Source organism: Klebsiella sp. BIGb0399, assembly GCF_003752615.1.
Taxonomy (GTDB): Bacteria; Pseudomonadota; Gammaproteobacteria; order Enterobacterales; family Enterobacteriaceae; genus Klebsiella; species Klebsiella lignicola.
Window position 1 is genome coordinate 115,343 of the sequence record NZ_RKHT01000009.1, and the last position, 115,343, is coordinate 230,685.

Annotated in this window: 102 protein-coding genes and 1 riboswitch (2 of these 103 running past the window's edge); of the genes, 47 read left to right on the forward strand and 55 right to left on the reverse strand. The window is 56.0% G+C overall.

Annotated features, from left to right (window positions below):
* Positions 1-1,022 carry the 5' end (the start) of a pyruvate dehydrogenase (acetyl-transferring), homodimeric type gene (gene aceE, locus EDF82_RS21235; RefSeq protein WP_123757475.1) on the reverse strand. 1,642 nt of this gene lie to the left of the window's left edge, so 1,022 of the gene's 2,664 nt are visible here — the first part of the coding sequence; its start codon is at positions 1,020-1,022; its stop codon lies beyond the left edge, outside the window.
* A 192-nt stretch (positions 1,023-1,214) separates the two neighbouring features.
* Positions 1,215-1,994 carry a pyruvate dehydrogenase complex transcriptional repressor PdhR gene (gene pdhR, locus EDF82_RS21240; RefSeq protein ID WP_123757476.1) on the reverse strand — a complete coding sequence of 260 codons (780 nt, stop codon included), beginning with the start codon at positions 1,992-1,994 and terminating at the stop codon, positions 1,215-1,217.
* A gap of 643 nt (positions 1,995-2,637) precedes the next feature.
* Between pdhR and aroP the strand changes: the two genes are divergently transcribed.
* The 3 genes from aroP (at position 2,638) to EDF82_RS21255 (ending at position 6,540) form a co-directional block, all read left to right on the forward strand.
* Positions 2,638-4,011 carry an aromatic amino acid transporter AroP gene (gene aroP / locus EDF82_RS21245; RefSeq protein WP_174509151.1) on the forward strand — a complete coding sequence of 458 codons (1,374 nt, stop codon included), beginning with the start codon at positions 2,638-2,640 and terminating at the stop codon, positions 4,009-4,011.
* 172 nt (positions 4,012-4,183) lie between these two features.
* Positions 4,184-5,590 (forward strand): glycoside-pentoside-hexuronide (GPH):cation symporter, encoded by a 1,407-nt coding sequence (locus EDF82_RS21250; RefSeq protein ID WP_123757478.1) that lies wholly within the window; start codon positions 4,184-4,186, stop codon positions 5,588-5,590.
* Entirely contained in the window at positions 5,590-6,540 is a 951-nt protein-coding gene (locus EDF82_RS21255; protein ID WP_123757479.1) for a family 43 glycosylhydrolase, read from the forward strand. The genes EDF82_RS21250 and EDF82_RS21255 overlap by 1 nt, the downstream gene beginning before the upstream one ends.
* Before the next feature lie 31 nt (positions 6,541-6,571).
* Here the strand turns inward: EDF82_RS21255 and ampE are convergent, their stop codons facing one another.
* Both ampE and ampD read right to left on the reverse strand, forming a co-directional pair.
* A complete protein-coding gene (gene ampE, locus EDF82_RS21260; protein WP_123757480.1) occupies positions 6,572-7,426 on the reverse strand; it encodes a beta-lactamase regulator AmpE in 855 nt (284 codons plus the stop codon).
* Positions 7,423-7,986 (reverse strand): 1,6-anhydro-N-acetylmuramyl-L-alanine amidase AmpD, encoded by a 564-nt coding sequence (gene ampD / locus EDF82_RS21265; RefSeq protein ID WP_123757481.1) that lies wholly within the window; start codon positions 7,984-7,986, stop codon positions 7,423-7,425. The genes ampE and ampD overlap by 4 nt, the downstream gene beginning before the upstream one ends.
* 430 nt (positions 7,987-8,416) lie before the next feature.
* Here ampD and nadC point away from each other — a divergent pair, with 430 nt between their 5' ends.
* The 4 genes from nadC (at position 8,417) to hofC (ending at position 12,511) form a co-directional block, all read left to right on the forward strand.
* Positions 8,417-9,310, forward strand: a complete 894-nt coding sequence (gene nadC, locus EDF82_RS21270; RefSeq protein WP_123757482.1) for a carboxylating nicotinate-nucleotide diphosphorylase — start codon at positions 8,417-8,419, stop codon at positions 9,308-9,310.
* A gap of 181 nt (positions 9,311-9,491) precedes the next feature.
* Entirely contained in the window at positions 9,492-9,923 is a 432-nt protein-coding gene (ppdD, locus tag EDF82_RS21275) for a prepilin peptidase-dependent pilin (RefSeq protein ID WP_123757483.1), read from the forward strand.
* Positions 9,924-9,933: 10 nt separating this feature from the next.
* Positions 9,934-11,316: a type II secretion system protein GspE gene (gspE, locus tag EDF82_RS21280; protein WP_123757484.1), complete on the forward strand. Its 1,383-nt coding sequence runs from the start codon at positions 9,934-9,936 to the stop codon at positions 11,314-11,316.
* Positions 11,306-12,511 carry a protein transport protein HofC gene (gene hofC, locus EDF82_RS21285; RefSeq protein WP_123757485.1) on the forward strand — a complete coding sequence of 402 codons (1,206 nt, stop codon included), beginning with the start codon at positions 11,306-11,308 and terminating at the stop codon, positions 12,509-12,511. The genes gspE and hofC overlap by 11 nt, the downstream gene beginning before the upstream one ends.
* A 31-nt stretch (positions 12,512-12,542) precedes the next feature.
* On the opposite strand, the gene EDF82_RS21290 is transcribed toward hofC, so the two are convergent.
* Positions 12,543-13,586, reverse strand: coding sequence for a GMP reductase (locus EDF82_RS21290; RefSeq protein WP_123757486.1), 1,044 nt, complete (start codon positions 13,584-13,586; stop codon positions 12,543-12,545).
* Positions 13,587-13,932: 346 nt separating this feature from the next.
* Between EDF82_RS21290 and coaE the strand changes: the two genes are divergently transcribed.
* The 3 genes from coaE to yacG are packed head-to-tail and all read left to right on the forward strand — an operon-like array spanning position 13,933 to position 15,500.
* Entirely contained in the window at positions 13,933-14,550 is a 618-nt protein-coding gene (gene coaE, locus EDF82_RS21295; RefSeq protein ID WP_123757487.1) for a dephospho-CoA kinase, read from the forward strand.
* The gene (gene zapD / locus EDF82_RS21300) at positions 14,550-15,293 is read left to right on the forward strand and encodes a cell division protein ZapD (RefSeq protein ID WP_123757488.1); all 744 of its coding nucleotides are present in this window, start codon (positions 14,550-14,552) and stop codon (positions 15,291-15,293) included. The genes coaE and zapD overlap by 1 nt, the downstream gene beginning before the upstream one ends.
* Positions 15,294-15,302: 9 nt before the next feature.
* Positions 15,303-15,500: a DNA gyrase inhibitor YacG gene (yacG, locus tag EDF82_RS21305; RefSeq protein WP_123757489.1), complete on the forward strand. Its 198-nt coding sequence runs from the start codon at positions 15,303-15,305 to the stop codon at positions 15,498-15,500.
* A gap of 43 nt (positions 15,501-15,543) precedes the next feature.
* On the opposite strand, the gene mutT is transcribed toward yacG, so the two are convergent.
* The 23 genes from mutT to leuO form a co-directional block, all read right to left on the reverse strand.
* A complete protein-coding gene (gene mutT / locus EDF82_RS21310) occupies positions 15,544-15,939 on the reverse strand; it encodes an 8-oxo-dGTP diphosphatase MutT (protein ID WP_123757490.1) in 396 nt (131 codons plus the stop codon).
* A 60-nt stretch (positions 15,940-15,999) separates the two neighbouring features.
* Positions 16,000-18,705: a preprotein translocase subunit SecA gene (gene secA / locus EDF82_RS21315; protein WP_123757491.1), complete on the reverse strand. Its 2,706-nt coding sequence runs from the start codon at positions 18,703-18,705 to the stop codon at positions 16,000-16,002.
* Positions 18,706-18,764: 59 nt separating this feature from the next.
* The gene (gene secM / locus EDF82_RS21320) at positions 18,765-19,259 is read right to left on the reverse strand and encodes a secA translation cis-regulator SecM (RefSeq protein ID WP_123757492.1); all 495 of its coding nucleotides are present in this window, start codon (positions 19,257-19,259) and stop codon (positions 18,765-18,767) included.
* 251 nt (positions 19,260-19,510) lie between these two features.
* Positions 19,511-20,428, reverse strand: coding sequence for a UDP-3-O-acyl-N-acetylglucosamine deacetylase (lpxC, locus tag EDF82_RS21325; RefSeq protein WP_123757493.1), 918 nt, complete (start codon positions 20,426-20,428; stop codon positions 19,511-19,513).
* A 100-nt stretch (positions 20,429-20,528) separates the two neighbouring features.
* The gene (ftsZ, locus tag EDF82_RS21330; protein WP_004857884.1) at positions 20,529-21,680 is read right to left on the reverse strand and encodes a cell division protein FtsZ; all 1,152 of its coding nucleotides are present in this window, start codon (positions 21,678-21,680) and stop codon (positions 20,529-20,531) included.
* Between the two features lie 62 nt (positions 21,681-21,742).
* Positions 21,743-23,005 carry a cell division protein FtsA gene (gene ftsA / locus EDF82_RS21335; RefSeq protein WP_123757494.1) on the reverse strand — a complete coding sequence of 421 codons (1,263 nt, stop codon included), beginning with the start codon at positions 23,003-23,005 and terminating at the stop codon, positions 21,743-21,745.
* On the reverse strand, positions 23,002-23,835 hold the full coding sequence (ftsQ, locus tag EDF82_RS21340; protein WP_123757495.1) for a cell division protein FtsQ: 834 nt from the start codon (positions 23,833-23,835) through the stop codon (positions 23,002-23,004). The genes ftsA and ftsQ overlap by 4 nt, the downstream gene beginning before the upstream one ends.
* Before the next feature lies 1 nt (position 23,836).
* The gene (locus tag EDF82_RS21345) at positions 23,837-24,757 is read right to left on the reverse strand and encodes a D-alanine--D-alanine ligase (protein WP_123757496.1); all 921 of its coding nucleotides are present in this window, start codon (positions 24,755-24,757) and stop codon (positions 23,837-23,839) included.
* Entirely contained in the window at positions 24,750-26,225 is a 1,476-nt protein-coding gene (murC, locus tag EDF82_RS21350; RefSeq protein WP_123757497.1) for a UDP-N-acetylmuramate--L-alanine ligase, read from the reverse strand. The genes EDF82_RS21345 and murC overlap by 8 nt, the downstream gene beginning before the upstream one ends.
* A 47-nt stretch (positions 26,226-26,272) precedes the next feature.
* Positions 26,273-27,343, reverse strand: a complete 1,071-nt coding sequence (gene murG, locus EDF82_RS21355) for an undecaprenyldiphospho-muramoylpentapeptide beta-N-acetylglucosaminyltransferase (protein ID WP_123757498.1) — start codon at positions 27,341-27,343, stop codon at positions 26,273-26,275.
* Entirely contained in the window at positions 27,340-28,599 is a 1,260-nt protein-coding gene (ftsW, locus tag EDF82_RS21360) for a cell division protein FtsW (protein ID WP_123757499.1), read from the reverse strand. The genes murG and ftsW overlap by 4 nt, the downstream gene beginning before the upstream one ends.
* Complete coding sequence (gene murD / locus EDF82_RS21365; protein WP_123757500.1) at positions 28,599-29,915, reverse strand: UDP-N-acetylmuramoyl-L-alanine--D-glutamate ligase; 1,317 nt, start codon at positions 29,913-29,915, stop codon at positions 28,599-28,601. The genes ftsW and murD overlap by 1 nt, the downstream gene beginning before the upstream one ends.
* 2 nt (positions 29,916-29,917) lie before the next feature.
* Positions 29,918-31,000, reverse strand: a complete 1,083-nt coding sequence (gene mraY / locus EDF82_RS21370) for a phospho-N-acetylmuramoyl-pentapeptide-transferase (RefSeq protein WP_123757501.1) — start codon at positions 30,998-31,000, stop codon at positions 29,918-29,920.
* Positions 30,994-32,352, reverse strand: a complete 1,359-nt coding sequence (gene murF / locus EDF82_RS21375) for a UDP-N-acetylmuramoyl-tripeptide--D-alanyl-D-alanine ligase (RefSeq protein WP_123757502.1) — start codon at positions 32,350-32,352, stop codon at positions 30,994-30,996. Before murF ends, mraY begins: the two co-directional genes overlap by 7 nt.
* Positions 32,349-33,836: a UDP-N-acetylmuramoyl-L-alanyl-D-glutamate--2,6-diaminopimelate ligase gene (gene murE / locus EDF82_RS21380; RefSeq protein ID WP_123757503.1), complete on the reverse strand. Its 1,488-nt coding sequence runs from the start codon at positions 33,834-33,836 to the stop codon at positions 32,349-32,351. The genes murF and murE overlap by 4 nt, the downstream gene beginning before the upstream one ends.
* Positions 33,823-35,589 (reverse strand): peptidoglycan glycosyltransferase FtsI, encoded by a 1,767-nt coding sequence (locus EDF82_RS21385; RefSeq protein WP_123757504.1) that lies wholly within the window; start codon positions 35,587-35,589, stop codon positions 33,823-33,825. The genes murE and EDF82_RS21385 overlap by 14 nt, the downstream gene beginning before the upstream one ends.
* 15 nt (positions 35,590-35,604) lie before the next feature.
* The gene (ftsL, locus tag EDF82_RS21390; protein WP_123757505.1) at positions 35,605-35,970 is read right to left on the reverse strand and encodes a cell division protein FtsL; all 366 of its coding nucleotides are present in this window, start codon (positions 35,968-35,970) and stop codon (positions 35,605-35,607) included.
* A complete protein-coding gene (gene rsmH / locus EDF82_RS21395; RefSeq protein ID WP_004857852.1) occupies positions 35,967-36,908 on the reverse strand; it encodes a 16S rRNA (cytosine(1402)-N(4))-methyltransferase RsmH in 942 nt (313 codons plus the stop codon). The genes ftsL and rsmH overlap by 4 nt, the downstream gene beginning before the upstream one ends.
* Before the next feature lies 1 nt (position 36,909).
* A complete protein-coding gene (mraZ, locus tag EDF82_RS21400) occupies positions 36,910-37,368 on the reverse strand; it encodes a division/cell wall cluster transcriptional repressor MraZ (RefSeq protein ID WP_123757506.1) in 459 nt (152 codons plus the stop codon).
* 655 nt (positions 37,369-38,023) lie between these two features.
* Positions 38,024-39,028 (reverse strand): catabolite repressor/activator, encoded by a 1,005-nt coding sequence (gene cra / locus EDF82_RS21405; protein ID WP_123757507.1) that lies wholly within the window; start codon positions 39,026-39,028, stop codon positions 38,024-38,026.
* Positions 39,029-39,208: 180 nt separating this feature from the next.
* Positions 39,209-39,700, reverse strand: a complete 492-nt coding sequence (gene ilvN / locus EDF82_RS21410) for an acetolactate synthase small subunit (protein ID WP_123757508.1) — start codon at positions 39,698-39,700, stop codon at positions 39,209-39,211.
* A 2-nt stretch (positions 39,701-39,702) separates the two neighbouring features.
* The gene (gene ilvI / locus EDF82_RS21415; protein WP_123757509.1) at positions 39,703-41,427 is read right to left on the reverse strand and encodes an acetolactate synthase 3 large subunit; all 1,725 of its coding nucleotides are present in this window, start codon (positions 41,425-41,427) and stop codon (positions 39,703-39,705) included.
* Between the two features lie 393 nt (positions 41,428-41,820).
* Complete coding sequence (gene leuO / locus EDF82_RS21425; RefSeq protein WP_370453893.1) at positions 41,821-42,786, reverse strand: transcriptional regulator LeuO; 966 nt, start codon at positions 42,784-42,786, stop codon at positions 41,821-41,823.
* A gap of 615 nt (positions 42,787-43,401) precedes the next feature.
* Here leuO and leuL point away from each other — a divergent pair.
* From leuL to aroD, 6 genes are all read left to right on the forward strand, one after another.
* Positions 43,402-43,488: a leu operon leader peptide gene (leuL, locus tag EDF82_RS21430; protein WP_123757511.1), complete on the forward strand. Its 87-nt coding sequence runs from the start codon at positions 43,402-43,404 to the stop codon at positions 43,486-43,488.
* Positions 43,489-43,584: 96 nt separating this feature from the next.
* A complete protein-coding gene (leuA, locus tag EDF82_RS21435; protein ID WP_123757512.1) occupies positions 43,585-45,156 on the forward strand; it encodes a 2-isopropylmalate synthase in 1,572 nt (523 codons plus the stop codon).
* Positions 45,156-46,247: a 3-isopropylmalate dehydrogenase gene (gene leuB / locus EDF82_RS21440; protein ID WP_123757513.1), complete on the forward strand. Its 1,092-nt coding sequence runs from the start codon at positions 45,156-45,158 to the stop codon at positions 46,245-46,247. Before leuA ends, leuB begins: the two co-directional genes overlap by 1 nt.
* Positions 46,248-46,249: 2 nt before the next feature.
* Positions 46,250-47,650 carry a 3-isopropylmalate dehydratase large subunit gene (gene leuC / locus EDF82_RS21445; RefSeq protein WP_123757514.1) on the forward strand — a complete coding sequence of 467 codons (1,401 nt, stop codon included), beginning with the start codon at positions 46,250-46,252 and terminating at the stop codon, positions 47,648-47,650.
* Positions 47,651-47,660: 10 nt separating this feature from the next.
* Positions 47,661-48,266, forward strand: coding sequence for a 3-isopropylmalate dehydratase small subunit (gene leuD / locus EDF82_RS21450; RefSeq protein ID WP_123757515.1), 606 nt, complete (start codon positions 47,661-47,663; stop codon positions 48,264-48,266).
* Between the two features lie 63 nt (positions 48,267-48,329).
* Positions 48,330-49,085, forward strand: a complete 756-nt coding sequence (gene aroD, locus EDF82_RS21455; RefSeq protein WP_123757516.1) for a type I 3-dehydroquinate dehydratase — start codon at positions 48,330-48,332, stop codon at positions 49,083-49,085.
* A 68-nt stretch (positions 49,086-49,153) separates the two neighbouring features.
* Here aroD and EDF82_RS21460 read toward each other — a convergent pair whose 3' ends face one another.
* Entirely contained in the window at positions 49,154-50,338 is a 1,185-nt protein-coding gene (locus EDF82_RS21460; protein ID WP_123757517.1) for a sugar efflux transporter, read from the reverse strand.
* Between the two features lie 164 nt (positions 50,339-50,502).
* Entirely contained in the window at positions 50,503-50,679 is a 177-nt protein-coding gene (sgrT, locus tag EDF82_RS21465; RefSeq protein ID WP_123757518.1) for a glucose uptake inhibitor SgrT, read from the reverse strand.
* Between the two features lie 87 nt (positions 50,680-50,766).
* On the opposite strand from sgrT, the gene sgrR reads away from it, so the two are divergent.
* The 4 genes from sgrR (at position 50,767) to thiQ (ending at position 55,924) form a co-directional block, all read left to right on the forward strand.
* A complete protein-coding gene (gene sgrR / locus EDF82_RS21470; protein WP_123757519.1) occupies positions 50,767-52,422 on the forward strand; it encodes an HTH-type transcriptional regulator SgrR in 1,656 nt (551 codons plus the stop codon).
* A gap of 37 nt (positions 52,423-52,459) precedes the next feature.
* Positions 52,460-52,638: riboswitch (TPP riboswitch) on the forward strand.
* A gap of 31 nt (positions 52,639-52,669) precedes the next feature.
* Entirely contained in the window at positions 52,670-53,653 is a 984-nt protein-coding gene (gene thiB / locus EDF82_RS21475) for a thiamine ABC transporter substrate binding subunit (protein WP_123757520.1), read from the forward strand.
* Positions 53,629-55,239, forward strand: coding sequence for a thiamine/thiamine pyrophosphate ABC transporter permease ThiP (thiP, locus tag EDF82_RS21480; protein WP_123757521.1), 1,611 nt, complete (start codon positions 53,629-53,631; stop codon positions 55,237-55,239). Before thiB ends, thiP begins: the two co-directional genes overlap by 25 nt.
* Positions 55,223-55,924 carry a thiamine ABC transporter ATP-binding protein ThiQ gene (gene thiQ / locus EDF82_RS21485; protein ID WP_123757522.1) on the forward strand — a complete coding sequence of 234 codons (702 nt, stop codon included), beginning with the start codon at positions 55,223-55,225 and terminating at the stop codon, positions 55,922-55,924. Before thiP ends, thiQ begins: the two co-directional genes overlap by 17 nt.
* On the opposite strand, the gene EDF82_RS21490 is transcribed toward thiQ, so the two are convergent.
* Positions 55,911-56,675 carry a DedA family protein gene (locus EDF82_RS21490; protein ID WP_123757704.1) on the reverse strand — a complete coding sequence of 255 codons (765 nt, stop codon included), beginning with the start codon at positions 56,673-56,675 and terminating at the stop codon, positions 55,911-55,913. The two genes, thiQ and EDF82_RS21490, sit on opposite strands and share 14 nt — an antisense overlap.
* Positions 56,676-56,928: 253 nt before the next feature.
* The gene (gene araC, locus EDF82_RS21495) at positions 56,929-57,774 is read right to left on the reverse strand and encodes an arabinose operon transcriptional regulator AraC (protein ID WP_123757523.1); all 846 of its coding nucleotides are present in this window, start codon (positions 57,772-57,774) and stop codon (positions 56,929-56,931) included.
* A gap of 337 nt (positions 57,775-58,111) precedes the next feature.
* On the opposite strand from araC, the gene araB reads away from it, so the two are divergent.
* The 6 genes from araB to rluA all read left to right on the forward strand — a co-directional run bounded on the left by araB (position 58,112) and on the right by rluA (position 68,545).
* The gene (gene araB / locus EDF82_RS21500; RefSeq protein ID WP_123757524.1) at positions 58,112-59,821 is read left to right on the forward strand and encodes a ribulokinase; all 1,710 of its coding nucleotides are present in this window, start codon (positions 58,112-58,114) and stop codon (positions 59,819-59,821) included.
* A gap of 10 nt (positions 59,822-59,831) precedes the next feature.
* Positions 59,832-61,334, forward strand: coding sequence for an L-arabinose isomerase (araA, locus tag EDF82_RS21505; protein WP_123757525.1), 1,503 nt, complete (start codon positions 59,832-59,834; stop codon positions 61,332-61,334).
* Between the two features lie 70 nt (positions 61,335-61,404).
* Positions 61,405-62,100 carry an L-ribulose-5-phosphate 4-epimerase gene (gene araD, locus EDF82_RS21510; RefSeq protein WP_123757526.1) on the forward strand — a complete coding sequence of 232 codons (696 nt, stop codon included), beginning with the start codon at positions 61,405-61,407 and terminating at the stop codon, positions 62,098-62,100.
* A gap of 306 nt (positions 62,101-62,406) precedes the next feature.
* The gene (gene polB / locus EDF82_RS21515) at positions 62,407-64,764 is read left to right on the forward strand and encodes a DNA polymerase II (protein ID WP_123757527.1); all 2,358 of its coding nucleotides are present in this window, start codon (positions 62,407-62,409) and stop codon (positions 64,762-64,764) included.
* A gap of 190 nt (positions 64,765-64,954) precedes the next feature.
* Entirely contained in the window at positions 64,955-67,861 is a 2,907-nt protein-coding gene (rapA, locus tag EDF82_RS21520; RefSeq protein WP_123757528.1) for an RNA polymerase-associated protein RapA, read from the forward strand.
* A 24-nt stretch (positions 67,862-67,885) separates the two neighbouring features.
* Positions 67,886-68,545: a bifunctional tRNA pseudouridine(32) synthase/23S rRNA pseudouridine(746) synthase RluA gene (gene rluA, locus EDF82_RS21525; RefSeq protein ID WP_123757705.1), complete on the forward strand. Its 660-nt coding sequence runs from the start codon at positions 67,886-67,888 to the stop codon at positions 68,543-68,545.
* An 82-nt stretch (positions 68,546-68,627) separates the two neighbouring features.
* Here the strand turns inward: rluA and citX are convergent, their stop codons facing one another.
* The gene (gene citX / locus EDF82_RS21530; RefSeq protein WP_123757529.1) at positions 68,628-69,167 is read right to left on the reverse strand and encodes a citrate lyase holo-[acyl-carrier protein] synthase; all 540 of its coding nucleotides are present in this window, start codon (positions 69,165-69,167) and stop codon (positions 68,628-68,630) included.
* A gap of 169 nt (positions 69,168-69,336) precedes the next feature.
* The gene (locus tag EDF82_RS21535) at positions 69,337-70,695 is read right to left on the reverse strand and encodes a 2-hydroxycarboxylate transporter family protein (protein ID WP_123757530.1); all 1,359 of its coding nucleotides are present in this window, start codon (positions 70,693-70,695) and stop codon (positions 69,337-69,339) included.
* Positions 70,696-71,125: 430 nt separating this feature from the next.
* Here EDF82_RS21535 and EDF82_RS21540 point away from each other — a divergent pair, with 430 nt between their 5' ends.
* Both EDF82_RS21540 and EDF82_RS21545 read left to right on the forward strand, forming a co-directional pair.
* Positions 71,126-72,751 carry a sensor histidine kinase gene (locus EDF82_RS21540; protein ID WP_123757531.1) on the forward strand — a complete coding sequence of 542 codons (1,626 nt, stop codon included), beginning with the start codon at positions 71,126-71,128 and terminating at the stop codon, positions 72,749-72,751.
* Complete coding sequence (locus tag EDF82_RS21545; RefSeq protein WP_123757532.1) at positions 72,741-73,439, forward strand: response regulator; 699 nt, start codon at positions 72,741-72,743, stop codon at positions 73,437-73,439. Before EDF82_RS21540 ends, EDF82_RS21545 begins: the two co-directional genes overlap by 11 nt.
* 55 nt (positions 73,440-73,494) lie before the next feature.
* On the opposite strand, the gene djlA is transcribed toward EDF82_RS21545, so the two are convergent.
* Complete coding sequence (djlA, locus tag EDF82_RS21550; protein ID WP_123757533.1) at positions 73,495-74,325, reverse strand: co-chaperone DjlA; 831 nt, start codon at positions 74,323-74,325, stop codon at positions 73,495-73,497.
* Between the two features lie 244 nt (positions 74,326-74,569).
* Between djlA and lptD the strand changes: the two genes are divergently transcribed.
* The 6 genes from lptD (at position 74,570) to apaH (ending at position 81,392) form a co-directional block, all read left to right on the forward strand.
* The gene (gene lptD / locus EDF82_RS21555) at positions 74,570-76,915 is read left to right on the forward strand and encodes an LPS assembly protein LptD (protein WP_123757534.1); all 2,346 of its coding nucleotides are present in this window, start codon (positions 74,570-74,572) and stop codon (positions 76,913-76,915) included.
* Positions 76,916-76,969: 54 nt separating this feature from the next.
* Positions 76,970-78,256, forward strand: coding sequence for a peptidylprolyl isomerase SurA (gene surA, locus EDF82_RS21560; protein ID WP_123757535.1), 1,287 nt, complete (start codon positions 76,970-76,972; stop codon positions 78,254-78,256).
* A gap of 104 nt (positions 78,257-78,360) precedes the next feature.
* Complete coding sequence (gene pdxA / locus EDF82_RS21565; protein ID WP_123757536.1) at positions 78,361-79,341, forward strand: 4-hydroxythreonine-4-phosphate dehydrogenase PdxA; 981 nt, start codon at positions 78,361-78,363, stop codon at positions 79,339-79,341.
* Complete coding sequence (gene rsmA / locus EDF82_RS21570; RefSeq protein WP_123757537.1) at positions 79,338-80,159, forward strand: 16S rRNA (adenine(1518)-N(6)/adenine(1519)-N(6))-dimethyltransferase RsmA; 822 nt, start codon at positions 79,338-79,340, stop codon at positions 80,157-80,159. Before pdxA ends, rsmA begins: the two co-directional genes overlap by 4 nt.
* A gap of 2 nt (positions 80,160-80,161) precedes the next feature.
* Positions 80,162-80,539 carry a Co2+/Mg2+ efflux protein ApaG gene (gene apaG, locus EDF82_RS21575; protein WP_123757538.1) on the forward strand — a complete coding sequence of 126 codons (378 nt, stop codon included), beginning with the start codon at positions 80,162-80,164 and terminating at the stop codon, positions 80,537-80,539.
* Between the two features lie 4 nt (positions 80,540-80,543).
* Positions 80,544-81,392, forward strand: a complete 849-nt coding sequence (apaH, locus tag EDF82_RS21580; protein WP_123757539.1) for a bis(5'-nucleosyl)-tetraphosphatase (symmetrical) ApaH — start codon at positions 80,544-80,546, stop codon at positions 81,390-81,392.
* A 99-nt stretch (positions 81,393-81,491) separates the two neighbouring features.
* Here the strand turns inward: apaH and folA are convergent, their stop codons facing one another.
* The 6 genes from folA to EDF82_RS21615 all read right to left on the reverse strand — a co-directional run bounded on the left by folA (position 81,492) and on the right by EDF82_RS21615 (position 88,579).
* Positions 81,492-81,971, reverse strand: coding sequence for a type 3 dihydrofolate reductase (gene folA, locus EDF82_RS21585; protein ID WP_123757540.1), 480 nt, complete (start codon positions 81,969-81,971; stop codon positions 81,492-81,494).
* A 197-nt stretch (positions 81,972-82,168) separates the two neighbouring features.
* Positions 82,169-84,034, reverse strand: a complete 1,866-nt coding sequence (gene kefC, locus EDF82_RS21595) for a glutathione-regulated potassium-efflux system protein KefC (protein WP_123757542.1) — start codon at positions 84,032-84,034, stop codon at positions 82,169-82,171.
* Positions 84,027-84,557 carry a glutathione-regulated potassium-efflux system oxidoreductase KefF gene (gene kefF, locus EDF82_RS21600; RefSeq protein WP_123757543.1) on the reverse strand — a complete coding sequence of 177 codons (531 nt, stop codon included), beginning with the start codon at positions 84,555-84,557 and terminating at the stop codon, positions 84,027-84,029. The genes kefC and kefF overlap by 8 nt, the downstream gene beginning before the upstream one ends.
* Positions 84,558-84,637: 80 nt before the next feature.
* Positions 84,638-85,957 carry an MFS transporter gene (locus EDF82_RS21605; RefSeq protein ID WP_123757544.1) on the reverse strand — a complete coding sequence of 440 codons (1,320 nt, stop codon included), beginning with the start codon at positions 85,955-85,957 and terminating at the stop codon, positions 84,638-84,640.
* A 72-nt stretch (positions 85,958-86,029) separates the two neighbouring features.
* Positions 86,030-86,980 carry a 2-hydroxyacid dehydrogenase gene (locus tag EDF82_RS21610; protein ID WP_123757545.1) on the reverse strand — a complete coding sequence of 317 codons (951 nt, stop codon included), beginning with the start codon at positions 86,978-86,980 and terminating at the stop codon, positions 86,030-86,032.
* Between the two features lie 345 nt (positions 86,981-87,325).
* Complete coding sequence (locus EDF82_RS21615; RefSeq protein WP_123757546.1) at positions 87,326-88,579, reverse strand: enolase C-terminal domain-like protein; 1,254 nt, start codon at positions 88,577-88,579, stop codon at positions 87,326-87,328.
* Positions 88,580-88,915: 336 nt separating this feature from the next.
* Here EDF82_RS21615 and EDF82_RS21620 point away from each other — a divergent pair, with 336 nt between their 5' ends.
* The 4 genes from EDF82_RS21620 (at position 88,916) to EDF82_RS21635 (ending at position 92,998) form a co-directional block, all read left to right on the forward strand.
* Positions 88,916-89,683 carry an SDR family oxidoreductase gene (locus EDF82_RS21620; RefSeq protein WP_123757547.1) on the forward strand — a complete coding sequence of 256 codons (768 nt, stop codon included), beginning with the start codon at positions 88,916-88,918 and terminating at the stop codon, positions 89,681-89,683.
* 83 nt (positions 89,684-89,766) lie between these two features.
* Entirely contained in the window at positions 89,767-91,128 is a 1,362-nt protein-coding gene (locus EDF82_RS21625) for an MFS transporter (protein WP_123757548.1), read from the forward strand.
* Positions 91,097-92,188, forward strand: a complete 1,092-nt coding sequence (gene idnD, locus EDF82_RS21630; protein WP_187042167.1) for an L-idonate 5-dehydrogenase — start codon at positions 91,097-91,099, stop codon at positions 92,186-92,188. Before EDF82_RS21625 ends, idnD begins: the two co-directional genes overlap by 32 nt.
* Positions 92,189-92,278: 90 nt before the next feature.
* Positions 92,279-92,998, forward strand: a complete 720-nt coding sequence (locus EDF82_RS21635; RefSeq protein WP_123757550.1) for a FadR/GntR family transcriptional regulator — start codon at positions 92,279-92,281, stop codon at positions 92,996-92,998.
* Positions 92,999-93,183: 185 nt separating this feature from the next.
* Here EDF82_RS21635 and EDF82_RS21640 read toward each other — a convergent pair whose 3' ends face one another.
* Positions 93,184-94,176: a LacI family DNA-binding transcriptional regulator gene (locus tag EDF82_RS21640; RefSeq protein WP_123757551.1), complete on the reverse strand. Its 993-nt coding sequence runs from the start codon at positions 94,174-94,176 to the stop codon at positions 93,184-93,186.
* A gap of 288 nt (positions 94,177-94,464) precedes the next feature.
* On the opposite strand from EDF82_RS21640, the gene idnO reads away from it, so the two are divergent.
* The 3 genes from idnO to EDF82_RS21655 are packed head-to-tail and all read left to right on the forward strand — an operon-like array spanning position 94,465 to position 96,238.
* A complete protein-coding gene (gene idnO, locus EDF82_RS21645; RefSeq protein ID WP_123757552.1) occupies positions 94,465-95,229 on the forward strand; it encodes a gluconate 5-dehydrogenase in 765 nt (254 codons plus the stop codon).
* Positions 95,230-95,243: 14 nt separating this feature from the next.
* Positions 95,244-95,774: a gluconokinase gene (locus EDF82_RS21650; protein ID WP_227540159.1), complete on the forward strand. Its 531-nt coding sequence runs from the start codon at positions 95,244-95,246 to the stop codon at positions 95,772-95,774.
* Positions 95,771-96,238 carry a YhcH/YjgK/YiaL family protein gene (locus EDF82_RS21655; protein ID WP_123757554.1) on the forward strand — a complete coding sequence of 156 codons (468 nt, stop codon included), beginning with the start codon at positions 95,771-95,773 and terminating at the stop codon, positions 96,236-96,238. The genes EDF82_RS21650 and EDF82_RS21655 overlap by 4 nt, the downstream gene beginning before the upstream one ends.
* A 54-nt stretch (positions 96,239-96,292) precedes the next feature.
* Here EDF82_RS21655 and EDF82_RS21660 read toward each other — a convergent pair whose 3' ends face one another.
* The 5 genes from EDF82_RS21660 to EDF82_RS21680 form a co-directional block, all read right to left on the reverse strand.
* Positions 96,293-96,529: a YgdI/YgdR family lipoprotein gene (locus tag EDF82_RS21660; RefSeq protein ID WP_123757555.1), complete on the reverse strand. Its 237-nt coding sequence runs from the start codon at positions 96,527-96,529 to the stop codon at positions 96,293-96,295.
* Between the two features lie 202 nt (positions 96,530-96,731).
* Entirely contained in the window at positions 96,732-99,956 is a 3,225-nt protein-coding gene (gene carB, locus EDF82_RS21665) for a carbamoyl-phosphate synthase large subunit (protein ID WP_123757556.1), read from the reverse strand.
* Positions 99,957-99,972: 16 nt separating this feature from the next.
* The gene (gene carA / locus EDF82_RS21670; protein ID WP_123757557.1) at positions 99,973-101,121 is read right to left on the reverse strand and encodes a glutamine-hydrolyzing carbamoyl-phosphate synthase small subunit; all 1,149 of its coding nucleotides are present in this window, start codon (positions 101,119-101,121) and stop codon (positions 99,973-99,975) included.
* A gap of 458 nt (positions 101,122-101,579) precedes the next feature.
* Positions 101,580-102,401: a 4-hydroxy-tetrahydrodipicolinate reductase gene (gene dapB, locus EDF82_RS21675; RefSeq protein ID WP_123757558.1), complete on the reverse strand. Its 822-nt coding sequence runs from the start codon at positions 102,399-102,401 to the stop codon at positions 101,580-101,582.
* Between the two features lie 175 nt (positions 102,402-102,576).
* On the reverse strand, positions 102,577-103,611 hold the full coding sequence (locus EDF82_RS21680) for a LacI family DNA-binding transcriptional regulator (protein ID WP_123757559.1): 1,035 nt from the start codon (positions 103,609-103,611) through the stop codon (positions 102,577-102,579).
* A gap of 189 nt (positions 103,612-103,800) precedes the next feature.
* Between EDF82_RS21680 and EDF82_RS21685 the strand changes: the two genes are divergently transcribed.
* From EDF82_RS21685 to EDF82_RS21705, 5 genes are read left to right on the forward strand one after another with little or no spacing between them, the layout of a single operon-like run.
* On the forward strand, positions 103,801-105,546 hold the full coding sequence (locus tag EDF82_RS21685) for a class I mannose-6-phosphate isomerase (protein ID WP_123757560.1): 1,746 nt from the start codon (positions 103,801-103,803) through the stop codon (positions 105,544-105,546).
* A 4-nt stretch (positions 105,547-105,550) separates the two neighbouring features.
* Positions 105,551-105,979, forward strand: a complete 429-nt coding sequence (locus EDF82_RS21690; protein ID WP_123757561.1) for a PTS sugar transporter subunit IIA — start codon at positions 105,551-105,553, stop codon at positions 105,977-105,979.
* Between the two features lie 12 nt (positions 105,980-105,991).
* Positions 105,992-106,486, forward strand: coding sequence for a PTS sugar transporter subunit IIB (locus EDF82_RS21695; protein WP_123757562.1), 495 nt, complete (start codon positions 105,992-105,994; stop codon positions 106,484-106,486).
* Between the two features lie 10 nt (positions 106,487-106,496).
* The gene (locus EDF82_RS21700) at positions 106,497-107,294 is read left to right on the forward strand and encodes a PTS sugar transporter subunit IIC (protein WP_123757563.1); all 798 of its coding nucleotides are present in this window, start codon (positions 106,497-106,499) and stop codon (positions 107,292-107,294) included.
* Positions 107,294-108,112, forward strand: coding sequence for a PTS system mannose/fructose/sorbose family transporter subunit IID (locus EDF82_RS21705; protein WP_123757564.1), 819 nt, complete (start codon positions 107,294-107,296; stop codon positions 108,110-108,112). The genes EDF82_RS21700 and EDF82_RS21705 overlap by 1 nt, the downstream gene beginning before the upstream one ends.
* Positions 108,113-108,155: 43 nt before the next feature.
* Here EDF82_RS21705 and EDF82_RS21710 read toward each other — a convergent pair whose 3' ends face one another.
* The 3 genes from EDF82_RS21710 to EDF82_RS21720 form a co-directional block, all read right to left on the reverse strand.
* The gene (locus EDF82_RS21710; RefSeq protein WP_123757565.1) at positions 108,156-108,938 is read right to left on the reverse strand and encodes a glucose-6-phosphate isomerase family protein; all 783 of its coding nucleotides are present in this window, start codon (positions 108,936-108,938) and stop codon (positions 108,156-108,158) included.
* Positions 108,931-109,494, reverse strand: coding sequence for a glucose-6-phosphate isomerase family protein (locus EDF82_RS21715; protein ID WP_123757566.1), 564 nt, complete (start codon positions 109,492-109,494; stop codon positions 108,931-108,933). The genes EDF82_RS21710 and EDF82_RS21715 overlap by 8 nt, the downstream gene beginning before the upstream one ends.
* 115 nt (positions 109,495-109,609) lie before the next feature.
* Complete coding sequence (locus EDF82_RS21720; RefSeq protein WP_123757567.1) at positions 109,610-110,239, reverse strand: alanyl-tRNA editing protein; 630 nt, start codon at positions 110,237-110,239, stop codon at positions 109,610-109,612.
* Positions 110,240-110,331: 92 nt separating this feature from the next.
* Between EDF82_RS21720 and EDF82_RS21725 the strand changes: the two genes are divergently transcribed.
* Positions 110,332-111,234, forward strand: coding sequence for a LysR family transcriptional regulator (locus EDF82_RS21725; protein WP_123757568.1), 903 nt, complete (start codon positions 110,332-110,334; stop codon positions 111,232-111,234).
* Between the two features lie 10 nt (positions 111,235-111,244).
* Here EDF82_RS21725 and rihC read toward each other — a convergent pair whose 3' ends face one another.
* From rihC to ileS, 5 genes are all read right to left on the reverse strand, one after another.
* Positions 111,245-112,159 carry a ribonucleoside hydrolase RihC gene (gene rihC, locus EDF82_RS21730; RefSeq protein WP_123757706.1) on the reverse strand — a complete coding sequence of 305 codons (915 nt, stop codon included), beginning with the start codon at positions 112,157-112,159 and terminating at the stop codon, positions 111,245-111,247.
* A gap of 65 nt (positions 112,160-112,224) precedes the next feature.
* Entirely contained in the window at positions 112,225-113,175 is a 951-nt protein-coding gene (ispH, locus tag EDF82_RS21735) for a 4-hydroxy-3-methylbut-2-enyl diphosphate reductase (protein ID WP_123757569.1), read from the reverse strand.
* 1 nt (position 113,176) lies between these two features.
* Complete coding sequence (gene fkpB / locus EDF82_RS21740; RefSeq protein ID WP_123757570.1) at positions 113,177-113,626, reverse strand: FKBP-type peptidyl-prolyl cis-trans isomerase; 450 nt, start codon at positions 113,624-113,626, stop codon at positions 113,177-113,179.
* Positions 113,627-113,740: 114 nt separating this feature from the next.
* Positions 113,741-114,238 carry a signal peptidase II gene (gene lspA / locus EDF82_RS21745; RefSeq protein ID WP_123757571.1) on the reverse strand — a complete coding sequence of 166 codons (498 nt, stop codon included), beginning with the start codon at positions 114,236-114,238 and terminating at the stop codon, positions 113,741-113,743.
* Positions 114,238-115,343 carry the end of an isoleucine--tRNA ligase gene (ileS, locus tag EDF82_RS21750; RefSeq protein ID WP_123757707.1) on the reverse strand. It continues 1,711 nt past the right edge of the window, so the window shows 1,106 of its 2,817 coding nt (coding positions 1,712-2,817); the start codon falls outside the window, past its right edge — the gene reads right to left on this strand; it ends in the stop codon at positions 114,238-114,240. Before ileS ends, lspA begins: the two co-directional genes overlap by 1 nt.

The window sequence follows — 115,343 nt, forward strand, 5'->3', positions numbered from 1 at the left end:
TTACCGAAGAAGTGCTCACGCACGTAGGCGCCGTCTTTGGATTTGAAGGTCTGGTAGTCGCCATCAACGGTTTCGTTCATCAGCTGAATCAGCTTACCGCTGGTGTCTTTACGCAGCAGTTCGTCCCAACGGCCGCCCCAGATAACCTTGATCACGTTCCAGCCAGCACCGCTGAAGATGCCGTCCAGTTCGTTAATGATTTTGCCGTTACCGGTGACCGGGCCGTCCAGACGCTGCAGGTTGCAGTTGATGACGAAGACCAGGTTGTCCAGTTTTTCACGGGTCGCGATGGTGATGGCGCCTTTAGATTCCGGCTCATCCATCTCACCGTCGCCCAGGAAGGCGTAAACGGTTTGTTTAGAGGTGTCTTTCAGACCACGGTGTTCCAGATACTTCAGGAACTTAGCCTGATAGATCGCACCGATCGGGCCCAGACCCATAGATACGGTCGGGAACTGCCAGAATTCTGGCATCAGTTTCGGGTGCGGATAAGAGGACAGACCGTTGCCGTGAACTTCCTGACGGAAGTTGTTCATCTGCTCTTCAGTCAGACGACCTTCAAGGAAGGCACGTGCGTATACGCCCGGAGAGATGTGGCCCTGGAAGTACACCAGGTCGCCGCCGTCCTGCTCGTTACGCGCACGGAAGAAGTGGTTGAAGCACACTTCGTAGAAAGTCGCGGAGGACTGGAAGGACGCCATGTGGCCGCCCAGTTCGAGATCTTTTTTCGATGCGCGCAGAACGGTCATAATGGCGTTCCAACGAATCGCAGAACGAATTCGACGTTCCAGATCCAGATTCCCCGGGTATTCCGGTTCATCTTCAACGGCAATAGTGTTGACGTAACTGCCTGTAGATGTGCCAGCAGCAACCTTCACCCCGCCTTTGCGGGCTTCAGAAAGGAGTTGGTCAATCAGATACTGAGCGCGCTCAACACCTTCTTCACGGATGACCGATTCGATCGCCTGTAGCCAGTCGCGAGTTTCGATCGGATCCACGTCATTTGGTAAACGTTCTGACATGGGGGTTATTCCTTATCTATCTAATCGTTGATTAATCTGGAACCTGTCCCATTGCGCTCTTTGTTCTTCATACTTTCGGCTGTCTCTTTGTTGGCTGCGCTTGCCGCCGCGATACATCCAAAATTATTTTGAACAACTAAAAGTGCAATAAGACAGGTTCTGCGTTTAGTTGCCGCGCTCTAAAAATGGCGCTTAAGAACCGGAGTTCTCATCTTTCCGTTGCTGTAAACGACGCAGTGAGCGTTCTCGACGACTCTCCTCACGGCTACGATCCAGCAAAATTTCTTCAATGAACGCCAGGTGACGATGCGACGCTTCACGCGCCTGCTCCGGCTCCCCGGCGATTATCGCCTCGAAAATCCGAGTGCGATGATTGCTGACCTGCGGGAGCATTTCCCGGCGGGCGTACAACAATTCAAAGTTCTGACGAACGTTTTGCGCCAGCATCGGCTCCATGCAGCGTAGCAAATGGAGGAGCACGACATTGTGTGCGGCTTCGGTGACAGCAATTTGATACTGGACGACGGCGTCTGATTCGGCGTCAAGATCGCCAGATTGCTGAGCCCGCTCAATCGCCTGGTGCAGTTCGCGAATACGCTCACGGTCAGCCTCATTGCTGCGCAGTGCCGCGTAATAAGCCGCGATGCCTTCCAGTGCGTGACGGGTTTCAAGCAGATCAAATTGGGATTCAGGGTGATCGGACAGTAGCTCTACCAGCGGATCGCTGAAGCTCTGCCACAGGCTGCTTTGAACAAAAGTTCCACCGCCCTGGCGACGAAGCAACAAGCCCTTGGCTTCGAGGCGTTGAATCGCCTCACGCAGCGAGGGACGGGAAACGTCAAACTGTTTTGCCAGTTCGCGTTCAGGCGGGAGTTTTTCACCGGGACGCAGCGTCCCTTCAAGGATTAAAAACTCAAGCTGCTGCTCTATCACATCAGATAGTTTTGGTTGGCGGATTTTGCTGTAGGCCATATTCCCTGTCTCTGCCATTAGCCCGTAGTCAATTGGTCTTACCAATTCGCAGTTCGTAGCGCTAAAGTAACAAAGTATTCACCTTCTGTCCATACAGGTTTTGATTGAAATCAGGAAACCACGCACATTTTAACAACCTTACAGAAATAACATTTCAGAATTGTAACTTCACACAAATGATGTATTTACCCACCTCGAGGTAGAATTAACGTTTATGAAACGAAATATTAGGCTATCTGAACCGATTCAACTCTGAAAAAACCGCCATTTTATTCACATGAAGTGAATATGAAATCACATTCAACTCAACTCCCCTGCCGCCGCGCCATTTACAAATGGTTTCTTTTTGTTCGCTTCGTCATCATCCCTTCATAAAGCAGGTGCATTCACCCGCGCTTACCACTATTCTCCAGGATACGAAAGGCCTTTAGGCGATTTCATGCTGCGCCTTGCGTAAAGAAATCAATACGAAAACGGAATTTCATAATTACACACCACAACAATATGACAGCCAAATCCATCGGGACTGCACTGACTAAAACTCCCTTGAATATAGATAGCTATGCTATTTGGCAGGGACAGACAACGCAGCAGTAACCTGAAGGACGACGCGTATAAACATAATAACCACACACGAGGTTTCATGATGGAAGGTCAACAGCATGGCGATCGGCTTAAGCGCGGCCTGAAGAACCGCCATATACAGCTTATTGCCCTGGGCGGTGCTATCGGCACCGGCCTGTTTCTGGGCAGTGCATCGGTGATTCAATCTGCAGGCCCCGGGATCATTCTGGGCTATGCAATTGCTGGTTTTATCGCCTTCCTGATCATGCGTCAGTTAGGCGAAATGGTCGTCGAAGAGCCGGTAGCCGGTTCATTCAGCCATTTTGCGTACAAATACTGGGGCGGGTTTGCCGGCTTTGCCTCCGGCTGGAACTACTGGGTGCTGTACGTTCTGGTGGCGATGGCGGAACTGACTGCCGTTGGGAAATACATCCAGTTCTGGTGGCCTGAGATCCCAACCTGGGTCTCCGCTGCGGTGTTCTTTGTTGCCATCAACGCGATTAACCTGACCAACGTGAAAGTGTTCGGGGAGATGGAGTTCTGGTTCGCCATTATTAAAGTTGTCGCGGTTGTTGCCATGATCCTCTTCGGTGGCTGGCTGCTGTTCAGCGGCAACGGCGGCCCGCAGGCAACCGTGAGCAACCTGTGGGATCAAGGTGGCTTCCTGCCGCATGGTTTCACCGGGCTGGTGATGATGATGGCGATAATCATGTTCTCGTTTGGTGGTCTGGAGCTGGTCGGCATCACTGCCGCGGAAGCCGATAACCCTGAGCAGAGCATTCCAAAAGCCACAAACCAGGTCATTTACCGCATCCTGATTTTCTATGTGGGTTCCCTGGCCGTCCTGCTGTCACTGCTGCCGTGGACGCGCGTCACCGCAGATACCAGCCCGTTTGTCCTGATCTTCCACGAGCTGGGCGATACCTTTGTTGCCAACGCGCTGAACGTGGTTGTTCTGACCGCTGCGCTTTCGGTATACAACAGCTGCGTCTACTGCAACAGCCGTATGCTGTTTGGCCTGGCTCAACAGGGTAACGCACCAAAAGCACTGATGAACGTTGATAAACGTGGCGTACCGGTCAACACCATCATCGTATCGGCGGTGGTGACTGCACTGTGCGTGCTGATTAACTACTTCGCACCGGAGTCGGCGTTTGGCCTGCTGATGGCGCTGGTGGTCTCCGCCCTGGTCATCAACTGGGCAATGATCAGCCTGGCACACATGAAGTTCCGTCGCGCCAAACAGCAGCAGGGCGTCGTTTCACGCTTCCCGGCCCTGTTCTACCCGGTGGGTAACTGGGTCTGCCTGCTGTTCATGCTGGCGGTGCTGGTGATTATGCTGATGACCCCGGGAATGGCGATTTCCGTTTACCTGATCCCGGTCTGGATTGCGATTCTGGGCGTCGGCTACCTGTTTAAACAGAAAAGCGCCAGCGCAGTAAAAGCACAATAATACATCTCTCAACGCTGTGTCCGCCCTGAACGGACGGGCACAGCGCATTGTTAGCTGGTTCACACTTTCCTCTCCATAGCATATTTATCCATATCGTTGACCTAATACTGCAACGCATTTATTCGTTACTCAGCAAATAATTCTCTCCATATCGTAATGGGGAGATCGCCAGATGGCAGGCAATAAACTTTCAGTCAGAGAAAAGATTGGCTACGGGATGGGTGATGCCGGATGTAACATCATTTTCGGTGCCATCATGTTGTTTGTTAACTACTTTTACACGGATATCTTTGGACTGACGCCGGCCCTGGTCGGTGTGTTGCTACTCTCAGTACGCGTGATCGATGCGGTAACGGACCCGATTATGGGCGCCATGGCCGACCGCACCCGCAGTAAATATGGCCGCTTCCGTCCCTGGCTGCTGTGGATAGCCTTCCCCTATGCGCTGTTCAGCGTGCTGATGTTCACCACGCCGGAATGGACCTATAACAGCAAAGTTATCTATGCCTTCGTCACCTATTTCCTGCTCTCCCTGACCTACACGGCGATCAACATCCCCTACTGCTCATTGGGTAGCGTCATTACCAATGACCCGCAGGAACGCGTCGCCTGTCAGTCGTACCGCTTCGTGATGGTCGGCATTGCCACCCTGCTGCTGTCGCTGACGCTGCTGCCAATGGCAGACTGGTTCGGCGGGGCTGATAAAGCCAAAGGCTACCAGATGGCGATGACCGTGCTGGCGCTGATCGGGATGTGCATGTTCTTGTTCTGCTTCGCCACCGTGCGCGAACGCGTGCAGCCGGCGGTACAGACCAACGATGAACTGAAAAAAGACCTTAAAGACGTGTGGAAAAATGATCAGTGGGTCCGCATCCTGCTGTTGACGCTGTGCAACGTCTGCCCAGGCTTCATCCGCATGGCGGCCACCATGTACTACGTGACCTGGGTTATGCAACAAAGCACCCACTTCGCGACCCTGTTTATCAGCCTCGGCGTGGTCGGGATGATGATCGGCAGCATGCTGGCAAAAGTACTGACCGACCGCTGGTGCAAGCTGCAGGTGTTCTTCTGGACCAATATCGTGCTGGCGGTCTTCTCCTGCGCCTTCTACTTCTTCGACCCACATGCCACCATGATGATTATGGTGCTCTACTTCCTGCTCAATATCCTGCATCAGATCCCATCGCCGCTGCACTGGTCGCTGATGGCCGACGTGGATGATTACGGCGAGTGGAAAACCGGCAAACGCATCACCGGTATCAGCTTCTCTGGTAACCTCTTCTTCCTTAAAGTCGGGCTGGCGGTCGCGGGAGCCATGGTCGGCTTCCTGCTCTCCTGGTACGGCTACGATGCGGGCGCCAAAGAACAGAGCGCCTCAGCGGTTAACGGCATTGTGCTGCTGTTCAGCGTGATCCCTGGTATCGGCTATTTGATCACCGCCGGCGTGGTTCGCATGCTGAAGGTCAATCGCGAATTTATGCGTCAAATCCAGTCGGACCTGGAAAAGCGCCGCACCAACTACAGCGAACTCAATACCTGGCAGGATCACAAAACCAGTGAACACGTAAGGAAAGCTTGATGAACAACTGGCCCAACCCGTTTATTGAACAGCGCGCAGACCCGTATATTCTGCGCCACCAGGACCACTACTATTTTATCGCCTCAGTGCCGGAATATGACCGGCTGGAGATCCGCCGCGCCGCCACTCTGGAAGGTCTGCGCCAGGCGACACCGGTAGTGGTCTGGCGCAAACCGGAAAACGGCCCGATGAGCCAGCTGATCTGGGCGCCGGAGCTGCATGAAATTAACGGCAAATGGTACATCTATTATGCTGCCACCCACACCCACGACCTGGATGAACTGGGGATGTTCCAGCACCGGATGTTCGTTCTTGAATGTGCCGACAGCGATCCGCTGAGCGGCCAGTGGGTAGAAAAAGGTCAGGTACACACGCCGTTCGACACCTTCGCCCTCGACGCCACTACTTTCCAGCATCAGGGTAAGCAGTGGTATTTGTGGGCGCAGAAAGCCCCGCATATTGCCGGCAACTCCAACCTGTATCTCGCGGAACTGGAGAATCCCTGGACGCTGAAAGGCGAGCCGGTCATGCTGAGCAAACCGGAATTTGACTGGGAATGCCGCGGTTTTAAGGTCAATGAGGGCCCGGCGGTGCTGGTGCACGGCGACAGGCTGTTTATCAGCTATTCCGCCAGCGCCACCGATGAGAACTACTGTATGGGGCTGCTGTGGATAGACCTTCAGGCCGACCCGCTGCGCCCGGAAAACTGGCATAAATCACCGGAGCCGGTATTTCGTACCAGCTATGAGAACCGTCAGTACGGTCCCGGTCACAATGGCTTTACGCAAACCCCGGAGGGGGAAGATGTGCTGGTCTATCACGCCCGGAACTACACCGAAATTGAAGGCGACCCGCTGTACGACCCCAATCGCCATACCCGGCTGAAGCTGGTGCGCTGGCAAGAAAACGGGATGCCTGACTTCGGCATCCCGGCTGCGGACACAGAGTAAAACACCGCCCCTGTCCGGATACGGGCAGGGGTTAAATCAAGGTGCCGTAAATGGTCAGCAGCGCCATGATGACGACCACCACCAGCGAGGTTTTCTTGGCCATTGAGACCGCGGCTTTTGGCGTCTCGACCTTATCGACATGCGGCTCGCGGGCCAGAGAAAACTGCGCCAGACGAGTCAACACCTGATACTGCGATGAATGGCGATCGCCCAACGAGGCGAACCAGGCCGGCAACGCTCTTTCCCCATGTCCCACCAACGCATACACCACCCCGACCAGACGCACCGGCAGCCAGTCCACCACGTGTAAAATCGCATCAATCCCCGACTGCTGGCGATGGCGAGGCGTTTGATAGCGCGCCAGCCACGTCTGCCAGGCGCGCAGCACGCAGTATCCAATCAGCGTGACAGGCCCCCAACTGCCGCCCACCACAAACCAGAACAGCGGCGCCAGATAGTAACGGTAATTGATCCACAGCAGCGCATTTTGCAGTTCGCTGAGAAATTCGCGGTTATCGCAGCCGGGCGGCACACCGTGAATCAGCGTCAGTTCGCTGGCCATCGCATCACAGGCGCGGCTATCGTTGCGGGATGCCGCTTTAAGATACGCATGATAATGCAGCCGTACCCGACCGGCGCCAATGCACAGCAGCCCCAGCAGGATCCAGAAAATCAGCAACGGCACGTTAAACAGCACTCCGTGCAGCAGGCGCTGAATGATAAACACCGCCGCCATCGCAACCACCGTCATCAGCAGGGTAGCGGCAAACGAAAAATGCTTCACGCGACGAAACAGCACTTCCAGTCGGTGATCGAGCTGCCAGTGTTCACCCAGCTTAAACAGACGTTCAGCGATGAGAACCAACAGCGTAGTAAACAACGTCATGGCATCTCCTTTTCTGACGAAGCGGTCAGCAGACCGCGGAATTTTGCCCAGTCAAAAGCAGGGCCGGGATCCGTTTTCCGTACCGGCGCAATATCGCTATGGCCGGTGATATTATCGGCGATGGCCGGATACAGCGCGATCAGCTGCCGCGTCACGGCCACCAGTTGCTGGTACTGTGCATCGGTATAGGCCAGCGTGTCTGTCCCTTCCAGCTCAATACCAATAGAAAAGTCATTGCAGCGTTCTCGCCCCTGATACAGGGAGACGCCCGCGTGCCACGCCCGCTTATCGAAAGGAACATACTGCACGATTTCGCCATCACGGCGAATCAGACAATGTGCGGAAACGCGCAGGTGCGCGATCTCGGCAAAGAAAGGATGGGCGTTGGGATCGAGAGTGCCACTGAACAGCGCGTCAATCCACGGGCCACCAAACTCCCCGGGCGGCAGGCTAATATTATGCACCACCAATAAAGAAGGGGCTTCATCATCCGGACGGCAATCATGGTGCGGCGAAGGAACCCGACGCGCCTCCATCAGCCATCCCCCATTCAACTGCATGTGACCTCTCCTTTCACTCGCTGGTGCTCCCGGGCCTCCACTGGCCAAAGGATGCTGATTATCATACACAAAATCGTTCACCCTGCCGCACAACATCCCTGCATATTCAACGTCAACGCTGGGGAAAACTGGCGGGCCAGGCAACAATAACCACCAACTATATACCCTAAATAATTCGAGTTGCAGGAAGGCGGCGACGCAGTGAATCCCCAGGAGCTTACTGAAGTAAGTGACTGGGGTGAACGAGGACAAATTCGTCAGGAACGAATTTGAACGCAGTTTACTGCGCCCGTTAGGGCGAGGCCCAGGGATGGGCCGAGTATTGCCAACGCTCATGCAACTTGAAGTATGACGGGTATATATGGTGTCGACACGCGGTTCAGGTTAGCATGTTTCCCATTGCTGAATCTTATCTATCTGGAGCTTTATCATGTCGCCTCGTCGCTACAATCCCGACCGCCGCCGTGACGCGCTGCTGGAACGCATTAACCTCGATATCCCGGACGCTGTCGCCCAATCTCTGCGGGAAGACCTCGGTGGCGAGGTGAATGCCAACAACGATATTAGCGCCCAATTATTGCCGGAAGACGCACGCTCGCACGCGGTCATTATTACGCGCGAAGATGGCGTATTTTGCGGTAAACGCTGGGTGGAAGAGGTCTTCATCCAACTGGCCGGCGACGATGTCAGCATTACCTGGCACGTCGCGGATGGCGATATAATTAAAGCCGATCAGCCGCTGTTTGAACTGGACGGCCCGTCCCGCGTTCTGCTGACCGGGGAACGTACCGCGCTGAACTTCGTGCAGACGCTGTCCGGCGTCGCCAGCGAAGTGCACCGCTATGTCGATCTGCTGGCGGGCACCAAAACCCAGCTGCTCGATACGCGTAAAACCCTGCCTGGCCTGCGCACCGCGCTGAAATACGCCGTGTTGTGCGGCGGCGGCGCCAACCATCGCCTGGGGTTGTCCGACGCCTTCCTGATCAAAGAAAACCACATCATCGCCTCCGGCTCGGTACGCCAGGCGGTGGAAAAAGCCTTCTGGCTGCATCCGGACGTGCCGGTCGAAGTGGAAGTAGAATCGCTGGATGAACTGGATGAAGCGCTGAAAGCGGGTGCGGATATCATTATGCTCGATAACTTCACCACCGACCTGATGCGTGAAGCCGTGCAGCGGACCCAGGGCCAGGCCGCGCTGGAAGTCTCCGGCAACGTGACCTTCGATACTATCCGCGAATTTGCCGAAACCGGTGTGGATTACATCTCTGTCGGCGCCCTCACCAAGCACGTGCGCGCGCTCGATCTCTCCATGCGTTTTCGTTGATTGATCTCCCCGGTGCCCTCCCGGCATCGGGGCTATCATTTGCGAAGCCGCTAGCATTTCTTGCCCGCCACCTGTGTAATAACACCAGAAAGCCTGGAACCTCGTTTCCCACTCTCTTATTTGCCATTCGCCGCCATCGCCGAAGCCCGTCACTGTACTCCTGACAACACAAGGAGCACTTATGGACAGACAACGCGGATTTACCCTGATCGAACTGATGGTGGTTATCGGGATCATCGCTATTTTGAGCGCCATCGGTATTCCGGCTTACCAGAATTACCTGCGTAAAGCCGCCCTGACCGACATGCTACAAACGTTCGTACCCTACCGCACGGCCATTGAATTATGCGCCCTCGAACACGGCGGCCTCACTACCTGCGATGCGGGCAGTCAGGGCATACCGTCTCCCGCCACTACGCGCTACGTCGCCACCATGAGCGTCGCCAAAGGCATCGTCACCCTCGACGGGCAAGAGAGCCTCACGGGCCTGAGCGTGACCCTGACGCCTGGCTGGGACAGTGCCAACGGCATCACCGGATGGCAACGGGTTTGCAATATTGCCAGCAACAGTTCGCTTAAGCAGGCCTGTGAAGATGTCTTTCGCATAAACTGAGGCCATCACGATGAAAACTGAACAATTGGTCACCCTCTGCCAGCGCTATCATGCCCTGCTGCTCAGCAGCGATGAGCACACCATCATCATCGCGGTGGTCAATAACCCGGCGCCAGAACTCATGGAAGCCCTACGCTTCGCCACCCAGAAGCGCATCGATATCGAATGCTGGAGCCAGGATCAAATGAACAAGCGGCTGAAGACCGGTCAACCTTTGCTACCCGCCAGCAATGATATGACGTCAGGCGTTATCAAACAGGTCAATCAGATCCTTGAGCAGGCCTTACACCAGCGCGCCTCCGATATTCATATTGAACCGGAGGAAAATCACCTGCGTATTCGCCTGCGCATCGATGGAGTCCTGCACCCGCTGCCATTGCTGTCGCCTGAGCTAACCGCCCCAATGACCGCACGGCTTAAGGTGCTCGGTAATCTGGATATCGCCGAGCACCGCCTGCCGCAGGACGGTCAGTTCACGCTGGTATTTGCTGGCCGCCCGGTCTCGTTTCGCATCGCCACCCTGCCCTGTCGTCACGGAGAGAAAATCGTGCTGCGCCTGTTACATCAAGTTGAACAAGCGCTCGACATTGACGCCCTGGGGCTGGCTCCAGAACAGCTCAGGATCTTTCGCTCCGCGCTGGAGCAGCCGCAGGGCCTGATGCTGGTCACCGGTCCTACCGGCAGCGGTAAGACCGTGACGCTCTACAGCGCGCTGCAGGCCCGCAATCAGGATGCCGTCAATATATGCAGCGTCGAGGATCCGCTGGAGATCCCGATCGCCGGCATGAACCAGACGCAGATTAACCCCCGCGCCGGACTTAACTTCCAGAACGTGCTGCGGGCGCTGTTGCGTCAGGATCCGGACATTGTGATGGTCGGGGAAATTCGCGATGCCGAAACGGCAGAAATTGCCATTAAAGCCGCGCAGACCGGGCACCTGGTACTGTCGACGCTGCATACCAACTCCACCAGCGAAACCCTGATCCGCCTGCAGCAAATGGGCGTTGCCAGCTGGATGATCTCTTCCGCGCTCTCCCTGGTCGTGGCGCAACGTCTGGTACGCAAGCTGTGCGTGCATTGCCGATGCGAAACCGGCCAGAGTGCCGAAGTTCCGCGCACGCTGTGGCCGCGTCCGCTCCCTCGCTGGCGGGCCGTGGGCTGCCAGCACTGCTATCACGGCTACTATGGCCGCCAGGCGCTATTTGAACTGCTGCCGGTGAACACCGCACTGCGTCAGGCGATTGCCCGCGGTCTTAACACCATGGAAATTGAGTCTCTGGCGCGCGAAGCGGGAATGATGACGCTGTTTGAAAGCGGCTGCGAGGCGGTGGAACAAGGGTTGACCAGCCTTGAAGAGGTTATCCGCGTACTGGGGATCCCTCATGACAACTAACCGCCTCTGGCGCTGGCAAGGGGTAGATGCGCAAGGCGAACGTTGTCAGGGGACGCAGTGGAGCCAAAGTCGGCTGGACATCTGTCAGACGCTGACCCATGAACATATCATTCCACTGGCGGTTCGCCGCTGCGCGGTCAAAAACGCGCTCTGGCACCCACGTTATAGCGGCCAGGTTGTGCGCCAGCTCGCCGCCCTGCTGCAAGCCGGGCTTCCGCTGGCAGAAGGCCTTATTCTGCTGGCGCAACAGCAATCCAACGCCCAGTGGCAGGCGCTGCTCTACGCCCTGGCTCGGGAGCTGGCGCAGGGTACTTCGCTCTCTGCAGCGCTGGAAAAGTGGCCTCAGGCTTTCTCGCCGCTCTACCTGGCGATGATCCGCACCGGGGAGCTCACCGGTAAACTCGATTTCTGCTGCCTGCAGCTGGCGCGTCAGCAACAGGAGCAGCAGCAACTGACAGAGAAAGTGAAAAAAGCGGTGCGCTATCCCATCATCATTCTGGGCCTGGCCCTGCTGGTGGTGATGGCGATGCTCTGTTTTGTTCTGCCAGAGTTCGCCGCTATCTATCAAACCTTCAATACGCCGCTGCCGTTATTGACGCAGCTCGTGATCCACGCCAGTGAAGGGCTGATCCGCCACTGGCCCTGGCTGATTTTGCCGATCGTCTTGCCCATCGCCCTCAATCGGCTCTCCCAGCGTCGGCCACAGTGGCTGCTGCAGCGGCAGAAAATGCTGCATGCTCTGCCAGTGGTGGGAAAGCTTATCCGCGGGCAATTGCTGAGCCAGATCTTCACCGTGCTTGCCCTCACCCAGCGTGCCGGCATCAGTTTTCTGCAAGGTCTGGAAAGCGTTGAGGATACGCTGGCCTGCCCGTTATGGCGTCAGCGGATCCAGCAGGTGCACCAGCACATTACGCAGGGCGTCCCCATCTGGCAGGCCCTCGAACGCAGCGGTGGTTTTACCTCATTGTGCTTACAGCTGATCCGCACCGGAGAAGCATCGGGATCGCTGGATACCATGCTGGACAATCTCGCCCGGCACCATAGTGAACAGACGCATTATCAGGCTGAAAACCTGGCGACATTACTGGAGCCCATGCTGTTGTTGATAACCGGAGTCATTGTGGGTGTGCTGGTGGTGGCGATGTATCTACCCATTTTTCATCTGGGTGACGCGATTAGCGGTATGGCGGGATAAATGCTGGCGCGTGGCGCGCCAGCATCTGGCATTACAGGCTGTTGAACACGCGGTTCTCTTGTTCCTGTACGCGAATAAAGGTGGTGCGTTTGGTCAGCTCTTTCAGGCGTGAAGCGCCCACGTAGGTGCAGGCAGAGCGCAGGCCGCCGAGGATATCGCGTGCGGTATTCTCAACCGGGCCACGCAGAAGCAGCTTAACGGTTTTGCCTTCTGCTGCGCGGTACTGCGCAACGCCGCCAACGTGGCGGGTCATCGCGGACTCAGAGCTCATGCCGTAAAACAGCATGAACTTCTCGCCGTTTTCTTCAACCACTTTGCCACCGCTCTCTTCATGACCGGCCAGCATGCCACCGAGCATGACAAAATCGGCGCCGCCGCCAAAGGCTTTTGCTACGTCACCCGGCATTGTACAACCGCCATCGCTGACGATCTGGCCGCCGAGACCATGTGCCGCATCGGCACATTCAATCACGGCAGAAAGCTGCGGATAACCCACGCCGGTCTTCACACGAGTGGTACATACGGAACCCGGGCCGATGCCGACTTTCACGATATCTGCGCCTGAGAGAATCAGCTCTTCGCACATTTCGCCGGTGACGACGTTACCCGCACAGATGGTTTTCTGCGGCCAGGCTTCACGCGCTTTAGCAACGAACTGTACAAAATGCTCAGAGTAGCCATTCGCCACATCGATGCAGACGAAGTTCAGCTGTGGATTTTGAGCGAGGATCTGTTTGGTTTTTTCGAAATCAACATCAGAAGTCCCGGTGGACACCATGACGTATTTCAGCACATCCGCAGAAGATGACTGCACAAAACTCTGCCACTCTTCAACGGTATAATGTTTGTGAACCGCGGTCAGAATGCCGAAAGATGCCAGCGCTTTCGCCATGCCAAACGTCCCGACGGTGTCCATGTTAGCGGCAATGATCGGCACGCCGGACCATGACTGGCCAGAATGTTTAAATGTGAATTCACGTTCCAGCTCAACATCAGAACGGCTTTTGAGGGTAGAGCGTTTTGGGCGGATAAGAACGTCTTTAAAACCAAGCTTCAGATCTTCTTCAATACGCATGTGCGAATTCCTGGGGTTAATTGCATTATTGTGAGAGCACAACTCCAGTGACGTTATCATACGCACGAATCATGGCTGCGCAAGACTGCGATTTTCACTTTTTTTACGCTACAATCGTATAAATTTACCTGGTGAATAGTGAATAACGCGATCGCGAGCACCAACGTGAGATGCGTTAAATTTAACCAATTGATTTGTATATACAAAATAAACCAGTATAGGCTGTGACCCAGTCGGTTGGCTTGTGCCATCATGATGGGATTTCGCTCGTAAGAGCATCGGGGCGTGTACGACCGGCGCCACTGGAATGTAATGAGTTCATTGGTCTGATCGGGATACGGAGTGTATGAGGTATACGGTAGCGTTAACGGGCGGTATTGGCAGTGGTAAGAGCACCGTGGCCGATGCATTTTCTCACCTTGGGGTGAACGTTATTGATGCCGACATTATTGCTCGTCAGGTGGTCGAACCCGGAACCCCGGCACTGCAGGCTATCGCCGCTCATTTTGGCCCAGGGATGCTTGATGACGGCACGCTGAACCGCCGTGCGTTACGTGAAAAAATCTTTGCCCACCCCGACGATAAAACCTGGCTTAACGCGCTTCTGCATCCGCTGATTCAGCAGGAAACACGCCGACAGATGCAGGCAGCGACTTCCCCCTACATTCTCTGGGTTGTCCCCTTACTGGTTGAAAACCACCTGGCCGCGAAGGCCGATCGCGTGTTGGTCGTTGATGTCCCGAAAGAGACGCAGATCGAACGGACGATCTCGCGTGATCGGGTCAGCCGTGAACATGCAGAACATATTCTTGCCGCCCAGGCGACGCGCGAACAGCGTCTCGCCGTTGCGGATGATGTCATTGAAAACACAGGCACGCCGGATGCCATCGCATCGGATGTTGCCCGCCTGCACGACCGGTATCTACTCCTGGCATCGCAGGCCGCCTCACAGGAAAAATCGTAATGCACACCCCTGTTCTGTTTGAACATCCACTGAACGAGAAAATGCGTACCTGGCTGCGCATCGAATTTTTAACGCAGCAGCTATCCGTTCACCCGACGTTAGCCACCTATGCTGATGCGCTGCATTTTTTCCGCAACGCGGGCGATCTTTTAGATGTTCTGGAACGCGGTGAAGTCCGAACGGACATGCTGAAAGAGCTCGAACGCCAGCAGCGTAAACTGCAGTCCTGGGCTGAAGTCCCCGGCGTCGATCAAGAGCGCATCGGCGCCTTGCGTCAGCAGCTCAAACAGTGCGGTAGCGTCCTGATGTCCGCGCCGCGTATCGGTCAGTTTCTTCGCGAAGACCGGCTGATTGCCCTGGTACGGCAGCGACTGAGCATTCCTGGCGGCTGCTGCAGCTTTGACCTTCCGACGTTGCATATCTGGCTGCATATGCCTCAGGCGCATCGTGACGAACAGGTCGAAAAATGGTTAGCCAGCCTCGAACCCCTGACGCAATCGCTGGTGCTCATCCTTGATCTGATCCGCAACTCCGCCCCGTTCCGCAAGCAAACCAGCCTTAACGGTTTTTATCAGGACAACGGCGAAGATGCCGACCTGCTGCGCTTGCGTCTGGATATTGCCAGCCAGCTCTACCCGCAAATTTCCGGCCATAAGAGCCGCTTTGCTATTCGCTTCCTGCCGCTGGATAGCGAGCTTGGCGTGGTACCTGAGCGTTTTGATTTTGAACTGGCGTGTTGTTAAGGAGTAAAAATGTCAGAAGAGACGATAGTCAACTGCCCTACCTGCGGTAAGACCGTAGCCTGGAATGAACAAAGCCCGTTTCGGCCATTTTGCTCTAAGCGCTGTCAGCTGATCGATCTCGGCGAGTGGGCGGCGGAAGAAAAACGAATCCCCAGCGCTGGCGATCTGTCCGACAGCGATGACTGGAGCGAAGAGCAGCAGCAATAATCGCGCTAGCCCGGCCATATGTGGAAAGGCCGGGCAACGGTATTTACGATGCCGCCTGCACTAATTTGGTGATCACCGGTTCGTTCGCCGGCGGGAACGCGTCTGCGACTAACGCCTGCTGCGCAATCCAGCGCCCTGGCTGCCCCTCTTTCCCCCACGGTTCCCCCGACCAGGCCTCAACCAGCCAGAACCACAGCGTAATATGGCGATCCGGGAACTGGTACTCCAGGGTATCAAACAGACGGGAAGACGCTACCGTAATCCCGACCTCTTCCTGAAGCTCACGCACCAGCGCTTGTTCCGGGGTTTCTCCGGCTTCAATTTTGCCACCGGGAAACTCAAGTTTATCGGCCATATGGGCATCTGATGCCCGCTGGGTAATAAAGATTTCGCCCTGCTGATTACGAATAATGCCGACGGAAATTTGCAGTTTTTTCATTGTCTTCATTCCATAAAAAAGGCGCAGATATCTGCGCCTTTATTTTTTTACTCTCTGAGATTAGCTCAGACGGCCGTGGCACTGTTTATATTTTTTACCAGAACCGCACGGGCAAGGATCGTTGCGGCCCACTTTACGGTCGCCGGTTTCCTCGGCCAGCGCAGCGGCGGCGGCAGTGTCGTCATCCTGATGGCTGAGCTGCTGCATCTGCGCCAGACGTTCAGCTTCTTCACGACGCTGCTGCTCCATCGCTTCCACTTCTTCCGGCATGCGAACCTGAACTTTGCTCAGGGTGCTGATCACTTCATACTTCAGGGATTCCAGCATCGCTGCGAACATGGAGAAGGATTCGCGCTTATATTCCTGCTTCGGATCTTTCTGCGCATAACCACGCAAATGGATACCCTGACGCAGGTAGTCCATTGCCGCCAGGTGCTCTTTCCACAGGGAGTCCAGGGTCTGGAGCATCACACCTTTCTCGAAATGACGCATCATTTCGGTGCCAACCACTTCTTCCTTACGCTGATAGGTTTCAACCGCGCTCTGCAGAATACGCTCACGCAGCGTCTCTTCATGCAGTTCCGGCTCTTTATCCAGCCACTCTTTCAGCGGCAGCTCAAGGTCGAAGTCGTTTTTCAGACGTTCCTGCAGGCCTTCAACATCCCACATTTCTTCCAGCGACTGCGGCGGGATATGGGCATCGATGGTCGCTTTGAAAACGTCTTCGCGGATGCTGTTAATGGTTTCGCTAACATCGGACACGTCCAGCAGTTCGTTACGCTGGCTATAGATGGCGCGACGCTGATCGTTCGCCACGTCATCATATTCCAGCAGCTGCTTACGAATATCAAAGTTGCGGCTTTCCACTTTACGCTGGGCGTTAGCGATGGCTTTGGTGACCCACGGGTGCTCAATCGCTTCGCCCGGTTTCATCCCCAGCTTACGCATCATGCCGGAAACACGGTCGGAGGCAAAGATACGCATCAGGGCATCTTCCATCGACAGGTAGAAGCGGGAAGAACCGGCATCACCCTGACGACCAGAACGGCCACGCAGCTGGTTATCGATACGACGCGATTCATGACGCTCGGTACCGATAATGTGCAGACCACCGGCAGCCAGTACGGCATCGTGACGAATCTGCCAGTCGGCTTTAATCTGCTCGATTTGTTCCGGCGTCGGATCTTCCAGCGCTGCCACTTCGGCCTGCCAGCTACCACCGAGCATAATATCGGTACCACGACCGGCCATGTTGGTCGCGATGGTCACCGCTGACGGGTAACCCGCCTGCGCAACGATATCCGCTTCACTGGCGTGGAACTTGGCGTTCAGTACGTTGTGTTTTATACCGGCTTTCGTCAGTTCATTTGAAACCACTTCTGATTTCTCAATCGAAATGGTACCCACCAGTACCGGCTGGCCAGCAGCAGTACGCTCTTTAATATCTTCGATGATCGCCTGAATTTTTTCCGCTTCGGTCATATAGACCAGATCCGCCATATCCTTACGGATCATCGGACGGTTGGTCGGCACGACCACGGTATCCAGTTTGTAGATAGAGCTGAATTCAAAGGCTTCGGTATCCGCGGTACCGGTCATCCCTGCCAGCTTCTCGTACAGACGGAAGTAGTTCTGGAAAGTGATGGAGGCCAGAGTCTGGTTCTCGTTCTGGATATCCACACCCTCTTTCGCTTCAACGGCCTGATGCAGACCATCAGACCAGCGACGACCCTGCATCGTACGACCGGTATGCTCATCGACAATAATGACTTCGCCATCTTTAACGATGTAGTCAACGTCGCGGGTGAACAGCACATGGGCGCGCAGCGCAGCCGTCACGTGGTGCATCAGCATAATATTGGACGGTGAATACAGCGATTCGCCTTCGTCCATAATGCCTTCCTGCACCAGCAGTTCTTCAATCAGCACCAGACCGCGTTCGGTCAGGTTAACCTGACGCGCTTTCTCATCGACAGAGAAGTGACCTTCACCGGTAAAGGTGTCGGAGTCTTCTTTTTCCTGACGCACCAGGTGCGGGATGATCTTGTTAACGCGTTTGTACATTTCTGAGCTGTCTTCCGCCGGACCAGAAATGATCAGCGGAGTACGCGCTTCATCGATGAGGATGGAGTCCACCTCATCCACCAGCGCATAGTGCAGCTTACGCTGTACGCGTTCTTCAGGGCTAAACGCCATGTTGTCACGCAGGTAGTCAAAACCGTATTCGTTGTTGGTACCGTAGGTGATATCCGCACCGTACGCTTCACGTTTGGCAGGCGCAGGCAGACCGGACATGTTGATACCGACGGTCATCCCGAGGAACTCGAACAGCGGACGGTTGTTTTCAGCATCACGCTGTGCCAGGTAGTCGTTGACGGTAACCACGTGGACGCCTTTACCCGACAGTGCGTTCAGATACGCCGGCAGGGTTGCGGTCAGGGTTTTACCCTCACCGGTACGCATTTCCGCGATGCAGCGATCGTTCAGCACCATACCGCCCAGCAGCTGGACGTCGAAGTGACGCATCCCGAACACACGTTTACTGGCTTCACGTACTACCGCAAAGGCCTCAGGGATCAGGCTCTCAACGCTTTCACCTTTCTCAAGGCGAGCTCGGAATTCGACAGTTTTACCTTTCAGCTCGTCATCAGAGAGCTTTTCCATTGCCGGTTCCATGGCGTTGATCACGCCAACGGTTTTGCGCATACGGCGCAGGGTACGATCGTTACGACTACCGAAAACTTTAGTTAATAATTTGATTAGCATAATAAAATCTCAAACGCCCCGCATCGCGGAGTCACAAAAAAGAATAATCCGTTTTTCGTTTAGCTGAGACGTTGAGGCCCTGCGCGGATCCCGGCGACCTGGCTAATCCAGGCCGAGATTCTAAAGGCAGAATGGGACGGGTTGTAGGCTACAAGACGAACGGCAACCGGCGGTTTGCTCTCCTGCGTCAGCAGTGCGCTGAGCGTGTCGAGTAAAGCCAGGTGCTGCGCCTGTAATGGCGAAGATTCTTCCACAACCGGCAGCGCCTGCGGTGCCATGGCAAATGACAGATGGCGAATGACCGTGCGTATCGCATGCTGATGCCAGTAATCGACAGTGAAATTAGGTCGACGACTGGCTTCCAGCAGCGCCAGCTGGGAGAAATTAACTTTCGTTGGATTGTGGTTACTGGCCGTTGCTTTCGCCGGTGACGTGGTTTCGTGACTATTGCTAAGCGCAGGCAAGCCGAGACTAGCCGCGACCATCCCCAACAGGAGATGCGGCCAGAAATATCGTCTGCCAAACTGTCGCCAGCGCGTCAGCAATCCACTCACGTACGTTACCTTTAGTTGAAGCAACCCCAGGAAATAATTTTGCGCCCAAATACTACCATTAATACTGCGCTACAGCAGCATGAATGACAGCTCTGGCAAGTCAAAAGCGCTCAATAAAACAGCGAACGAACAATGAACAGCGCCGGAGAATGACAGCAGTCATGGGAGGGGAAGGCTAAAAAAGAAAAAAGACTGGCCCCCTGGCCGGAGAGGGTACCAGGTTACCAGTCGATTTTACTGAATGGTCAGGCTTATGCCATAACCATTGACGGTGCACGGAACGCCAGCGGCAGTTCTGCTTCGTCTTCGAAAGTCACATATTCCCAGGCTTCCTGTTTTGCCAGGACGGCCTGCAGCAATTTGTTATTCAACGCGTGACCTGATTTGAACGCCGTGAACGCACCGATGATATTGTGACCACACATAAACAGGTCACCAATCGCATCCAGCATTTTGTGGCGGACAAACTCATCTTCGAAGCGCAAACCGTCTTCGTTCAATACGCGATAATCGTCAACAACGATGGCACAATCGAAGCTGCCGCCCAGGCACAGGCCGCGGGACTGCAGATATTCGATATCACGCATAAAACCAAAAGTACGAGCGCGACTAATCTGGCGCATAAATGCATCAGCAGAGAAGTTCATCGCGTAGCGCTGGTTGCTTGCATCAATCGCCGGATGGTTAAAGTCGATGGTAAAGTCCAACGAAAAACCATTATACGGTTTGAATTCAGCCCATTTGTCGCCATCTTCAACACGCACAGTATCTTTGATGCGGACAAATTTCTTCGCACAGTTCAGTTCATCGATGCCGGCATCCAGCAACAGATAAACGAACGGCGCAGCACTACCATCCATAATTGGAATTTCCGGCGCATCGACTTCAATCACAATGTTGTCAATGCCCAGGCCAGCCAGTGCGGCATTCAGGTGCTCGACTGTTGAAATCCGCACGTCATGCTCGTTCACCAGGCAAGTACAGAGCATGGTATCCCGCACAGATTTGGCATCAGCCGGAAAATCAACCGGTGGATTCAAGTCGGTGCGACGATAGATGACCCCGGTATTTGCCGGCGCAGGGCGTAACGTCAGAGTGACTTTCTTGCCGGTATGCAAACCGACGCCAGTCGCCTGAACGATACGTTTAAGAGTCCTTTGTTTGATCATCGTATAATCTCGCCAAGTTACCTATCCAACCGAAGTATATTATACATTCGGGAGGGCAGTTTAGCACAAAGAGCGCTGATGCCCAACTTCCAGCCAATTCTTAATCGGCTTGCTTACGCAGGAAAGCTGGAATATCCAGATAATCCGGCTCTTTCGCAGTTTGCGGCGTGTTGTCGTTCACCACTTTTGCGACCGGTTTCTGCTCTTGAGTTAATGGTGCCATACCGTGCTGCTGGTAGCGATCCATCACCGGCTGCTGAACCTGTTTGTTGGTCACCAGGGTGATTTCCGGACGTTTGTCCATGCCGATACCGGTAGCAACGACGGTCACACGCAGTTCGTCGTTCATGTCCGGGTCAAGGGAAGTACCGATAACCACGGTCGCGTTATCCGATGCGAAAGCACGAATCGTGTTACCCACGGTTTCGAACTCATCCAGACGCAGGTCGAAGCCCGCGGTGATGTTGACCAGAACGCCGCGCGCGCCGGACAGATCGATATCTTCCAGCAGCGGAGAAGAGATCGCCATTTCAGCGGCTTCTTCCGCACGGTCTTCACCGCTTGCGACGCCAGAACCCATCATCGCGTAACCCATCTCTGACATCACCGTGCGCACATCCGCAAAGTCGACGTTCATCAGACCCGGGCGGGTGATCAGCTCGGCGATACCCTGTACTGCACCTTTCAACACGTCGTTTGCCGCGCCGAAAGCATCCAGCAGAGAAATACCACGACCGAGCACTTTCAGCAGCTTGTCGTTCGGAATGGTGATCAGAGAGTCCACATGCTTGGACAGCTCAGTGATCCCCTGTTCGGCGAACGCCATGCGTTTTTTGCCTTCAAAGTTAAACGGCTTAGTGACGACCGCAACGGTCAGGATACCCAGATCCTTCGCCACTTCAGCCACAACAGGTGCTGCACCGGTGCCGGTACCACCGCCCATACCTGCGGCGATAAACACCATGTCTGCACCATCAAGAGCAGCGCGTAACGCTTCACGGTCTTCGTCAGCCGCATTACGGCCCACTTCCGGGTTAGCGCCGGCACCCAGACCTTTGGTAATACCGCTACCGATCTGGATAGTCTGGCCAACAGCCGTTTTACGCAGTGCCTGCGCGTCGGTGTTCACCGCGAAGAATTCAACACCTTCGATGCGCTCGCGCACCATGTGCTCAACGGCATTGCCACCGCCGCCACCGACGCCGATGACTTTAATCACCGCGTCGTTGGTCAGTTCCATAGGTTCAAACATAGTTTCTCTCCGTTTTGTGCCTGTCGCCTGAGAACGCTAATTTTCTGCGTTCTCTGAAAAAATCAAAACTCTTTTCGCAGCCAGCTATTAAGTCGCTTAATCCACGAGCCAACTGATGCAGTTACGCGTTTTTCTACTTCTGCTTCACCACTAAGATGAGATTCCTTCCCGTAGTGCAGCAACCCAACCGCCGTCGAATAATACGGCTCCTGGGCATAATCCGTTAATCCGGTAATATTCAGCGGCGCACCAATACGCACCTGCGTATGGAACACCCGCTGAGCACAGGCAGCAAGACCTTCAATTTGCGCCGCGCCGCCCGTTAATACAATCCCCGCCGCCAGATGGTGTTTCACCCCTTGCTGGCGAAGCTGCTCCTGCAGCTGCAGGATCTCTTCGTTAACCAGATTGAGCAGCTCGGTATAGCGCGGCTCAATAACCTCTGCCAGCGTCTGACGCTGCAGGCTGCGCGGTGGACGCCCACCGACGCTCGGCACTTCGACGTTTTCGTCTTTGCCGACAATAGAACCCAGCGCGCAACCGTGGCGAACTTTAATCGCTTCGGCATCGCTCGGCGGCGTACCAAAGGCGTAGGCGATATCGCTGGTCACCACATTGCCCGCGTACGGGATCACTTTGGTATGACGCAGCGCACCGCCGGTATACACGGCGATATCCATTGTACCACCGCCGATGTCCACCACGCAGACACCCAGCTCACGTTCATCTTCCGTCAGAACGGAATAACTGGCCGCTAAACCGGCGAAAATGAGTTGGTCTACTTTCAGACCACAACGTTCAACCGCTTTAACAATATTTTTTGCCATATCGTTATGGCAGGTAATCAGATGGACTTTCGCCTGCATACGCACGCCGGACAGACCCACCGGATTTTTAATCCCTTCCTGATAATCGATGGCATATTCCTGCGGAATGACGTGCAGAACACGATGCTCATCGCGTACGCGGACTGATTTCGCGGTATGCACCACGTTTTCAACATCGTCCTGCGTCACTTCTTCTTCTGAGATCGGCACCATGCCGATTTCATTTTGACAGCTAATATGTTTACCTGAAAGCGCCAGATACACTGACGAAATCTGGCAATCCGCCATCAGTTCGGCCTGGTCAATGGCGCGCTGTACGCATTTCACCACGGATTCCAGGTCGTTCACTCCGCCTTTATCCATACCACGCGAAGGGCAACTGCCCACGCCAATGATATTGACCACGCCATCGGGCAGAACTTCCCCTACTAAAGCGGCAACCTTTGCGGTGCCAATCTCCAGCCCAACTACCAGTTTTCTGTCCGTCGCCTTGATCATTGTTGTTCTGCCTGTGCCTGATTCTGTTGTTGGTTAGTTTCCTCTACGGGAGCAGGTACCCAGCCCACTGCCGCACCCGAGTCATAACGCAAATCAACATAGCTAATCCGTTTGCCGTCGGTCTGCGCTTGTTGCTGAAGAACCGGGTAGAGTTCCATAAAGCGCTGAAGTCGTTTCATGGTGTCGCCGCGGCCAAGGTTGAGCTTAATATCGTTATTCAGCGTCAACTGCCAGGAGCGACGTGCGGTCATCGCCGCGACTTTCAACGTGAATTTATCCTTTGCCAGTACCTGCCCCATGTCGCGATACCCTTGCAACACTTCGTTCTCACTGCCTTCCGGGCCATACAGCATCGGTAAATTCTGCTTATTGGTACGATCCGCTGGTACGCTGAAGGAGTTTCCTTCGACGTCCACCATATGTTGATCATTCCAACGCGCAATCGGCACATATTCAACCAGATGAATCTTCAATTCGTCCGGCCACTGCTTTCTAACGCTCGCCTGCTTAATCCACGGCAGACGTTCGATCTGACTCTGGATGATGTTGACATCCTGGGTCATAAAGGTTCCCGGCGAACCTAACGCCAGAATCGCCTGACGAATATCATCATTGCGCGTGTAGTGACGTTCACCGGTGACCACCATTCTGGACAGCGGTAAACGCTGTGCATCTTCCATCCAGCCCAGAACCATCCACCCGCTGACCAATACGGTACTTAGCACCGCCAGCAGGAAGACAATCCCGGCCAGACGAGTTCCATTACTCCGGCGCAAAGAAGCGTTATCTTCTTCTTCCTGGTTTCGCGTATTCAGCGCAGCCTGCGACATATCACCCCGCCAGGTCCAAAATGCGAACAACAAGTTGCGAGAAGCTCATTCCTGCCTGACGAGCCGCCATCGGCACCAGGCTGTGGCTGGTCATGCCAGGGGAAGTATTCGCTTCCAGCAAATAAAACTGGCCATCGCTGTCCAGCATCACGTCAATGCGTCCCCAACCTTTACAGCCGAGAACATTCCAGGCTTTAAGTACCAGAGCCTGAATTTCTGACTCGCGGACGAGATCCTCACAACCAGGGCAGAAATATTGCGTCTCATCAGAGAGATACTTCGCCTCATAATCATAGAAGGTTCCAGCCACCTGGATACGAATTGACGGTAAAATTTCTTCACCGACGATAGCGACGGTAAATTCGGGGCCACTCAGCCATTTTTCAATCAGAACGTCTTCATCATGCTGAAAAGCCAGCGTCAATGCACTCTGTAATGCACAACTTTCGCTCACTTTCGACATACCGACGCTTGAACCTTCACAAGCCGGTTTGACAATCAATGGCAACCCAAGGGCTGCAATCTGTGCTTCCGTCTCGGCAGTAAGCCCTTTTTCGAACTGCGCGCGCGTCAACGCCACCCACGGTGCGACGGGTAAACCCGCGCCCTGCCACAACAATTTGCTGCGAACTTTGTCCATGGAGATGGCCGATGCCATCACGCCGCTGCCGGTATAAGGCAGCTGAATCAGCTCCAGCAGCCCTTGCAACGTACCATCTTCGCCACCGCGACCATGCAGCGCAATAAACGCTTTCTTAAACCCCATCTGTTTCAGCTGGGTCACATCAACATCACGAGGGTCAACCGGATGCGCATCCACGCCCGCTTCACGCAGTCCGGCAAGCACCGCGGTGCCGGAATTTAGTGAAACATCACGCTCAGCAGAGGTGCCGCCAAAAAGAACCGCGATTTTATCAGCCACGGTGCTCCTCCTCCGTTTTTTGCGGCACGAGTTTGATTTCAGCCAGGTGACGTGCGATTTTTCCTATGTTTCCTGCGCCCTGCACCAGGATCAGGTCATTGCCGGTCAACACCGACGCCAGCATTTCAGCTGCCTGTGCCGGATCGGAGAGCAGAATCGGGTCAACTTTACCGCGGCCGCGAATGGTACGGCACAGCGAACGGCTGTCGGCTCCCGGAATCGGCGCTTCGCCAGCGGAATAGACATCCAGCATCAGCAGCGCATCAACCTGAGTCAGCACGTTGGCGAAATCATCGTAGAGATCGCGGGTACGCGTGAAACGGTGCGGCTGGAATAACATCACCAGATTTTTATCCGGCCAGCCCGCGCGTGCGGCTTTAATCGTGGCATCCACTTCCGTTGGGTGATGACCATAGTCATCGATTAACATCGCGCTACCGCTTTTCCCGTTGACGGCGGCCAACGGATATTCGCCGAGAAAATCAAAGCGACGACCGGTGCCCTGGAAGCTTTCCAGCGCCCGCAGGATCGCACTGTCTTCAATCCCCTCTTCCGTCGCCACGGCGACCGCGGCGGCGGCGTTCAGCGCGTTATGGCGACCCGGCGCATTCAGCGTCACCTGCAGCGGCTCTTTATCCTGGCGAACCAGACGGAAATGTCCCTGGGCGCCAATCTGACGGTACTCTTCGACGCGCACGTCGGCATCGTCGCTGAAACCGTAGGTGGTAATCTGCCGACCCACACGCGGGAGCAGTTCACGAATCACCGGATCGTCTACACACATCACCGCACGTCCGTAGAACGGCAGGTTGTGCATGAAATTAATAAAGGTCTGCTTCAGATTCTCAAAGTCGCCATGGTAGGTATCCATGTGGTCGGCTTCGATGTTGGTCACGATAGCGACCATCGGCTGCAGGTGCAGGAACGACGCATCGCTCTCATCTGCCTCCGCAATCAGGTAACGACTGTGGCCGAGGCGGGCGTGAACCCCCGCCGCTTTCACCAGCCCACCGTTGACGAAGGTTGGGTCAAGGCCCGCTTCCGCATAAATGCTGGAAACCATCGCCGTCGTGGTGGTTTTGCCGTGCGTACCGGCAATCGCAATCCCGTGGCGAAAACGCATCAGCTCCGCCAGCATCTCTGCACGGCGAATGACCGGAATACGTGCTTCATGTGCCGCGACAATTTCCGGGTTTTCCGCGGAAATGGCGCTGGACACCACCACCACACTCGCATCGCGCACGTTTTCCGGGCGATGGTTGAAATAGATCGTGGCGCCAAGTTGCGTCAGCTGTTGCGTCACCGGATTCGGCGCCAGGTCGGAGCCGCTAATCTGGTAGCCTTCGTTAGCCAGAACTTCGGCAATACCGCCCATACCGGCACCACCAATGCCAACAAAGTGAATGTGCCGGACGCGACGCATCTCGGGCACTATGGAACGCAGTTTCGCCAGATCTTGTGTATTCATTCTTTACGCCATCTACATCTTTATACGGACGGTGAGATTCACCGTGATTAGCGCGCCAGTGCTGCAGCGCTCACTTCTTCTGCTACCCGTTCGGTAGCATCCGGAATCGAGGCTCTACGCGCTCGTTCCGCCATATCCAGCAGCGTTTCCCGATCCCAGCCAGCCAGCGTCTGCGCTACGGCATCGACGGTGAACTGAGGTTGTTCGAGAATTTTCGCTGCGCCCGCTTTCTCCAGCGGCAGTGCATTCCAGTACTGCTGACGATCCTTGTGCTGAAACGGCACAAATAACGCCGGTAAACCTGCTGCGGCAATTTCACTCACCGTCAGCGCACCGGAACGACACACAACAACATCAGCCCAGGCATACGCTGCGGCCATGTCATCAATAAATTCAGTCACTTTATGTTGTGGCTGCCCGGCATCGGCATAGGCCTGCTGTACCGTTTGCTGAGCACCTTTGCCACTTTGGTGCCAGATGGTCACCGCGCCTTCCAGTTTCCCTGCCACCTGCGGCATGGTCTGGTTCAGGACGCGCGCGCCCTGAGAACCGCCCACCACTAACACGCGCGTCGGCCCCTGACGCCCGACCAGGCGCTGCTCGGGTAACGGCAGAGCCAGCACATCGGTCCGCACCGGGTTGCCCACAACATCGGCATGCGGGAATGCGCCAGGGAACGCCTGCAGCACTTTCTTTGCAATCTTCGCCAGCCATTTATTGGTCAGGCCGGCAATACCATTTTGTTCATGCAGCACCACCGGAATACCCAGCGACCACGCTGCCAGACCACCCGGGCCAGAAACATATCCGCCCATGCCTAACACCACATCCGGCTGGAACCGTTTCATGATTTCTCGCGCCTGACGCCAGGCGTGGAAGATACGGACCGGTGCCTGCAGTTGCGCCTTGAGCCCTTTGCCGCGCAGGCCAGAAATCTGGATGAAATCAATATCAATGCCATGCTTCGGCACTAAATCCGCTTCCATACGATCGGCAGTACCCAGCCAGCGAACCTGCCAGCCCTGGTCCATTAAATGGTGCGCGACCGCCAGCCCCGGGAACACGTGTCCACCGGTACCGCCCGCCATCACCATTAGCCGCTTTTCCTGACCGCTCATCGAACACCCCGTGTAAACGCCTGGGCTTTTTCCAGACGGGTTTCATAATCAATTCGCAACAGCAACATGATGGCCGTTGACATAATCAGCAAACTGGAACCGCCGTAACTAATCAGCGGCAACGTCAGACCTTTGGTTGGCAGCATACCTGCCGCGGCCCCGACGTTAACCAGTGCCTGAAAGCTGAACCAGATACCAATGGCGCATGCCAGGAAACCGGAGAAGCGATGGTTGATCTCCAGCGCTTTACGCCCAATCGACATGGCGCGAAAGGCGACGAAGAATACCATTAATAGGGCCAGTACCACACCGATATAACCGAGTTCTTCGCCGATAATGGCGAAGATGAAATCGGTATGTGCTTCCGGTAAATACTCCAGTTTCTGTACCGAGTTACCTAAGCCCTGCCCCCACATTTCACCGCGGCCGAACGCCATCAGCGACTGGGTTAACTGGTAACCGCTGCCGAACGGGTCTTCCCACGGGTTCCAGAAGGAGGTCACGCGGCGAATACGATAGGGCTCAGCGAGGATCAGCAGCACCACCGCCGAGATCCCCATGCCGATAATGGCAATGAACTGCCACAGCTTCGCGCCACCAAGAAACAGCATTGCCAGGGTGGTCACGAACAGCACGACCACGGTACCGAGGTCCGGCTGCGCCAGCAGCAGAATCGCGAGGACGAAAATCACGCCCATCGGCTTTAAGAAGCCGCGGAGGTTATTACGGACCTCATCCCCTTTACGCACCAGATAGTTGGCGATGTAGCAGAACAGCGAGAGCTTGGTAAATTCCGCCGGCTGAATACGCAGTGGGCCGAAGGCAATCCAGCGCGAGGCGCCGTTTACCGAACTACCGACCACCAGTACGATCAGCAGCATCACGATAGAGGCGATGAGCATGGCGGTACTGTGCCGCTGCCAGAATTCCATCGGCAGACGCAGGGTTACCATCGCCAGCCCGAGCGCCAGCAGAATATATAATCCGTCACGCTTGGCGAACAAAAAGGGATCGTTGGCCAGGCGCTGCCCAACCGGCATCGACGCCGACGTCACCATAATAAAACCGACAGCTGCCAGGCCGAAAGTCAGCCACAACAGCATGCGGTCATACATCACCAGGCTATCGTTATCTTTCTGACGCGAGCCCATCACCCAGCCTTTCAGCGCGGCGAACAGCCAGGAGAAGATAAACATCCCCGGCAGGCGCGGCAGTCTCCACTGAGGCATTCTCAGGCGCGGGAGGGATAAACGCATCAGCCTAACTCCTTAGCCAGACGGGCAAAAACATCGCCACGTTGTTCAAAGCTCTTGAACTGATCGAGGCTGGCACATGCCGGGGATAGCAGCACCATATCGCCCGATTTCAGCAGCGGCGCAATCTGGCGCATCGCCTCTTCCATCGTCGCTGTCTGGGTTGCCACGTCCGGGCGCAGCGCCGCCAGCTGTTCGCCATCGCGACCGAAGCAGTACAGACGGATATGATCTCCCGTCAGATAGCGCGTCAGCGGCGTGAAATCGGCAGATTTACCGTCGCCGCCCAGCAGCAGGTACAGCGTACCGTCGAGATGCAACCCGTTCAGTGCCGCTTCGGTGCTACCCACATTGGTCGCTTTGGAATCGTTGATCCAGCGAACGCCGTTGTGATCCAGCACCAGCTGGAAACGGTGCGCCAGGCCGGTAAAGGTGGTCAGCGCCTTGAGGCTGCTGGCACGCGGCAGGCCGGCGGCATCCGCCAGCGCCAGCGCCGCCAGGGCGTTGCTGTAGTTGTGCTGGCCGGTGATGTGCATCTCTTTCACGTTAAGCACCTTTTCACCTTTAACCCGCAGCCAGGTTTCGCCCTGCTGACGGTTAAGGTGATAGTCACCGACATCCACACCAAAGCTAACGCAGCGCTCATCGGCGCCGCGAACCGGCATCGTCAGCCGGTCATCGGCATTCACGATGCAGGTCTTCGCATTTTCATACACCCGCAGTTTGGCAGCGCGATACTGCTGCAAACCCAGCGGATAGCGGTCCATGTGATCCTCAGTAACGTTGAGGATTGTCGCGGCAACCGCCCGCAGACTGGAGGTGGTTTCCAGCTGGAAGCTGGAGAGTTCCAGAACATACAGCTCGCGATCCGCATCCAGCAGCATCAGGGCCGGCAGACCAATATTGCCGCCAACGCCGACGTTCACGCCGGCCGCTTTCGCCATTTCGCCCACCAGGGTCGTCACGGTGCTTTTACCGTTGGAGCCGGTAATGGCAACGATCGGCGCCTGCGCTTCACGACAGAACAGTTCGATATCGCCGACGATTTCCACGCCAGCATCCGCCGCTTCGCTCAACGCAGGGTGCGCCAGCGCGATACCAGGGCTTGCCACTATCAGGTCCGCCGCCAGCAGCCAGTCACTGTTCAGCCCGCCGACGTAACGTTCAACCGCTTCAGGCAGCTTGTCGAGGCCTGACGGCGTGGCGCGAGTATCCATCACCCGCGGCGTCACGCCGCGCGCCATGAAGAAGTCCACGCAAGATAGCCCGGTCATGCCCAGGCCAATAATGACGACTTTTTTACCCTGATAATCTGCCATGATTAACGTACCTTCAGCGTCGCCAGGCCAATCAGCACCAGCATCAGCGAAATAATCCAGAAGCGCACGATCACGCGCGGCTCCGGCCAGCCTTTCAGTTCATAGTGGTGATGAATCGGCGCCATACGGAAGATGCGCTGACCGCGCAGCTTAAAGGAGCCGACCTGCAGAATGACCGACAGGGTCTCCACCACGAACACGCCACCCATAATGACCAGCAGGAACTCCTGGCGCAGCAGCACGGCGATAATACCCAGCGCGCCGCCCAGTGCCAGCGATCCGACATCGCCCATAAAGACCTGTGCCGGGTAGGTGTTGAACCATAAGAAGCCCAGTCCCGCGCCGACAATCGCCGTACAGACGATAACCAGTTCACCAGCATGTCGTAGATACGGAATGTGCAGGTAGTTGGCAAAGTTCATGTTACCCGTTGCCCATGCCACCAGCGCAAAGCCCGCGGCCACGAATACGGTTGGCATAATTGCCAGGCCATCAAGGCCATCGGTCAGGTTGACCGCGTTACCGGTGCCGACAATCACGAAGTAGGCCAGCAGGATGTAGAGGATCCCCAGCTGCGGCATGATGTCTTTAAAGAACGGCACAACCAGCTGAGTCGCTGGCGTATCTTTTCCGGCCATGTACAGCGCAAACGAAACGCCCAGCGCGATTACCGACATCCAGAAGTACTTCCAGCGGGCGATCAGCCCTTTGGTGTCTTTGCGCACCACTTTGCGGTAGTCATCGACGAAACCGATAATGCCGTAGCCAATCAGTACCGTCAGAACGCACCACACATACGGGTTGGAGGGGTAGGCCCACAGCAGTACCGAAACCACAATCGCGGTGAGGATCATGATCCCCCCCATGGTCGGGGTACCGCGTTTACTGAAGTGAGATTCCGGACCGTCGTTACGTACGACCTGGCCGAAAGAGAGTTTTTGCAGACGGGCGATCATGCGCGGGCCCATCCACAACGAGATGAACAGCGCGGTCAGCAGGCTGACGATGGCGCGAAACGTCAGATAGGAAAAGACGTTAAAGCCGGAATAATATTTGACCAGATGTTCGGCCAGCCATACTAACATGTTCCATTCTCCTGTAATGCGCGTACTACCTCTTCCATGGCGGCACTACGTGAACCCTTCACTAAAATGGTGATGATCTTGTGTTCTGACGTCAGTTCGCGCAGACGCGCCACCAGCGATGCTTTATCGCTAAGGTGTTCACCTGCGCCGCTGGCGCGACTAATTTCTGCGCTCAGCACGCCGGTGCTGAGGACACGGTCAATCCCTGCAGCTTTCGCCGCCTCGCCGACCTGGCGATGACAAGCTTCGCTTTCTGCACCCAGTTCAGCCATATCGCCAACGACCAGAACGCGGTAACCCGGCATCTCGGAGAGCACCTGCACCGCGGCGGTCATCGAACCGACGTTGGCGTTATAGGAGTCATCGAGCAGCAGTTGAGTTTCGGTGAGCGCAATCGGGAACAGACGCCCCGGCACCGCTTTCAGCTGCGCCAGACCGGCTTTCACCGCGCTGAGATCGGCACCCACCGCCATCGCCAGCGAAGTTGCTGCCAGCGCATTAGCGATATTGTGGCGGCCCGGCAACGGCAGCAGGACATCGACGCTCCCTACCGGGGTTTGCATGGTAAATTCGGTGCCGTGGCTGGTGATATGGATATTGGTGGCGGTAAAGTCGCTCTGCGCCGCGTCAGGCGAGAAGCGCCAGACTTTGCGTGCGCCGATAACCGCTTGCCAGTTCAGCCAGTCGTTATTGTCGGCATTGAGGATAGCGATGCCGTTTTCAGGCAGACCGGTAAAGATTTCGCCTTTCGCTTTTGCCACTCCGGCCAGCGAACCGAAACCTTCGAGGTGCGCGGCGGCCAGGTTGTTGACCAGCGCGGCTTCCGGACGCGTCAGGCTGACGGTCCAGGCAATTTCGCCCTGATGATTAGCGCCTAATTCGATCACCGCATAATCATGTTCTTTGGTCAGACGCAGCAGCGTCATCGGCACACCGATGTCGTTATTCAGGTTACCGGCGGTATACAGGGTATTACCGCACTGGCTCAGGATCGCCGCGGTCATCTCTTTCACCGACGTTTTCCCGGAGGAACCGGTCAGCGCCACGACGCGCGCCGGCACCTGCTGGCGCACCCATGCAGCCAGTTCGCCAAAGGCCAGGCGGGTATCGTTCACGACAACCTGCGGTAAATCACATGCCAGGCGGCGACTCACCAGCAGCGCACCCGCGCCGGCCTGCTTCGCCTGCTCTGCAAAGTCGTGAGCATCGAAACGCTCGCCCTTCAGCGCCACAAACAGGCAGCCTTTGGTGATCTTGCGGGTGTCCGAGGTCACTTCATCGATGGCCAGATCGCCACCGTGCAATTCGCCGTGCGTGATGTCGGCGAGCTGGCTTAACGTAAAGCGAATCATGCTACCGCTCCCAGCAGACGGGCCACGGTGACGCGATCGGAGTAGTCAAGGCGACGATTGCCAACAATCTGGTAGTCCTCATGGCCTTTCCCGGCCACCAGGACCACATCACCCTCTTGTGCCTGCATCACGGCGTTGGTCACCGCTTCAGCCCGGCCCTCTTTCACTTTCGCGTGCCCGGCATCAAGCATCCCGGCGAGAATATCGCTGATGATCGCCTGGGGCTCTTCGGTACGCGGGTTGTCATCGGTCACGACGACAATGTCGGCAAACTCTTCGGCAATGGCCCCCATCAGAGGACGTTTGCCTTTGTCACGATCGCCGCCGCAGCCAAAGACGCACCACAGCTTACCGTTACAGTGCAAACGCGCCGCCTGCAGCGCTTTTTCCAGCGCATCCGGGGTATGGGCATAATCCACAACGACGGTCGGTTTGCCCGGCGCGCTGAACACTTCCATACGCCCACAGACCGGCTGCAGACGAGATGCCGAGTTCAGCAGTTCGTCCAGCGGATAACCCAGCGCCAGCAGCGTTGCCAGCGCCAGCAGCAGGTTGCTGACGTTAAAGGCGCCCATCAGGCGGCTCTCTATTTCGCCCTTGCCCCAGCTGGAATCAAACTGAATTGTCGCTCCGCTGTCGTGATAGTTCACCGCCGTCGCCTTCAGCCAGCGGCCGTGGCAGTTCGGGTTAATATGATCTTCCATCGACACCGCGACCGCGTCCGGCAGCTTCGCCAGCCAGCGGCGGCCCACTTCATCGTCCGCGTTGACAATCGCCTGACCGAAGTGGTGCGTGGAGTAAAGCAGCCATTTTGCCGCTTCGTAATGTTCCATATCGCCGTGATAATCGAGGTGATCGCGGCTCAGGTTAGTAAAGACCGAGGCGGCAAACTGCAGCGCCGCTACGCGATGCTGCACCAGACCGTGGGAAGAGACTTCCATGGCGGCAAACGTTGCCCCCTGCCCTGCGAGGCCGGAAAGCACATGCTGCACATCGACCGCAGAACCGGTGGTGTTTTCCGTCGGAATGACTTTATCCAGAAGGCCATTACCAACCGTTCCCATCACCGCGCTGGTATCGCCAAGCAGTTTGGCCCACTGCGCCAGCAGTTGAGTGGTGGTGGTTTTACCGTTGGTTCCGGTGACGCCTACCAGACGCAATTGCGCCGAAGGCTGATGGTAAAAACGCCCGGCCAGCGCCGATAAGCGCTCATTGAGTTGGCTGAGATAAATCACCGGCACGCCGTGCATCTCACGGATTTCGCCGTCTTCAGCCTCATCTTTGGCCTCAGCAATAATGGCAGCAACACCTTGCGCTATCGCCTGCGGGATATAACGACGCCCGTCCGCCTGATGACCCAAAACCGCGATAAAGAGATCGCCGGAAGCAGCCACCCGGCTGTCCAGCGTCATTTCTCGCAGAATTCGCTCCGGCGCATTTGGCACCCACGGAGCGAGAAGGTCGCGCAAATTACGATCTGCCACCTGTTCCCTCGCCTTGATTAATCACAAATTCACTTTTTTCGCCCGTTGCCAGCGCGTCCGGCTCGATGTTCATGGTGCGCAGAACGCCACCCATGATGGCACCAAAGACCGGCGCGGAAACGGCGCCGCCGTAGTATTTACCCGCCTGCGGATCGTTGATCACCACCACCAACGCAAAGCGCGGGTGACTGGCTGGCGCAACGCCTGCGGTGTAAGCAATATATTTGTTGATATAGCGGCCATCCGGCCCCACTTTTTTCGCGGTACCGGTCTTGATGGCAATGCGGTAACCTTTGATCGCCGCCTTCACGCCCCCGCCACCGGGCAGCGCCACGCTTTCCATCATGTGCACAACAGTACGAACGAGAGGTTCCGGGAACACACGCTCACCGGGAACCGGCGGATCAACTTTGGTGATCGACAGCGGGCGATAGATGCCATAGCTGCCAATCGTTGCGTAGACTCGCGCTAACTGTAACGGCGTTACCATTAGCCCGTAGCCGAAAGAAAAGGTGGCCCTCTCTATGTCAGACCACCGTTGTTTTTGAGGGTATAAGCCACTGCGTTCTCCGACCAACCCCAAATTGGTCGCTTTTCCGAGCCCAAAACGTGAGTAAGTATCTACTAACGCTGAGGACGGCATCGCTAACGCCAGCTTGGAAACACCGACGTTACTCGACTTCTGTAGTACCCCGGTCAGGGTCAATTCACTGTAGCGCGCCACGTCTTTAATCTCGTGGCCGTTAATTCGGTAGGGAATGGTATTCAGTACGGTATTTTCGTTCACAATCCCGCGCTGCAACGCGGTCATCACCACCATCGGCTTGACCGTAGAACCTGGTTCAAACACGTCGGTAATGGCGCGGTTACGCATGATGTCTTTGGCGGTACCAGAGAAATTGTTCGGGTTGTATGACGGGCTGTTGGCCATCGCCAGTACTTCACCGGTGCTGACGTCCACCAGCACGGCGCTTCCCGATTCCGCTTTGTTAAACGCCACGGCATTGTTCAGTTCGCGGTAGACCAGAGCCTGCAGACGCTCATCGATGCTTAACGCCAGGTTATGCGCCGCCTGGCTGTCGGTTGAAGAGATATCTTCAATGACGCGGCCATAGCGGTCTTTACGCACGATACGCTCGCCAGGCTGGCCGGTAAGCCATTTGTCAAAGCTCTTCTCAACGCCTTCAATCCCCTGGCTATCCACGTTAGTGAAGCCAATGAGGTGAGCGGTAACTTCACCTGACGGGTAGTAACGGCGCGACTCTTCGCGCATATGGATGCCCGGTAGCTTAAGCTTCTTGATGTAATCCGCCATGTCCGGGTTAACCTGACGCGCCAGGTAGATAAAGCGCATCCGCGGATTGGTATTAATACGTGATGCCAGCTGGTCCAGCGGCATGTTTAACGCATCAGCCAGCGCTTTCCAGCGATTATCAATGCTGACGCCACCCGCTTCGTGCAGCTCTTTCGGGTCGGCCCAGATGGCCTTCACCGGCACGCTCACCGCCAGCGGACGACCGGAGCGGTCAGTAATCAAGCCACGCGCGGTAGAGACCTCCTGCACGCGTAGAGAACGCATGTCGCCCTGACGAACCAGCATGTCCGGGCTGATCACCTGGAGCCAGGCCACGCGGCCCAGCAGGAAAGTCAGAGCCAGCAGAATACAGCCGCACAGCAACGCAAAACGCCAACTGATAAAGTTGGCCTGTTCTTCCTGACGTTTTGGTTTTAGCGTTTTCGGCGCTGCTTTCATGCGTCGCAATAATCCTTATTTTTGTACAACGATATTTTCTTGTGATGGATCGACGTGTTGCATCTGCAACTTCTCCGTCGCGATCCGCTCAACCCGACTGTGATCGCCGAGCGCGTTCTCTTCGAGGATCAGGTTTCGCCATTCAATATCCAGCGCGTCACGTTCCAGAACTAGCTGCTCGCGCTGCGCGGTTAACAGACGGGTATGGTGCGCCGTCGTCACCACGGTAATCGCCGTAATGATGATGCAAATGAACAGACAGAGTGGCAGCTTCCCATACCGCAGAAGATCGTCTCCGATGACGCCAGGCAAGGCATGACGCTCGTTGCTTCCTAACGATCCTTTAACTTTGCTTAAGGCTTCTGTCACTCTGCCGATCATGCGTTCGTCCTCTCTGCAATACGCAGAACTGAACTACGGGCCCGTGGATTCTCTGCCACCTCTTCTTCGCCCGGCATCAACTTGCCTAGTGCTCGTAACTCACGGCCGCCCAGTTTTTTGAGCTGCTCTTCGGTCATCGGTAACCCTGCCGGAACCTGCGGACCGCGGCTTTGTTCACGCATAAAGCGTTTCACAATACGGTCTTCCAGCGAGTGGAAACTGATGATCGACAGCCGCCCGCCTGGGGCCAGCACGCTGAGCGAGCTTTTTAGCGCCTGCTCTATCTCCTCCAGTTCACTGTTCACCCAAATGCGCACCGCCTGGAAGGTACGGGTCGCGGGATGTTTGAATTTGTCCTTCACCGGCGTTGCCGCCGTTACCACTTCCGCCAGCTCTTTGGTGCGGGTCATGGGTTCGATGCGGTTACGCTCAACGATGGCGCGGGCAATGCGCTTACCGAAACGCTCTTCGCCAAAGGTTTTGATCACCCAGGCGATATCGGCTTCGTCGGCAGTCTGCAGCCATTCAGCGGCTGACTGACCGCGCGTCGGATCCATGCGCATATCCAGCGGGCCATCGCGCATAAACGAGAAGCCGCGTTCTGCGTCATCAAGTTGCGGTGAAGAGACGCCAAGATCGAGAAGAATCCCGTCGATCTTGCCAGTTAGTCCGCGCTCACTTACATAGTCAGCCAACGCGGAGAAAGGTCCATGTACGATGGAAAAGCGGGGATCATCAATGGTCTTCGCCACCGCGATAGCCTGCGGATCGCGATCGATAGCCAGCAGCCGTCCTTCCGCCCCCAGTTGGGAAAGGATCAGACGCGAGTGTCCGCCGCGACCAAAGGTCCCATCAATGTAGATACCATCAGGACGAATATTCAGGCCATTAACGGCTTCATCCAGCAGTACCGTAGTGTGTTTAAAATTTTCCATCATCTTATAGAGACAAATCCTGCAGTCGCTCCGATAGCTCCCCGGTAGCGGACTGCTCAGCGTCGATATCTTCCTTGACCCGTTGATACCAGGTCGTTTCATCCCACAGTTCAAACTTATTGAACTGTCCGACCAGCATCACTTCTTTTGTCAGCCCGGCATGTTGCCGTAACACCGGAGCAATCAACAGACGCCCGGCATTATCCATCTGACATTCGCTGGCATGACCCAACAGCAGACGCTGTACGCGTCGCTCAACGGGATTCATGCTCGATAAACGCGACAATTTTTGCTCGATGATTTCCCATTCAGGCAAGGGGTAAAGCAGCAGGCACGGGTGATGAATGTCAATGGTACATACCAGTTGACCGGAAGCGTCTTCGATCAGCCCGTCGCGGTATCGCGTCGGTACGGCCAGACGGCCTTTGCTGTCGAGATTGACTAACGTTGCCCCACGGAACATGCCAGCCTCACCCCTTTTCGCCACTTTAACCCACAAATTCCCACCAGAAGGAGTTTACGGAGCGGAGGAAAAGCTTGTCAAGCCAGCACGAATACCAACGGAGCTCAAAAACCCATTATTTGCAGCCGATATTAGGCCTGATGAAATAATCATCAACAAACGAGGCAAATTAACGTTATGAATACGTGTAAGAAAACAACCAACAAATTCGTAACAGTAAAAAGCAACAAAATATCTTCGGCGGGAAAATATAAAGTGTCAGTTTGCGACGCGAGCGGCATTTTAGGCCATTATGATGTCCGTTAACAGTGCCTGTTGCTGTCGGAGAGGTGCGCTTGCTGCGGGTGCGGAGCGAAACGAGTCTGATTACGGCGTGAAATGATTGTTAATTCAGCGATTAACTTAATGAATGTAACAAAATAATACAAATAAAGGCCAATTTATCTTTTTTTATAGCCAGCAGATGCCAGAAATCCCCAACTCCAGAATAAAACAAAATAATGCGTAAAGAAGTTTAGGGATTTGTCTGAAAGCGATTTCATTTTACTGTTTCAGGGTAAAGCTGTACGGATTATCGCCAGACGTTCTTCGTCTGGCGAGCGATGCGTCAATTATCCTTACTTTTATTATAAGAATAATCCTGGATGCGGATGCCTTAACGACGATTCAGGCTGCCACGACGATACAGATTACGGCGAATACGGCTTAATCCCGGTTTCGGCTTACGCGGTTCGTCAAGGCTGGCGAGGACAATCTCCAGCACGCGTTCGGCGACATCGCGATGGCGCTGGGCCACGGCCAGTACCGGACACTGCAGGAAATCCAGCAGCTCATTATCGCCGAAGGTCGCAATTGCCAGTTCCGATGGCAGCTTGCCTTCGCGACGTAAAGTCACATCCATCACCCCCTGCAGCAGCGGGAACGACGTCGTAAACAGCGCTTCCGGCATCGGGTGTGTCTCGAGCCATTTTTCGAACAGCTGTGCCGCCGCTTCGCGTTCAAAGCTGTTGGCGTACAGATACTGGACTTCACGCGGATCGTCATTCCACGCGGTGCGGAAGCCCTGCTCACGCAGGAAGCTCACCGACAGCTCCGGTAAGGCACCAAGATACAGGACGCTTTCACCCGGGAACTTACGCAGTTCGGCGGCAAGCATTTCCGCATCATCCTGATCGGCACCCACCACGCTGGTGAAGTGTTCACGATCGAGCGCGCGGTCCAGGGCGACAATCGGGAAGGGATCGTTCGCCCAGCGCTGATAGAACGGATGCTCTGGTGGAAGTGACGTCGAGACGATAATCGCATCCACCTGGCGCTGTAGCAGATGCTCGATACAGCGCATTTCGTTGTCAGGCTGATCTTCCGAGCAGGCAATCAGCAACTGATAGCCGCGCTGACGCGCCTGACGCTCCAGGTAGTTAGCAATGCGGGTATAGCTGGTATTTTCCAGATCGGGAATAACCAGGCCAATAGAACGCGTGCGTCCTGCACGTAAGCCAGCAGCAACCGCATTTGGGTGATAGTTATGTTCACGAACAACGGCCATCACTTTTTCGACCGTTTTGTCGCTCACGCGGTACTGCTTCGCTTTACCGTTAATCACATAGCTAGCGGTGGTTCGCGAGACACCGGCCAGCCGGGCGATTTCATCCAGTTTCACAATTGCCCCTTGGGTAATAAGTACGGAACATAACCTTTCTTCAGCTATGGATTCATTTTGATAACATCTAAACGCAGAATAGTTAGCGCGGCAACCGGTTTTGTCTACAGTTCCTACCGATTTCGCAAAAAAATAACCCGACAAATTGTGTCGGGCTATTTTTACGTCAGTTTCAGGGACTCAGCGCATTATTTTGTCGCCGCGCGACAGCCCGACGACACCCGATCGTGCCACTTCGACGATTCGCGCCACGTCACGCAGTGAAGCGAGGAAGGCATCCAGTTTATCGCTGGTGCCCACCAGCTGAACGGTATAAATCGACGGGGTCACATCGATGATCTGCCCACGGAAAATTTCCGTGTTGCGTTTCACCTCTTCCCGGCCAAAACCGCTCGCCTGCACCTTCACCAGCATGATTTCACGCTCAACGTGCGAGTTCTGCCCGAGTTCGCTGACGCGCAGCACATCCACCAGCTTATGCAGCTGCTTTTCAATCTGCTCGATCGCTTTCTCGTCGCCGACGGTCTGAATGGTCATTCTGGAGAGCGTTGGATCGTCTGTCGGCGCCACCGTCAGGCTTTCAATGTTGTATCCGCGCTGCGCAAAGAGCCCGATGACGCGCGACAAGGCGCCCGATTCGTTTTCCAGTAATACAGATAATATCCGGCGCATAATCAGGTTCTCTCCGTTTTGCTCAACCACATCTCATCCATGCCGCCGCCGCGGATATGCATGGGATACACATGCTCGCTGCCATCGACCATCACATCCACGAAGACCAGACGGTTATTACGCACCTGCTCCAGCGCCTCGGCCAGCTTAGACTCCAGCTCTTGTGGTTCGCTGATTCGGATCCCCACATGGCCATAGGCTTCTGCAACCCGGACGAAATCCGGTAGCGACTCCATATAGGATTGTGAATGACGGCCGGAATAGATCATATCCTGCCACTGTTTCACCATCCCGAGATAGCGGTTGTTGAGGTTCAGCACCAGCACCGGCAGCTCGTACTGCAGCGCGGTAGACAGCTCCTGAATATTCATCTGGATGCTGCCATCGCCGGTCACGCAAACCACGGTCTCCGCCGGCAGAGCCATCTTCACGCCGAGCGCGGCGGGTAAGCCGAAGCCCATCGTGCCGAGGCCGCCGGAGTTAATCCAACGTCGTGGTTTGTCGAACGGATAATAAAGCGCGGCGAACATCTGATGCTGGCCCACATCGGACGCCACATAGGCGTCGCCATTGGTCAGGCGCCAGATGGTCTCGATCACCGCCTGCGGTTTGATCTTGTCGCTTTGCGTGTCGTATTGCAGACAGTGACGCGCGCGCCACTGTTCGATCTGCTGCCACCAGTCGCGGATCTCATCCAGCGGCTGTTGCGCCTCTTCCTGCTCCAGCAGTTCGAGCATTTGTTCCAGCACCAGACGGGCATCGCCGACGATCGGGACATCCGCCGGCACCGTTTTAGAGATCGACGTAGGATCGATATCAATATGCAGCACCGTGGCATTCGGGCAGTACTTGGCCAGATTGTTGGTGGTGCGATCGTCAAAACGCACGCCGACGGCGAAAATCACGTCGGAATGATGCATAGTCATATTCGCTTCGTAGGTACCGTGCATCCCCAGCATGCCTAACGCCTGCGGATGGGTCGCCGGGAAAGCTCCGAGGCCCATCAGCGACGAGGCCACCGGCAGGTTCAGTTTTTCCACCAGGGTACGCAGCTGCGGCTCGCATTGGGCGTTAATCGCCCCGCCGCCGACATAGACAACCGGATGCTTCGCCGCAACCAGCGTCTGCAGGGCGCGCTTGATTTGCCCTTTGTGACCGCTGGTGGTCGGGTTATAGGAACGCATGCTGACGCTGTCCGGCCACGCGTACGGCAGTTTGTTTGCCGGGTTGAGGATATCTTTTGGTAAATCTACCACCACCGGACCCGGACGGCCGCTGGCCGCCAGCCAGAACGCTTTTTTCAGCACGCCGGGGATGTCTTCCGTCTGCTTAACCAGGAAGCTGTGTTTCACAACCGGTCGGGAGATACCGACCATGTCACACTCCTGGAAGGCATCATAACCAATCAGCGAGGTCGCCACCTGCCCGGAGAGGATCACCAGCGGGACGGAATCCATGTATGCCGTTGCAATGCCGGTAATGGCGTTGGTCGCGCCCGGGCCAGACGTCACCAGGACGACGCCCACTTCACCGGTCGCACGAGCAAGGCCGTCCGCCATATGCACCGCCGCCTGCTCATGGCGAACCAGAATATGGTCGATACCGCCAAGGGTATGCAACGCATCATAGATATCGAGGACCGCGCCCCCGGGGTAACCGAATACTTGCTTGACGCCCTGATCGACAAGCGATTGGACGACCATCTCGGCTCCTGACAACATCTCCATGGTTTGCCTCCAGGCTTATTGTTTTTAACGACAGCAGAAGTCAATTTCCGCGCGTTCGCACAAGGCCGGGAATCGTCGCCCGGCCTTGAGGTGAATGGACTGCGTGTCATTACCATAACTGCTCGCCAACGGGCAGGCAATTAGCCACCTCAGAGGCGCACAGGCCATCAAAAGCATAAAAGATAACAATTTGATATGAATCGTGGTTAAAAGCTTCGTAAACCAGAAGCGTGCGTGGGCATTACTCGGATAAATAGTCTGTTGGCAGAAAATCATCCATTTTTCACCTGGCATTCGGCAGACCCGCCGGCGGCAAACAGAATAATATTCTGCATTTTTTGGATTTTGTCACACAACGCGAGAGCAGTTACTCCCGTTTGTGTCACTGAACATTTAGCGCTGACAAATGCTCACCAGCAATTCTTCCATCCACTGATGTCCTTTATCTTTCCCGGCCGCATCATGCCATGAAATATAGCAGGTACGACTGTTTACCTTCAGCGGTAATGGCAATAGCTGTAGCCCCAGCTTTTCCGCGTGCTCATTCGCCAGCCAGCGTGGTGCTATCGCGACCATATTCGTTTGCGACACCACATTTAATACGCTGACCATCGCATTTCCCTGATAAGCAATGCGCGCCTGTTTATTCACCGAGCTATACCATGGCAGACTAAACGACGCGAAGCGATCCAGCGCAACAACCGCATGTTCTTCTTGATAAATATCCGTTTCCGATAGCGGACCAGAAATACGCGGGTGTTTATTACTGGCGACTAATACCATTTCATCTTTAAATAATGGCACACAGGAAAACTCCGGGCGACGAAACTCTTCATAACCGATAACAAATTCAATTTCCTGATAACGTAAATGATGCTCTGTATCTTTATTAAGTGAAGCCTTAAAAATTAAATGAATATTCGGCGCCACGGCATTTACTTTATTAAAAATAATTGAAGTCAAATAGTTATCCAGAGGACTACAGACGCACAGCGTAAATACCCGCTCACTACTGACCGGTTCAAAACCAGAGCCCGGAAGTTCATTCTGCACCAGTTGCAACGCCTGACGTACTGAGCCGAACAGCTGGAATGCGCGTGCAGTCGGTTGAATCCCCCGCCCATAGCGAACAAACAACTCATCGTTAAACATCACCTTCAGACGTGCGACAGCGTTACTCACTGCGGGCTGAGACATGCCGAGCGATTGCGCCGCACGGGTAATATTTTGCTCCTGCATGACGGCATCAAAAACCGTCAATAGATTAAGATCGACGGTTCTGAGTTGTGGCTTAACAATTTCCCCCTCAGGGGCGGATTTAGGTTCAGCAGTTTCAATAATCATATCCAGGTCCACCATTACGCGAAATTCCCTTTTCAAAAAACATGGCAAGTAGTATTGAAAATATCATTTACCATACATATGTCATTTGCAAAAGGGTACGGATGCATTTTAGGAATATATCAAACGCTATAAGTAAGCGCGGTTAACCTGAACGGCCATTATCTTAAAATCCCGCACCGCCATAACCATATCGTTCACTTTATGATATTAAGTGTACTCATAACCCATAGAGATAAACAACACCACCATCCGTTAACTATAATTTAAGCGCCATTAAATCATGCAGCGAAACCCTGTCTGAAATTAACACTCCATTATCATTGATGAGGTTTTGTTATCCATGGAGAAATATTCAATGAAAGAATAATTCCATAACATTCATCAAGATACCTTCATTCAAAAACCATCAGGCGCTATGTGTGGAATGATAATAACTTTCGCCAACAACTTTGAATTTTCTTATCCGTCTCGCTGATAGAAAAACGATCGTCGGTAAAAAGGCCTCATCATCAGCACAATTAGCTAATCAATCCCGGCGGCGAAAAGCGCTTTTTCTTGTCCAAGGGTTGACATCAAAAGACGTATCCAGTAACTCTAAGAGCATAACGATTTCATCTGGAGCATGACGCAATGATTCGCACTACTCGTTTCATCAGCCTACTACTACTAAACGCATCCACTATGCGCGGTAGGCTGTTGGGCGACGTTCAGCGTTAAGTCATCTTCCAGCAAGACTATAAAACCCGCGCCATTGCGCGGGTTTTTTTATGCTCGTCAGCAAGGCGCCCAGGACACCGATTAAGGATCTAAACCATGAGCCAGCAAGTCATTATTTTCGATACGACCTTACGTGACGGTGAGCAAGCGTTACAGGCCAGCCTGAGCGTTAAAGAGAAGCTGCAGATTGCCTTAGCCCTCGAGCGTATGGGCGTTGATGTAATGGAAGTCGGTTTCCCGGTTTCCTCCCCTGGCGACTTCGAATCCGTACAAACTATCGCGCGCACCATCAAGAACAGCCGCGTTTGTGCCCTGGCGCGCTGTGTAGAGAAAGACATTGATGTTGCCGCCGAATCCTTAAAGGTCGCGGAAGCGTTTCGTATTCACACCTTTATTGCCACCTCGCCGATGCATATCGCCACCAAGCTGCGCAGCACCCTGGATGAGGTCATTGAGCGCGCGGTCTATATGATCAAACGCGCACGCAATTACACCGACGATGTCGAGTTCTCCTGTGAAGATGCGGGCCGTACGCCGATTGCCGACCTGGCACGCGTGGTCGAAGCCGCCATTAACGCCGGTGCAACGACAATCAACATCCCGGACACCGTCGGCTACACCATGCCGTTCGAATTCTCCAACATCATCACCGGCCTGTACGACCACGTGCCGAATATCGACAAAGCCATTATCTCTGTGCACACCCATGACGATTTAGGTCTGGCCGTCGGCAACGCCATCGCCGCCGTCCATGCCGGTGCGCGTCAGGTCGAAGGTGCCATGAACGGCATCGGCGAGCGTGCAGGCAACTGCTCGCTGGAAGAGGTGATCATGGCGATTAAAGTGCGCAAAGACATCATGGATGTCCGTACCCGCATTAATCACAACGAGATCTGGCGTACCAGCCAGACCGTCAGCCAGATTTGCAATATGCCGATTCCGGCCAACAAAGCCATCGTCGGCACCGGCGCCTTCGCACACTCCTCCGGCATCCACCAGGATGGCGTGCTGAAGAACCGCGAAAACTACGAAATCATGACCCCGGAATCCATCGGCCTGAATCAGGTGCAGTTGAACCTGACCTCCCGCTCCGGCCGTGCGGCGGTCAAACACCGCATGGAAGAGATGGGCTACAAAGACAGCGACTACAACATGGATCACCTGTATGACGCGTTCCTGAAGCTGGCGGACAAAAAAGGTCAGGTCTTCGACTACGACCTGGAAGCGCTGGCCTTCATTAACAAGCAGCAGGAAGAGCCAGAACATTTCCGCATGGACTACTTCAGCGTCCAGTCCGGCTCCAACGCTATCGCTACCGCTTCCGTCAAGCTGGTCTGCGGTGATGAAGTGAAAGCCGAAGCCGCCAACGGTAATGGTCCGGTTGACGCCGTGTATCAGGCCATCAACCGCGTCACCGGCTATGACATCGAACTGGTTAAATATGGCTTAAGCGCCAAAGGCCACGGTAAAGATGCGCTGGGTCAGGTCGACATCGTGGTGAACTACAACGGTCGTCGCTTCCATGGCGTCGGTCTGGCGACCGATATCGTTGAATCCTCCGCGAAGGCGATGATTCACGTTCTGAACAACATCTGGCGCGCCGCTGAAGTCGAAAAAGAATTGCAACGCAAAGCTCAAAATAACGAGAACAAGAAGGAAACTGTGTAATGTCGAAGAATTACCATATTGCTGTGTTGCCAGGTGATGGCATTGGCCCGGAAGTCATGAACCAGGCGATGAAAGTACTGGAAGCTGTCCGTACCCGTTTTGATATGCGCATTACCACCAGCCAATATGATGTCGGTGGCGCTGCCATCGACCGTCAGGGTTCCCCGCTGCCGCAGGCTACGGTGGAAGGCTGCGAGCAGGCCGATGCGATTCTGTTCGGTTCCGTCGGCGGCCCGAAATGGGAACACCTGCCGCCAGACGGTCAGCCGGAGCGCGGTGCGCTGCTGCCGCTGCGTAAACACTTCAAACTGTTCAGCAACCTGCGTCCGGCGAAGCTGTACCAGGGGCTGGAAGAGTTTTGCCCGCTGCGCGCGGATATCGCCGCTAATGGCTTCGACATTCTGTGCGTCCGCGAACTGACCGGCGGCATCTACTTCGGCCAGCCGAAAGGTCGCGAAGGCAGCGGTCAGCACGAAAAAGCGTTTGATACCGAAGTCTATCATCGCTTCGAAATCGAACGGATTGCGCACATCGCTTTCCAGTCCGCGCGTAAACGTCGTCATAAAGTCACTTCTATCGATAAAGCCAACGTGCTGCAGTCATCTATTCTGTGGCGCGAAGTGGTCAGCGAGATTGCAAAATCCTACCCGGACGTTGAGCTGTCGCACATGTACATCGACAACGCCACCATGCAGTTGATTAAAGATCCGTCCCAGTTCGACGTGCTGCTGTGCTCCAACCTGTTCGGCGACATTCTGTCTGACGAATGCGCGATGATCACCGGCTCGATGGGCATGCTGCCCTCTGCCAGCCTCAACGAACAAGGTTTTGGTCTGTACGAACCTGCTGGCGGCTCCGCTCCGGATATCGCTGGCAAAAACATCGCCAACCCGATCGCGCAGATCCTCTCCCTGGCGCTGCTGCTGCGCTATAGCCTGGATGCCGAAGCCGCAGCAACCGCTATCGAAAACGCGATTAACCGTGCATTAGAAGAAGGTGTCCGCACCGGCGATCTGGCGCGCGGCACGGCGGCCGTTGGTACCGATGAAATGGGCGATATCATTGCCCGCTATGTCGCTGAAGGGGTGTAATCATGGCGAAGACCTTATACGAAAAGTTGTTTGATGCTCACGTGGTTTATGAAGCTCAAAACGAAACCCCGCTGCTGTACATCGACCGCCATCTGGTGCACGAAGTCACCTCCCCGCAGGCCTTCGACGGCCTGCGCGCGCACAACCGCCCGGTACGTCAGCCGGGTAAAACCTTCGCCACCATGGATCACAACGTCTCCACCCAGACCAAAGACATCAATGCGTCCGGTGAAATGGCACGAATTCAGATGCAGGAACTGATCAAGAACTGCAAAGAGTTCGGCGTGGAGCTGTATGACCTGAACCACCCGTATCAGGGCATCGTCCACGTGATGGGCCCGGAGCAAGGGGTTACCCTGCCGGGGATGACCATCGTCTGCGGCGACTCCCATACTGCGACCCACGGTGCATTTGGTGCGCTGGCCTTCGGCATCGGCACCTCTGAAGTTGAGCACGTGCTGGCGACGCAGACCCTGAAACAGGGCCGTGCCAAAACCATGAAAATTGCCGTTAACGGCAAAGCGGCGCCGGGCATCACCGCCAAAGATATCGTGCTGGCGATCATCGGTAAAACCGGCAGCGCCGGCGGTACCGGTCACGTTGTGGAGTTCTGCGGTGAAGCCATTCGCGATCTGAGCATGGAAGGTCGTATGACCCTGTGCAATATGGCGATTGAGATGGGTGCCAAAGCAGGCCTGGTCGCGCCGGACGCAACCACCTTTAACTACGTCAAAGGCCGTCTGCATGCACCGAAAGGCGAGGATTTTGACGCCGCGGTGAAATACTGGGAAACCCTGCAAACCGACGCTGACGCCACATTTGATACCGTGGTGACCCTGCAGGCTGAAGAGATTGCCCCGCAGGTGACCTGGGGAACCAACCCGGGCCAGGTGATTTCCGTCACCGATATGATCCCCGACCCGGCCTCTTTCGCCGATCCGGTCGAACGCGCCAGTGCGGAAAAAGCACTGGCCTATATGGGCCTGAAGCCGGGTATCCCGTTAACCGACGTGGCTATCGATAAAGTATTTATCGGCTCCTGCACCAACTCACGTATTGAAGATTTACGCGCCGCGGCAGAGATCGCCAAAGGGCGCAAAGTCGCGCCGGGCGTGCAGGCATTAGTGGTTCCAGGCTCTGGCCCGGTAAAAGCGCAGGCAGAAGCCGAAGGGCTGGATAAGATTTTCATCGACGCCGGCTTTGAATGGCGCCTGCCGGGCTGCTCCATGTGCCTGGCGATGAACAACGACCGCCTGAACCCGGGCGAGCGCTGCGCCTCAACCAGCAACCGTAACTTTGAAGGCCGTCAGGGCCGCGGCGGACGTACCCACTTAGTCAGCCCGGCAATGGCCGCCGCTGCCGCCGTTACCGGTCACTTCGCCGACATCCGCGACATCAAATAAGGAAACCATCATGGCAGAGAAATTTACCCAACATACGGGCCTGGTGGTTCCGCTGGATGCCGCAAACGTCGATACCGATGCGATCATTCCCAAGCAGTTCCTGCAGAAAGTCACGCGTACCGGCTTTGGCGCACACCTGTTCAATGACTGGCGTTTTCTCGACGATCAGGGGCAGCAGCCTAACCCGGAATTTGTCCTGAACTTTCCGCAGTATAAAGGTGCCTCGATTCTGCTGGCGCGGGAAAACTTCGGCTGCGGCTCATCCCGTGAGCATGCGCCCTGGGCATTGACGGACTACGGCTTTAAAGTGGTTATCGCTCCCAGCTTCGCCGATATCTTTTACGGCAACAGCTTCAACAACCAGCTGCTGCCGGTCACGCTGAGCGACGAGCAGGTCGATGAACTGTTTGCGCTGGTGCAGGCCAACCCTGGCATCAGCTTTGAGGTCGACCTGGAGTCCGAAGTGGTGAAAGCGGGTGATAAATCCTACCGCTTTAGCATCGACACCTTCCGCCGCCACTGCATGCTCAACGGTCTCGATAGCATCGGCCTGACGCTGCAGCACGAAGCGGCAATCTCAGCCTACGAGAACAAGCTGCCGGCCTTCATGAACTAACCACGCCGCTGATTACCCTGCCCGGTCCCATGACCGGGCATTTTTTTACCGATGGATCCTACAATGACAAAAGCGATAACCGTAAAAAACATCACCTTTCAGGAAGGGACGACGCTGATTTGCGTTCCGCTGATCGGTAAAACCCTCGACGAGCTGAAAACGCATGCCCGCACACTGGCTGACGCCGGCGCCGATCTTATCGAATGGCGCGTCGATCACTTTACCGGCGTCCGGGACGACGAACAGATCCGCCTGGCGCTGACGGAGATCCGCCAGCAACTCGCGACGATCCCGCTGCTGTTCACCTTTCGCAGCCACAAAGAGGGCGGCGAAACGGAACTCGATGATGACGCCTACTTTGCGCTCAACCGTCTGGCCGTCGCCAGCGGGCTGGTCGATCTGATTGATATTGAGCTTTTCAATGAGGAAACGCAGATTCGGGCATTGGTCGCTGAGGCCCATGCTGCCGGGGTGAAAGTGATCATGAGCAACCATGATTTCCAGAAAACGCCGCCGCAGAATGAGATAGTCGACCGGCTGTGCCGGATGCAGGAACTGGGCGCCGATTTGCCCAAAATAGCGGTCATGCCGCAGTCGCCGCAGGACGTGCTGACGCTCCTCGGCGCAACGCTGACCATGAAAGAACAGCACGCCACCCGCCCGTTAATCACCATGTCGATGGGAAAAATGGGCGGTGTGAGCCGGGTTACCGGGCGCCTGTTCGGATCGGCGATGACCTTCGGCAGCGTAGGCCAGGCCTCCGCGCCAGGGCAGATTGCCGTCGGCAAGCTGCGGGAGCTGATGGATATTCTTTCCTGAGCCTGGTGCCTGTGTATCGTTCCTGATCGAGATGCCGCATCGCCGTAGTCCACGATGCGGCATCAGGACTAGATATCTTTGACTTTGCTGGTCAGGAACAGCGTCAGTACCGAAATCACCGCAATGGCCCAGTAGACGCTGGCGTGACCGTAGCTTTGCGACAGCGCCCCTTGCAGCACGCCCGCCAGAATCACCCCGGTCGAAATACTGTTGGTAAACAGCGTGGTCGCCGCTCCCGCCCGTCCCGGCATCAGGTCCTGAAACCACAGCATGCCGATCCCGGCGACAATCCCGATAAATATGGCATTGAACAGCTGCAGCGCCAGCAGCGCGGTACGATGGTGAAACAGGATCAGGCCGATATAAAACAGCACGCCGGCCGCCACCGCCGCCACCATCATTTTGCGTTTGCCCCAGCGCTTCACATAGTAGCCCGCCAGAATCATCGCCGGGATTTCCAGCCCGGCCGCCGTCCCCATCAGGATCCCGGCGAGACTGTCCGGCAAACCGAGGTCGCTGCTGATCCACAGCGGCATATCGATGATATACATGGTGTTGCAGGTCCACATCAGCGTCGAGGCGATAAACAGCATACGCACGTTTTTATCCTGCCATCCTCCCGCCGGTAGCGCCGCGCCGTCCGTTTCCGAAGGCTGCTCCACCCGCGCCACCGAGGGCAGCTTCACGGCGATCAGCGCCAGACTGATCACGAAAATACCGGCAGCAATCGAGAACATGGTGGTAAAGCCGTAATTCAGCGCCAGCATAAAGGCCAGCGGCGGCCCGATAACCCACGCCAGCGACAGCTGAGCACGCATCACCGAGCTGAACATCACCACTTCCCGCGCCGAGCTGTCGGCATATTCCCGCGCCAGGGCAAACAGCTGCGGCATCGCGGCATTGGCGATCGACGCCAGCATTACGCCGCAGGTGATCAGGGTTAAGTAGTGGCGATTGAAGGCAAACAACAGGGCGTTACCCACCGCCATCAGGCAGCAGAACATGATCAGCCGACGGCGATCGCCCTGGCTGTCGGATCGTTTTGCCAGCGCCAGACTTACCGCAATCCCGGCAATAGCGTTAACGGTATAAAACAGGCCGATCCAAAACGGTTGTGCGCCCACTTCGCGGCTGAGGAACAGGCTAAGGGTGGGAGCCTGAAGCGCGCCCGCAATGCCCATCATAAACGCGACCAGCATAAAAGCCGCGTAGACGCCGTTCAGCCGCCGTCCCATCGTCATTAACCACAGCATGTCATGTCCTTAAAGCACGCGAAGAAACGAAAAAAGCCAGCAGAAGCAATCTGCTGGCAGGTGATTTTATACTCTATCTATTTCAAGTGACAGACAGGCGACCAAAACGTTTTGGCTTCAGTCACGTGACCTGAGTTTGAAAGCGGACAGGTATACACCAATACTCAGTCACACATGATATCGGCAAGGCCATGATCAGAGGTCTGTGACGTAACTCCCCACTGCATCAGCTCGCCAAGAATCTTCTGCTGTCTCCCTGCCATCAAGCGGGCCAGCCATGACGCATCCTGCGTCGCAGAAAAGTAGCGTTGGTAGAACTGTTTCGCGGTAGACCCCATCATATTCACCTCCTCGCTTCATCGAAGTGGATTATTGGCCTAATATAGGGATTAATAAATTGCTGACTTTTCATCAGGAGTTCCCCTTTTATGTCTTCTGCTCGTTTGCAACAACAGTTCATCCGCCTCTGGCAGTGCTGCGAAGGCCAATCGCAGGAGACGACGCTTAACGAACTGGCAGAGATGCTGTGCTGTTCTCGCCGCCATATGCGCACGCTGCTGAACATGATGGAAGCCCGCGGCTGGCTAACCTGGGAGGCGGAAGCCGGGCGCGGTAAGCGTTCCAGGCTGACCTTCCTCTATACCGGCCTGGCGCTGCAGCAGCAGCGGGCAGAAGATCTGCTAGAGCAGGATCGGATCGATCAGCTGGTTCAACTGGTGGGGGATAAAGCCGCCGTGCGCCAGATGCTGGTGTCGCATCTCGGCCGCAGCTTTCGCCAGGGGCGGCATATTCTCCGGGTGCTCTACTACCGGCCGATGAAAAATCTGCTCCCCGGCAGCGCGCTGCGCCGCTCGGAAAACCATATCGCCCGGCAGATCTTCAGCGCGCTGACCCGGGTAAATGAGGAAAACGGGGAACTGGAAGCCGATATCGCCCACCACTGGCAGCAGATCTCGCCGACCCACTGGCGGTTCTTTCTCCGTCCCGGCATTCATTTTCACCACGGCAGAGAGCTGGAGATGGAGGATGTGATTGCCTCCTTACAGCGCAGCAACACCCTGCCGCTCTATGCGCATATCGAACGTATTGTCTCCCCCACAGCCTGGACTCTGGACATCCACCTGACACAACCGGACCGTTGGCTACCGTGGCTGTTGGGCCAGGTTTCGGCGGTGGTGCTGCCGCGGGAATGGCAGTCGATGGACAATTTCGCCAGTATGCCGGTCGGCACCGGGCCTTACGCGGTGGTACGCAACAATCAAAACCAGCTCAAGATCCACGCCTTCGATGACTATTTTGGCTACCGGGCGCTGATCGATGAAGTCAACGTCTGGGTGCTGCCGGAAATTAGCGAAGAACCCAACGGCGGCTTAACGCTGCAGGGCACCACCCAAAGTGAGAAGGCGGTTGAGAGCCGCCTTGAAGAAGGGTGCTATTACCTGCTGTTTGATGCCCGCAGCCCGCTGGGCGACAACAGCGCGGTGCGTCAATGGCTCAGCTACCTGTTCCAGCCCGCCACGCTGCTCTACCATGCCGGCGAACATTACCAGGGTAACTGGTTCCCGGCCTACGGCCTGCTGCCCCGCTGGCACCACGCCCGCAGCCACGCCTGTGAAAAACCGGCGGGGCTGGAATCCGTCACCCTGACCTATTATCGCGATCACGTCGAACACCGGGTGATGGGCGGGATCATGGCGGAGCTGCTGGCGGAGCATCAGGTAAAACTTGAGATTCAGGAGCTGGAGTACGAGGAGTGGCACCGCGGTGAGGTGGTCAGCGATATCTGGCTGAACAGCGCCAACTTTACCTTGCCGATCGATTTTTCACTCTTTGCCTTGCTGTACGAAGTCCCGCTGATTCGCCACTGCATCCCCATCGACTGGGAGCAGGAAGCCCGGCGCTGGCACGCCGGCGAATTAAATCCGGCCACCTGGAGCCAGCAGTTGCTGGCCAATCAAACCGTCGTTCCGCTGATCCACCACTGGCTGATGATCCAGGGCCAGCGCAGCATGCGCGGCGTGCGCATGAACACCCTCGGCTGGTTTGATTTCAAATCCGCATGGTTTGCCCCGCCGGAGCCGTAATGCTTTCAGTCAACTAACAAAATCATTACACTATTCGCCGTTCTCAACGGGGTGCTATTAAACATACGCGCCATCGTTCGGACTACCTCCGCGTTGGCCACTGAACAGGCTGGCTAACGCAGAGGCAGCGCGAAGGATGCAGTGTATAGGCTGAGAAAATACCCGTCGAACCTGATCCGGATAACGCCGGCGAAGGGATTTGGGGCCGACTCAAAATCCTTTGCCACCCTTTTTTATGAGGTGCAAAGTGTTGAAAAAATTACTCCCGCTGCTGGTCCTGGTCGCCGCGCCCGCGCTGGCGAAGCCTGTCCTTACCGTTTATACCTATGACTCTTTTTCCGCCGACTGGGGCCCTGGCCCGGTGGTGAAAAAGGCGTTTGAAGCCGACTGCAACTGCGAGCTGAAGTTCGTGGCACTGGAAGATGGCGTGTCGTTGCTTAACCGTCTGCGGATGGAGGGCAAAAACAGCAAAGCCGATGTCGTGCTCGGGCTGGATAACAATCTGCTGGAAGCGGCGGCGCAGAGCAAATTGTTCGCCAAAAGTCAGGTGCCGGCCAGCGCGGTCACGGTGCCTGGCGGCTGGGATAACGATACCTTCGTGCCGTTCGATTATGGCTACTTCGCGTTCGTCTACGATAAAAATAAGCTCCAGAACCCGCCTAAAAGCCTGAAAGAGCTGGTTGAAAGCGATCGGAAGTGGCGGGTTATCTATGAGGATCCGCGGACCAGTACGCCGGGCCTGGGGCTGCTGCTGTGGATGCAGAAAGTCTATGGCGATAAGGCCCCGGAAGCCTGGCAGAAGCTGGCAGCGAAAACGGTCACCGTCACCAAAGGCTGGAGCGAGGCCTACGGTCTGTTCCTGAAAGGGGAAAGCGACCTGGTGCTCAGCTATACCACCTCGCCGGCCTATCACATTATCGAAGAGAAAAAAGACCAGTACGCGGCCGCCGGTTTTACCGAAGGTCACTATCTGCAGGTTGAAGTCGCCGCGCGCACCGCCGCCAGCAAACAACCCGAACTGGCTGAGAAATTCCTCAAGTTTATGGTGTCACCGGCCTTCCAGAACGCGATCCCTACCGGCAACTGGATGTATCCGGTTACCCAGGTTGCGCTGCCCGCAGGCTTTGAGGCCCTGCAAAAACCGCAAACTACCCTGCAATTTACCCCGCAGCAGGTCGCCGCAGAACGTCAGAACTGGATTAATGCATGGCAACGCGCCGTCAGCCACTAAGTCTTAGCTGGCTGATACCGGGCCTGACGGCCAGCGCATTGCTGGTCGTCGTGGCGCTGTCGGCGTTTCTGGCGCTCTGGAGCAGCGCGCCGGAGGCCGCCTGGTCTTCGGTGTTGAACGATAGCTACCTGTGGCACGTTATCCGTTTCTCCTTCTGGCAGGCGTTTCTCTCGGCGCTTCTTTCCGTCGTGCCGGCGGTGTTTCTCGCCCGCGCGCTCTACCGCCGACGTTTTCCCGGTCGAACGCTGTTGCTGCGCCTGTGCGCAATGACGCTGATCCTGCCGGTACTGGTGGCGGTCTTCGGTATTCTTAGCGTGTACGGTCGTCAGGGCTGGTTGGCGACGCTGTTTAACGCCGTCGGCTGGCAGTGGGATTTCTCGCCCTACGGGTTACAGGGCATTCTGCTGGCGCACGTCTTCTTCAATATGCCGATGGCCACCCGCCTGCTGCTGCAGGCACTGGAGAATATCCCCGGAGAGCAGCGCCAGATAGCCGCCCAGTTGGGAATGCGCGGCTATCACTTTTTCCGCCTGGTGGAATGGCCGTGGCTCCGGCGGCAAATCCCGCCCGTTGCGGCGCTGATTTTTATGCTGTGCTTCGCCAGTTTCGCCACCGTGCTGTCCCTCGGCGGCGGCCCGCAGGCCACCACTATTGAGCTGGCGATCTACCAGGCGCTGAGCTTTGATTACGATCCGGCCCGCGCCGCGATGCTGGCGCTGATCCAGATGATCTGCTGTCTCGGGCTGGTGCTGCTTGCCCAGCGCTTGAGCAAAGCGGTCGCCATCGGTGTGAGCCATGTTCACGGCTGGCGCGATCCGGACGATCGCCTGCACAGCCGCCTCAGCGACGCGGTGTTAATTGCTCTCGCGCTCCTGCTACTGCTTCCTCCGCTGCTGGCGGTTGTCGTCGACGGCCTGAATAGCAACCTGTTCAGCGTACTGGCCCGCCCGGCGTTGTGGCAGGCGTTCTGGACCTCGCTGCGCATCGCGCTGTGCGCCGGGGTGCTGAGCGTTATTCTGACGATGATGCTGCTGTGGAGCAGTCGTGAACTGCGTCTGCGTAACCAGCCTCTGGCGGGGCAGACGCTGGAGCTTAGCGGCATGCTAATCCTCGCCATGCCGGGGATCGTGCTGGCAACCGGCTTCTTTTTACTGCTCAATAACAGTATCGGCCTGCCCGAATCCGCTGACGGAATCGTGATCTGCACCAACGCGCTGATGGCCATTCCCTACGCCCTGAAGGTGCTGGAAAACCCGATGCGCGATATCGCCGTACGCTACGGTCAGCTGTGCCACTCCCTCGGCATGAGTGGTGTCACCCGCCTGCGGGTGGTCGAACTGCGCGCCTTAAAACGCCCGCTGGCCCAGGCGCTGGCCTTTGCCTGCGTGCTGTCGATCGGCGATTTTGGCGCCGTCGCGCTGTTCGGGAACGACACTTTCCGCACGCTGCCGTTCTATCTGTACCAGCAGATTGGCGCCTATCGTAGCCAGGATGGCGCGGTGACCGCCCTGCTGCTGCTGGTGCTGTGCTTTGTCCTCTTTACCGTGATTGAGAAACTTCCGGGGCGTGATGCTAAAACTGAATGATGTAACCTGGCTCTACCAGCATCTGCCGATGCGGTTCACGCTCTCCGTTGAGCGAGGTGAACGCATCGCCGTGCTCGGCCCCAGCGGCACGGGGAAAAGTACGCTGCTGAACCTGATCGCCGGCTTTTTGCCACCGGCAAGCGGCACGATAATCATCGACGGCCAGCCGCATACCGATACGCCGCCGGCCCGGCGCCCGGTGTCGATGTTATTCCAGGAAAACAATCTCTTTAACCATCTCACCGTCCGCCAGAATATCGGCCTCGGGATGCATCCGGGGCTGAAGCTCACCGCCGCGCAGACTGCCAGCCTGCAGGCCATCGCCGGACAAATGGGGATTGATACACTGCTGGACAGGCTGCCGGGGGAACTCTCCGGCGGCCAGCGTCAGCGCGCCGCGCTGGCACGCTGTCTGGTTCGGGAACAGCCGGTGTTGTTGCTGGATGAGCCGTTTTCCGCCCTCGACCCGGCGCTGCGTCAGGAGATGCTGGCGCTGGTCAGCGACGTGTGCCAGCAGCAGCAGTTAACCCTGCTGATGGTGTCGCACAGCGTCGAAGACGCCGCGCGCATCGCCCCACGATCGCTGGTGGTCGCTGACGGGCGTATCGCCTGGGACGGCGACACCGACACTTTACTTCAGGGAAACAGCAGCGCCTCTCACCTGTTAGGGATCAGCGCGCGATAACCTTGTGCAGAATATCGAGGTAGACCGGCATCAGCGGATGGCGAATCACCACGGTTAACGCCACGCCGGCCAGCACCACCGTCAGGGGAGTCAGCCAAAGCAAGCGTGGGCGAGGCAGGAAGCGCGTCAGACGATCGCGCGTTTTCGCGCTCCGCCACAGCCGCCAGCACAACCAGCCCGCCAGCCACACCAGCAGCGCGGCCAGCAGCAGCAGCCACTTGAAGCTGGCGCTGTGTTCATCGGCAGGAATATCAATCGCCGCACCGGCCAGAATCCCCGGCATAAAGTACAGCGGCGGCCAGAGCAGACAGCCAATAATATTCGGCGGGATAAACTTCATTACCGGGAGGTCGAGCATGCCGGCCACCATTGGTACCAGCGGTCGCGTCGGGCCGACGAAGCGGCCGATCAGAATGGTTACCATGCTGTGCTGATGTAGCGCGTGCTCGGTTTTATCCAGCAGCGCTTTGTTTTTCTTCATAAACGACCAGCGGTGCAACGGTTTCTTAAACCGCCAGCCGAGCCAGAAGGAGATCCAGTCGCCGAGCAAACAGCCGACAATCCCCGCCAGCCACGCCTGCCAGAAGTTGACTTCACCGCTACCGATGAGCGCCCCAAGACCGGCCATCATCACCGTTCCCGGCAATATCAGCCCCACCAGCGCCAACGACTCCAGGAAGGCGACCAGCATCACGGCTATCAAGGAATAGACCGTGGATTGGGTGATAAAATGTTCCAGCAAAGCTTGCATAATGTGCCCGGTTTCAAAACGAAGCACGGATTTTCCAGAGCCGTCGTGCATTCGTCAAGCCATCAATTGTCAGAATAAACCCGTCATACTTCAAGTTGCATGAGCGTTGGCTTTCCTCGCTCACCCCAGTCACTTACTTGAGTAAGCTCCTGGGGATTCCCTGCGTTGCCGCCTTCCTGCAACTCGAATTATTTAGGGTTTAGTTTACTGGTTGTGACAATTTTCCGGCGCAACATTTCATTTTATTTACGTTTTATTCACAGCCCGCGCGGAATTCACTCGGGCTGGCGCCGGTACATTTTTTAAACACCCGCGAGAAATAGAGCTGATCTTCAAAACCGACATTGCGCCCCACCGTAGCGATCGGCATCCGGGTGGTGCTGAGCAGCAGCTTCGCCTGGCTGATGCGCTGATCTTCCCGCCACCCCAGCACGCTGATGCCCAGCTGCTGACGGAACAGGTGCGACAGCCGCGAAGGCGACAGACAAACGTGTTGGGCAACGCTGGCGATATCGAAATGGCTGTCTGCCAGATGATCGCTGATGTACTGGCAGGCATCGCGCACGCGGTTGTCCAGCGGCGGATGCAGCGACTCGTTGATGGCCTCCATGCGCCGCAGCAGCAACTGCTCCAGCAGATTGATCGCCAGCAGCTCCGAGTAACGTCCGGCCCCTTGTCCCGCCTCAACAATTTGACCAAATAGCTCGCAAAAACGCGTCTGCCACGGCTCATCGGGACGGAAAAAACCGGTATGAGCGAAGATCGTCGGCCAGTTCAGCCATTCATGCCAGTAGGCGCGTGGGCGGAAGTAGACCCACTGGTGATACCACTCCCGGGCGTCAGGATGGCGCCCGTAATGATGAATCTCCCCCGGCGGAAACAGCAAAATATCCCCTGGCCGGCAGACAAACTGCTGGTCGTGGTTGTTGATCACCCCTTCGCCGCGAATGGTCAGGTTGAGGATATAGCCCTTCATTCCCAACGGGCGATCGATAAAGAAATCCAGATAGCCATCGGCATCAATCGGCGTTAGCCCCGTCACCAGATGGGCGTTGAAAGAGTAGCCCGGCAATAGCGGATCGTTTTGTGTTTCAGCCATAAGATCGGCTCTCCTGGATATCACATGGAAACCAATTGTCCATATTCAACATTGTACTGCTAACCCGTTGTTCCGTACTGGGACGGCGGTTGAAATTTAGAGCAAAACCCGCCACCTCACAGCAAAAACCGATGATAGCGCACATTTAAAGCACTTTCACCGGGTAACAGGTGTGTCTATATGGACGGCAGGAAAGTCCACATTGAATATTTGCACGGCGTCACACTTTGCGATGCTATAGCAAAATAGTCCATAAGATTAGCGAATACGGCCTGACGGTTTTGGCCATGAATATCTACTGTTTCACCATTAATGGTTTTCTGCATGGAGTAACAGCATGGCAATTGCGATTGGCCTCGATTTTGGTAGTGATTCAGTACGCGCCCTGGCGGTGGAATGTGCCACCGGCGCCGAACTCGCTACCAGCGTAGAATGGTACCCGCGCTGGCAGGAGGGTCTGTTCTGCGACGGTCCGAATAACCAGTTCCGCCATCACCCGCGCGACTACATTGAGTCGATGGAATCCGCACTGAAAAGTGTGCTGGCGTTATTAAGCGCCGAACAACGTGCCAGCGTGGTTGGCATCGGCGTCGACAGCACCGGTTCCACACCGGCGCCGATCGATGCTGACGGTCAGGTACTGGCGCTGCGCGACGAGTTTGCCGATAACCCGAACGCCATGTTCGTGCTGTGGAAAGACCACACCTCAGTTGAAGAGGCTGAAGCTATTACCCGCCTGTGCCACCAGCCGGGCAAAGAGGATTACTCCCGCTATATCGGTGGGATCTACTCCAGCGAATGGTTCTGGGCAAAAATACTTCACGTAACCCGTCAGGACAGCGCCGTCGCGCAGGCCGCGGTGTCGTGGGTAGAGCTGTGCGACTGGGTTCCGGCCCTGCTTTCCGGCACCACCCGTCCGCAGGATCTGCGTCGCGGCCGCTGCAGCGCCGGGCACAAATCTCTGTGGCATGAGAGCTGGGGCGGCCTGCCGCCTGCCAGCTTCTTCGATGAACTCGATCCGATTATCAACCAGAACCTGGCGTGGCCGATGTTCAGCGACACCTGGACCGCCGATGTGCCGGTCGGCTCGCTGTGCGCGGAATGGGCCGAACGTCTTGGCCTGCCGGAAACGGTGATCCTCTCCGGCGGTGCATTTGACTGCCACATGGGCGCCGTCGGCGCCGGCGCGCAGCCAAACGCGCTGGTCAAAGTGATCGGCACCTCCACCTGCGACATCCTGATCGCCGATAAACAGAGCGTCGGCAACCGCACGGTGAAAGGGATCTGCGGCCAGGTTGATGGCAGCGTGGTACCTGACTTTATCGGGATGGAAGCCGGGCAATCTGCCTTCGGGGATATCTACGCCTGGTTTGGCCGTATTCTCGGCTGGCCGCTGGAACAGCTAGCGCAACAACATCCGGAACTGAAAGCACAGATTAACGCCCAGCAGAAACAGCTGCTGCCGGCGCTGACCGAAGCCTGGGCGAAAAACCCGTCCCTCGAACATCTGCCGGTGGTCCTCGACTGGTTCAACGGCCGCCGTACCCCCAACGCTAACCAGCGCCTGAAAGGGGTGATTACCGATCTCAACCTCGCCACCGATGCACCAGCCTTGTTTGGCGGTCTGGTGGCGGCCACCGCCTTCGGGGCGCGCGCCATTATGGAGTGCTTCACCGAGCAGGGCATCCCGGTCAACAACGTGATGGCGCTGGGCGGCATCGCCCGCAAAAACCAGGTGATCATGCAGGCCTGCTGCGACGTGCTGAACCGGCCGCTGCAGATTGTCGCTTCCGATCAGTGTTGCGCGCTCGGCGCGGCAATCTTCGCCGCCGTCGCCGCGGGGGTGTATGAGGATATCCCGACAGCCCAGCACCATATGGCAAGCCAGGTCGAAAGCACCCTGCAGCCGCGCCCTCAGCAGGCACAACGCTTTGAACAACTTTATCAGCGCTACCAGCAGTGGTCGGTCAGCGCCGAACAACAGTATCTCCCTTCGGCTGTGAAGGCGGAAAAAGCCCCGCATTCTCAGGCAGCCCTCACCCATTAAGGACACGACAATGACAATTTTTGATAACTACGAAGTATGGTTCGTGATTGGCAGCCAGCATCTGTATGGCCCGGAAGCGCTGCGTCAGGTGACCAAACATGCTGAACATGTGGTGAACAGCCTGAACGCCGAAGCAAAACTGCCGTGCAAGCTGGTGTTAAAGCCGCTTGGTACCACGCCAGATGAGATCACCCATATCTGCCGCGACGCCAACTACGATGACAAGTGCGCAGGGATGGTGGTGTGGCTGCATACCTTCTCACCGGCCAAAATGTGGATTAACGGCCTGACTATCCTGAATAAACCGCTGCTGCAGTTCCACACCCAGTACAATGCTTCCCTGCCGTGGGACAGCATCGATATGGACTTTATGAACCTCAACCAGACCGCGCACGGCGGCCGTGAGTTCGGCTTCATTGGCGCGCGTATGCGTCAGCAGCACAGCGTTGTGACCGGCCACTGGCAGGATCAGGGCGCGCATCAGCGTATTGGTTCCTGGATGCGCCAGGCGGTATCGAAGCAGGATACCCGCCATCTGAAAGTGTGCCGCTTCGGCGACAACATGCGTGAAGTGGCGGTTACCGACGGTGACAAAGTGGCCGCACAGATCAAATTCGGCTTCTCGGTTAACACCTGGGCGGTGGGCGATCTGGTGCAGGTGGTCAACAGCATCAGCGATGGCGACATCAGCGCGCTGGTTGACGAGTATGAAAGCAGCTACCGCCTGACCCCGGCGGCACAGATTCACGGTGATAAGCGCCAGAACGTGCTGGATGCCGCCCGCATTGAGCTGGGGATGAAGCGCTTCCTTGAGCAGGGCGGTTTCCACGCCTTCACCACCACGTTTGAAGATTTGCACGGCCTGAAACAGCTTCCGGGTCTCGCCGTACAGCGTCTGATGCAGCAAGGCTATGGCTTCGCTGGCGAAGGCGACTGGAAAACCGCCGCCCTGCTTCGCATCATGAAGGTGATGTCAACCGGTCTGCAGGGCGGCACCTCCTTTATGGAAGATTACACCTACCACTTCGACAACGGTAACGACCTGGTGCTGGGCTCGCACATGCTGGAAGTGTGCCCGACCATCGCCACCCCGGAGAAACCGATCCTCGACGTCCAGCCGCTGGGCATCGGTGGCAAAGCCGATCCGGCCCGCCTGATCTTTAACACCCAGACCGGCCCGGCGCTGGTGGCAAGCCTGGTGGATCTGGGCGATCGCTTCCGCCTGCTGGTGAACACCGTGGAAACCGTGCCAACGCCGCACGATCTGCCGAAACTGCCGGTTGCCAACGCCCTGTGGAAAGCCCAGCCGGATCTGCGCACCGCGTCAGAAGCCTGGATCATTGCCGGTGGCGCGCACCATACCGTCTTCAGCCATGCGCTGACCCTCGACGATATGCGCCAGTTCGCCGAGCTGCAGGATATCGAGCTGACGGTAATCGACGACGAAACGCGTCTGCCGTCCTTTAAAGATGCCCTGCGCTGGAACGAAGTTTATTACGGTTCAAAACGCTAAGCGTGCCTCCCCTCTTCCTGCCCGCCGGGAAGAGGGGAAATCCGTACTCTCCTGTTATTCGGAGCACACAATGTTAGAAGATCTGAAACGTCAGGTGCTGGAAGCCAACCTGGCGCTGCCAAAGCACAATCTGGTGACCTTAACCTGGGGCAACGTCAGCGCCGTCGACCGCGAGCGCGGCGTGCTGGTGATTAAGCCATCGGGCGTCGACTATAGCGTGATGCAGGCTGACGATATGGTGGTGGTGAGTCTGGAAACCGGCGAAGTGGTTGAAGGGAAAAAGAAACCTTCCTCGGATACGCCGACCCATCGCCTGCTTTATCAGGCATTCCCGACGCTGGGGGGCATCGTCCATACCCATTCGCGCCACGCCACCATCTGGGCGCAGGCCGGGCAGTCTATTCCGGCTACCGGCACCACCCATGCCGATTACTTTTATGGCGCGGTGCCCTGCACGCGGCTGATGACCGACGACGAGATCAACGGCGAGTATGAGTGGGAAACCGGCGCGGTGATCGTTGAAACCTTCCGCGAGCAGGGTATCGACCCGGCCCAGATGCCCGGCGTGCTGGTACATTCCCACGGCCCGTTTGCGTGGGGCAAAAACGCTGAAGATGCGGTGCATAACGCCATCGTGCTGGAAGAGATTGCCTACATGGGCATTTTCTGCCGCCAGCTGGCGCCGCAGCTGCCGGATATGCAGCAGACGCTGCTGGATAAACACTACCTGCGCAAGCACGGGGCAAAAGCCTATTACGGGCAGTAATGCTGCAGCCTTTCCCGGTGGCGCTGTGCTGACCGGGCTACGGTACAATGCCCCTCCCGGTTCTCCCGGTGGCGCTGCGCTGACCGGGCCACGGTACAATGCACCTCCCGGTTCTCCCGGTGGCGCTGCGCTGACCGGGCTACGGTACACTGCCCCTCCCGGATCTCCCGGTGGCGCTGCGCTCTGTAGCCCGGACAGGTGCGCAAGCACCGCCTCCGGGATGAACCCCACACCTGTATAAAACCCCAGCACAATCGATTGAACCAGGCTATAATCAAGCCTGGTTTTTATTGATGAGAGCACGGCGTGACCCAGCCACGAGAAGGTTTTTTACTGACCCGTCACTGGCGGGATACCCCGCAGGGCACCGTGCTGTCTTTCTGGCTCGCCACCGATGATGGGCCGCTTGAGGTCACGCTGCCGCCGCAGGAATCCGTGGCGTTTATTCCCGAAGCCCAGCGCTCACAGGTCGAACGTCTGCTGCAGGGCGAAAACGGCCTGCGCCTTGCCCCGCTCAGCTTAAAAGACTTTCATCGCCAGCCGGTGTTTGGCCTCTATTGCCGCGCGCATCGCCAGCTGATGCGCCTGGAGAAAAAACTGCGGGAAAACGGCGTCACGGTATACGAAGCCGATATCCGTCCGCCGGAACGCTATCTGATGGAGCGCTTTATCACCGCGCCGGTATGGGTGGAAGGCGACACCGCGGGCCGGCAGATCGTCAACGCCCGCATGAAGGCCAACCCCCACTACCGCCCGCCGTTGAAATGGGTGTCGCTGGATATCGAAACCAGCCGCCACGGCGAGCTGTACTGCATCGGGCTGGAAGGCTGCGGCCAGCGGGTGGTCTACATGCTCGGGCCAGAGCCAACGCCCTCGACCGAAGTCGATTTCCAGCTGGAGTATGTCGCCAGCCGCCCGCAACTGCTGGAAAAGCTCAACGCCTGGTTTGCCACGCACGACCCGGACGTGCTGATTGGCTGGAACGTCATCCAGTTCGATCTGCGGGTCCTGCAAAAACATGCTGAACGCTACCGTATTCCATTAATGCTCGGTCGCGGCAATAGCGAACTGGAGTGGCGCGAACACGGGTTTAAAAATGGCGTCTTCTTCGCTCAGGCTAACGGCCGGCTGATCGTTGACGGCATCGAAGCGCTGAAATCCGCCTTCTGGAACTTCTCCTCATTTGCCCTGGAAACGGTGGCCCGTGAACTGCTGGGCGAAGGGAAAGCCATCGATAATCCGTGGGATCGGATGGACGAAATCGACCGTCGCTTTCACCAAGACAAACCGGCGCTGGCGGCCTACAACCTGCAGGACTGCGAGCTGGTGACGCGAGTCTTCCACAAAACCGAGATCATGCCCTTTCTGCTGGAGCGCGCCACGGTCAACGGCCTGCCTGCCGACCGTCACGGCGGCTCCGTGGCGGCCTTCAGCCATCTCTATTTCCCGCGCATGCACCGGCTGGGCTATGTCGCCCCGAACCTCGGTGAAGTGCCGCCGCAGGCCAGCCCCGGCGGTTACGTTATGGATTCGCGCCCCGGCCTCTATGATTCAGTGCTGGTGCTCGACTACAAAAGCCTCTACCCGTCGATTATTCGCTCCTTCCTGATCGACCCGGTGGGGCTGATTGAAGGGATGGCCCATCCGCAACCCGAACACAGCACCGAGGGGTTTCTCGGTGCGCGTTTCTCCCGACAGAAGCACTGCCTGCCGGGGATTGTCGGGCAAATCTGGCATGGCCGCGACGACGCCAAACGCCAGCACAATAAGCCGTTATCCCAGGCGCTGAAGATCATCATGAACGCCTTCTACGGCGTCCTGGGCACCAGCGCCTGCCGCTTTTTCGATCCGCGCCTGGCCTCCTCGATTACCATGCGGGGACATGCGATTATGCGCCAGACCAAAGCGCTGATTGAGTCGCAGGGTTATGACGTGATCTATGGCGATACCGACTCTACCTTTGTCTGGCTTAAACGCCCGCATAGTGAAGAAGAGGCGGCGAAAATCGGCCGGTCGCTGGTGGCTTTCGTTAACGACTGGTGGGCCGCGGAGCTGGATAAAGAGCAGCTCACCAGCACCCTCGAACTGGAGTTTGAAACCCACTTCTGCCGTTTTTTAATGCCGACCATTCGCGGCGCCGATACCGGCAGCAAAAAACGCTATGCCGGCATGATTCAGGAGGGCGACGCACAGCGGATGGTGTTCAAAGGGCTGGAGACGGTACGCACCGACTGGACGCCGCTGGCCCAGCAGTTCCAGCAGGAGCTGTATCTGCGTATTTTCCGCCACCAGCCGTATCGGGATTACATCCTGGAAACCATTGATAAGCTGATGAGCGGTGAGCTCGACGATCGCCTGGTATACCGTAAACGCCTGCGTCGTCCGCTGGCGGAGTATCAGCGCAACGTTCCGCCACACGTGCGTGCGGCGAGGCTGGCGGACGAGGAAAACATCCGGCTGGGCAGGCCGCAGCAGTATCAACAGCGCGGCAGCATAAAATATGTCTGGACCACCGGCGGCCCGGAACCAGTGGACTACCAGCGCTCGCCGCTCGATTATGAGCACTATTTGTCAAAGCAACTTCAGCCGGTCGCGGAAGGAATTCTTCCCTTTGTCGACGACGATTTTGCTACAATAATGACAGGGCAACTGGGGCTATTTTGATTTCTTCGCCCCCCTGCAATTTCCAGCCGACGGTTCTGCAAATTGAAGGGCGACGAGGACGTGACGAACGACCTGCCATCCAGTAATATAGCGCCCTTTCCATTCCTGGACCCAATCTTGATCACTCTCTGACTTATCCGGAGATGATCAACTATTGCCTGCAATTTAAGAACACAAGAGCTGAACATATATGCCTTTTACACTTGGTCAACGCTGGATTAGCGACACAGAGAGCGAACTGGGATTAGGGACGGTAGTGGCGCTGGATGCGCGTATGGTAACCCTTCTTTTCCCCGCCATCGGCGAAAACCGTCTGTACGCGCGCAATGATTCCCCCATCACCCGCGTGATGTTTAACCCGGGTGATACCATCACCAGCCACGAAGGCTGGCAGCTCCAGGTTGACGAAGTAAATGAAGAGAACGGTCTGCTGGCCTATACCGGCACGCGTCTCGACACCGAAGAAGCCAATGTCACACTGCGTGAAGTGCTGCTCGACAGCAAACTGGTCTTCAGCAAACCGCAGGACCGCCTGTTTGCCGGGCAGATCGACCGCATGGACCGTTTTGCTCTGCGCTATCGCGCCCGCAAATACCAGAGCGAGCAGTACCGGATGCCGTGGAGCGGCCTGCGCGGCCAGCGCACCAGCCTGATCCCGCACCAGCTGCATATCGCCCATGATGTCGGCCGTCGCCACGCACCGCGCGTGCTGCTGGCGGATGAAGTTGGCCTGGGTAAAACCATTGAAGCCGGGATGATCCTCCATCAACAACTGCTCGCCGGCGCCGCCGAACGCGTGCTGATTATTGTCCCGGAAACCCTGCAACACCAGTGGCTGGTGGAAATGCTGCGCCGCTTCAACCTGCGCTTCTCGCTGTTCGACGATGAGCGCTACGCCGAAGCCCAGCACGACGCCTACAACCCGTTCGAAACCGAACAGCTGGTTATCTGCTCGCTGGACTTCGTGCGCCGCAGCAAACAGCGTCTTGAGCACCTGTGCGACGCGGAATGGGATCTGATGGTCGTCGATGAAGCACACCATCTGGTCTGGAGCGAAGACGCGCCGAGCCGCGAATATCAAGCTATTGAACAACTGGCCGAACGCGTGCCGGGCGTGCTGCTGCTGACCGCAACCCCGGAACAGCTGGGGATGGAAAGCCACTTCGCCCGTCTGCGTCTGCTGGACCCGAACCGCTTCCACGATTTCGAGCAGTTCGTAGAAGAACAACAAAACTACCGTCCGGTAGCCGATGCCGTAGCCCTGCTGCTGGCAGGCAATAAACTAAGCGATAACGAGCTCAACACCCTTGGCGATCTGATCGGCGAGCAGGACATCGAACCGCTGCTGCAGGCTGCCAACAGCGACCGCGATGATGCCCAGGCCGCGCGCCAGGAGCTGGTTTCCATGCTGATGGACCGTCACGGCACCAGCCGTGTCCTGTTCCGCAACACCCGTAACGGCGTGAAAGGCTTCCCGAAACGCGAGCTGCATACCATTCGCCTGCCGCTGCCGACCCAGTACCAGACGGCGATTAAAGTCTCTGGCATCATGGGCGCCCGTAAAAGCGCCGAAGAACGCGCTCGCGACATGCTCTATCCGGAGCAGATTTATCAAGAATTTGAAGGCGATACCGGCACCTGGTGGAACTTCGATCCGCGCGTTGAGTGGCTGATGGGCTACCTGACCAGCCATCGCTCTCAGAAAGTGCTGGTGATCTGCGCCAAAGCCACCACCGCGCTGCAGCTCGAGCAGGTCCTGCGCGAGCGCGAAGGCATCCGTGCGGCAGTGTTCCATGAAGGCATGTCGATCATCGAGCGTGACCGCGCCGCCGCCTGGTTCGCCGAAGAAGATACCGGCGCCCAGGTGCTGCTGTGTTCTGAAATTGGCTCCGAAGGCCGTAACTTCCAGTTTGCCAGCAACCTGGTGATGTTCGACCTGCCGTTCAACCCGGATCTGCTGGAGCAGCGTATTGGCCGTCTCGACCGTATCGGCCAGGCCCACGATATTCAGATCCACGTGCCGTATCTCGAACGTACCGCGCAATCCGTACTGGTTCGCTGGTATCACGAAGGGCTGGATGCCTTCGAGCACACCTGCCCGACCGGCCGCACCGTCTACGACAGCGTGCATAACGAACTGATCAACTATCTTGCCGCCCCGGAAACTACCGAAGGCTTCGATGAGCTGATCAAATCCTGCCGCCAGCAGCACGATGCGCTGAAAGCACAGCTTGAGCAGGGTCGCGACCGTCTGCTGGAGATCCACTCCAACGGCGGCGAACAGGCGCAGCAACTGGCCGAAAGCATCGAAGAGCAGGATGACGATACCAACCTGATCGCCTTTGCCATGAACCTGTTTGATATAGTCGGTATCAACCAGGACGATCGCGGCGAAAACCTGATTGTCCTGACGCCGTCCGACCATATGCTGGTTCCGGATTTCCCGGGTCTGCCGGAAGATGGCTGCACCATCACCTTCGAACGTGATGTTGCCCTGTCGCGCGAAGACGCCCAGTTCGTGACCTGGGAGCACCCGCTGATCATCAACGGTCTGGATCTGATCCTCTCCGGCGATACCGGCAGCAGCACCATCTCCCTGTTGAAGAACAAGGCGTTGCCGGTAGGCACCCTGCTGCTGGAGCTGATCTACGTGGTAGAAGCCCAGGCGCCGAAGCAGCTGCAGCTCAAGCGCTTCCTGCCGGCCACGCCGGTACGTATGCTGCTGGATAAAAACGGCAATAACCTCGCCGGCCAGGTGGAGTTTGAGAGCTTCAACCGCCAGCTGAGCGCCGTGAACCGTCATACCGGCAGCAAGCTGGTCAACGCGGTGCAGCAGGACGTCCATGCGATCCTCCAGCTTGGCGAAGCGCAGGTGGCCAAAGCGGCACAGGCGCTGATCGACACCGCCCGCAATGAAGCCAACGACAAACTGTCGGCCGAGTTGTCTCGTCTGGAAGCCCTGAAAGCCGTTAACCCGAACATTCGTGACGACGAGCTTTCCGCCATCGAGAGCAACCGTCAGCAGGTCATGGACGCCCTGGCGCAGGCAGGCTGGCGTCTCGACGCGTTGCGTTTAATTGTGGTCACCCACCAGTAACGGAACACGACGATGTCGATGACGATGCCGATGGAAAACTACCATCCGCCCCAGGATCCCTGGCTGGTTATCCTTTATCAGGATGAACACATCATGGTGGTCAACAAGCCGAGCGGCTTGTTGTCCGTCCCGGGGAGGCTGGAAGAGCATAAAGACAGCGTGATGACGCGCGTCCAGCGCGACTTCCCGCAGGCCGAGTCGGTACACCGGCTGGATATGGCGACCAGCGGGGTGATCGTCGTGGCGCTGACCAAAGCGGCAGAACGCGAGCTGAAACGCCAGTTTCGCGAGCGTGAGCCGAAGAAGCAGTACGTTGCCCGCGTGTGGGGACACCCGCAGCCAGCAGAAGGCATGGTGGATTTACCGCTGATCTGTGACTGGCCGAACCGGCCGAAGCAGAAAGTCTGCTTTGAAACCGGCAAAGCGGCGCAGACCGAGTATGAAGTGCTGGAGTATGCTGACGATAACAGCGCCCGCGTACGCCTGAAGCCGATTACCGGGCGTTCGCATCAGCTGCGTGTGCATATGCTGGCGCTGGGCCACCCGATTCTTGGCGACCGCTTTTATGCGACGCCAGAAGCGCTGGCTATGGCGCCACGGCTGCTGCTGCATGCTGAAACGCTGACCATCACCCATCCGGCTTTCGGCAACGCAATGACCTTCCGCGCCCCCGTCGACTTCTGATCGTCGCGGTCTGTCCCGGGTGGTGCCACCAGCGGCCTACCCGGGCATTTCTGTCAGCAATCCGACAAATTACAACAACGCGTTAATCGCGGGCAAACCACGCATCAATCATCCGATCGACATGCGCCACCAGCTGTTCAGTCTCATGGCGATGGTTGCGGGCGCACTCCTGTGCCGGGGCATCGCACAGCAGGCACTGACGCAGATGTTTCTCCTCAGACTGAACGCTTACCAGGCCTTCTTTCGGGGAAGTCACATCGATATCCCACAAACGGCCCAGCGGATGAGTCCGCACTAATTCGTCGCACAATGCTTTGATTTCACTGGCCGGATGCGCCACGCACCACAGGGCTTCTGGCCCGGTCGGCAGCCACAGCACCTGACGGTCCAGCGTTTGCCAGCGGTGTTTCCACAACATTTGATCGCAAGCCTGCAGCGCCACGCCCATCATATTGCGATAGCGAATGCTGTCTTTTACCGCCCCCGGGGTCACCAGGGTCAGCGAAACCACCGGCTGTTGATAATGGGCGATCCAGTCGGCCTGACGAGCCGCACGCTGCGCTTTCGCCGCCAGCAGCGCTTCCATGCTTACGCCCTCACGGGCGAGAGTATCCACTGACATTTGTTCCTCTCCTTCACTTAAAAAATGACAGCGGTCAGGCTGCCGTCGCAATAGCGAATTACGGCGCTGATTGTATCGCTAAACCGACAGAATTTAGGATACAGGACAAAGAAATTTTCTTCGTCCTGTGGTCGAAAATTGCAGATTTTCCTGTTAGTACAGAGCTAAATCATGCAAGGAAGTGACTGAGGAATAGCAGACCCAGCGAAACATTAATCGCGCCGCCGATGCGGGTGGCGATTTGCGCGAAGGGCATCAGGTTCATGCGGTTGCCGGACGTCAGGATTGCCACGTCGCCGGTGCCGCCCTGACCACTCTGACAGCAGGAGACAATCGCCACATCAATCGGGTGCATGCCAATCTTTTTACCGACAAAAAAGCCGGTCGCCACCAGCGCCGAGACGGTGCTGACAATCACCAACAGGTTATCGATGGTGAAAGCGTTCACCAGCTCCTGCCACGGAGTGATCGCCACGCCGACGGCAAACAGAATCGGGTAGGTCACCGCCGTACGGAAGAACTTGTAGACCATCTGCGACCCTTCCTGCAGACGCGGGGAGACGCCGTTAACCAGCTTAAGCAGAACCGCCAGGAACAGCATTCCCACCGGGGCCGGCAGCCCTATCATTTTCTGCCCGAGCATGCCGAGCATATACAGCAGCACCGCCAGCAGCGCGCCCGATGCCAGGGTCGTCACATCGGTCTTCGCCTCGGCATCCTGGGTTTCGCGGTGCGTTTCGTTGCTGCGGTTTGGCATCAGTTGGCCTTCACCGGTCAGATGCGGGAAGCGTTTACCCAGCTGATTCAGGCCGCCGGAGATCACAATCGCCGTCAGGCTGCCCAGCATCACCATCGGCAATACCCGGCCTAGCGCGACGCCCTGATCCATATGCATCAACGCGGCATAGCCAATGGAGAGCGGAATCGCTCCTTCCCCGACGCCACCGGCCATAATCGGCAGGACAATAAAGAAGAACACCTGGAACGGCTCCAGCCCGAGCGCAGTACCGACGCCAACGCCGACCAACATGCCGACGATCTCGCCGCACACCATCGGGAAGAAGATGCGCAGAAAGCCCTGAATCAGGGTGGTCCGGTTCATGCTCATGATGCTGCCGACGATAATGCAGCAAATATAGAGATAAAGGATGTTGGTGGATTTGTAGAATTTGGTGGTGGACTCCACCACCACATCCGGCAGCAGGCCGTAATGAACCAGCGCCGAAGGGATAAAGGTAGCGCAGATTGCTGCCGCCCCTAGTTTGCCAAGGATCGGCAGGCGCTTGCCAAATTCACCGCAGGCAAAACCAAAAAACGCCAGCGTCGCGACCATCACCACAATATCGCTCGGCAGCTTGCCGTTAAGGCAGTCGAGGGCAATCAATCCCCCGGCCAACAGGAAAAGCGGTAGCGGGATAATCCCGACTTTCATGTTGTCCATCACATGCCACCAGCGCTGTTTCAGCGTTGCTTTTGGCGTATTGATGGGATCGAGGGTCGCAGAGAATGCATTGTCTGTGGTGCTCATAGATTTTGGCCCTTTCGTTATTATTCATTTTCAGAGTAGGGAGCCTGAAGCAGAGTTAATGTGAGGCGCGGCGGATTAGAAATGAAGTTTTAATGGTCACTATGGTTTTTATGGTTTCTATTCATCGACGTGATATCTCTCTGATTTATTAGCGTGGTTTTTATGGTTTTTATTCGCTCCTGCAGGCGACATGACCCGGCGAGCGCACACCAGACGCCCCGCCACCGCTGCTATCGCGGGATCGGGCCGTTGCCTCACGGGTCAGCGCCGTGTCTTAAGAGGGATCGCGCGCCATCTTGATAAATATCCGCCGGTAGATAATTCTGGTGGTTCATCCAGACAAAAAGGCCCGCGCGTTTCCCGCACCATTCCTGTCGTTACCGGGAAAGAGGTTACCGTGCCGATACCACAAAGACGCGGTACAGAACTTATGAAGGTTTCCTTTCAGTTTAAGCTGTTCATTTCGCTGGTGGCGTTCTTCTCCGTCCTGTTCGCCCTGCTGGGAGCCTATTACTACGTTGATGCCAGTCACCAGCTGTATCAGGAGATGAGCGCCCGCGCCAGAATACAGGCCGAAGAGATTGCGCTGATGCCGGAGCTTCGTCGCCAGGTTAGCCGCGACGATCCCCAGGCGCTGACCTCGTTTATGCGCGACATTGCCGCCCATAGCGATGCCAGCTTTATCGTGGTTGGCGATGCGCGCGGCGTGCATCTGTTCCACTCCGTTCACCCGGAGTGGGTCGGCACCCGGCTGGTCGGCGGCGATAATCAGGCGGTTCTGGCGGGCGAGAGCACCACCACCATCCGTAAAGGCGGGCTCGGCGTGTCGCTGCGCAGCAAAGCGCCCATCGTCAATGAGGCCGGCCAGGTGGTGGGGATTGTCTCGGTGGGCTACCTGACCAGCTATCTCGACAGCATCACCCTGACCAAAGTCATCAATATCTTTATCGCGGCGATCCTGCTGCTGATCGCCCTGTTTATTTTTTCCTGGTACTTTACCCGCAGCATTAAAAAGCAGATTTTTTCGCTGGAGCCGCGGGAGATAGGCCTGCTGGTGCGGCAGCAGAAGGCGATGATGGAGTCGATCTACGAAGGGGTGATCGTCATCGATCATCACCGGCGTATTGAAGTGATCAACCATGCGGCGCGCAGCCTGCTGGGGTTGAGTCAGCCCGCCCATCTGCTGCGCGGCAGATCCATCGACAGCGTGATCGTGCCGCAGCCCTTTTTCGCCAGCGGCGACATGCTGGAAAATGACACTCACGATGAGCTGTGCCGCTTCAACCAGCTGACCGTCCTCGCCAGCCGGGTACGCATCATGCTGGAAAATTCACTGCAGGGTTGGGTGATCACCTTCCGTGACCGGGACGAAATCAACTCCCTCAGCGCCCAACTGAGCCAGGTCAAACGCTACGTGGATAACCTGCGCATCATGCGCCACGAGCAGTTGAACCGCATGACGACGCTCTCCGGCCTGCTGCATATGGGCCATTATGACGATGCGATCCGCTATATTCAGGCGCAATCCGAACATGCGCAGGAGCTGCTGGACTTTATCTCTTCGCGCTTCGCATCCCCGACGCTCTGCGGTCTGCTGCTGGGGAAAGCTGCCCGGGCGCGGGAGAAAGGAGTGGAGCTGAGCTTCGACCCGGCCTGTCATATCGATCGCCCCCTGCCGTCCTTAATGGAGTCAGAGCTGATTTCGATTATTGGCAACCTGCTGGACAACGCCATTGAAGCCACGCAACGGGCCGAGCTGCCGCACGAACCGGTTGAAGTGCTGATCCAGCTAAACGCCCGGGAGCTGATGATTGAAGTGGCCGACCGCGGCATCGGTATTCACCCGGCGATCCGCGATCGCATCTTTGAACGCGGCATCACCACCAAAACCCGTGGCGATCACGGCATCGGCCTGTATCTTATCGAACATTATGTCACCCAGGCGGGCGGCACCATTGAGGTCGCAGATAACGCACCGCGAGGAGCGATCTTTACGCTGTTTATCCCCGCAGACGGTCCCGCCCATCCGCAACAAGAGGCCCACTATGCATCATGACCTGGTCGATGTGTTAATCATCGAAGATGAGAGTGAACTGGCGCGGCTGCATGCCGAGCTGATTCAAAAACATCCGCGGATGCGGCTGATCGGCATAGCGGCATCCCTCAGCCAGGCGCGGCAGATGCTCAACGCCCAACTTCCTCAGTTGGTGCTGCTCGATAACTATTTGCCCGACGGTAAAGGCGTCACCTTGATGACCGACCCGATTCTGGCGGATGCCACCTGCTCGGTGATTTTTATTACCGCCGCCAGCGACATGGAAACCTGTAGCCAGGCAATTCGTAACGGCGCCTTCGATTACATCCTTAAGCCGGTGTCGTGGAAGCGCCTGAGCCAGTCGCTGGAGCGCTTCGTGCAGTTTTACGATCAGCAGCGCGAGTGGAAAATCGTCGACCAGCAAAACGTCGATTCCCTCTATCAGTTGCAGGCAAAGAACTACCGTACCGACAGCGGCAGCAAAGGGATCGAGGAGAAGACTCTGGCGCTGGTGCAGAGCCTGTTCAATGACCGGGAAGCACACAGTTTTTCCGTGGATGAGGTGGTGAACGATGCCGGCTTAAGTAAAACAACCGCCCGTCGCTATCTGGAGCACTGCGTGGAGATCGGCTTTCTGGAAGTGGATATGCTGTACGGTAAAATTGGCCATCCGCGACGCATGTACCGCCGCGTCGCCAGCGCCTCATAAGGCCTCTCCCGGTAGTAAGAGAGGCCCCAGGCGCTGACAGGCCCAGGGCTGGTGCTTAAAAACCGCGTTGTTCTTTGATCAGTTCCCAGGCTTTTTGAATATCCTGCGCTTTCTGTTTTGCCATCTCCATCATTTCTGGCGGCAACCCCTTCGCCACCAGCTTATCCGGATGGTGCTCGTTCATTAGTTTACGATAGGCACGTTTCACGGTGGCAGCATCATCGGCGGGCTTCACGCCCAGCACGTTGCAGGCGTCTTCCAGCGTTGGTCCACGCTGCGCTTGCTGCCAGCCGGCGTTGCCGCCGCCCTGACCGTAACCGCCCTGCTGAGAACCCCCGCCGCCAAACTGCGCGCCGCCCTGCATCATGCGCAGGAACTGCTCGAACTGCGCACGCGAGATCCCGAGCTCTTCGGCGATGACGAACAGCACGTCACGTTCATTAGGATGTAACTCGCCGTCGGCGAAAGCGGTCTGCAGCTGAATTTCCAGAAACATCCGAATCAAATCAAAGCGGCCGAAACAGACGCTACGCAGCTGGCGCATTTTTTCGCGCAGCGGATAATCATCTGATTTACCTACCCGAAACGCATGCTGTGCCGCGGTACGCGACTCTCCATGCAGATTCATACGATCCATCAGGACATTGGCGACATGAATATCGGCTTCGGTGACGCGGCCTTTGGATTTGGTCAGATGCCCCATCACCTCAAAGGTGGTGGCAAAGAACAGCGCCTGGCGCTCTTGCTGGTTGGCGAACACATTGATTCTACGGCTCCGTGCGCGGTCAAAGATATGCCCGACCAATAGCCCCAGCACCACGCCCCAAAAGCCTGCGCCCATCATTAACGCGACTGCAACCCCAATTATTTTACCCAAATACTGCATAGACTCCCCAATATTTACGCCGCCAGTTAAGCTATATAAGACCGCACGTTACAAAGCACTGACGCTTAGGTCAATTGTGGGACATAGCCTATATTTTGCTTTATCATACTCGTCATTCTACACGGTGCCTAACGCTCGGGATCCAAACCGGCAGGATTAACACTAGCGCGATGAAGATGAGTACGTTAGGCTCTGACCGTTTGCAAGCCGCTGCCATAAGATGACGGAACAACAAAAACAACGTATGAAAAAACGTATTCCCAGCCTCCTGGCCACCATGATCGCCAGCGCCTTGTACAGCCAGCAAGGCCTCGCCGCCGATCTCGCGACGCAATGTATGCTTGGCGTGCCAAGCTACGATCGTCCTTTGGTTGAAGGAAAAACCAACGAGCTACCGGTGACGATCGATGCCGAGCATGCGAAGGGTAATTATCCGGACAACGCGGTATTTACCGGCAATGTCGATATCAACCAGGGCAATAGCCGTCTCCAGGCAGATGAGGTTCAGCTTCATCAGCAGCAGGCTGCGGGCCAGCCGCAACCGGTACGTACGGTTGATGCACTCGGCAATGTGCACTATGACGATAATCAGGTCATTCTGAAAGGCCCCAAAGGCTGGTCAAACCTGAATACCAAAGATACCAATATCTGGAAAGGCGATTACCAGATGGTCGGCCGTCAGGGCCGCGGCACCGCAGACCTGATGAAGCAGCGCGGTGAGAACCGCTACACCATTCTGGAAAACGGCAGCTTTACCTCCTGTCTGCCGGGGTCGAATACCTGGAGCGTCGTCGGGAGTGAAGTTATTCATGACCGCGAAGAGCAGGTTGCGGAAATCTGGAACGCGCGCTTTAAAATCGGCTCAGTGCCGGTGTTTTACAGCCCCTACCTGCAGCTGCCGGTAGGCGACAAGCGCCGTTCTGGCTTCCTGATCCCGAACGCCAAATACAGCACCAAGAATGGCGTGGAGTTTTCGCTCCCCTATTACTGGAACATTGCGCCTAACTTCGATGCAACGCTGACGCCGCACTACATGAGCAAGCGTGGCGGCGTGATGTGGGAAAACGAATTCCGCTATCTGACCAAAGCGGGCACGGGTCTGTTCGAATTTGACTACCTGCCTTCCGATAAAATCTACCAGGATGACCACTCCGGCGACAGCAACAGCCGCCGTTGGTTGTTCTACTGGAACCACTCGGGTGTTATCGATCAGGTATGGCGCCTGAACGCTGACTACACCAAAGTGAGCGATGCGGACTACTTTAACGACTTCAGCTCTAAATACGGTTCCAGTACCGACGGCTACGCCACGCAGAAATTCAGCGCGGGCTACGTCGTCCAGAACTTCGACGCCACCGTATCGACCAAACAGTTCCAGGTCTTTAACCGCGAATCGAGCAACTCCTACGCCGCGCAGCCGCAGCTCGACGTTAACTACTACCAGAATGATGTTGGTCCGTTTGACACCCACCTGTATGGACAGGCGGTGCACTTCCTCAACACCAACAGCAACATGCCGGAAGCCACCCGCGTTCACTTTGAACCGACGATCAGCTTACCGCTGTCGAACGGCTGGGGCAGTATCAATACCGAAGCCAAGCTGCTGGCGACCCACTATCAGCAGAGCAACCTCGATAACTACAACGCCGCCAATGGCACGGACTATAAAGAGTCCGTCAACCGTGTGATGCCGCAGTTTAAAATCGACGGTAAAATGGTCTTCGAGCGCGACATGCAGGAGGGTTTCACCCAAACGCTGGAACCGCGCATGCAGTATCTGTATATCCCGTATCGTGACCAGAGCCAGATCGGTACCTACGACTCCACGCTGCTGCAATCAGACTATACCGGCCTGTTCCGCGACCGTACCTACAGCGGCCTGGATCGCATTGCTTCAGCGAACCAGCTCACCACCGGCGTCACCTCTCGCGTATATGATTCAGCCGCCGTTGAACGTTTTAATATTTCCGTTGGTCAAATCTATTATTTCACCGAGTCCCGGACCGGTGATGACAACATCAACTGGGAGAATGACGACACAACGGGTTCACTGGTATGGGCCGGAGATACTTACTGGCGCATCGCCGATAACTGGGGTTTACGCGGAGGCATTCAGTACGATACGCGTCTGGATAACGTCGCTACCGGTAACGGCACCGTGGAATACCGTCGCGATGAAAACCGCTTAGTACAGCTCAACTATCGTTACGCCAGCCCGGAATACATTCAGGCAACGCTGCCGTCGTATTCCACCGCTGAACAGTACAAAAATGGTATTTCTCAGGTGGGCATGACTGCCAGCTGGCCGATTGTCGATCGCTGGTCTGTCGTCGGTGCATACTACTTCGACACCAATACCAAAAAGAGCGCCGACCAGATGTTAGGGGTCCAGTATAACTCCTGCTGCTACGCGATTCGCCTTGGCTACGAACGTAAGATCAACGGCTGGGATTCGAACGGTAACGGCGAGAGCAAATACGACAACACCTTTGGCATCAACATTGAGCTACGTGGCCTGAGCTCCAACTACGGTCTCGGCACCCAGCAGATGCTGCGTTCGAACATTTTACCGTACCAGAACTCCCTGTGATGTGGCTGGTTTAAAACGTAATCCGCACTTGCGGTTAATTGAAATGGAAAAAGTATGAAGAACTGGAAAACGCTGCTTCTCGGTATCGCCATGATCGCGAATACCAGTTTCGCTGCCCCACAGGTTGTCGATAAAGTAGCGGCTGTCGTCAATAATGGCGTTGTTCTTGAAAGCGACGTCGATGGCTTGATGCAATCGGTTAAGCTGAATGCTGGCCAGGCCGGTCAACAGCTGCCGGATGACGCAACCCTGCGTCATCAGATCCTCGAACGTCTGATCATGGACCAGATCGTTCTGCAGATGGGCCAGAAAATGGGCGTGAAAGTCACTGACGATCAGGTCGATCAGGCTATTGCCAACATCGCAAAACAGAACAACATGTCGCTGGATCAGATGCGTAGCCGCCTGGCTTACGAAGGTCTGAACTACAACACCTACCGCAATCAGATCCGTAAAGAGATGCTGATTTCGGAAGTGCGCAACAACGAAGTTCGTCGCCGTATCACCGTGCTGCCGCAGGAAGTTGAATCCCTGGCGAAGCAGATTGGCGATCAGAACGATGCCAGCACTGAACTGAACCTGAGCCACATCATGATTCCGCTGTCGGAAAACCCGTCTTCTGACGACGTGGCTGCCGCGCAGCAGCAGGCCAACGCCATCGTTGAGCAGGCACGCAGCGGTGCCGACTTCGGTAAACTGGCTATCACCTACTCTGCTGACCAGCAGGCGCTGAAAGGCGGCCAGATGGGCTGGGGTCGTATTCAGGAGCTGCCGGGGATCTTCGCCCAGGCACTGAGCACCGCGAAGAAAGGCGATATCATCGGCCCGATTCGTTCTGGTGTCGGTTTCCACATCCTGAAAGTCAACGATATGCGCGGTGGCAGTAAAAGCATCTCCGTCACCGAAGTTCACGCTCGCCACATCCTGCTGAAGCCGTCGCCGATCATGAACGACGACCAGGCACGGGCGAAGCTGGAGCAGATCGCGGCGGACATTAAGAGCGGGAAAACCACCTTTGCGAAAGCGGCGAAAGATTTCTCTGAAGATCCAGGCTCTGCCAACCAGGGCGGCGATCTGGGCTGGGCTACGCCAGACATCTTCGACCCGGCGTTCCGCGACGCTCTGATGCGCCTGAATAAAGGCCAGACCAGCGCACCGGTTCACTCCTCCTTCGGCTGGCACCTGATTGAACTGATGGACAGCCGTCAGGTCGACCGTACCGATGCCGCGCAGAAAGACCGCGCCTACCGGATGCTGATGAACCGTAAATTCTCAGAAGAAGCAGCGACCTGGATGCAGGAACAACGCGCCAGCGCTTACGTCAAGGTTCTGAACAACTAATACCACGGCCTCAAACACCCCGGCAGCATTCGGGGTGTTTGAGGCGGCAACGCCAGCGGCTCCCGCTGGCGTTGCCAAAAAAGACGTCCTGAAGGATGAAGTGTATGAATCGAGTTGTTATCACCCCCGGCGAGCCCGCCGGAATTGGCCCCGACCTTGTGGTGCAGCTTGCACAGCGCGACTGGCCGGTAGAGCTGGTGGTTTGCGCCGATGGCGCACTGTTATCTGACCGGGCCCGACAGCTCGGTCTTCCTTTATCTCTCCTGCCCTACGACGCTTCCCTTCCCGCCACAGCGCAACGTGCTGGCACCCTGACGCTCCTTCCCGTTACGTTAAACGCCCCGGTGGAACCCGGTGTACTGAACATCCCTAACGGGCACTATGTGGTGGAGACGCTGGCTCGCGCCTGCGACGGCTGCCTGAACGGTGAATTTGCGGCGTTGATTACCGGGCCGGTGCATAAGGGAAACATCAACGACGCGGGGATCGCCTTCACCGGCCACACCGAGTTCTTTGAAGAGCGTTCGCACGCCAGCAAAGTCGTGATGATGCTGGCCACGGAAGAACTGCGTGTCGCCCTGGCGACCACTCACCTGCCGCTGAAGGCCATCAGTGAGGCAATCACGCCGGATTTGCTGCGTGAGGTGATTACCATCCTGGACCACGATCTGCGCCATAAATTTGGCATCGCCCGGCCGCACGTGCTGGTCTGCGGGCTTAACCCGCACGCCGGCGAAGGCGGACACATGGGAACCGAAGAGATCGATACCATTATTCCGGTGCTGGAAGAAATGCGCGCCAGGGGCATGAATCTGAGCGGTCCGCTACCGGCAGACACGCTTTTTCAGCCTAAATATCTCGACCATGCCGATGCGGTACTCGCGATGTACCACGATCAGGGCCTTCCCGTGCTAAAATACCAGGGCTTTGGCCGTGGCGTGAACATTACGCTCGGTTTACCTTTTATTCGAACCTCCGTTGACCACGGTACCGCGCTTGAACTGGCGGGCCAGGGAAAAGCGGATGTCGGCAGTTTTATCACGGCGCTTAATCTCGCCATCAAAATGATTGTTAATACGCAATGAATAATCGAGTCCATCAGGGCCACTTAGCTCGTAAACGCTTCGGGCAAAACTTTCTCAACGATCAGTTCGTGATCGACAGCATTGTCTCGGCCATTAACCCTCAGAAAGGGCAGGCTATTGTCGAAATCGGTCCGGGTCTCGCCGCACTGACCGAGCCGGTCGGTGAACGCCTTGACGCGCTCACGGTTATCGAGCTCGACCGCGATCTGGCCGCACGTCTGCAAACGCATCCCTTCCTGGGACCGAAGCTGACGATTTATCAGCAAGATGCCATGACCATGAATTTCGGCGAGCTGTCGCAGACCATGGGTCAGCCGCTGCGCGTGTTTGGCAACCTGCCGTACAACATCTCGACGCCGTTGATGTTCCATCTGTTCAGCTATACTGATGCCATTGCCGACATGCACTTCATGCTGCAAAAAGAGGTCGTCAATCGCCTGGTTGCCGGACCGAACAGCAAGGCCTATGGTCGTCTGAGCGTCATGGCGCAGTACTACTGCCAGATTATCCCGGTACTCGAAGTACCGCCGAGCGCCTTTACACCACCGCCTAAAGTGGATTCCGCCGTTGTGCGCCTGGTGCCTTATCGCACGCTGCCGCATCCGGTGAAAGAGGTGCGTGTACTGAGCCGAATTACTACCGAAGCGTTCAATCAGCGTCGGAAAACGATTCGCAACAGTCTCGGCAACCTGTTCAGCGTTGACGTGCTGACCGAGCTGGGCATCGACCCGGCAAAACGTGCAGAGAATATTTCCGTGGCGCAGTACTGTCAGTTAGCCAACTGGTTATCCGACAACGCGCCTACCAAGGAGAGCTAACCATGATCAATTCGCCTCGTGTTTGCGTACAGGTGCAAAGCGTCTATATCGAATCGCAGTCTTCCCCGGAAGAGGAGCGCTACGTCTTCGCTTATACCGTCACTATTCGCAATCTGGGGCGGACTCAGGTTCAGCTTCTTGGCCGCTACTGGCTTATCACCAACGGCCACGGTCGTGAGACTGAAGTTCAGGGTGAAGGGGTTGTCGGCGAACAGCCGCATATTCCCGCAGGCGGTGAATTTCAATATACCAGCGGGGCCGTCATTGAAACGCCGCTGGGCACCATGCAGGGACATTACGATATGATCGATGTGAACGGCGTGCCGTTCTCGATCGACATCCCTGTTTTCCGTCTCGCAGTACCAACGCTCATTCACTAAAACAATGTCTACATATCTTATTGGCGACGTTCACGGTTGCTACGATGAACTGATCGCGTTATTAAAGCAGGTGGCCTTTACCCCAGGGAACGATACGCTGTGGCTCACGGGCGATCTCGTCGCGCGCGGCCCGGGTTCACTTGAGGTCTTACGCTACGTCAAATCTCTGGGCGATAGCGCGCGCCTGGTGCTGGGCAATCACGACCTGCATCTGCTGGCCGTTTTCGCCGGGATCAGCCGCAACAAACCGAAAGATCGCCTGAAATCACTGCTTGAAGCACCGGATGCCGACGACCTGCTCAACTGGTTACGTCGTCAGCCGCTGATGCAAATCGATGAACAGAAAAAGCTGGTGATGTCCCATGCCGGCATCACGCCACAGTGGGATCTGGAAACGGCAAAAGAGTGCGCGCGCGATGTTGAAGCCGTCCTCTCCAGCGACTCCTATCCGTTCTTCCTCGACGCGATGTATGGCGATATGCCGAATAACTGGAGCAACGAGCTGAGCGGCCTTGCCCGCCTGCGCTTTATCTCCAACGCCTTTACCCGCATGCGTTACTGCTTCCCGAATGGTCAACTTGATATGTATGCCAAAGAGGCACCGGAAGACGCCCCCGCGCCATTAAAACCGTGGTTTGCGATCCCGGGTCCGGTCGCCAGTGAATACAGTATTGCTTTTGGACATTGGGCTTCGCTGGAAGGCCGCGGTACGCCTGAGGGGATTTATGCCCTTGATACGGGCTGCTGCTGGGGTGGGGATCTCACCTGCCTGCGCTGGGAAGACAAGCAGTACTTTACTCAGCCATCAAACCGGCAGAAAGATCAGACTGAAGGCGACGCGATCGCGTCTTAAGTTGAGCGTCCCGGATGACCGCCAACAACGGGCGCTATCCGGGCAACGCTTTAGCGCGATAAAAGCTCCCCGGCGCGCATAACGCCACCGGGGAAAGCCTTAACGGCGCTCGAGGATCTCGAAGCAGTAGCTGTGGGAATTCTGCGCGTCGGCATCATGGAATTCGCTGAATACCGATTCCCACTGATCCGGATCGTAGTCAGGGAAATGCGTATCGCCTTCCACTTCTGCATCGATGTGGGTCAGATACAGCTTGTGCGCTTTCGGCAGGAACTGCTCGTACACGCGACCACCACCGATCACCATCATCTCGTCAACATCGCCGCAGGCGGCAATCGCTTCATCTACCGATTTCACCCACTGCACACGATCGTCGGTGCCCGGCTGGCTGCTGATAACGATATTTTTCCGTCCTGGTAACGGACGACCGATAGACTCCCAGGTCAGGCGCCCCATCACTACCGGCTTGTTTAACGTATTACGTTTAAACCAGGCGAGATCGGCAGGCAGGTTCCATGGCATGGCGTTTTCCATACCGATGACGCGATCTACCGCTAACGCCGCAATCAGACTGATCATTGAAAATTTCCCGAATGCAAAAAATTGCCGCCACTATACGGAAAGCGTAATACTTCGTCGACTGCGTGGAGAGTAAAGAATAAGAAAATTTTTAGATTTGCTGGCGAGCCCACGTAAGCCACGTGAACCGCCAGCTGCGGATTTAAATTGAAAACAAAATGTTAACTGTAAACCAAACGTAACAGCGAGTTTTCACCTCAGGATGCCGGCTTATTTTCGGGTTCATCGGCGATATCGCCGGTATGTCTGCCCTCTTCGGTTCCCTGCCAGCCGTGGCGCTGAACCAATGATAAATGGTTACGATCCTCGTTGATAATCCCGGTCAACATGTCGCTGGTTCGCTTGAACACCGCCACGCGAGACGCCGCATCGTTTTCCGCCATCTCGACCATCTCTTCCACCATTTTCTGGTTGAAGCGACGGAACAGATCGGCGCGCTCACGCGCTTCATAGGCACCCAGTCCCAGCGCCTCCAGCGCCGTGCGCCCGGATTTCAGCGCCGCTTCGAAGGTTTCACGCTCCGGAGCATCTACGCCGGCCTGGCGCAGCTGGATGTAGTGATCGACATCGCGGGCGCGGGAGATAATCTGCAGATGCGGGAAATGCTCTTTCGCCAGCTCCACCAGCTGCAGGCTGGCCTGCGGATCGTCGATCGCATTAATCAGTACCTCGGCTTTTGCCGCCCCTGCCGATTCCAGCAGATCCGCGCGGGTGGCATCACCATAGAACACTTTCATATCAAACTTACGCAGCGTTTCCACGTGGTCCGGATCGTGATCGAGGATCACCATCTTCACCCCGCCGGAAAGCAGCACACGCCCGGCGATCTGCCCGTAACGGCCAAAGCCGGCGATAATCACCCGCGGCTGCTCTTCATCAATTTCATCGGCTTCACGCTCCTGGCCGCTGGAGGATTTCTCCAGCCGGGTCAGCAGCACCAGCAGAATCGGCGTGGCCGCCATCGACAACGCCACCGCTAAGGTCAGCGCCTTCGCCCACTCGCTGTCCAGCACGTCCGCCAGTTGCGCCGCGCCAAAGACCACGAAGGCAAACTCACTCCCCTGCCCCAGCAGCACCGCAAACCAGCGGCGCTGCGCGCGCGGTACGCCAAGCGGTTTAGCGATCAACCACAGCATCACGCCTTTAATGACCAGGAAACCGACCAGTAAAATCAGGATCCGCAGCGGATGGCTCATCAAGGTGCCGAAATCAATCGACATCCCAACGCCGATGAAAAACAGCCCCAGCAGCAGCCCCTTAAACGGCTCGATATCGCTTTCCAGCGCATGACGATACTCCGAGCTTGCCAGCAGTACCCCGGCGAGGAACGCCCCCATCGCCATCGACAGCCCCACTTCTTCCAGCAACAGGCCAAAGCCGAACACCAGGAACAGGGCCACGGCACTGAACACTTCGCGCAGGCCAGAGCGGGCCACAAAACGCAGCACCGGACGGGTGACATAGCGCCCCAGCGCCACCACCAGCACCAGCGCCCCCGCGACTTTGAGCGCGGACAACGCGAAAGCGCCGAGGGTGGTGGAACCGCCGCTGGCGGCCAGCAGCGGGATCATCGCCACCAGCGGGATCGCCGCGATATCCTGAAACAGCAGAACGGCAAACGCGCTGCGTCCCATCTGCGAGACCGTCAGGTTACGTTCGTTCATCGCCTGCATGGCGATAGCCGTCGACGACAGCGCCAGCGTCATGCCAATCAGCTCGGCGACCTGCCAGCGCATCCCCAGCAGCATGCAAAACAGGCCAATCAGTACCCCGCACACCACCATCTGCAACGCGCCGCCGCCAAACACCGACGCCCGTAGTTTCCACAGGCGCTGCGGGTCAAGCTCCAGGCCGATGACAAACAGCATCAGAACCACGCCAATTTCGGCAAAATGCAGAATCGCCTCGGCGTCTGTCACCAGCCGCAGGCCCCACGGCCCGATAATGCACCCGGCGATCAGATAGCCCAGCACCGACCCCAGCCCAAGGCGCACGGCAATCGGCACAATCAGGGCGGCAGACCCCAGATAAATCAGCGCCTGTATCAGCGTATGGCTATCCATGGTGTGCCTCCTGCCATTCAATTAAGCGTTGTCGATAGCGGCGCGCCTGCGCCTGAAGGGTTTCATCGTCACAGATAAACGTGCAGTGCATGGCGAACGGCGGCAGCCATTTCATGCCGCAGTACAGCCCGGTGGCCTGTAGCGGCTGGGACAGCACGTCAAAGCCAGGAAATGCACCGATATCGAAGTGGCTCTCGCCGCCGCCGGTGGTCACCGCCCACATCAGCGATTTTCCATGCAGCGCAATGCCGTTGTGACCGTAGGCCCAACCGTGCGACAGCACCTTATCCATCCACAGTTTCATCAGCGGCGGAACGCTGTACCACTGCATCGGATGCTGCCAGATAATCAGATCGGCCTTCGCCAGCGCCGCCTGTTCGGCGGCGATGTCGATGTTAAAGTCGGGGTAAAGTTGGTAGAGGGAGCGTATTTCTACGCCATCCAGCGTCCTTGCCTGCTCCAGCATCCGCTTATTCGCATGCGAGTGATGCGGATAGGGATGAGCATAAATTATCAGAATCATTGATTAGCCTGCGTTAACTCTCGTTGTAATCTGCAAGAGTGTAGTCAGTTAATCGAAGCGCTTACAATCATAACCTGATTTTATGTCTGCGGACTGCCGGCCTTATGTGGCTGCGGGCTGGCGGTAACCTCGGGTTCGCTCACGTCGAGATCGCAGCGTTTCGGCAGCAGGAAGGTCATGGTCCCGGCAATGATTAGCGATCCAGCCAGGGCGCAAACCGCCACGTTCTGGCCATACAGGTAGATCATTACCCCCACCAGATACGGGCCACAGAAGCCGCCGAGGTTACCCAGGCCATTAATCACCCCGCGAGCGCTACCGGCCACTTCCGCAGAGGCGATCCGCCCCGGCATCGACCAGAACGGGCTGGTTGCTGATTTGAGGAAAAAGCCGCAGATCACCAGTGCGATATAGGCCGCCACCACGTGCTCACGCAGCAATACCGAGGCCACCAGCGCCGCCGCAAAGCTGTAAAGCGAGAAACGCACCCACAGACGACGTTTGCCGCTGCGATCGCTGAACAACGAGATGACATAGATCCCGGCAAGCGTCGCCACGAACGGCAATACTGCAAGGAGACCCACGCTGGCCATACTGCCGCCGGTCAGTCCTTTGAGGATCGTCGGCAGCCACAAGGTGTAGCCATAATCACCAGTCTGATAGAAGAAGTTGAGGATCACCAGTTTCATCAGTCCGCCGTTGCGGAAAACATCTTTGACCGGCGCCTTGCTGACCGCATCTTCCGCCAGTTTTGCCGCCCGCTCGGCGGCCAGCGTAGTGACCAGGTAGTGACGCTCTTTCTCCGGCAGCCAGCGGGCCTCTTCCGGACGGTCGCTGATCATGAACCACCAGACCGCCAGTACCACCACCGACAGCAGACCTTCGATAATAAACAGCCAGCGCCAGTCGAGCGCGGCGATGATCGCCCCGGATACCGGCGCGGTCAGCATGCCGCCCAGCGGGGCGAACATCATCACGAAGGCGTTGGCGCGCCCCAGCTCTTTTTCCGGGAACCAGTTGCTGACCATCGTCAGCACCACCGGTAACATGCCGCCCTCGGACACGCCGAGAATAAAACGCAGCACCAGCAGTTGATATTCATGGGTCACGAAGCCGGTGGCAACCGAAACGACCGCCCAGGCCATCAGCGACCAGGCAATAAAACGTTTACCGCTGCCGTTTACCGCAATTCGCCCACCGGGTATTTGCAAAAATAAATAACCAATAAAAAAGATGCCGCTGGCAACACCGGCCATCTGGCTGGTAATACCTAAGTCCTCTTCCATTCCACCGGGTAAGGCGAAACTAATATTAACCCGGTCCATAAACGAAATAATACAGGCGATCAACACCGGCGTAATAATACGCCACCAGCGGGTGCTGGGAATTTTATCATTCATATTTCGCGCTCTCTATGCAGAGGTTATTGTTGTCATTGAATACGAGCTGGGTACAGAAATAAGAGAGAGAAATTAATTAATCGCGTTCGGCAATGGCGCGTCGGCGAAATAAGCCGCCACGTTGGCAAAAACTACCTCGCTCATTTTCTGCCGGGTTTCATGGGTCGCGCTGGCCACGTGCGGTTGTAGCACCACATTATCGAGCGCAATCAGCGCCGCCGGCACATGCGGTTCGTCTTCAAACACGTCGAGAGCCGCCCCGGCGATAACACCGTTTTGTAACGCCTGAATCAACGCCTTCTCATCCACCAGCGAGCCGCGGGCGATGTTGATCAACCACGCCTGTTTCGGCATGACGTTAAACACTGAATAATCGATTAGCCCGCGATTGGCTTCGCCGCCGGAGGCCGCAATCACCAGGAAATCGCTCTCGTGGGCCAGAGTATGCAGATCGGCGCACCACTGATAATCCAGCCCCGGCACCGGTTTGCGGTCGGTGTAAAGCACCTGCATGTCGAAGCCGCGGGCGCGACGGGCAATCGCCTGGCCGATATTGCCCATCCCCAGCAGGCCAATGCGCTTACCGCTGACCTGAGTCGCCAGCGGCATTCCGCCCTTCTCCCAGCGCCCTTCACGGACAAAGCGATCGCCCTGACACAGATTGCGCGACGCGGCCAGCAGCAGCCCCATCGCCAGGTCCGCCACGTCATTGGTCAGCACGCCGGAGGTGATGGAGATTTTGATCTGCCGGGTGCGAGCATATTCCACATCAACGGCATCGGTACCGACGCCGAAAATGGCAATCAGGCCAACGTGCGGCAGCAGCTCAAGGACGCTGTTCTGTACGCCAATGTCCCCACGGGTGACGACCGCGGCAATGTTCTCGCCTTGCTCACGCAGAAAACCAATCGGATCGTCCTGCTCGTACAGACGCAGCAGCGGGAAATGGGCCGCCAGCTGCTCCTGCAGTGCATCAATAACGGGGGCCACTAAAAGGACGGCGCGGGTAAGAGTACTCTTCATCAGATCACCTGTTTGACGGTTCGTTACAACGGTAGCCACTATCAAACGGGTTTTTAGCGGGGCGTTTTGGGATCTGCATCACGCTGAATCGTGTTAAAAATTGCTGTTACCCTCTACGTGATCGCTAAGACAAAACCGGCGTATCACGCTGTGACGCGGGGCATGGCGTTAACGGTTTGCTAACAGAAGTCAGGTGAGATATCAGTGAAGACTGAGTCCAGAAGGCAGGAAATATCGAATGTTCCAGAGTATTTCACCGTAACCCATAAAGATAACACTCAGAGAGATACGCGAAATATGATTCTGGTAAGAAGACCCGGCAGACTCCCACCGGGTCTTGATTATTTACGGTCTTGAGGCTGTACCGTCCGGCGTACGAGCCATTGTCCAGGATGGGATCCCACCCTCGCACGGATACTTCGCCGCCTTGGCTTCATCAATGTCGATACCCAGACCCGGCTTATCGTTCAGGTATGCATAGCCGTGATCTATCTCCGGGCAGCCTGGGAAGACATCGCGCAGCGCATCATTCATTGGCGTGTACTCCTGAATGCCAAAATTCGGCGAGCTCAAATCAAGATGCATATTGGCGCAGACGCCCACAGGAGAAATATCGCCTGGTCCGTGCCATGCGGTGCGTACGCCATTGAGTTCACTGTAGACGGCAAGTTTCTTCGCCGGGGTAATCCCTCCAATGGTACTCACGTGACAGCGAATATAGTCGATCAGCTTGTTGTCGATGAGCGGCTTCCATTCATTCACATTAACAAATAGCTCCCCCATAGAAATCGGCGTGGAAGACTGCTGGCGCAGCATTTTCAGCCAGTCGATATTTTCCGGTGCGACAGGATCCTCAAGATAAAACAGTTGATATTGTTCGAGTGTTTTGGCCAGGTTAATGGCGGTGACAGGCGTGACGCGCTCATGCACATCATGGATAAATTCGATACCAAAGCCGAGTTTGTTACGCAGGTGGTCAAACAGACGCGGGACGCTCTTTGCATAGGCATCCGGGTCAAAGTAGATCCCGGGTGTTTTACTGCGCGGTGAACGCTTCGGTTGAATGTTCTTCGCGCGCGCCAGCTGAGTGGCGATCAATTTGAGGTCATCAGTCCCCGCACCGCCATACATCCCCATCTGGCAGCGAACGTACTGGTAGCCCTCTTCCATTCTGGCACGGATATTATCTTCTACTTCGACTTCATCACCGCCATCGGTATGGCAATATAGCGGGATCCCGTCGCGACATTTCCCTCCCAGCAGGTCATAAACCGGCATGCCTGCCAGCTTACCTTTGATATCCCACAGCGCCATATCCACGCCAGACAAGGCATTGTTCATGATGGGGCCATTACGCCAGTAGCCGCTGACGGCGCCCGACTGCCAGATATCCTCAATGCGCGTCGGATCTTTACCTATCAGAAAAGGCGTCATGTACTCATCGATCGCGCTTTTTACTGCAAAGATACGTTGGGTAAATGTCGCGCATCCCAGTCCATACAGCCCCGGTTCATTGGTCTCAATCTTGACGACAGCCAAATCAATACCGCCCGGTGCCGTCAGAATCGTTTTCACGTTGGTTATTTTCAGGTTGCTCACTTTCACTCCTTAACTCCGCGAATTTACGGCATGTCATACCGTTAAGAATGACACGACCATCACTTGTAAGTCGTCCTACAACTTGCCGTTGTTATATCACGGTTGCATTTTCATGGTTCTTTGAGAGTTACGTTCTGTGATGACGATCAAATTACGTTCAATAAATTTTTAAAATATATATTAAATTCAATTATTTACAAACATGACAATGAAGGTGACATACAACTATTTGTGATCTTTGTTGCAAATAAATAGCGAGGTTCTTGATTTTGTCATGACGAAAACTCAACCTTTAAATAGACAGTCGTCATACAAATTAACGAGTGAGGATTAAATATGACCGCATTATTTGACTTAACGGGGAAAACGGCACTGGTTACGGGTTCTGCACGTGGGCTGGGTTTTGCCTACGCAGAAGGCCTTGCCGCGGCAGGAGCACGGATCATCCTGAATGATATTCGCGATACGCTGTTGGCAGAGTCAGTGGGTACGTTGACGAACAAAGGTTACGATGCACACGGGGTGGCTTTCGACGTGACCGATGAGCAAGCGATTGAGTCTGCCTTTGATCAACTCGATTCACAGGGGATAAAGGTCGATATTCTGATTAATAACGCCGGTATCCAGTACCGCAAACCAATGGTAGAGCTGGAACTGGAACACTGGCAGAAAGTGATTGATACCAACCTGACCAGCGCTTTTCTGGTCTCCCGCGCGGCGGCAAAACGGATGATTGCACGCAACAGCGGCGGAAAAATCATTAACATTGGCTCACTCACCAGCCAGGCTGCCCGTCCGACCGTGGCACCGTACACGGCAGCAAAAGGCGGGATCAAAATGCTCACCTGCTCGATGGCGGCAGAATGGGCGCAGTTTAATATCCAGACCAACGCTATTGGCCCAGGCTACATTCTGACGGACATGAACACCGCACTGATCGAAGATAAACAATTCGACAACTGGGTGAAAAGCAGCAACCCCTCTCAGCGCTGGGGTCGGCCGGAAGAGTTAATCGGTACCGCCGTCTTCTTATCATCCAAAGCATCAGATTATATCAACGGACAAATTATCTACGTCGATGGTGGCTGGCTCGCCGTGTTATAAGCCACCCGACCTCTACCTACTCGCCTTTAAAATTGACGGCATGTGTTTACCATGAAACATGCCGATATAACACAGGTATTATTATGAAGGCTTCAAGACAACGACTCTTTATTCTCACATTGCTGTTTATTGTCACGGCAATAAATTATATGGATCGTGCCAATCTTGCAGTTGCAGGCACGAATATCCAGAATGATTTTAGTCTGACCCCTACGCAACTGGGTTTGCTTTTCTCGATGTTTACCTGGGCCTACGCTGCCAGTCAAATCCCTGTCGGCTATGTCCTTGATCGCATTGGATCTCGTATTCTTTATGGCGGCGCGATCATTCTGTGGAGTATTTTTACCTTTATGATGGGGTTCGCTTCACATCATTTATTTGCAACAGCAACCGCTTCATTTGTTATGTTATTAGCTTGCCGTGCATTAATTGGTGTTGCTGAAGCACCTTCTTTTCCTTCAAATACTAAAATAATCGCCACCTGGTTCCCGGATCATGAGCGTGCGCGTGCAACCGCTATTTACTCCAGCGCTCAATATATCGGCCTGGCATTACTGACGCCATTCCTCTCCTTTATCGTAGCAAACTACGGTTGGGAGATGTCATTCTACCTGTCCGGCGGCGCAGGCATTCTGTTCGGTGTCTACTGGTTACTGTACTACCGCGATCCTCAGCACAGCTCCTCCGTGAACCAGGCTGAACTGGATTATATCAAGGCGGGCGGCGGCTATGGTTCCGCCAACCAGTCTACAGTGAACAAGAAAATCAGCTGGCATGACATTAAATTTTTCCTCGGTAAGAAAACTATCTGGGGGCTGTTCATCACCCAGTTCGCCTGTTCATCCACGCTTTATTTCTTTCTGACCTGGTTTATTGTTTACCTGGAAAAAGGGTTACACCTCTCTATTTCAAAAGCCGGTATTGGTGCCATGCTTCCCTATATTATGGCGATGTTTGGCGTGCTCTGCGGCGGTACGTTAAGCGATATGTTATTAAAAAAAGGAAAATCCAGAACGCTGGCACGTAAATTACCAGTGATGACCGGATTATGCGTCACCATGATTATTGGCCTGGTGAACTTCTTTGAAGATAAACCGGTCATTGCCATTGTTATTCTGTCGATTGCATTCTTTGCCAATGCCTTTTCAAATCTGGGCTGGGTGGTCTGGAGTGACGTTATTCCACGGAATTTCCTCGGCACCATGGGCGGATTTTTAAATATTTGCGGAAACCTCTCCGGGATTGTTAGTCCAATTGTGATTGGGGTTATTCTCGAACGCACACAAAATTTCCAGTATGCGATGTGGTATATCGCAGGTGTCGCTGGGATCGGCTTATTAGCTTACATCTTCCTGGTGGGGAAAATTGAAGTAATCCTGCCCGAAAAAAAGAATGCCAACACCGTGGATAAGAATGCCATTAATCCAGCGACTGCTAACAAATAATGAGATCATGATGAAAACTGAAAAAATAACCTGTAATGCGTGTCTGGCCCATGCGGAAAAAGACGTACGCTTTGAAGCACGTGAAATCGAGTACAGTGAACATGACGTTGTCGTAAAGGTAGCCTGCGGTGGCATCTGCGGCTCTGATATTCATTACTACCAGCATGGCCGGGCAGGGATGTCGATCCTCAAACATCCCATGGTAATTGGCCATGAGTTTGTCGGCGTGATTAGCAAAGTCCCCGCTGGCAGCGAGCTGCAAGTGGGTCAAACGGTAGCGGTAAACCCGTCCTGCCCCTGCAATCAGTGTGAGATGTGTCTTTCTGGCCATCAAAACCTATGTGGTTCCATGCGCTTTATGGGTAGCGCGCAGTTCAATCCTCATGTGAATGGCGGTTTTTCTGAATTCGTGGTGGTTAAACCTGAGCAGTGCATTCCGTACAATAGCCACATTCCCGCGAACGTGATGGCCTTTTCCGAACCGCTGGCAGTCGCCATACACGCAGTAAAAATGGCGGGTCAGTTGACTGGAAAACGCGTGCTGGTGATCGGTGCAGGCCCGATTGGCTGCCTGATCCTCGCAGCGGCACGCAGTGCAGGCGCATCCGAACTGGTGGCTTCCGATCTCAGCCCGCGCTGCCTGGAACTGGCTCGCCAGATGGGGGCGACGGCGGTGATGGATCCGCGCGATGAAGAACAGGTTGCCCGTTATCAGCAACGTAAGGGCTATTTTGATGTAGTGTTCGAGGCCTCCGGCGCGCCGGCTGCCGTGGCATCTACGGTGGACTTCACCCGCCCTGCGGGCACCATTGTCCAGGTCGGAATGGGAGCAAGCCCGGTTAGCTGGCCAGTGTCGCCAATGCTGGTCAAAGAGCTCAACTGGGTTGGTTCATTCCGCTTTATCGGCGAATTTGTAACAGCAGTCCGTTGGCTGGAAGACGGGCGTATTGATCCTCGCCCTCTCATCAGCGCTGAATTCTCGCCTCAGAAAATTGAAGACGCATTGATTACGGCTACAGATAAAAATGTGTCTGCTAAGGTGCTCATTCGTTTCGATTAACGGTGAAAAGCGCCCGGTCGGGCGCTTTGTTCTTAAAAGTGAATTGCTATACAATAAATCACTTCAGCGACATCTTACCGGAAACCCACTTTGAGCATAAAATCCATTCAAAAACAGAACGTTGTAAATGAAATTTATGATCAGATAAGCGGAAAGCTGCTGGATGGTAGCTGGGCGCCGGGTAGCCGTTTGCCTTCAGAAGCAGAGCTAACCACCTCATTCAACGTCAGCAGAGTCAGCGTACGCAGTGCGGTTCAGCGCTTTCGTGACCTGGGGATTGTGGTGACACGCCAGGGCAGCGGTAGCTATGTGAGCGAACACTTCACCCCGCAGATGTTGAGTAACGATCCTCGCCCGATCATGCACCTTAGCCGTGAAGAGTTTCACGACATGATGATTTTCCGCCAGACGGTGGAGTTCAAATGCGTAGAGCTGGCGGTGACCCACGCCACCGATGACGACATTCGCCAACTCGAAGAAGCGCTAAATAATATGCTGATCAACAAGGGTGACTACAAAAAATACTCAGAAGCAGACTACGAGTTTCATCTGGCGATTGTCAGGGCGTCGCACAACAGTGTGTTCTACAACGTAATGAGCTCGATCAAAGACATCTATTACTACTATCTTGAAGAGCTTAATCGTGCACTAGGCATCACCCTTGAGAGCGTGGAAGCTCATATCAAAGTCTATATGTCTATTAAGAATCGTGACGCCAGCACGGCAGTGGAAGTACTCAACGAAGCCATGTCAGGGAATATTATTGCCATCGAAAAAATCAAATCGGCAGATACATCCGGGACAGATTAAGGTCTACGGTCGGTTTGGCTCGTGGAACACATGCGCAAGCAAACTGTAGATAAAAGCACACCGCTTCCCCTCTCATCTCATATCAGCGTGGACATGTCGACGCATCAGGTACTGGCGCTACGTGCAATTCCGGCGATACGCGTTTATCCCCAGAGTTCATCATGCCGGTACCGATTCGGGCAGAATTAAATGGTTTCGCCCAACGACAGGCGGTAGTGCAGGTCTACTTTCTCAATGGTCGGCAGTCCTTTGATTTTTTTGATTAAAATCTCAGTGGCGACCTTACCCATCTCAAAGCGCGGAGTCAGCACGCTGGCCAGCCGCGGGGTGATAATCTGGCCGATCTCCAGACCATGAAAACCGGCGATCGCCAGCTCCTGGGGGACATTGATACCCGATGCGAGGCACTCCTGTAACACGCCCACCGCCAGGTCATCATTGGTGCAGAGGATCCCGTCCATGGTGGCATACATCTGCCGCGCCAGATTCATCATGCCGGTACCGATCGACACCGACGACACCTTGTTCGGCGCAATACGCCCGGTCGCCAGTCCGGCATTCTCCATCGCCTGGCAATAGCCAGCGAAGCGCTGCTCGTCGCGCACATCAGACATCGAGCCGAAATAGATAATGTGCCGCTTGCCGCTCGCCAGCAGCATCGTGGTCATGTCAAAACCGGCTTTGAAGTTATCGAAACCAACGTTGATGCGTCCGGGATTCTCCGCCAGCCCCATCACTTCGGCGATGGGAATTTTGGCCGCGTTGAGGTACTTATCCGCCCGCAGGGTGTGGACCGACTCGGTCAGTAGCAGGCCTTTGACATGAAACGCCAGCACCGCCGCAATCTGTTCCTCTTCGCGCTGGCGATCGTAATCGTAGTTGACCACCAGCGTCTGGTAGCCATGCGCCGCGGTCACCGATTCGATCCCCGCCAGCAGGTCGGCGAAGATTTGGTTGTGAAAAGAGGGAATTAATACGCCAATGCGCGGGACGACGACGCTGGTCATCGCCGGATTATCAGGATCGGGCTCATAGCCGATTTCCGCAATCACGCTGGCGATACGTTCTGCGGTCTCCGGTTTGACTTTATCCGGCGTACGTAAATAGCGGCTGACGGTCATCTTGGTTACGCCGGCCAGCGCTGCAATATCATTGAGCGTAATGCGTTGTGCTTTCATCTATCGACCCGTCAAAGACATCCACTGCATCAGGCCATTATGCCTGCCGTTCAGGAAAAAGAGAATCACACCATTCTGCGCTTAACCCCTTGAGCCATGGCAATTTCCACCCGACATCACGTTTAGCGTAACCCCTTTTCGTAACACCCTTTTGAGTGATCTCCATCACAGATTTACCCGGCAAAAATCCGTGAGATAGAGCACAGGTTGTTGCGGGCCATGTTTTGCCACCAGCGGCATTAACACGCACCACATCATTTATATTCAGCCGTTAATCAGGATATCAAGATGAAAGATCTTTTCAGCTTACAAGGCAAACGTATTTTAATTACTGGCGCAGGACAAGGAATTGGTTTTGTCATGGCGCAAGGCCTTGCACAATATGGCGCAGAAATTATTGTCAACGATATTTCGGCGTCTCGTGCGGATGATGCGGTCATGAAATTACGTGATGAAGGTGCCCTCGCCCACTCCGCGGTATTTAATGTCACCGATGCCGAGGCGGTTGAAAATGCGATTGCGAAAATTGAAACCGATATCGGTGCGATTGACGTGTTATTTAATAACGCGGGTATTCAGCGCCGTCATCCTTTTACCGAATTTCCGGTGCAGGAATGGCATGACGTTATTTCCGTCAACCAGACCGCGGTATTCCTGGTCTCCCAGGCGGTAGCCAAACGCATGGTCAGCCGCCGGCGCGGCAAAATCGTCAATATCTGCTCCATGCAGAGCGAACTGGGCCGCGATACGATTACCCCGTACGCCGCCGCCAAAGGTGCGGTGAAGATGTTGACTCGCGGCATGTGCGTCGAGCTGGCGCGCGATAACATCCAGGTCAACGGTATTGCACCGGGCTATTTTAAAACCGCCATGACCCAGGCCCTGGTGGACGATCGGGCCTTTACCGACTGGTTGTGTAAACGTACGCCTGCCGCACGCTGGGGCGATCCGCAAGAGCTGATTGGCGCCGCCGTGTTTCTCTCCTCCAAAGCATCCGATTTCGTCAATGGACATCTGTTATTCGTCGACGGCGGCATGCTGGTTGCCGTCTGATTAAGGAGCGCATTATGGCAGGACAATGCATTATTTTGATGGGCGTGTCGGGCACCGGGAAGACCACCGTGGGTCAGGCGCTGGCCCAGGCGCTTGGCGCCAAGTTTATCGACGGTGACGATCTTCATCCCCGGCAGAACATCGTCAAAATGGCCGCCAGCCAGCCGCTGGATGACCACGATCGCCAGCCGTGGCTGGAGCGCATTGGCGATGTGATTTTCAGCCTTGGGCAGAAGAACGAATCCGGCGTGCTGGTATGCTCGGCGCTGAAAAAGCGCTACCGCGACCAGCTGCGCGAGGGTAACCCCCATTTACGCTTCCTGTGGCTGACCGGCGACTACGACTGCATTTTGCAACGGATGCAGGCACGTAAGGGCCACTTTATGCCGGAAGCCCTGCTGCGCAGCCAGTTTGCCGCGCTGGAAACCCCGGACGCCAGCGAAGGCGATATCGTCGCGGTGGATATCGCCCCCGATGTCGCAAGCATTGTGGCGCACTCCATCACATTACTTAACCCGCAACCCACGCAGGGAGTCCCGGCATGATTATCGATACCTTAAGCGCCGCCGCTAAAAATAGTTTTTACCCGCCGGTTATCCGCAAAGCATTGCAGGCGGTACTGCAGCAGGAGCCGCACGCTCTGCCACCGGGGAAATACACCGTCGATGGCGATAATCTGTTTTTTACCGTTGTCGAAGGCAGCACGAAACCGCTGGCGGAACAGCGCCCGGAGTACCATCGTCAGTACATCGATATTCATATTGTGCTGCAAGGTGAGGAGATTATCGGAGCCGGAAACAAAGGCCTGGAGATTGTCCCGGACGGACCGTTTAAGGACGCCCATGATATTGGCTTTTGTGAGGGGATCAGCAGCGAAACGCTGATTCATCTGCATCCTGAAGAGCTGGCCGTCCTGTTTCCCGGGGAACTGCATCGACCAATGAGCGCCATGGATGCCGGCGCGCCGCTGCGCAAAATTATCGTCAAAATTGACCACGTGCTGCTTTAATCAGTCAGCCATCGGCCCCGCCGCGTTCCATGCGGGGCCACATGAATTTGTCTCTTAGTTATCCAGTTCGTCCATCGACTTAACCTGATCGCGGTTGATCTGCTCGGTACGACCGGTTTCCGCATTTTTGTAGGACACCATGCCGGTATCATCATCCACCTGCGGTTTGCCATCGGTCACAATGGTTTTACCATCGGTAGTTTTCAGCGACTGATTGGATGAACACCCGGCTACGGTAAACAGTGCAGCAGCGGCGAAAACCGCAGCGGTGAGGGGTTTATTGTATTTCATCGTGTTTCTCTCCCGTTATTCAGTCAAATTAATTATTTCCTAACCACTTCAGGCTAGCTGACCAAACCGAGAGAGAACACCAGAACTCTCCGAAGTGGTGTTTTCACGCGGATGTCCTTGTTTTTGTTCGAAGCCGATCGCAAGGCAAAAAAAAGCGCCCCCGGTGTCGACCACCGGAGGCGCTTTTTACGGGCAGATTACATTATTTCTTAATCTGCGCGTGCATTTCCTGCACCGAGGTGACCTTCTCGATAGCGTTGGCGTTCAGCGCCATTGCCGTCGCGAAACCGCCGTTCAGGGTCGTGTCGTAATGAACTTTGTACTGCAGGGCGCTGCGGCGAATCAGCTTGGAGTCTTCAATCGCCTGACGACCTTCAGTGGTGTTGATGATGTAGGTGTATTCGCCATTCTTGATACGGTCCTGAATGTGAGGACGACCTTCATGCACCTTGTTCACCAGACGCGGGTTGATACCGGCTTCACCCAGCACAATCGCGGTGCCGTGGGTGGCATCCAGTTCGAAACCAAACTTCAGCAGTTTCGCCGCCAGGTCAACCACACGCTCTTTATCGCCTTCGCGAACGGAGAGCAGCGCGCGTCCCTGTTTTTTCATAGTTGAGCTGCTGCCCAGCTGCGCTTTCGCGAACGCTTCCGCGAAGGTACGCCCGACGCCCATCACTTCCCCGGTAGAGCGCATTTCTGGCCCTAACAGCGGGTCAACGCCCGGGAATTTGTTGAACGGCAGCACCACTTCTTTCACCGAGTAATACGGCGGGATAATCTCTTTGGTCACGCCCTGCTGTGCCAGAGTCTGGCCAGCCATCACGCGCGCCGCCACTTTGGCCAGCGGAACACCGGTGGCTTTCGAGACGAACGGGACGGTACGTGCCGCACGCGGGTTGACTTCAATCAGGTAGACTTCGTTGTTCTTCACTGCGAACTGAACGTTCATCAGGCCGCGAACCTGCAGCTCGAAGGCCAGCTTCTGCACCTGCTCGCGCATCACATCCTGAATTTCCTGGCTCAGGGTGTAGGCTGGCAGAGAACATGCGGAGTCACCGGAGTGTACGCCAGCCTGCTCGATGTGCTCCATGATGCCGCCAATCAGCACCATTTCGCCGTCGCAGATGGCGTCCACGTCAACTTCTACCGCGTCGTCAAGGAAGCGGTCCAGCAGCACCGGCGCGTCGTTAGACACGCTGACCGCGGTCTGGAAGTAGCGACGCAGGTCGGCTTCGTCGTAGACGATTTCCATTGCCCGGCCACCGAGGACGTAGGACGGACGTACCACCAGCGGGTAGCCAATCTCTTTTGCCTTCTCAACGGCCATCTCGATGGCGGTAACGGTGGCGTTAGCCGGCTGCTTCAGCTTCAGACGGTCAACCGCCTGCTGGAAACGCTCGCGGTCTTCCGCGCGGTCAATCGCATCCGGGCTGGTGCCGATAACCGGTACGCCAGCGGCTTCCAGCGCACGGGCCAGTTTCAGCGGAGTCTGGCCGCCGTACTGCACGATGACGCCTTTCGGCTTCTCGATGCGCACGATTTCCAGCACGTCTTCCAGGGTGACCGGCTCAAAGTACAGACGATCAGAGGTGTCGTAGTCGGTCGACACGGTTTCCGGGTTACAGTTGACCATAATGGTCTCGTAACCGTCTTCACGCAGCGCCAGCGAGGCGTGTACGCAGCAGTAGTCGAACTCGATACCCTGACCGATACGGTTCGGGCCGCCGCCGAGGACCATGATTTTATCGCGGTCAACGGACGGGTTCGCTTCACACTCTTCGTCGTAGGTGGAGTACATGTAGGCGGTATCGGTCGCAAACTCCGCCGCGCAGGTATCCACACGCTTGTAGACCGGGTGCAGGTTGTACTGGTCACGCAGCTTGCGGATTTCGCCTTCACGAACGCCCGCCAGTTTTGCCAGACGCGCGTCGGCAAAGCCTTTGCGCTTAAGCTGGTGCAGGAAGTCAGCGGTCAGGCCGGTGATACCGAGTTCGGTCACTTTCTCTTCCAGACGTACCAGCTCTTCGATTTGTACCAGGAACCAACGGTCAATGTTGGTCAGGTTGAAGACGCCGTCCACGGACAGCCCGGCACGGAATGCATCGGCGATGTACCAGATACGCTCGGCGCCAGCGTCTTTCAGCTCGCGGCGGATTTTGGTCAGCGCTTCCGGATCGTCGAGGCTCACTTTCGGGTCGAAACCGGTGGCGCCCACTTCGAGGCCGCGCAGCGCTTTCTGCAAAGATTCCTGCTGGGTGCGGCCAATCGCCATCACTTCACCCACAGATTTCATCTGCGTGGTCAGACGGTCGTTCGCGCCAACAAATTTTTCAAAGTTGAAGCGTGGAATTTTGGTAACGACGTAGTCGATGGACGGTTCGAACGATGCCGGGGTACGACCGCCGGTGATGTCGTTCATCAGCTCATCCAGGGTGTAACCGACCGCCAGTTTCGCCGCCACTTTGGCAATCGGGAAGCCGGTGGCTTTCGATGCCAGTGCAGAGGAGCGTGATACGCGCGGGTTCATTTCGATAACAATCAGGCGACCGTCTTTCGGGTTCACCGAGAACTGAACGTTAGAACCGCCGGTTTCCACGCCGATTTCACGCAGTACCGCCATCGAGGCGTTACGCATAACCTGATACTCTTTGTCGGTCAGGGTTTGCGCCGGTGCCACGGTGATGGAGTCACCAGTGTGAATGCCCATGGCGTCGAAGTTTTCGATGGAACAGACGATGATGCAGTTGTCGTTCTTATCGCGCACCACTTCCATTTCGTACTCTTTCCAGCCGATCAGCGATTCATCAATCAGCAGCTCGTTGGTCGGAGAGAGATCCAGACCGCGGGTACAAATTTCTTCGAACTCTTCGCGGTTGTAGGCGATACCGCCGCCGGTGCCGCCCATGGTGAAGCTCGGGCGAATGATGCACGGGTAGCCCACATCGGCAGCAACGGCCAGCGCTTCTTCCATCGTGTGCGCAATACCGGAACGTGCGGTATCAAGACCGATTTTCTTCATCGCCACATCAAAGCGACGGCGGTCTTCTGCTTTATCAATCGCATCGGCGGTGGCGCCGATCATGGTCACGCCGAACTCTTCCAGCACGCCCTGACGTTCCAGTTCCAGCGCGCAGTTCAGCGCCGTCTGGCCGCCCATGGTCGGCAGAACCGAGTCCGGGCGCTCTTTTTCGATGATTTTGCGTACCACTTCCCAGTGAATCGGCTCAATGTAGGTGGCATCGGCCATTTCAGGGTCGGTCATGATGGTGGCCGGGTTAGAGTTCACCAGGATGACGCGGTAACCCTCTTCACGAAGGGCTTTACAAGCCTGAGCGCCAGAGTAGTCAAATTCACAAGCCTGGCCGATAACGATCGGGCCAGCGCCAAGAATCAGGATGCTTTTTATGTCTGTACGTTTTGGCATGGCTTTTTTCTCCTGATTATTTCGCGGACTGGCGGTACTGCTCAATTAACTCGATAAAATGGTCGAACAACGGCGCGGCATCATGCGGGCCTGGGCTCGCTTCCGGGTGTCCCTGGAAGCTGAACGCCGGTTTGTCAGTGCGGTGGATGCCCTGCAGGGTGCCATCGAACAGTGACTTGTGGGTCACGCGCAGGTTAGCCGGCATAGACGCTTCGTCGACCGCAAAACCGTGGTTCTGCGCGGTAATCATTACCACGTCGTTATCGATATCTTTGACCGGGTGGTTGCCGCCGTGGTGGCCGAACTTCATCTTCACGGTCTTCGCTCCGCTCGCCAGCGCCAGCAGCTGATGACCGAGGCAGATGCCGAATACCGGAACATCGGTCTCGAGGAATTTCTCAATCGCGTCGATAGCGTAATCGCACGGCGCCGGGTCACCAGGACCGTTGGACAGGAAGATCCCGTCCGGATTCATCTTCAGCACCTCTTCCGCAGAGGTTTGTGCCGGCACGACGGTCAGACGGCAGCCGCGATCGACCAGCATGCGCAGAATGTTGCGTTTGGCACCGAAATCGTAGGCCACAACGTGGAACGGCAGTTCGCTTTCCGCTTTCGCTTCCGGCAGGTCGCCCGCCAGCGTCCAGCTTCCTTGTGTCCAGCTGTAGGTTTCTGAAGTGGTGACTTCTTTTGCCAGGTCCATGCCGTTCAGGCCCGGGAACGCTTTGGCTTTTTCCAGCGCCAGCTGTGCATCCAGGTTATCCCCTACGATGATGCAGCCGTTCTGTGCGCCCTTTTCGCGCAGCAAACGAGTCAGCTTACGGGTATCGATATCGGCAATCGCCACGATGTTATGGCGCTTCAGGTAAGAAGAGAGGTCTTCGGTATTGCGGAAGTTGCTGGCAATCAGCGGCAGGTCGCGAATAATCAGACCTTGTGCATGTACCTGGGAAGATTCTTCATCGGCGGCGTTGGTGCCGACATTACCGATATGAGGATAAGTAAGAGTGACAATTTGGCGGGAATAGGAGGGATCAGTGAGGATTTCTTGATAACCGGTCATTGAAGTATTGAAAACGACTTCCCCAACCGCCGTGCCCGTTGCCCCGATGGCCCGACCGTGAAACTGGGTTCCGTCTTCCAGAACCAATAGCGCTGACTTAATCAAAACACCCTCCAGAGAATATTCACTCACTTTATTTGCATATTAATGCATAGCGATAGCACGAATCAATGCAAATTTGCTTACCTATGGATTTCTGGCAAACGGCGGCATTCTGGAGAGATGTCGGGCAAAAGTCAACTTAAAGCCGATATTTTTAATCTATTTTTACGTCACTGGGCACTTCACACTGCTTTAGCAGGCAAAAAGATCAACTAACTATGCTAAGAAAACGCTTGCGGACCAGGAAGATTGAAAAAATGCGGGCCTGAGTGTGAAAAAGTAGACCAAATGGTCAAAATTTACAATAACACAACAGAAATAGAAGAGATAAGCATGAATTATAAATGCTTGAGATAAAAACATTAATGAAACGATTAAAAATAAAAAGGGCAATAAAATATTGCCCTTTGCAATCAATCACATATTGAATGCAACAACCACATCACGATGGGTAATAAATCTTATAAACTGTTTAACTCCAGGACGTCTCGCATATCAAAAAGCCCGATTTTCTTGTCTTTCAGCCACAGAGCGGAACGAACGGCGCCATTGGCAAACGTCATCCGGCTGGAGGCTTTATGGCTGATTTCAATGCGCTCGCCGATATCGGCGAACATCGCCGTATGTTCCCCGACGATGTCACCCGCGCGCACGGTGGCAAACCCGATGGTGCCCGGTACGCGCTCGCCGGTATAACCTTCACGGCTGTAGACTGCGCAATCCTTCAGATCCTTGTTCAGAGCACCGGCAATCGCCTCGCCCATCGCCAGCGCTGTGCCTGACGGCGCATCGACCTTGTGGCGGTGGTGAGCTTCGATAATTTCGATATCAGTATAGTCACCCATGACCTTCGCCGCTTTTTCCAGCAGTTTCAGCATGACGTTAACGCCGACGCTGAAATTAGCCGCGAAAACTATGGCAATATCCTGCGCGGCATCGCGAATGGCTTGTTTTCCTGCGTCATCAAAACCCGTCGTACCAATCACCATCCCTTTCGCATGCTCGCGGCAAAACGCCAGGTGGTTTAAGGTGCCTTCCGGGCGGGTAAAATCGATCAGCACGTCAAAATCATCGTTGACTGCCGTCAGGCTGCTTTGCACCGTGACGCCCATGTGGCCTGCGCCTGCCAGTTCGCCAGCATCGCTGCCGAGCAGGGAGGAACCTTCGCGCTCCAGCGCCGCGCCCAGCGCCACGCCGTCCATCTGCTGTACCGCTTGAATCAACTGGCGTCCCATCCGGCCGCCCGCGCCCGCGATGGCCACGCGGATTTGTGCATCATGCATAGCTATTCTCTTTTGTTAACTTCACGTAAATAGTTTTCAGAGTAACCAGCCCAACGATGGGCCGCTACTCAAAAACACCGATAATTAGAAATTTATGACAAACCGCGATCGATATCAGTAAAAACTATATGTTTTTCATCATTAGAAGGAGAGATATCGTAGCGTTAAAGCACCGCTAACAGTCTGAGATCACTGACTCTTTGCGCATAAATCCGCACGATTCACGGATCACCAGCGCGGGGGGCAGAATAATCCGTTTTGGCGGCTCATTATTGCCCTGAATACGGCTATACAATAGCTCACCGGCTTTCCGACCAATCTCTTTTGCTGCCACCGAAACGGTCGTCAGGGCAGGCTGAACCAGAGCCGCCTCGGTAATATCGTCAAACCCCACCAGCGCAAAATCCCGACCCGGTTCACGCCCGGTTTTACGTAGCGCCTGCATCACACCAAGTGCCACAATATCCTGATAACAGACTGCGGCCGTTATCTCCGGATAGCGGGTCAGGAGCGCCTCGGCGACTTTCGCCCCATCAATCTGGCTGGCCTTAGCCGTGACAATCCACTCAGGATTAGGGGATATTCCGCTTTCCAGTAGCGTACTGGTGAAGCCACCAATACGTTGCGCCCGAGTACCTGAACTCAAGCTGCCACCGATAAAAGCAATATTCCGATGCCCCATTTTCAACAAGTGAGCGGTAGCCATTTGCGTGCCAAGAAAGTTATCTGTGCCGACAAAATCAAAATCCGGATCGCTGAGCGGACGTACCACCATAATGGCGGGAATATTGCGCCTTTTCAGGGCATCGAAAAATGAGGTCGGGGTTTCCCGCGCCGCGCACAACACCATGCCGCAGGCGTTGTTTCGCATGAGTGAGTCAACAAACTTCTGTTGTCGCTCGCCTGACTCTTCACTGTTTGCCAGGAACAGCAGCAGGTCGTGTCGCTCCATTTCATGACTTAAGCCCGCCGTCATCTCACCATAAAACGGGTTGGTAATATCATGCAGTAACAGTCCGACCTGATTGCTACTGCGATTCCGCAGGTTAGCGGCAGTCTGGTTGTAGACATATCCGGAATCATCCAGAGCTTTCAGCACCCGTTCACGCGTAGCTTGTGAAATCCGTCCTCGATTACGCAACACCATCGAAACGGTAGCCGTAGACACCCCTGCCCGTTCGGCCACCTGTGCCAGCGTTACTGTCGTCATCATGCCTCCTGTTCGTTCACTGAAGGTTAATCGAATAACCTAAAAAATGCATTATTCCCTGTGAGCACACTCACATTAAGACGCATTTTAGCCCGCTGGTTGTGGATTATGGCGGGTTAATCGCGTTAACCATACTGTCAAAACAAGGTTAATCGATTAATCTTTGTTTAGCCAATATGGAGACAAATAATGCAAACGACCTATGATAAATTCCCTGATATAGCCATTCAGGGCTATGACGACCAGGCCTGGCAGGGTTGGGCCTCCATCAATACCGCACTTAACGCCAGAACATCAACGTCCTCCAGAACCGTGCTGGTTGTGGACTGCTACCCAGGCGTGCGGATTGAGGAGCTGGAACAGCGCCTGTTGCCATCACTCAACGCTGCATTGACACTGAACGTCGAATCCGCCCGCCGCGATGAGCAAGCGTTACACGATCTCCTGGCGCGCAATCTTACCGATGACCGCGTCTTCGGCGTGCTGTCCTGCCATCACCTTGATGAGTTTTTTAATGCCGAAAAACTGCATCAGTTACGCCGCCAGGTTGACGCCGTAACGGAAGGCGTCATTGTGATCTATGGTCCTGGCGCCACGCTCGTTCACCCAGGAGACCTGCTGGTCTACGCTGATATGCCACGTTGGGAAATCCAACAACGGATGCGCCATGATGGCCTGGGAAACTGGGGGGCAGATAACCAGGACGAAGATATTCTCCGCCGCTATAAACGCGCCTTCTTTATTGAATGGCGCGTCTTCGACCGCCATAAAACGCCGTTGCTCAAACGTACCGATTATCTGCTCGATACCACACAAAAAGATGCACCGACGCTAGTCAGCGGTGAAGCGCTGCGCGCTGGACTACAGCACACTACCGCCCGCCCGTTCCGGGTCGTCCCTTTCTTCGACCCTGGTGTCTGGGGCGGTCAGTGGATGAAACAGCAATTCGATCTCGATCCCTCCGCGCCCAATTACGCATGGTGTTTTGATTGCGTGCCCGAGGAAAACAGCCTGTTACTGCGTTTTGGTCAGGTGCGGATCGAGATCCCCTCACAAAACCTGGTATTACTCCACCCACGTGCGCTCCTTGGCGAGAAGGTCCACGCCCGGTTTGGCGCTGAGTTTCCTATTCGCTTCGATTTTCTGGATACCATCGGCGGTCAGAACCTCAGTTTCCAGGTTCATCCGGTTACCGAGTACATCCAACAACAGTTCGGGATGCACTATACCCAGGATGAGAGCTATTACATCCTCGAAGCCGAGCCGGGAGCCGTGGTCTATTTGGGAACGCAAACGGGAATCAAACCGCAGGAGATGCTCGACGATCTACAGGCAGCCGGCCGTGGCGAAAAAGCGTTTGACGATCGGCGCTTCGTTAACCAAATCCCGGCGCGTAAGCACGATCACTTCCTTATCCCTGCCGGTACGGTTCACTGTTCCGGAAGCGGCACAATGGTGCTCGAAATCAGCGCAACACCCTATATCTTCACCTTCAAACTCTGGGACTGGGGGCGTTTAGGCTTAGACGGTTTACCGCGCCCGGTGCATCTTGAGCATGGCGAACAGGTCATCGACTGGCAACGCGATACGCAGTGGGTCAACGACAACCTGGTTAACCGCATTGAACCTATCACCGAAGGAGAAGGCTGGCGAGAGGAGCGGACGGGCATGCACGAACGTGAGTTTATCGAAACCCGTCGCCACTGGTTTACCGCACCGGTAACGCACCATACCAGGGGCGGCGTTAACGTATTGAACCTGATTGAAGGGGCGGAAGCTCTCGTCGACAGCCCTGACGGTGCCTTTGAGCCCTTTATCGTCCACTACGCCGAGACGTTTATCATACCCGCCGCAGTAGGCGAGTATCGCATCTCTCCATCGGGGAAAGGCGCAGGACAGCAACTTGCCACCATCAAAGCCTGGGTAAGGGGATAAGCAAATGATCAACATCATTGTTGCCAGCCACGGTCCGCTTGCCAACGCCCTGCTTGCCAGCGGGCGGATGGTTTATGGCGAATTACCGCATGTCTCTACCGTCACGCTCGACGAACAGGCGGGCATCGAAGGCTTTAAGCAGGACTTCGCCCGCACGCTGGGTGAAGTTGGTCAGCAGGCCGACGGCGTACTGGTGCTATGCGATATGCAAAGCGGTACGCCATGGAACGTCGCCTGCCTGCACGCATTTTCTTCCCAGACAACGCCTCCTGTCGCCGTACTGGCCGGGGTTAATTTCCCGATGCTGCTGCAGAGTGAAGACATTATCCACCTGACGGATGTTCACGCCGCTGCCTTACAGCTACTGGCGTTAACCGTACCCACCCTGATTAAAGCCACCCCGGTTTTAGCCATTCAGCCTGATGATTTTTAAAGGAAAACGCTTATGAGTATCTCTTTTGTACGTATTGACGACCGGGTGATCCATGGGCAGCTCGTGACGCGCTGGGCCAAAGAGCTGCCCTGCGACGGTATCGTGGCAATTGACGACGCTGTCGCGGCCGATCCGCTACTTTCGTCGGTGATGAAAGGCGCCGTGCAAGACATCAAAGTCTGGCTGTTCGACACCGCTACGGCCATTGAAAAACTGCCAAAAGTCATTGCCAGTGAGAAACGCTATTTCGTGATCGGCAAATCCCCGGTCACTTTACAGCGCCTGGAGGCGGCAGGGATCAGCCTGAAAAATGCCAATGGCAAAATCAACGTTGGCCCAATGAGCGCCCGCGCGGATACCACCACCATTGGACCAAATCAGTCGGTGAATGCCGCTGAGGTCGCCGCCTTTGACTGGCTGGTACAGCACGGGCATCACGTTGAATTCCGTCTGGTTCCGGATGCCAGCTACTACAGCTGGCAGGACGCACGCCAGAAGCTGAAATAAGGAGCGGATGATGATTATCGAAGCTACGTTGATTGGCATTCTTTGTTATCTGGGGGCCCTCAGCAGTCCCTGGCTTCTAGGTCTGACCGGCGGCTGGTATCTGATTACCCGACCGCTGGTGTCCGGCATGCTGGTCGGGCTGATTCTGGGCGACCTGAAGACCGGGATCATGATAGGCGTTGCGGTCCAGGCGGTTTATATCGCGATGGTGACGCCGGGCGGTTCAATGCCCGCGGACCTCAACTTCGTCGCCTATCCGGCAATTGCGTTAGGTATTCTGTCAGGTAAAGGGCCGGAGGTCGCGGTAGCTCTGGCTGCCACTATCGGTATCGCCGGCACGATTTTGTTCAATGCGATGATGGTGCTGAACTCCTTCTGGAATCACCGGGCCGACGTGGCGCTGGAGCGAGGCGACGATCGCGGTATTTATCTGAACAGCGCCATCTGGCCCCAGGTCACGAACTTTGTTTTACGCTTCGTGCCTACGTTTATTGCCGTCTATTTCGGCGCACAGTACATCAGCGGCTTTATGGACAGTTTGCCAAAGATCATTCTGTCGACGATGAACGTCCTGGGCGGCATCCTGCCTGCGGTGGGGATCGCAATACTGCTCAAACAGATCATCAAAAACTACACCATGCTGATCTATTTTCTCGTCGGTTTCGTCTGCATCGTCTTTTTAAAACTCAATATGGTCGCACTGGTGATCGTGGGTTCGTTGCTGGCGCTTATCCATTACAACTACAAACCGGAGCCGCAGCAAAACGCAGGCACAGCACCGGTCGTCGATGATGAGGATGAATTCTGATGGAAGACCGTACCCTGACCCGGAAAGATCTGCGCCGTTGCTGGCGAGCGTGGATGATGCACAACCTCTCGTCCATGAGCTTTGAGCGCCTGGAATCCTTCGGCTTCTGCCTGAGCATGCTGCCGGTGGCGAAAAAACTTTACCCGGATACCGCTGAGCGTACTGAAATGCTGCGCCGCCACGCTTCGTTCTATAACACTGAACCGCAAATCGGCGCGATTGTTAACGGTATGGTGCTGGGGCTAGAGGAGAAAAAAGCCAACGGTGATCCCATCGACGGTGAAACGATAAATACCCTGAAAGTCGGTCTGATGGGGCCGATCGCCGGGATCGGCGACTCGATGATCCCAGGCATGCTAATCCCCATCTTATTGAGTATTGGTATGGCGCTTGCGGCCGGCGGCAGTATTCTTGGGCCGCTATTTTATACCATCGCCTGGCTGGCTATTATTCTGCCGGGCTCGTGGTTCCTGTTTTTGAAAGGTTACAAAATGGGCTCCGGCTCGGTAGAAATGCTGGTCAGCAGCAAATCGGCCCGCCTGCGCGAAGCCTTGTCGCTACTGGGGGTTTTCGTGATGGGCGGCGTGGCGGCAAGCTACGTAAAGCTCGGCACCGGGCTGGAGTTTATTACGAAAGATGGCGTTAATATCCACGTCCAGCAAATGCTGGATGGTATTTTCCCGCAGTTACTGCCTCTTGTCGTGGTGCTGGGAACCTGGTATTTGATGGCCAAACGCGGCGTTTCGCCAGTGAAAGCCATGATCATGCTGCTGGTGCTGGCTGCGGCAGGCGTCGCCAGCGGTTTCTTTGCCGGTTAACATGCCTGAATAAAGCTGACCGGGGCATTACGCCCCGGTTTTCTTATGGATGGAAGTTGTGCCACAGCTCCGCCGTTTTATCCGGGCGGGAGATAAACTGAAAGCGCGCTGGGTCATCGATAAACTGCTGATAAATCGGATCGGAAGTTAGCCCAAATTCAGTGTACTGTCGGGGAGTGATCGCCTGTAATCGTCCTGCAACGTAATGCGGATTGTGCTGCCAGACCACGTGCTTATCTTGCAATAACGGGTACCATGCCAGCCCCTTACGCGCTCGAACAGCCTGATACTCAAAACCATATTCACGGTCGCACCAGGCACCGAAAGTGAGTGGAACATCCGGGTTAGCCGATATCGTGGCGTGCCCCCATCCTGGTGGCACCAGCACTTTTTCTCCTGGATTAGCAATCACGGCAAAGCAACGACCGGGATCGTCCTCTACGTACTCCTGCATATAGATAATTGCGCTCCCTTGCCAGATCTCATAGAGTTCTGGCGGCGACCAACCACTGTGCTGGCTAATACGATGGATATGCCCCTGGCTGCGAATCGGCTCATCTCCTAAACGTCCGGCGGCATAGGTCACTACGCCAAACAGCAACATTCGTTTTTGTAGCTCTTCACGATCCTGCATCCGCGCAACGTCCATGGCGATTGCATAAACATCTTGCGGTCCGTCGCAATGCGGGTCGCGCAGCGAAGCACGGATTTGTTCGAGGTGACGGATCTCCGGCATCGGGCCGGTCACATCCTCACCATAGCTGAAACCCAGCGGCTGATGATGAATCGTCATATCCAGACCATAATCGCGGACAGAATTAGCCATTCTGCACCTCCTTTGCCTGGATCTGCTGATGTTCCTCGATAATCCGCAACGCGAAGCCGTTTACCAGCGATGCGTAGTCATGGCCTGCAACGCCGGGCCAGACGGCCAACGCAGAGAGCGTATCCTCACCGGTATTAATCAACCGGTGGGCGGTAAATCCGGGAATAATATGCACGGACCCGACAGAAACCTTTTCGAGCCGCGCCTGTCCTTGCTCATTTTGCTGCAACAGCAAACCGCTACCGCGCAGGCCAAAGTAAACTTCGCCTTGCTCACGGCGGGCATGGTAATGCCCACGGGTCATAAAATACTCGTTGCCAACTTTCCCCGGATACAGATGGGTAACGCCGGTATACAGCTCCCCTTCGTCTGAAGGGGTATCAAACATTTCTACATCATAAACAACCTGCTCTCCCGCCATAGCCTGACGAGCCTGCTCATCGGCAAAAATACCGGCAAGATCGATGATGCGCGTTGACTTACCTAATAACGGACCATTGGAAAGTGCTCCACTGGCCCACGCCACCTGCGGTGGCTGGATAAAAGAAGGATTCATGTTTGTCTCCGGCCCAAGGAGAACAGCAGAATCAGATTAGCAGATTAATCGATTAACCTTGAATGTATCACGTGGATTTGCCGTCGGTATCACAGAACCCACGGCAGCATTGTCGCTATTCCAGCGTGTAGTTAACGATTAACTGCCCTTTTTTCATTTTCACCTGCAGTATCGTCACCTTGCCGAGCTCAGCCAGGCTGGCGACGTGCGTGCCGCCGCAGGGATAGCTCAGCATGTCGCCGAACCCGACCTTGCGCAGGCCATCGGCAAACGAGATCTGACGCGGTAAATGCTCTGTCTGCCAGGCTTCAACCTGCGCCAGCAACGCGCTGGCTTCGGGCAGCGACGCCTGTGCGCCGGCTTTGAAGGTGATCCGCCCTTCGCCAGGCCAATGATGAGCCTTGATGGGCTGCCAGCCAAAGCGTTCACCGGCCTGACCAATCAGATGCCCGGCAGAATGTAACCGGGCGTGCAGGTGCCTTTCTTCAGCATTCACCCGCATGGTGACTTCCTCCAGGGGCAGCGGCTGCGAAACAATATGCACAATGCTATCGCCGCGTGCGCTAACGCTCTCTACGGGAATATCGCCGATCCAGCCGCGATCGGCCGGTTGTCCGCCGCCCTGCGGGTGAAACAGGGTTTGATCCAGGGTGATGGCGTAGCGACCATCGGCTTCGGGCAGGCAGCCCAGTATCCGTGCGCGCCCTTCGGTCGCATCGCTGGTGTAATAAAGACGTTCAGTCATGGTTGTCCTCCTCTCTGTCAGGACAGTATATTGATATTACGCATGACGATAATCCCGTCATCCATCAATGGACCTTTGCCTGATGAGCACAAATGAATCTTAATTTACTGCCCGACCTTGCCCTGTTTGTGCAGATTGTCGACCACGGCAGCTTCTCCGCCGTCGCCAGGCTGAACGGAGTTACGCCATCGGCGATCAGCCGCAGCGTCTCGCGGCTTGAACATGAGATGGGTTGCAAACTGCTGCAGCGCAGTACGCGTAAATTACGCCTGAGCGATGCCGGGGAATCGGTCTATAGCCACGCGCTGGAGATGCTGGCGTCGGCCCGCCAGGCGATGGACTCCGCCAGCAGTACCCAGGAAGTAGCTCAGGGCAAACTCACGCTCAGCGTGCCTAAAGCCGTCGGTCGCTTCGTGATTCATCCGCTGATGACCGAGTTTCTCGATCGCTATCCGGAAGTGGATGTCTGCCTGCGGCTCGAAGACCGCTATCTGGATTTGATTGACGATGGTATCGATCTGGCGCTGCGCATTACCCATACGCCTTCTCCGGGGCTGCACGGCAAGCCGTTAATGCCGGTGACGCACATTATCTGCGCCACGCCGGACTACTTACGCCAGCACGGCACACCGCAGACGCCGGCTGACCTGCGTCACCACAGCTGTATCAGCCTCGGCGAAACCCCGGCTGACTCACGCTGGAAATTCCGCCAGGCGGGCAAAACGGACACCATTCAGACTCACGGACGCTACGCCGCCAACCATACCGCGGTACGCCTGGACGCGGTGAAGCAACATCTGGGGATCGGCAGCCTGCCGCTGTTTACCGCCCGCGAGGCGCTGGAGCACGGGGAGATCGTGCAGGTACTGGCGCAATGGGAGTTTATCAGCAGCTATAGTGGCCAGCTATGGCTGCTGTGGTCGGGCAATAAGCATATGCCCGCCAGAATGCGGGCCATGATCGATTACCTGAGCGAGAAGATTTACCGCCGCTAACTGGCGCCGCTTACGGTGCCAGAGACAGCACCTCCGCGGCCCAGCGCTGGAAACCGGCGACATCAAGATCCAGTGCCACCTGCGCGTTCGCTGGCTGGCCCAGGCGCCCTTCGATGTCGACAACGGTGGTACCGGCGGTCCAGGTTCCTTGCGTTTCCACCGCCACAAAACACGGTTTGAGCGTAAACAGCTCCGGGCGAACCAACCACGCAATGGCACACAGGTCATGCATACGCAGGCCGCTGCTCATGCTGCCGCTGCGATAGTGGCTGAATAACGCATGGAGCATTTTCCCGGTCTTATTCAACGCCGGCAGCGTCGCCAGATAGTCGGGCGCCAGTAGCGCCTGGTTCGTCACGTCCAGGCCGCACATGACGATCTCCAGACCGCTGCGGAACACCTGGGCTGCCGCCTCCGGGTCAATGGCAATATTAAACTCCGCGTTGGGCGTGAAGTTGCCGCGCCCGGCGGACCCGCCCATGATCACCAGCCGGCGAATGTTAAAGCGGCATTCCGGGTACTGCATCAGCAGCAACGCAATATTAGTCAGCGGACCAATTGCCACCAGCGTGACAGGCTCCGGGGCATGCATCAGCGCATCGCGAATCGCCTGGAAAGCCGGTTTCGGCAGCGGCTGGCAATCGTGCTCGACAAAATCATACCCTTCCATGCCGGATTCGCCGTGTACCGAGGCCGCGTCGCGTAGCGGACGTACCAACGGCATTGACGCGCCCTGGGCAAGCGGCACATCGGCCCCCCAGAAATGCAGCAGCTGCAGCGCGTTGCGGGTGGTTTTTTCCACCGACACGTTGCCCGCGACCGTGGTCATCAATTGCAGATCCAGCTCGGGGGCAAACAACGCCGCGGCTATTGCCGCCGCATCGTCGATGCCGGGATCGGTATCAAGAATGATCGGTAAGCGCATGGTTTCTCCAAAAAAAATGCCAGACATTAAGTCTGGCATCTTCTCACAACAGGGAACCAAAGAACTTATTCTACTTCACGGACATCAACCCGCAGTTCTTTCGGTACTTCGAAAACAATGTTCTCTTCACGGCCTTCCAGCGGCACCGCTTCACCGCCGCCCAGCTCCTGGAGGCGCGAAATCACATTCTGCACCAGAATATCCGGTGCCGACGCGCCCGCGGTCACGCCCACGCATGTGGCCGCTTTGACCCACACTTCCTGAATATCGGTGGCGTCGTCAATCAGATAGGCGGCTTTCCCCATCCGCTGAGCCAGCTCCGCGAGACGGTTCGAGTTAGAGGAGTTTTTCGACCCCACCACCAGCACCACATCGGCCTGTTCAGCCAGCGCGCGGACCGCTTCCTGACGGTTGGTGGTGGCGTAACAAATATCATCTTTACGCGGCCCGACGATTTTCGGGAAGCGTTCACGCAGGGCATCAATGACTTCAGAGGTATCATCAACCGAGAGCGTGGTCTGGGTCATAAACGACAGTTTGGCGTCATTTTTCACGTCCAGCGTCCAGACATCATCCGGCGACTCTACCAGGTACATTCCCCCTTGCGGGTTGCTGTACTGGCCCATCGTCCCTTCGACTTCCGGGTGACCGGCATGGCCAATCAGGATCGACTCTTCACCACGACGGCTGGCACGGGCGACTTCCATATGCACTTTGGTCACCAGCGGGCAGGTCGCGTCAAAGACCGTCAAATCGCGGCTTTTGGCTTCGTTGCGTACCGCCTGAGACACGCCATGTGCGGAGAAAATCAGGATCGCGCCGTCCGGCACTTCGCTAATCTGCTCGATGAAAATAGCGCCGCGCTGCCGCAGGCTATCAACCACATAGCGGTTATGCACCACTTCATGACGCACATAAATCGGCGCGCCATAGAGGGTCAGCGCGTTTTCGACAATGCTGATAGCGCGGTCAACGCCGGCGCAAAAGCCGCGCGGGTTAGCCAACAGGATCTGCATTTTACTCCTCCAGCGCCGGATCGATTTCCAGCACTTCAATATCAAAATGGACGGTGCGCCCGGCCAGCGGGTGGTTGAAATCAACGGTGATCGAATCGCCGTTCACTTCACGGATCACGCCAGGCATTTCGCTGCCATCCATTGCGGTAAAGAGCATAATTGCGCCGATTTCCGGCTCGCCCGCGTCGATAAATTCACGACGTGAGAAGTACTGGATAAGATCCGGGCTTGGCACGCCAAATGCGGCATCCGGCTCCAGGGAAAAGGTGGTTTTATCCCCCGCTTTCAGCCCCAGAAGATGCTGCTCCAGACCTTCAGAAAGAGACCCGTCGCCGAGACGAAACAGCGCAGGTTTACCGTTATTACGCGTAGACTCCGCGGTGGAACCATCATCCAGTTTCAGCGTGAAGTGCACCAGCACCGCGCTGTTGCTCTGTACAGAGTTAGACATGCAGGTTTGCTCTAAGTTTTTATTTGTATTGACCCCGCCGCGCCGAATAGCGCGCTGGCAGGGCAAACTTATCATGAAGGCCGGGTCAGCGCGAACGCGACCCGGCAGGGATCATCAGGCGGTTTTTTTGGCAGCGCCTGGTAAAAAACCTTCCAGCACAATCAGCGCCGCGCCGATGCAAATCGCGGTATCGGCCAGATTGAACGTGGCGAAGTGCCAGTCTCCGACATAAAAATCAATCATATCGACGACAAAGCCATGCCACAGTCTGTCGAACAGATTCCCCAGCGCGCCACCAATAATCAGCGCGTAGGCAATGTTGTTCAGCTTTTGTGTGGCCTTTGAGCGGTACATCAATACCGCCAGAATCACGCAGATACCGATGGCGATGCCGGCGAAGAACCAGCGCTGCCAGCCCCCGCTATCGGCCAGGAAGCTAAAAGCCGCACCATAGTTACGCGCATAATGCAGATTAAGCGACGGGAACAGCGATACCGTATCCCCCAGAGCGAAGTTCTGGAGGATCAGGAATTTGCTGCCCAGATCGATAATCAGCACGGCTACGACGACCCAAAGCCAGCGTAGCCCCGTTGAACAGACAGATTTACTCATCAGGCAAACTTACGTTGTTCGCCGTCACCGGCGACGTTGCTGACACAGCGACCGCAGATTTCTGCGTGTTCCGCTACCTTGCCGATATCACTGGTGTAATGCCAGCAACGCGGGCATTTTTCGCCCTCGGCTTTGCTCAACACGACTTTCAGGCCTTTCAGCAGTTCACTCTGCCAGGCGTCCGCCGGAGCCTGGGCATCTTCGACAACTTTCGCCCCGGAGGTCAACAGGACAAATCGTAATTCCTCGCCCAGCGCGTTCAGCTTCGCCGCCAGTCCGGCGTCGGCATACAGCGTTACCGCTGCTTCCAGAGAACCGCCTACCAGCTTGTCAGCACGCGCCTGTTCGATAACCTTGTTGACTTCGCCACGCACCTGCAGCAGCTCGTCCCAGAAGCCGTCGTTCATCACTTCGTTGTCGGCCAGGCCGAACAGACCTTCATACCATTCACCGGTGAAGACGTATTTCTCGCGGGAACCTGGCAGGTAACCCCAGATTTCATCGGCGGTGAAGGACATGATCGGCGCCATCCAGCGCACCAGCGCTTCCACGATATGGAACAGCGCGGTCTGACAGCTGCGGCGCGCCACGCTATCCGCTTTCGCGGTGTACTGGCGATCCTTGATGATGTCGAGATAGAACGAGCCCATTTCGATGGAGCAGAAGCGCATCAGGCGCTGCACCACTTCGTGGAAATCGTAAGATTCATAGGCTTTCAGGATGTCTTCCTGTGCCGCTTGCGCGCAGCCTACCGCCCAGCGATCGAGCACCACCATCTCTTCCGGTTTCACCATGTCTTTTACCGGATCGAAACCGTTAAGGTTCGCCAGCAGGAAGCGCGCGGTGTTACGGATACGACGATAGCTGTCGGCAGCACGTTTGAGGATCTCATCGGAGACCGCCATCTCGCCGGTGTAGTCGGTGGAAGCCACCCACAGGCGCAGAATGTCGGCACCCAGTTTGTTCATCACATCCTGCGGCGAAACGGTGTTGCCGATGGACTTGGACATTTTACGGCCCTGGCCATCAACGGTGAAGCCGTGGGTCAGTACCTGACGGTAAGGCGCTTTGCCTTTCATCGCCGTGGAGATCATCAGCGAGGACA

What these genes read in the sequence shown, in the direction of transcription:
- pdhR (WP_123757476.1), bottom strand. Translation starts at nt 1,994, where the DNA reads ATGGCCTACAGCAAAATCCGCCAACCAAAACTATCTGATGTGATAGAG.
- aroP (WP_174509151.1), top strand. Translation starts at nt 2,638, where the DNA reads ATGATGGAAGGTCAACAGCATGGCGATCGGCTTAAGCGCGGCCTGAAG.
- EDF82_RS21250 (WP_123757478.1), top strand. Translation starts at nt 4,184, where the DNA reads ATGGCAGGCAATAAACTTTCAGTCAGAGAAAAGATTGGCTACGGGATG.
- EDF82_RS21255 (WP_123757479.1), top strand. Translation starts at nt 5,590, where the DNA reads ATGAACAACTGGCCCAACCCGTTTATTGAACAGCGCGCAGACCCGTAT.
- ampE (WP_123757480.1), bottom strand. Translation starts at nt 7,426, where the DNA reads ATGACGTTGTTTACTACGCTGTTGGTTCTCATCGCTGAACGTCTGTTT.
- ampD (WP_123757481.1), bottom strand. Translation starts at nt 7,986, where the DNA reads ATGCAGTTGAATGGGGGATGGCTGATGGAGGCGCGTCGGGTTCCTTCG.
- nadC (WP_123757482.1), top strand. Translation starts at nt 8,417, where the DNA reads ATGTCGCCTCGTCGCTACAATCCCGACCGCCGCCGTGACGCGCTGCTG.
- ppdD (WP_123757483.1), top strand. Translation starts at nt 9,492, where the DNA reads ATGGACAGACAACGCGGATTTACCCTGATCGAACTGATGGTGGTTATC.
- gspE (WP_123757484.1), top strand. Translation starts at nt 9,934, where the DNA reads ATGAAAACTGAACAATTGGTCACCCTCTGCCAGCGCTATCATGCCCTG.
- hofC (WP_123757485.1), top strand. Translation starts at nt 11,306, where the DNA reads ATGACAACTAACCGCCTCTGGCGCTGGCAAGGGGTAGATGCGCAAGGC.
- EDF82_RS21290 (WP_123757486.1), bottom strand. Translation starts at nt 13,586, where the DNA reads ATGCGTATTGAAGAAGATCTGAAGCTTGGTTTTAAAGACGTTCTTATC.
- coaE (WP_123757487.1), top strand. Translation starts at nt 13,933, where the DNA reads ATGAGGTATACGGTAGCGTTAACGGGCGGTATTGGCAGTGGTAAGAGC.
- zapD (WP_123757488.1), top strand. Translation starts at nt 14,550, where the DNA reads ATGCACACCCCTGTTCTGTTTGAACATCCACTGAACGAGAAAATGCGT.
- yacG (WP_123757489.1), top strand. Translation starts at nt 15,303, where the DNA reads ATGTCAGAAGAGACGATAGTCAACTGCCCTACCTGCGGTAAGACCGTA.
- mutT (WP_123757490.1), bottom strand. Translation starts at nt 15,939, where the DNA reads ATGAAAAAACTGCAAATTTCCGTCGGCATTATTCGTAATCAGCAGGGC.
- secA (WP_123757491.1), bottom strand. Translation starts at nt 18,705, where the DNA reads ATGCTAATCAAATTATTAACTAAAGTTTTCGGTAGTCGTAACGATCGT.
- lpxC (WP_123757493.1), bottom strand. Translation starts at nt 20,428, where the DNA reads ATGATCAAACAAAGGACTCTTAAACGTATCGTTCAGGCGACTGGCGTC.
- ftsZ (WP_004857884.1), bottom strand. Translation starts at nt 21,680, where the DNA reads ATGTTTGAACCTATGGAACTGACCAACGACGCGGTGATTAAAGTCATC.
- ftsA (WP_123757494.1), bottom strand. Translation starts at nt 23,005, where the DNA reads ATGATCAAGGCGACGGACAGAAAACTGGTAGTTGGGCTGGAGATTGGC.
- ftsQ (WP_123757495.1), bottom strand. Translation starts at nt 23,835, where the DNA reads ATGTCGCAGGCTGCGCTGAATACGCGAAACCAGGAAGAAGAAGATAAC.
- murC (WP_123757497.1), bottom strand. Translation starts at nt 26,225, where the DNA reads ATGAATACACAAGATCTGGCGAAACTGCGTTCCATAGTGCCCGAGATG.
- murG (WP_123757498.1), bottom strand. Translation starts at nt 27,343, where the DNA reads ATGAGCGGTCAGGAAAAGCGGCTAATGGTGATGGCGGGCGGTACCGGT.
- ftsW (WP_123757499.1), bottom strand. Translation starts at nt 28,599, where the DNA reads ATGCGTTTATCCCTCCCGCGCCTGAGAATGCCTCAGTGGAGACTGCCG.
- murD (WP_123757500.1), bottom strand. Translation starts at nt 29,915, where the DNA reads ATGGCAGATTATCAGGGTAAAAAAGTCGTCATTATTGGCCTGGGCATG.
- mraY (WP_123757501.1), bottom strand. Translation starts at nt 31,000, where the DNA reads ATGTTAGTATGGCTGGCCGAACATCTGGTCAAATATTATTCCGGCTTT.
- murF (WP_123757502.1), bottom strand. Translation starts at nt 32,352, where the DNA reads ATGATTCGCTTTACGTTAAGCCAGCTCGCCGACATCACGCACGGCGAA.
- EDF82_RS21385 (WP_123757504.1), bottom strand. Translation starts at nt 35,589, where the DNA reads ATGAAAGCAGCGCCGAAAACGCTAAAACCAAAACGTCAGGAAGAACAG.
- ftsL (WP_123757505.1), bottom strand. Translation starts at nt 35,970, where the DNA reads ATGATCGGCAGAGTGACAGAAGCCTTAAGCAAAGTTAAAGGATCGTTA.
- rsmH (WP_004857852.1), bottom strand. Translation starts at nt 36,908, where the DNA reads ATGATGGAAAATTTTAAACACACTACGGTACTGCTGGATGAAGCCGTT.
- mraZ (WP_123757506.1), bottom strand. Translation starts at nt 37,368, where the DNA reads ATGTTCCGTGGGGCAACGTTAGTCAATCTCGACAGCAAAGGCCGTCTG.
- ilvN (WP_123757508.1), bottom strand. Translation starts at nt 39,700, where the DNA reads ATGCGCCGGATATTATCTGTATTACTGGAAAACGAATCGGGCGCCTTG.
- ilvI (WP_123757509.1), bottom strand. Translation starts at nt 41,427, where the DNA reads ATGGAGATGTTGTCAGGAGCCGAGATGGTCGTCCAATCGCTTGTCGAT.
- leuO (WP_370453893.1), bottom strand. Translation starts at nt 42,786, where the DNA reads ATGGTGGACCTGGATATGATTATTGAAACTGCTGAACCTAAATCCGCC.
- leuL (WP_123757511.1), top strand. Translation starts at nt 43,402, where the DNA reads ATGATTCGCACTACTCGTTTCATCAGCCTACTACTACTAAACGCATCC.
- leuA (WP_123757512.1), top strand. Translation starts at nt 43,585, where the DNA reads ATGAGCCAGCAAGTCATTATTTTCGATACGACCTTACGTGACGGTGAG.
- leuB (WP_123757513.1), top strand. Translation starts at nt 45,156, where the DNA reads ATGTCGAAGAATTACCATATTGCTGTGTTGCCAGGTGATGGCATTGGC.
- leuC (WP_123757514.1), top strand. Translation starts at nt 46,250, where the DNA reads ATGGCGAAGACCTTATACGAAAAGTTGTTTGATGCTCACGTGGTTTAT.
- leuD (WP_123757515.1), top strand. Translation starts at nt 47,661, where the DNA reads ATGGCAGAGAAATTTACCCAACATACGGGCCTGGTGGTTCCGCTGGAT.
- aroD (WP_123757516.1), top strand. Translation starts at nt 48,330, where the DNA reads ATGACAAAAGCGATAACCGTAAAAAACATCACCTTTCAGGAAGGGACG.
- EDF82_RS21460 (WP_123757517.1), bottom strand. Translation starts at nt 50,338, where the DNA reads ATGCTGTGGTTAATGACGATGGGACGGCGGCTGAACGGCGTCTACGCG.
- sgrT (WP_123757518.1), bottom strand. Translation starts at nt 50,679, where the DNA reads ATGATGGGGTCTACCGCGAAACAGTTCTACCAACGCTACTTTTCTGCG.
- sgrR (WP_123757519.1), top strand. Translation starts at nt 50,767, where the DNA reads ATGTCTTCTGCTCGTTTGCAACAACAGTTCATCCGCCTCTGGCAGTGC.
- thiP (WP_123757521.1), top strand. Translation starts at nt 53,629, where the DNA reads ATGGCAACGCGCCGTCAGCCACTAAGTCTTAGCTGGCTGATACCGGGC.
- thiQ (WP_123757522.1), top strand. Translation starts at nt 55,223, where the DNA reads ATGCTAAAACTGAATGATGTAACCTGGCTCTACCAGCATCTGCCGATG.
- EDF82_RS21490 (WP_123757704.1), bottom strand. Translation starts at nt 56,675, where the DNA reads ATGCAAGCTTTGCTGGAACATTTTATCACCCAATCCACGGTCTATTCC.
- araC (WP_123757523.1), bottom strand. Translation starts at nt 57,774, where the DNA reads ATGGCTGAAACACAAAACGATCCGCTATTGCCGGGCTACTCTTTCAAC.
- araB (WP_123757524.1), top strand. Translation starts at nt 58,112, where the DNA reads ATGGCAATTGCGATTGGCCTCGATTTTGGTAGTGATTCAGTACGCGCC.
- araA (WP_123757525.1), top strand. Translation starts at nt 59,832, where the DNA reads ATGACAATTTTTGATAACTACGAAGTATGGTTCGTGATTGGCAGCCAG.
- araD (WP_123757526.1), top strand. Translation starts at nt 61,405, where the DNA reads ATGTTAGAAGATCTGAAACGTCAGGTGCTGGAAGCCAACCTGGCGCTG.
- rapA (WP_123757528.1), top strand. Translation starts at nt 64,955, where the DNA reads ATGCCTTTTACACTTGGTCAACGCTGGATTAGCGACACAGAGAGCGAA.
- rluA (WP_123757705.1), top strand. Translation starts at nt 67,886, where the DNA reads ATGCCGATGGAAAACTACCATCCGCCCCAGGATCCCTGGCTGGTTATC.
- citX (WP_123757529.1), bottom strand. Translation starts at nt 69,167, where the DNA reads ATGTCAGTGGATACTCTCGCCCGTGAGGGCGTAAGCATGGAAGCGCTG.
- EDF82_RS21535 (WP_123757530.1), bottom strand. Translation starts at nt 70,695, where the DNA reads ATGAGCACCACAGACAATGCATTCTCTGCGACCCTCGATCCCATCAAT.
- EDF82_RS21540 (WP_123757531.1), top strand. Translation starts at nt 71,126, where the DNA reads ATGAAGGTTTCCTTTCAGTTTAAGCTGTTCATTTCGCTGGTGGCGTTC.
- EDF82_RS21545 (WP_123757532.1), top strand. Translation starts at nt 72,741, where the DNA reads ATGCATCATGACCTGGTCGATGTGTTAATCATCGAAGATGAGAGTGAA.
- djlA (WP_123757533.1), bottom strand. Translation starts at nt 74,325, where the DNA reads ATGCAGTATTTGGGTAAAATAATTGGGGTTGCAGTCGCGTTAATGATG.
- lptD (WP_123757534.1), top strand. Translation starts at nt 74,570, where the DNA reads ATGAAAAAACGTATTCCCAGCCTCCTGGCCACCATGATCGCCAGCGCC.
- surA (WP_123757535.1), top strand. Translation starts at nt 76,970, where the DNA reads ATGAAGAACTGGAAAACGCTGCTTCTCGGTATCGCCATGATCGCGAAT.
- pdxA (WP_123757536.1), top strand. Translation starts at nt 78,361, where the DNA reads ATGAATCGAGTTGTTATCACCCCCGGCGAGCCCGCCGGAATTGGCCCC.
- rsmA (WP_123757537.1), top strand. Translation starts at nt 79,338, where the DNA reads ATGAATAATCGAGTCCATCAGGGCCACTTAGCTCGTAAACGCTTCGGG.
- apaG (WP_123757538.1), top strand. Translation starts at nt 80,162, where the DNA reads ATGATCAATTCGCCTCGTGTTTGCGTACAGGTGCAAAGCGTCTATATC.
- apaH (WP_123757539.1), top strand. Translation starts at nt 80,544, where the DNA reads ATGTCTACATATCTTATTGGCGACGTTCACGGTTGCTACGATGAACTG.
- folA (WP_123757540.1), bottom strand. Translation starts at nt 81,971, where the DNA reads ATGATCAGTCTGATTGCGGCGTTAGCGGTAGATCGCGTCATCGGTATG.
- kefC (WP_123757542.1), bottom strand. Translation starts at nt 84,034, where the DNA reads ATGGATAGCCATACGCTGATACAGGCGCTGATTTATCTGGGGTCTGCC.
- kefF (WP_123757543.1), bottom strand. Translation starts at nt 84,557, where the DNA reads ATGATTCTGATAATTTATGCTCATCCCTATCCGCATCACTCGCATGCG.
- EDF82_RS21605 (WP_123757544.1), bottom strand. Translation starts at nt 85,957, where the DNA reads ATGAATGATAAAATTCCCAGCACCCGCTGGTGGCGTATTATTACGCCG.
- EDF82_RS21610 (WP_123757545.1), bottom strand. Translation starts at nt 86,980, where the DNA reads ATGAAGAGTACTCTTACCCGCGCCGTCCTTTTAGTGGCCCCCGTTATT.
- EDF82_RS21620 (WP_123757547.1), top strand. Translation starts at nt 88,916, where the DNA reads ATGACCGCATTATTTGACTTAACGGGGAAAACGGCACTGGTTACGGGT.
- EDF82_RS21625 (WP_123757548.1), top strand. Translation starts at nt 89,767, where the DNA reads ATGAAGGCTTCAAGACAACGACTCTTTATTCTCACATTGCTGTTTATT.
- idnD (WP_187042167.1), top strand. Translation starts at nt 91,097, where the DNA reads ATGCCATTAATCCAGCGACTGCTAACAAATAATGAGATCATGATGAAA.
- EDF82_RS21640 (WP_123757551.1), bottom strand. Translation starts at nt 94,176, where the DNA reads ATGAAAGCACAACGCATTACGCTCAATGATATTGCAGCGCTGGCCGGC.
- idnO (WP_123757552.1), top strand. Translation starts at nt 94,465, where the DNA reads ATGAAAGATCTTTTCAGCTTACAAGGCAAACGTATTTTAATTACTGGC.
- EDF82_RS21650 (WP_227540159.1), top strand. Translation starts at nt 95,244, where the DNA reads ATGGCAGGACAATGCATTATTTTGATGGGCGTGTCGGGCACCGGGAAG.
- EDF82_RS21655 (WP_123757554.1), top strand. Translation starts at nt 95,771, where the DNA reads ATGATTATCGATACCTTAAGCGCCGCCGCTAAAAATAGTTTTTACCCG.
- EDF82_RS21660 (WP_123757555.1), bottom strand. Translation starts at nt 96,529, where the DNA reads ATGAAATACAATAAACCCCTCACCGCTGCGGTTTTCGCCGCTGCTGCA.
- carB (WP_123757556.1), bottom strand. Translation starts at nt 99,956, where the DNA reads ATGCCAAAACGTACAGACATAAAAAGCATCCTGATTCTTGGCGCTGGC.
- dapB (WP_123757558.1), bottom strand. Translation starts at nt 102,401, where the DNA reads ATGCATGATGCACAAATCCGCGTGGCCATCGCGGGCGCGGGCGGCCGG.
- EDF82_RS21680 (WP_123757559.1), bottom strand. Translation starts at nt 103,611, where the DNA reads ATGACGACAGTAACGCTGGCACAGGTGGCCGAACGGGCAGGGGTGTCT.
- EDF82_RS21685 (WP_123757560.1), top strand. Translation starts at nt 103,801, where the DNA reads ATGCAAACGACCTATGATAAATTCCCTGATATAGCCATTCAGGGCTAT.
- EDF82_RS21690 (WP_123757561.1), top strand. Translation starts at nt 105,551, where the DNA reads ATGATCAACATCATTGTTGCCAGCCACGGTCCGCTTGCCAACGCCCTG.
- EDF82_RS21695 (WP_123757562.1), top strand. Translation starts at nt 105,992, where the DNA reads ATGAGTATCTCTTTTGTACGTATTGACGACCGGGTGATCCATGGGCAG.
- EDF82_RS21700 (WP_123757563.1), top strand. Translation starts at nt 106,497, where the DNA reads ATGATTATCGAAGCTACGTTGATTGGCATTCTTTGTTATCTGGGGGCC.
- EDF82_RS21705 (WP_123757564.1), top strand. Translation starts at nt 107,294, where the DNA reads ATGGAAGACCGTACCCTGACCCGGAAAGATCTGCGCCGTTGCTGGCGA.
- EDF82_RS21710 (WP_123757565.1), bottom strand. Translation starts at nt 108,938, where the DNA reads ATGGCTAATTCTGTCCGCGATTATGGTCTGGATATGACGATTCATCAT.
- EDF82_RS21715 (WP_123757566.1), bottom strand. Translation starts at nt 109,494, where the DNA reads ATGAATCCTTCTTTTATCCAGCCACCGCAGGTGGCGTGGGCCAGTGGA.
- EDF82_RS21720 (WP_123757567.1), bottom strand. Translation starts at nt 110,239, where the DNA reads ATGACTGAACGTCTTTATTACACCAGCGATGCGACCGAAGGGCGCGCA.
- EDF82_RS21725 (WP_123757568.1), top strand. Translation starts at nt 110,332, where the DNA reads ATGAATCTTAATTTACTGCCCGACCTTGCCCTGTTTGTGCAGATTGTC.
- rihC (WP_123757706.1), bottom strand. Translation starts at nt 112,159, where the DNA reads ATGCGCTTACCGATCATTCTTGATACCGATCCCGGCATCGACGATGCG.
- ispH (WP_123757569.1), bottom strand. Translation starts at nt 113,175, where the DNA reads ATGCAGATCCTGTTGGCTAACCCGCGCGGCTTTTGCGCCGGCGTTGAC.
- fkpB (WP_123757570.1), bottom strand. Translation starts at nt 113,626, where the DNA reads ATGTCTAACTCTGTACAGAGCAACAGCGCGGTGCTGGTGCACTTCACG.
- lspA (WP_123757571.1), bottom strand. Translation starts at nt 114,238, where the DNA reads ATGAGTAAATCTGTCTGTTCAACGGGGCTACGCTGGCTTTGGGTCGTC.